At 67.0% G+C, this 112,612-nt stretch carries 111 protein-coding genes, 2 tRNA genes and 6 pseudogenes (2 of these 119 cut by a window edge); 64 read left to right on the forward strand and 55 right to left on the reverse strand.

What is annotated here, in order from left to right; translation table 11 throughout:
* A protein-coding gene (locus tag IE317_RS05580) for a hypothetical protein (RefSeq protein ID WP_191306957.1) crosses the window boundary here: on the reverse strand, window positions 1–1,817 show its 5' portion. It extends 376 nt beyond the left edge of the window; the window shows 1,817 of its 2,193 coding nt (coding positions 1–1,817); the start codon lies at window positions 1,815–1,817; the stop codon falls past the left edge of the window.
* Window positions 1,818–1,956: 139 nt separating this feature from the next.
* Between IE317_RS05580 and IE317_RS05585 the strand changes: the two genes are divergently transcribed.
* From IE317_RS05585 to IE317_RS44310, 4 genes are all read left to right on the forward strand, one after another.
* Window positions 1,957–2,247 carry a hypothetical protein gene (locus IE317_RS05585; protein WP_191306958.1) on the forward strand — a complete coding sequence of 97 codons (291 nt, stop codon included), beginning with the start codon at window positions 1,957–1,959 and terminating at the stop codon, window positions 2,245–2,247.
* A gap of 414 nt (window positions 2,248–2,661) precedes the next feature.
* A complete protein-coding gene (locus IE317_RS05590) occupies window positions 2,662–3,096 on the forward strand; it encodes a hypothetical protein (RefSeq protein WP_191306959.1) in 435 nt (144 codons plus the stop codon).
* Window positions 3,097–3,188: 92 nt separating this feature from the next.
* A complete protein-coding gene (gene tcmP, locus IE317_RS05595; protein ID WP_229902488.1) occupies window positions 3,189–4,247 on the forward strand; it encodes a three-Cys-motif partner protein TcmP in 1,059 nt (352 codons plus the stop codon).
* Entirely contained in the window at window positions 4,210–4,467 is a 258-nt protein-coding gene (locus IE317_RS44310) for a hypothetical protein (RefSeq protein ID WP_229902489.1), read from the forward strand. Before tcmP ends, IE317_RS44310 begins: the two co-directional genes overlap by 38 nt.
* Before the next feature lie 28 nt (window positions 4,468–4,495).
* Here IE317_RS44310 and IE317_RS05600 read toward each other — a convergent pair whose 3' ends face one another.
* A complete protein-coding gene (locus tag IE317_RS05600; RefSeq protein ID WP_191306960.1) occupies window positions 4,496–5,242 on the reverse strand; it encodes a DUF5131 family protein in 747 nt (248 codons plus the stop codon).
* Window positions 5,243–5,330: 88 nt separating this feature from the next.
* Here IE317_RS05600 and IE317_RS05605 point away from each other — a divergent pair, with 88 nt between their 5' ends.
* The gene (locus tag IE317_RS05605) at window positions 5,331–5,711 is read left to right on the forward strand and encodes a hypothetical protein (protein ID WP_229902490.1); all 381 of its coding nucleotides are present in this window, start codon (window positions 5,331–5,333) and stop codon (window positions 5,709–5,711) included.
* A gap of 355 nt (window positions 5,712–6,066) precedes the next feature.
* On the opposite strand, the gene IE317_RS05610 is transcribed toward IE317_RS05605, so the two are convergent.
* On the reverse strand, window positions 6,067–6,240 hold the full coding sequence (locus IE317_RS05610) for a hypothetical protein (RefSeq protein WP_191306961.1): 174 nt from the start codon (window positions 6,238–6,240) through the stop codon (window positions 6,067–6,069).
* 811 nt (window positions 6,241–7,051) lie between these two features.
* On the opposite strand from IE317_RS05610, the gene IE317_RS45375 reads away from it, so the two are divergent.
* Window positions 7,052–7,480, forward strand: coding sequence for an HNH endonuclease (locus IE317_RS45375; RefSeq protein WP_373308977.1), 429 nt, complete (start codon window positions 7,052–7,054; stop codon window positions 7,478–7,480).
* A gap of 137 nt (window positions 7,481–7,617) precedes the next feature.
* Here IE317_RS45375 and dndA read toward each other — a convergent pair whose 3' ends face one another.
* Window positions 7,618–8,769: a cysteine desulfurase DndA gene (gene dndA, locus IE317_RS05620; RefSeq protein ID WP_191306963.1), complete on the reverse strand. Its 1,152-nt coding sequence runs from the start codon at window positions 8,767–8,769 to the stop codon at window positions 7,618–7,620.
* 160 nt (window positions 8,770–8,929) lie between these two features.
* Here dndA and dndB point away from each other — a divergent pair, with 160 nt between their 5' ends.
* The 5 genes and pseudogenes from dndB (at window position 8,930) to IE317_RS44315 (ending at window position 15,448) form a co-directional block, all read left to right on the forward strand.
* A complete protein-coding gene (gene dndB / locus IE317_RS05625) occupies window positions 8,930–10,084 on the forward strand; it encodes a DNA sulfur modification protein DndB (protein ID WP_191306964.1) in 1,155 nt (384 codons plus the stop codon).
* Window positions 10,081–11,628, forward strand: a complete 1,548-nt coding sequence (gene dndC, locus IE317_RS05630) for a DNA phosphorothioation system sulfurtransferase DndC (protein WP_191306965.1) — start codon at window positions 10,081–10,083, stop codon at window positions 11,626–11,628. The genes dndB and dndC overlap by 4 nt, the downstream gene beginning before the upstream one ends.
* Entirely contained in the window at window positions 11,625–13,601 is a 1,977-nt protein-coding gene (dndD, locus tag IE317_RS05635) for a DNA sulfur modification protein DndD (protein ID WP_191306966.1), read from the forward strand. Before dndC ends, dndD begins: the two co-directional genes overlap by 4 nt.
* Before the next feature lie 15 nt (window positions 13,602–13,616).
* Window positions 13,617–14,006 carry a DNA sulfur modification protein DndE gene (dndE, locus tag IE317_RS05640; RefSeq protein ID WP_038508104.1) on the forward strand — a complete coding sequence of 130 codons (390 nt, stop codon included), beginning with the start codon at window positions 13,617–13,619 and terminating at the stop codon, window positions 14,004–14,006.
* A pseudogene (locus IE317_RS44315) lies at window positions 14,003–15,448 on the forward strand (DNA phosphorothioation-associated putative methyltransferase). Before dndE ends, IE317_RS44315 begins: the two are co-directional and overlap by 4 nt.
* Before the next feature lie 118 nt (window positions 15,449–15,566).
* Here IE317_RS44315 and IE317_RS05655 read toward each other — a convergent pair.
* From IE317_RS05655 to IE317_RS05675, 5 genes are read right to left on the reverse strand one after another with little or no spacing between them, the layout of a single operon-like run.
* Window positions 15,567–16,034 (reverse strand): DNA phosphorothioation-associated protein 4, encoded by a 468-nt coding sequence (locus IE317_RS05655; protein ID WP_191306968.1) that lies wholly within the window; start codon window positions 16,032–16,034, stop codon window positions 15,567–15,569.
* On the reverse strand, window positions 16,031–18,091 hold the full coding sequence (locus IE317_RS05660) for an AAA family ATPase (RefSeq protein ID WP_191306969.1): 2,061 nt from the start codon (window positions 18,089–18,091) through the stop codon (window positions 16,031–16,033). Before IE317_RS05660 ends, IE317_RS05655 begins: the two co-directional genes overlap by 4 nt.
* Window positions 18,088–18,252 (reverse strand): hypothetical protein, encoded by a 165-nt coding sequence (locus IE317_RS05665; RefSeq protein WP_191306970.1) that lies wholly within the window; start codon window positions 18,250–18,252, stop codon window positions 18,088–18,090. Before IE317_RS05665 ends, IE317_RS05660 begins: the two co-directional genes overlap by 4 nt.
* A gap of 43 nt (window positions 18,253–18,295) precedes the next feature.
* On the reverse strand, window positions 18,296–20,428 hold the full coding sequence (locus IE317_RS05670; protein WP_191306971.1) for a DEAD/DEAH box helicase family protein: 2,133 nt from the start codon (window positions 20,426–20,428) through the stop codon (window positions 18,296–18,298).
* Window positions 20,425–22,635, reverse strand: a complete 2,211-nt coding sequence (locus IE317_RS05675; RefSeq protein ID WP_191306972.1) for a sigma factor-like helix-turn-helix DNA-binding protein — start codon at window positions 22,633–22,635, stop codon at window positions 20,425–20,427. The genes IE317_RS05670 and IE317_RS05675 overlap by 4 nt, the downstream gene beginning before the upstream one ends.
* A gap of 1,112 nt (window positions 22,636–23,747) precedes the next feature.
* Between IE317_RS05675 and IE317_RS05680 the strand changes: the two genes are divergently transcribed.
* A tRNA-Arg gene (locus IE317_RS05680) sits at window positions 23,748–23,820 on the forward strand.
* Between the two features lie 252 nt (window positions 23,821–24,072).
* On the opposite strand, the gene IE317_RS05685 is transcribed toward IE317_RS05680, so the two are convergent.
* Window positions 24,073–24,489: a GntR family transcriptional regulator gene (locus tag IE317_RS05685; RefSeq protein ID WP_191306973.1), complete on the reverse strand. Its 417-nt coding sequence runs from the start codon at window positions 24,487–24,489 to the stop codon at window positions 24,073–24,075.
* A 1,159-nt stretch (window positions 24,490–25,648) separates the two neighbouring features.
* Between IE317_RS05685 and IE317_RS44320 the strand changes: the two genes are divergently transcribed.
* The 10 genes from IE317_RS44320 to IE317_RS05730 all read left to right on the forward strand — a co-directional run bounded on the left by IE317_RS44320 (window position 25,649) and on the right by IE317_RS05730 (window position 35,230).
* Complete coding sequence (locus tag IE317_RS44320) at window positions 25,649–25,969, forward strand: hypothetical protein (protein ID WP_229902491.1); 321 nt, start codon at window positions 25,649–25,651, stop codon at window positions 25,967–25,969.
* Window positions 25,970–26,027: 58 nt separating this feature from the next.
* Window positions 26,028–27,656: a hypothetical protein gene (locus tag IE317_RS05690; RefSeq protein WP_229902492.1), complete on the forward strand. Its 1,629-nt coding sequence runs from the start codon at window positions 26,028–26,030 to the stop codon at window positions 27,654–27,656.
* 214 nt (window positions 27,657–27,870) lie between these two features.
* Window positions 27,871–28,524: a response regulator gene (locus IE317_RS05695; protein ID WP_003087851.1), complete on the forward strand. Its 654-nt coding sequence runs from the start codon at window positions 27,871–27,873 to the stop codon at window positions 28,522–28,524.
* The gene (locus IE317_RS05700) at window positions 28,525–29,133 is read left to right on the forward strand and encodes a trimeric intracellular cation channel family protein (RefSeq protein WP_191306974.1); all 609 of its coding nucleotides are present in this window, start codon (window positions 28,525–28,527) and stop codon (window positions 29,131–29,133) included.
* A 66-nt stretch (window positions 29,134–29,199) separates the two neighbouring features.
* Complete coding sequence (locus IE317_RS05705) at window positions 29,200–29,892, forward strand: response regulator transcription factor (RefSeq protein ID WP_013230061.1); 693 nt, start codon at window positions 29,200–29,202, stop codon at window positions 29,890–29,892.
* A complete protein-coding gene (locus IE317_RS05710) occupies window positions 29,889–31,298 on the forward strand; it encodes a sensor histidine kinase (protein WP_191306975.1) in 1,410 nt (469 codons plus the stop codon). The genes IE317_RS05705 and IE317_RS05710 overlap by 4 nt, the downstream gene beginning before the upstream one ends.
* 44 nt (window positions 31,299–31,342) lie before the next feature.
* Window positions 31,343–31,768, forward strand: coding sequence for a hypothetical protein (locus tag IE317_RS05715; RefSeq protein ID WP_191306976.1), 426 nt, complete (start codon window positions 31,343–31,345; stop codon window positions 31,766–31,768).
* Window positions 31,769–31,865: 97 nt separating this feature from the next.
* Complete coding sequence (locus IE317_RS05720; RefSeq protein ID WP_191306977.1) at window positions 31,866–32,666, forward strand: DeoR/GlpR family DNA-binding transcription regulator; 801 nt, start codon at window positions 31,866–31,868, stop codon at window positions 32,664–32,666.
* Window positions 32,663–33,745 carry a galactose-1-phosphate uridylyltransferase gene (galT, locus tag IE317_RS05725; RefSeq protein WP_191306978.1) on the forward strand — a complete coding sequence of 361 codons (1,083 nt, stop codon included), beginning with the start codon at window positions 32,663–32,665 and terminating at the stop codon, window positions 33,743–33,745. Before IE317_RS05720 ends, galT begins: the two co-directional genes overlap by 4 nt.
* A gap of 72 nt (window positions 33,746–33,817) precedes the next feature.
* Window positions 33,818–35,230 carry a S1C family serine protease gene (locus IE317_RS05730; RefSeq protein WP_191306979.1) on the forward strand — a complete coding sequence of 471 codons (1,413 nt, stop codon included), beginning with the start codon at window positions 33,818–33,820 and terminating at the stop codon, window positions 35,228–35,230.
* Between the two features lie 138 nt (window positions 35,231–35,368).
* Here IE317_RS05730 and IE317_RS05735 read toward each other — a convergent pair whose 3' ends face one another.
* From IE317_RS05735 to IE317_RS05755, 5 genes are read right to left on the reverse strand one after another with little or no spacing between them, the layout of a single operon-like run.
* The gene (locus IE317_RS05735; protein WP_191306980.1) at window positions 35,369–35,926 is read right to left on the reverse strand and encodes a hypothetical protein; all 558 of its coding nucleotides are present in this window, start codon (window positions 35,924–35,926) and stop codon (window positions 35,369–35,371) included.
* Entirely contained in the window at window positions 35,923–37,038 is a 1,116-nt protein-coding gene (locus tag IE317_RS05740) for a molybdopterin-dependent oxidoreductase (RefSeq protein ID WP_191306981.1), read from the reverse strand. The genes IE317_RS05735 and IE317_RS05740 overlap by 4 nt, the downstream gene beginning before the upstream one ends.
* Window positions 37,035–37,667, reverse strand: a complete 633-nt coding sequence (locus tag IE317_RS05745) for a class I SAM-dependent methyltransferase (protein WP_191306982.1) — start codon at window positions 37,665–37,667, stop codon at window positions 37,035–37,037. The genes IE317_RS05740 and IE317_RS05745 overlap by 4 nt, the downstream gene beginning before the upstream one ends.
* Window positions 37,667–38,350, reverse strand: coding sequence for a TIGR04282 family arsenosugar biosynthesis glycosyltransferase (locus tag IE317_RS05750; protein WP_191306983.1), 684 nt, complete (start codon window positions 38,348–38,350; stop codon window positions 37,667–37,669). The genes IE317_RS05745 and IE317_RS05750 overlap by 1 nt, the downstream gene beginning before the upstream one ends.
* The gene (locus IE317_RS05755; protein ID WP_191307309.1) at window positions 38,347–38,991 is read right to left on the reverse strand and encodes a glycosyltransferase family 2 protein; all 645 of its coding nucleotides are present in this window, start codon (window positions 38,989–38,991) and stop codon (window positions 38,347–38,349) included. Before IE317_RS05755 ends, IE317_RS05750 begins: the two co-directional genes overlap by 4 nt.
* 159 nt (window positions 38,992–39,150) lie before the next feature.
* Between IE317_RS05755 and IE317_RS05760 the strand changes: the two genes are divergently transcribed.
* From IE317_RS05760 to IE317_RS05770, 3 genes are read left to right on the forward strand one after another with little or no spacing between them, the layout of a single operon-like run.
* Window positions 39,151–40,545 (forward strand): hypothetical protein, encoded by a 1,395-nt coding sequence (locus IE317_RS05760; protein WP_191306984.1) that lies wholly within the window; start codon window positions 39,151–39,153, stop codon window positions 40,543–40,545.
* 10 nt (window positions 40,546–40,555) lie between these two features.
* Complete coding sequence (locus IE317_RS05765) at window positions 40,556–41,257, forward strand: response regulator transcription factor (RefSeq protein ID WP_191306985.1); 702 nt, start codon at window positions 40,556–40,558, stop codon at window positions 41,255–41,257.
* On the forward strand, window positions 41,254–42,303 hold the full coding sequence (locus IE317_RS05770; protein ID WP_191306986.1) for a sensor histidine kinase: 1,050 nt from the start codon (window positions 41,254–41,256) through the stop codon (window positions 42,301–42,303). The genes IE317_RS05765 and IE317_RS05770 overlap by 4 nt, the downstream gene beginning before the upstream one ends.
* Before the next feature lie 52 nt (window positions 42,304–42,355).
* On the opposite strand, the gene IE317_RS05775 is transcribed toward IE317_RS05770, so the two are convergent.
* A complete protein-coding gene (locus IE317_RS05775; RefSeq protein WP_191306987.1) occupies window positions 42,356–43,339 on the reverse strand; it encodes a helix-turn-helix transcriptional regulator in 984 nt (327 codons plus the stop codon).
* A 64-nt stretch (window positions 43,340–43,403) separates the two neighbouring features.
* Here IE317_RS05775 and IE317_RS05780 point away from each other — a divergent pair, with 64 nt between their 5' ends.
* A complete protein-coding gene (locus tag IE317_RS05780) occupies window positions 43,404–44,168 on the forward strand; it encodes a nuclear transport factor 2 family protein (RefSeq protein ID WP_191306988.1) in 765 nt (254 codons plus the stop codon).
* On the opposite strand, the gene IE317_RS05785 is transcribed toward IE317_RS05780, so the two are convergent.
* Window positions 44,158–45,219 (reverse strand): NAD-dependent epimerase/dehydratase family protein, encoded by a 1,062-nt coding sequence (locus IE317_RS05785; RefSeq protein WP_191306989.1) that lies wholly within the window; start codon window positions 45,217–45,219, stop codon window positions 44,158–44,160. The two genes, IE317_RS05780 and IE317_RS05785, sit on opposite strands and share 11 nt — an antisense overlap.
* A 123-nt stretch (window positions 45,220–45,342) precedes the next feature.
* Here IE317_RS05785 and IE317_RS05790 point away from each other — a divergent pair, with 123 nt between their 5' ends.
* Together IE317_RS05790 and IE317_RS05795 are read left to right on the forward strand one after the other, a co-directional pair.
* Window positions 45,343–45,843 carry a MogA/MoaB family molybdenum cofactor biosynthesis protein gene (locus IE317_RS05790; protein WP_013230045.1) on the forward strand — a complete coding sequence of 167 codons (501 nt, stop codon included), beginning with the start codon at window positions 45,343–45,345 and terminating at the stop codon, window positions 45,841–45,843.
* 322 nt (window positions 45,844–46,165) lie between these two features.
* Complete coding sequence (locus tag IE317_RS05795) at window positions 46,166–46,342, forward strand: hypothetical protein (RefSeq protein WP_191306990.1); 177 nt, start codon at window positions 46,166–46,168, stop codon at window positions 46,340–46,342.
* A 6-nt stretch (window positions 46,343–46,348) separates the two neighbouring features.
* Here IE317_RS05795 and mscL read toward each other — a convergent pair whose 3' ends face one another.
* The 4 genes from mscL to IE317_RS05815 all read right to left on the reverse strand — a co-directional run bounded on the left by mscL (window position 46,349) and on the right by IE317_RS05815 (window position 48,552).
* Window positions 46,349–46,768 (reverse strand): large-conductance mechanosensitive channel protein MscL, encoded by a 420-nt coding sequence (gene mscL / locus IE317_RS05800; protein WP_191306991.1) that lies wholly within the window; start codon window positions 46,766–46,768, stop codon window positions 46,349–46,351.
* Between the two features lie 59 nt (window positions 46,769–46,827).
* The gene (locus IE317_RS05805) at window positions 46,828–47,445 is read right to left on the reverse strand and encodes an SAF domain-containing protein (RefSeq protein ID WP_191306992.1); all 618 of its coding nucleotides are present in this window, start codon (window positions 47,443–47,445) and stop codon (window positions 46,828–46,830) included.
* 130 nt (window positions 47,446–47,575) lie between these two features.
* Window positions 47,576–47,875 carry an FmdB family zinc ribbon protein gene (locus IE317_RS05810; protein WP_191306993.1) on the reverse strand — a complete coding sequence of 100 codons (300 nt, stop codon included), beginning with the start codon at window positions 47,873–47,875 and terminating at the stop codon, window positions 47,576–47,578.
* Window positions 47,876–47,961: 86 nt separating this feature from the next.
* Window positions 47,962–48,552 (reverse strand): 5-formyltetrahydrofolate cyclo-ligase, encoded by a 591-nt coding sequence (locus IE317_RS05815; RefSeq protein ID WP_191306994.1) that lies wholly within the window; start codon window positions 48,550–48,552, stop codon window positions 47,962–47,964.
* Window positions 48,553–48,576: 24 nt separating this feature from the next.
* Here IE317_RS05815 and IE317_RS05820 point away from each other — a divergent pair, with 24 nt between their 5' ends.
* The 8 genes and pseudogenes from IE317_RS05820 to IE317_RS05855 all read left to right on the forward strand — a co-directional run.
* Window positions 48,577–49,482 carry a UTP--glucose-1-phosphate uridylyltransferase gene (locus IE317_RS05820; protein ID WP_191306995.1) on the forward strand — a complete coding sequence of 302 codons (906 nt, stop codon included), beginning with the start codon at window positions 48,577–48,579 and terminating at the stop codon, window positions 49,480–49,482.
* Window positions 49,479–50,756 carry a molybdotransferase-like divisome protein Glp gene (gene glp / locus IE317_RS05825; protein ID WP_191306996.1) on the forward strand — a complete coding sequence of 426 codons (1,278 nt, stop codon included), beginning with the start codon at window positions 49,479–49,481 and terminating at the stop codon, window positions 50,754–50,756. The genes IE317_RS05820 and glp overlap by 4 nt, the downstream gene beginning before the upstream one ends.
* The gene (locus IE317_RS05830; RefSeq protein WP_191306997.1) at window positions 50,756–51,424 is read left to right on the forward strand and encodes a GNAT family N-acetyltransferase; all 669 of its coding nucleotides are present in this window, start codon (window positions 50,756–50,758) and stop codon (window positions 51,422–51,424) included. The genes glp and IE317_RS05830 overlap by 1 nt, the downstream gene beginning before the upstream one ends.
* A gap of 163 nt (window positions 51,425–51,587) precedes the next feature.
* Window positions 51,588–52,421, forward strand: a complete 834-nt coding sequence (gene sepX, locus IE317_RS05835; RefSeq protein ID WP_191306998.1) for a divisome protein SepX/GlpR — start codon at window positions 51,588–51,590, stop codon at window positions 52,419–52,421.
* Window positions 52,422–52,475: 54 nt separating this feature from the next.
* Window positions 52,476–52,548 (forward strand) — tRNA-Ala (locus IE317_RS05840).
* 151 nt (window positions 52,549–52,699) lie between these two features.
* A complete protein-coding gene (locus IE317_RS05845; protein ID WP_191306999.1) occupies window positions 52,700–53,110 on the forward strand; it encodes a hypothetical protein in 411 nt (136 codons plus the stop codon).
* Window positions 53,111–53,577: 467 nt separating this feature from the next.
* The gene (locus IE317_RS05850; protein ID WP_191307000.1) at window positions 53,578–53,871 is read left to right on the forward strand and encodes a hypothetical protein; all 294 of its coding nucleotides are present in this window, start codon (window positions 53,578–53,580) and stop codon (window positions 53,869–53,871) included.
* Window positions 53,872–53,879: 8 nt separating this feature from the next.
* A pseudogene (locus tag IE317_RS05855) lies at window positions 53,880–54,186 on the forward strand (acyl-CoA dehydrogenase); the annotation flags it as partial.
* A gap of 12 nt (window positions 54,187–54,198) precedes the next feature.
* Here IE317_RS05855 and IE317_RS05860 read toward each other — a convergent pair.
* The 3 genes and pseudogenes from IE317_RS05860 to IE317_RS05870 form a co-directional block, all read right to left on the reverse strand.
* Window positions 54,199–54,879: a winged helix-turn-helix transcriptional regulator gene (locus IE317_RS05860; RefSeq protein ID WP_191307001.1), complete on the reverse strand. Its 681-nt coding sequence runs from the start codon at window positions 54,877–54,879 to the stop codon at window positions 54,199–54,201.
* An 82-nt stretch (window positions 54,880–54,961) separates the two neighbouring features.
* Entirely contained in the window at window positions 54,962–55,801 is an 840-nt protein-coding gene (locus tag IE317_RS05865) for an AfsR/SARP family transcriptional regulator (RefSeq protein WP_191307002.1), read from the reverse strand.
* A 908-nt stretch (window positions 55,802–56,709) separates the two neighbouring features.
* Window positions 56,710–57,071, reverse strand: a pseudogene (locus IE317_RS05870) (DNA-binding response regulator); the annotation flags it as partial.
* Between the two features lie 573 nt (window positions 57,072–57,644).
* Between IE317_RS05870 and IE317_RS05875 the strand changes: the two are divergent.
* The 3 genes from IE317_RS05875 (at window position 57,645) to IE317_RS44325 (ending at window position 59,726) form a co-directional block, all read left to right on the forward strand.
* Complete coding sequence (locus IE317_RS05875; protein ID WP_229902493.1) at window positions 57,645–58,421, forward strand: helix-turn-helix transcriptional regulator; 777 nt, start codon at window positions 57,645–57,647, stop codon at window positions 58,419–58,421.
* A 458-nt stretch (window positions 58,422–58,879) separates the two neighbouring features.
* A complete protein-coding gene (locus IE317_RS05880) occupies window positions 58,880–59,116 on the forward strand; it encodes a hypothetical protein (protein ID WP_191307004.1) in 237 nt (78 codons plus the stop codon).
* Between the two features lie 481 nt (window positions 59,117–59,597).
* Window positions 59,598–59,726 (forward strand): 3-hydroxyacyl-CoA dehydrogenase NAD-binding domain-containing protein, encoded by a 129-nt coding sequence (locus tag IE317_RS44325; protein WP_229902494.1) that lies wholly within the window; start codon window positions 59,598–59,600, stop codon window positions 59,724–59,726.
* A gap of 21 nt (window positions 59,727–59,747) precedes the next feature.
* On the opposite strand, the gene IE317_RS05885 is transcribed toward IE317_RS44325, so the two are convergent.
* Entirely contained in the window at window positions 59,748–59,915 is a 168-nt protein-coding gene (locus tag IE317_RS05885) for a hypothetical protein (RefSeq protein WP_191307005.1), read from the reverse strand.
* 178 nt (window positions 59,916–60,093) lie between these two features.
* Here IE317_RS05885 and IE317_RS45065 point away from each other — a divergent pair, with 178 nt between their 5' ends.
* Window positions 60,094–60,597 (forward strand): helix-turn-helix domain-containing protein, encoded by a 504-nt coding sequence (locus IE317_RS45065; protein WP_191307006.1) that lies wholly within the window; start codon window positions 60,094–60,096, stop codon window positions 60,595–60,597.
* Window positions 60,598–60,694: 97 nt separating this feature from the next.
* Here the strand turns inward: IE317_RS45065 and IE317_RS05895 are convergent, their stop codons facing one another.
* A complete protein-coding gene (locus tag IE317_RS05895) occupies window positions 60,695–61,540 on the reverse strand; it encodes an alpha/beta hydrolase (protein ID WP_229902496.1) in 846 nt (281 codons plus the stop codon).
* Between the two features lie 142 nt (window positions 61,541–61,682).
* Window positions 61,683–62,068, reverse strand: a pseudogene (locus tag IE317_RS05900) (IS5/IS1182 family transposase); the annotation flags it as partial.
* Window positions 62,069–62,246: 178 nt separating this feature from the next.
* On the opposite strand from IE317_RS05900, the gene IE317_RS05905 reads away from it, so the two are divergent.
* On the forward strand, window positions 62,247–63,002 hold the full coding sequence (locus IE317_RS05905; protein WP_229902497.1) for an SDR family NAD(P)-dependent oxidoreductase: 756 nt from the start codon (window positions 62,247–62,249) through the stop codon (window positions 63,000–63,002).
* 525 nt (window positions 63,003–63,527) lie between these two features.
* On the forward strand, window positions 63,528–63,749 hold the full coding sequence (locus IE317_RS05910; protein WP_191307009.1) for a transposase: 222 nt from the start codon (window positions 63,528–63,530) through the stop codon (window positions 63,747–63,749).
* A gap of 223 nt (window positions 63,750–63,972) precedes the next feature.
* Here IE317_RS05910 and IE317_RS05915 read toward each other — a convergent pair whose 3' ends face one another.
* The gene (locus IE317_RS05915; protein ID WP_191307010.1) at window positions 63,973–64,407 is read right to left on the reverse strand and encodes a VOC family protein; all 435 of its coding nucleotides are present in this window, start codon (window positions 64,405–64,407) and stop codon (window positions 63,973–63,975) included.
* Between the two features lie 400 nt (window positions 64,408–64,807).
* Entirely contained in the window at window positions 64,808–66,409 is a 1,602-nt protein-coding gene (locus IE317_RS05920) for a (2,3-dihydroxybenzoyl)adenylate synthase (RefSeq protein ID WP_191307011.1), read from the reverse strand.
* Between the two features lie 253 nt (window positions 66,410–66,662).
* Here IE317_RS05920 and IE317_RS05925 point away from each other — a divergent pair, with 253 nt between their 5' ends.
* On the forward strand, window positions 66,663–68,507 hold the full coding sequence (locus IE317_RS05925) for a non-ribosomal peptide synthetase (protein WP_191307012.1): 1,845 nt from the start codon (window positions 66,663–66,665) through the stop codon (window positions 68,505–68,507).
* Here IE317_RS05925 and IE317_RS05930 read toward each other — a convergent pair.
* Entirely contained in the window at window positions 68,433–69,629 is a 1,197-nt protein-coding gene (locus tag IE317_RS05930; RefSeq protein WP_229902498.1) for a cytochrome P450, read from the reverse strand. The genes IE317_RS05925 and IE317_RS05930 overlap by 75 nt on opposite strands.
* Window positions 69,630–69,816: 187 nt before the next feature.
* Here IE317_RS05930 and IE317_RS05935 point away from each other — a divergent pair, with 187 nt between their 5' ends.
* The 7 genes and pseudogenes from IE317_RS05935 to IE317_RS44335 all read left to right on the forward strand — a co-directional run.
* Complete coding sequence (locus IE317_RS05935) at window positions 69,817–70,593, forward strand: thioesterase II family protein (RefSeq protein WP_191307013.1); 777 nt, start codon at window positions 69,817–69,819, stop codon at window positions 70,591–70,593.
* Window positions 70,594–70,902: 309 nt separating this feature from the next.
* Window positions 70,903–72,132, forward strand: coding sequence for a pyridoxal phosphate-dependent aminotransferase (locus IE317_RS05940; protein WP_191307014.1), 1,230 nt, complete (start codon window positions 70,903–70,905; stop codon window positions 72,130–72,132).
* 289 nt (window positions 72,133–72,421) lie between these two features.
* Window positions 72,422–72,643, forward strand: a complete 222-nt coding sequence (locus IE317_RS05945; RefSeq protein WP_191307015.1) for an MbtH family protein — start codon at window positions 72,422–72,424, stop codon at window positions 72,641–72,643.
* A gap of 90 nt (window positions 72,644–72,733) precedes the next feature.
* On the forward strand, window positions 72,734–72,946 hold the full coding sequence (locus tag IE317_RS45380) for a putative immunity protein (RefSeq protein WP_373308969.1): 213 nt from the start codon (window positions 72,734–72,736) through the stop codon (window positions 72,944–72,946).
* 13 nt (window positions 72,947–72,959) lie between these two features.
* On the forward strand, window positions 72,960–73,313 hold the full coding sequence (locus IE317_RS05950) for a hypothetical protein (protein ID WP_191307016.1): 354 nt from the start codon (window positions 72,960–72,962) through the stop codon (window positions 73,311–73,313).
* Between the two features lie 225 nt (window positions 73,314–73,538).
* Window positions 73,539–74,129, forward strand: coding sequence for a hypothetical protein (locus IE317_RS05955; RefSeq protein WP_191307017.1), 591 nt, complete (start codon window positions 73,539–73,541; stop codon window positions 74,127–74,129).
* Window positions 74,130–74,162: 33 nt separating this feature from the next.
* Window positions 74,163–74,533: pseudogene (locus IE317_RS44335) on the forward strand (ATP-binding cassette domain-containing protein); the annotation flags it as partial.
* A gap of 260 nt (window positions 74,534–74,793) precedes the next feature.
* Here IE317_RS44335 and IE317_RS05960 read toward each other — a convergent pair.
* The 4 genes from IE317_RS05960 to IE317_RS45385 form a co-directional block, all read right to left on the reverse strand.
* Window positions 74,794–76,176, reverse strand: coding sequence for an NDP-hexose 2,3-dehydratase family protein (locus IE317_RS05960; protein WP_191307018.1), 1,383 nt, complete (start codon window positions 76,174–76,176; stop codon window positions 74,794–74,796).
* Window positions 76,176–76,499: a hypothetical protein gene (locus IE317_RS05965; RefSeq protein WP_191307019.1), complete on the reverse strand. Its 324-nt coding sequence runs from the start codon at window positions 76,497–76,499 to the stop codon at window positions 76,176–76,178. The genes IE317_RS05960 and IE317_RS05965 overlap by 1 nt, the downstream gene beginning before the upstream one ends.
* 91 nt (window positions 76,500–76,590) lie before the next feature.
* Window positions 76,591–77,136 carry an alpha/beta hydrolase gene (locus IE317_RS05970; protein WP_229902500.1) on the reverse strand — a complete coding sequence of 182 codons (546 nt, stop codon included), beginning with the start codon at window positions 77,134–77,136 and terminating at the stop codon, window positions 76,591–76,593.
* Window positions 77,133–77,288 (reverse strand): SDR family NAD(P)-dependent oxidoreductase, encoded by a 156-nt coding sequence (locus IE317_RS45385; RefSeq protein ID WP_373308970.1) that lies wholly within the window; start codon window positions 77,286–77,288, stop codon window positions 77,133–77,135. The genes IE317_RS05970 and IE317_RS45385 overlap by 4 nt, the downstream gene beginning before the upstream one ends.
* A gap of 157 nt (window positions 77,289–77,445) precedes the next feature.
* On the opposite strand from IE317_RS45385, the gene IE317_RS05980 reads away from it, so the two are divergent.
* From IE317_RS05980 to IE317_RS06000, 5 genes and pseudogenes are all read left to right on the forward strand, one after another.
* Complete coding sequence (locus tag IE317_RS05980) at window positions 77,446–78,228, forward strand: tryptophan 2,3-dioxygenase (protein ID WP_229902501.1); 783 nt, start codon at window positions 77,446–77,448, stop codon at window positions 78,226–78,228.
* Window positions 78,229–78,334: 106 nt separating this feature from the next.
* A complete protein-coding gene (locus IE317_RS05985; RefSeq protein WP_191307021.1) occupies window positions 78,335–79,516 on the forward strand; it encodes an acyl-CoA dehydrogenase family protein in 1,182 nt (393 codons plus the stop codon).
* 16 nt (window positions 79,517–79,532) lie between these two features.
* Window positions 79,533–81,137 (forward strand): GMC family oxidoreductase, encoded by a 1,605-nt coding sequence (locus IE317_RS05990; RefSeq protein WP_191307022.1) that lies wholly within the window; start codon window positions 79,533–79,535, stop codon window positions 81,135–81,137.
* A 426-nt stretch (window positions 81,138–81,563) separates the two neighbouring features.
* Window positions 81,564–81,893 (forward strand): annotated as a pseudogene (locus IE317_RS05995) (alpha/beta fold hydrolase); the annotation flags it as partial.
* Window positions 81,880–82,170 carry a hypothetical protein gene (locus tag IE317_RS06000; protein ID WP_191307023.1) on the forward strand — a complete coding sequence of 97 codons (291 nt, stop codon included), beginning with the start codon at window positions 81,880–81,882 and terminating at the stop codon, window positions 82,168–82,170. The pseudogene IE317_RS05995 and the gene IE317_RS06000, both read left to right, overlap by 14 nt.
* A 668-nt stretch (window positions 82,171–82,838) precedes the next feature.
* On the opposite strand, the gene IE317_RS06005 is transcribed toward IE317_RS06000, so the two are convergent.
* The 13 genes from IE317_RS06005 to IE317_RS06065 all read right to left on the reverse strand — a co-directional run bounded on the left by IE317_RS06005 (window position 82,839) and on the right by IE317_RS06065 (window position 94,327).
* Window positions 82,839–84,212: an extracellular solute-binding protein gene (locus tag IE317_RS06005; protein ID WP_191307024.1), complete on the reverse strand. Its 1,374-nt coding sequence runs from the start codon at window positions 84,210–84,212 to the stop codon at window positions 82,839–82,841.
* 655 nt (window positions 84,213–84,867) lie between these two features.
* Window positions 84,868–85,236: a DoxX family protein gene (locus tag IE317_RS06010; RefSeq protein ID WP_191307025.1), complete on the reverse strand. Its 369-nt coding sequence runs from the start codon at window positions 85,234–85,236 to the stop codon at window positions 84,868–84,870.
* A 50-nt stretch (window positions 85,237–85,286) separates the two neighbouring features.
* Window positions 85,287–86,054: a VOC family protein gene (locus IE317_RS06015; protein ID WP_191307027.1), complete on the reverse strand. Its 768-nt coding sequence runs from the start codon at window positions 86,052–86,054 to the stop codon at window positions 85,287–85,289.
* A 102-nt stretch (window positions 86,055–86,156) separates the two neighbouring features.
* Window positions 86,157–87,002, reverse strand: coding sequence for an ABC transporter permease (locus IE317_RS06020; RefSeq protein ID WP_229902512.1), 846 nt, complete (start codon window positions 87,000–87,002; stop codon window positions 86,157–86,159).
* Window positions 87,003–87,007: 5 nt separating this feature from the next.
* On the reverse strand, window positions 87,008–87,973 hold the full coding sequence (locus tag IE317_RS06025) for an ATP-binding cassette domain-containing protein (protein WP_191307031.1): 966 nt from the start codon (window positions 87,971–87,973) through the stop codon (window positions 87,008–87,010).
* Between the two features lie 104 nt (window positions 87,974–88,077).
* Window positions 88,078–88,671: a PadR family transcriptional regulator gene (locus tag IE317_RS06030; RefSeq protein ID WP_191307033.1), complete on the reverse strand. Its 594-nt coding sequence runs from the start codon at window positions 88,669–88,671 to the stop codon at window positions 88,078–88,080.
* Between the two features lie 89 nt (window positions 88,672–88,760).
* On the reverse strand, window positions 88,761–89,180 hold the full coding sequence (locus IE317_RS06035) for a DoxX family protein (protein WP_191307035.1): 420 nt from the start codon (window positions 89,178–89,180) through the stop codon (window positions 88,761–88,763).
* Window positions 89,181–89,278: 98 nt separating this feature from the next.
* Window positions 89,279–89,872 carry a PadR family transcriptional regulator gene (locus tag IE317_RS06040; RefSeq protein ID WP_191307038.1) on the reverse strand — a complete coding sequence of 198 codons (594 nt, stop codon included), beginning with the start codon at window positions 89,870–89,872 and terminating at the stop codon, window positions 89,279–89,281.
* A gap of 203 nt (window positions 89,873–90,075) precedes the next feature.
* A complete protein-coding gene (locus tag IE317_RS06045; protein ID WP_191307040.1) occupies window positions 90,076–90,588 on the reverse strand; it encodes a Tn3 family transposase in 513 nt (170 codons plus the stop codon).
* Window positions 90,540–91,232: a hypothetical protein gene (locus tag IE317_RS06050; RefSeq protein WP_191307042.1), complete on the reverse strand. Its 693-nt coding sequence runs from the start codon at window positions 91,230–91,232 to the stop codon at window positions 90,540–90,542. The genes IE317_RS06045 and IE317_RS06050 overlap by 49 nt, the downstream gene beginning before the upstream one ends.
* 140 nt (window positions 91,233–91,372) lie before the next feature.
* Window positions 91,373–92,005 carry a dTDP-4-dehydrorhamnose 3,5-epimerase family protein gene (locus IE317_RS06055; RefSeq protein WP_191307044.1) on the reverse strand — a complete coding sequence of 211 codons (633 nt, stop codon included), beginning with the start codon at window positions 92,003–92,005 and terminating at the stop codon, window positions 91,373–91,375.
* A 27-nt stretch (window positions 92,006–92,032) separates the two neighbouring features.
* Window positions 92,033–93,142, reverse strand: a complete 1,110-nt coding sequence (locus IE317_RS06060) for a DegT/DnrJ/EryC1/StrS family aminotransferase (RefSeq protein ID WP_191307046.1) — start codon at window positions 93,140–93,142, stop codon at window positions 92,033–92,035.
* A gap of 36 nt (window positions 93,143–93,178) precedes the next feature.
* Window positions 93,179–94,327 carry a DegT/DnrJ/EryC1/StrS family aminotransferase gene (locus IE317_RS06065; RefSeq protein WP_191307048.1) on the reverse strand — a complete coding sequence of 383 codons (1,149 nt, stop codon included), beginning with the start codon at window positions 94,325–94,327 and terminating at the stop codon, window positions 93,179–93,181.
* A gap of 282 nt (window positions 94,328–94,609) precedes the next feature.
* On the opposite strand from IE317_RS06065, the gene IE317_RS06070 reads away from it, so the two are divergent.
* From IE317_RS06070 to IE317_RS06085, 4 genes are read left to right on the forward strand one after another with little or no spacing between them, the layout of a single operon-like run.
* The gene (locus IE317_RS06070) at window positions 94,610–96,274 is read left to right on the forward strand and encodes an MFS transporter (RefSeq protein WP_229902502.1); all 1,665 of its coding nucleotides are present in this window, start codon (window positions 94,610–94,612) and stop codon (window positions 96,272–96,274) included.
* The gene (locus IE317_RS06075; RefSeq protein ID WP_191307050.1) at window positions 96,271–97,029 is read left to right on the forward strand and encodes a class I SAM-dependent methyltransferase; all 759 of its coding nucleotides are present in this window, start codon (window positions 96,271–96,273) and stop codon (window positions 97,027–97,029) included. Before IE317_RS06070 ends, IE317_RS06075 begins: the two co-directional genes overlap by 4 nt.
* A complete protein-coding gene (locus tag IE317_RS06080; protein ID WP_191307053.1) occupies window positions 97,026–97,868 on the forward strand; it encodes an alpha/beta fold hydrolase in 843 nt (280 codons plus the stop codon). Before IE317_RS06075 ends, IE317_RS06080 begins: the two co-directional genes overlap by 4 nt.
* An 11-nt stretch (window positions 97,869–97,879) precedes the next feature.
* Complete coding sequence (locus tag IE317_RS06085; protein ID WP_191307054.1) at window positions 97,880–99,244, forward strand: nucleotide disphospho-sugar-binding domain-containing protein; 1,365 nt, start codon at window positions 97,880–97,882, stop codon at window positions 99,242–99,244.
* Window positions 99,245–99,694: 450 nt separating this feature from the next.
* Here the strand turns inward: IE317_RS06085 and IE317_RS45070 are convergent, their stop codons facing one another.
* Window positions 99,695–99,817, reverse strand: coding sequence for a hypothetical protein (locus tag IE317_RS45070; protein ID WP_268246856.1), 123 nt, complete (start codon window positions 99,815–99,817; stop codon window positions 99,695–99,697).
* Complete coding sequence (locus IE317_RS06090; protein ID WP_191307056.1) at window positions 99,787–100,608, reverse strand: transposase; 822 nt, start codon at window positions 100,606–100,608, stop codon at window positions 99,787–99,789. The genes IE317_RS45070 and IE317_RS06090 overlap by 31 nt, the downstream gene beginning before the upstream one ends.
* Window positions 100,609–100,856: 248 nt before the next feature.
* On the opposite strand from IE317_RS06090, the gene IE317_RS06095 reads away from it, so the two are divergent.
* The 5 genes from IE317_RS06095 to IE317_RS06115 all read left to right on the forward strand — a co-directional run bounded on the left by IE317_RS06095 (window position 100,857) and on the right by IE317_RS06115 (window position 106,944).
* Window positions 100,857–102,611 (forward strand): non-ribosomal peptide synthetase, encoded by a 1,755-nt coding sequence (locus tag IE317_RS06095; RefSeq protein WP_191307058.1) that lies wholly within the window; start codon window positions 100,857–100,859, stop codon window positions 102,609–102,611.
* A gap of 17 nt (window positions 102,612–102,628) precedes the next feature.
* On the forward strand, window positions 102,629–102,841 hold the full coding sequence (locus IE317_RS06100) for an MbtH family protein (RefSeq protein ID WP_191307060.1): 213 nt from the start codon (window positions 102,629–102,631) through the stop codon (window positions 102,839–102,841).
* Window positions 102,841–103,896 carry a 4-hydroxyphenylpyruvate dioxygenase gene (hppD, locus tag IE317_RS06105; protein ID WP_191307062.1) on the forward strand — a complete coding sequence of 352 codons (1,056 nt, stop codon included), beginning with the start codon at window positions 102,841–102,843 and terminating at the stop codon, window positions 103,894–103,896. Before IE317_RS06100 ends, hppD begins: the two co-directional genes overlap by 1 nt.
* A 322-nt stretch (window positions 103,897–104,218) precedes the next feature.
* Entirely contained in the window at window positions 104,219–105,625 is a 1,407-nt protein-coding gene (locus IE317_RS06110) for a condensation domain-containing protein (protein ID WP_191307064.1), read from the forward strand.
* Between the two features lie 296 nt (window positions 105,626–105,921).
* Window positions 105,922–106,944, forward strand: coding sequence for an alpha/beta fold hydrolase (locus tag IE317_RS06115; protein WP_229902503.1), 1,023 nt, complete (start codon window positions 105,922–105,924; stop codon window positions 106,942–106,944).
* Between the two features lie 225 nt (window positions 106,945–107,169).
* On the opposite strand, the gene IE317_RS06120 is transcribed toward IE317_RS06115, so the two are convergent.
* The 6 genes from IE317_RS06120 to IE317_RS06140 form a co-directional block, all read right to left on the reverse strand.
* Window positions 107,170–107,421 (reverse strand): hypothetical protein, encoded by a 252-nt coding sequence (locus tag IE317_RS06120; RefSeq protein ID WP_191307066.1) that lies wholly within the window; start codon window positions 107,419–107,421, stop codon window positions 107,170–107,172.
* A 2-nt stretch (window positions 107,422–107,423) separates the two neighbouring features.
* Complete coding sequence (locus tag IE317_RS06125; protein WP_191307068.1) at window positions 107,424–107,678, reverse strand: hypothetical protein; 255 nt, start codon at window positions 107,676–107,678, stop codon at window positions 107,424–107,426.
* Entirely contained in the window at window positions 107,678–107,851 is a 174-nt protein-coding gene (locus tag IE317_RS45390) for a DUF6222 family protein (RefSeq protein WP_373308971.1), read from the reverse strand. The genes IE317_RS06125 and IE317_RS45390 overlap by 1 nt, the downstream gene beginning before the upstream one ends.
* A complete protein-coding gene (locus IE317_RS06130) occupies window positions 107,848–108,333 on the reverse strand; it encodes a flavin reductase family protein (protein WP_191307070.1) in 486 nt (161 codons plus the stop codon). Before IE317_RS06130 ends, IE317_RS45390 begins: the two co-directional genes overlap by 4 nt.
* A 100-nt stretch (window positions 108,334–108,433) precedes the next feature.
* Window positions 108,434–108,886: an acyl-CoA thioesterase gene (locus IE317_RS06135; RefSeq protein WP_191307072.1), complete on the reverse strand. Its 453-nt coding sequence runs from the start codon at window positions 108,884–108,886 to the stop codon at window positions 108,434–108,436.
* A 2-nt stretch (window positions 108,887–108,888) separates the two neighbouring features.
* Window positions 108,889–112,612 carry the 3' portion of a type I polyketide synthase gene (locus IE317_RS06140; RefSeq protein ID WP_191307074.1) on the reverse strand. It continues 2,102 nt past the right edge of the window, so the window shows 3,724 of its 5,826 coding nt (coding positions 2,103–5,826); its start codon lies off the right edge, out of view; its stop codon occupies window positions 108,889–108,891.

Genomic DNA, 112,612 nt, shown 5'->3' on the forward strand with positions numbered 1-112,612 from the left:
TGCTCGGCAAGCCGTTGTTCGTCGCGATACAGCACCTGTTGGTGGGATTCGGGTAGTGCATCGAACGCGCCCTGCAGATCCGCTCGCAGACGTCTTTTCGGGAAGCCTGGGAGTCCCTTATAGTGCTTCGTCCACCATGTCCCCTTGCGGTATTTAGTAGCCGCCAATTGTGCCTCGGTGAGTTCTTCCAGGTACGCGTCAAGGTGCTCTTTCGCCCGCGCGGCTGAGTGGCGGGTTCGTTCCGCGTCCTGAACCGCTTGCAGCCAATCAGAGGCCGCTTGCGGCGGAGAGTTCTGCGCGTCATTCTCGGCCTTTTGGGCGGCTGCCAACTTCTCTGCAACTGCCTTCCGTTGCACGGCTAACGTTGTCCGGAGTGTATCGGCGTGGCCGAAGGTTCGGGCTTCCGTGAAGTCCACCCAAATGTTCCACCACAGGCCATCATTGTTTCTGAATGATCTTGACGATTGTGGGGCCACAAGGTTCACGAAGTCCGCGGAATCGGAAATGCGTCTGAACTCTGCGTCTGCTTCCCAAGACGCCCGCCAGGCAGCTGTTACTACCTCCTGCGCCCGCGTGACCGCGTTCCTGGCCTGGAGTATCTCGTCGTCGAGCAACGCATCCTGAAGCGCCCGTCGAAACTCCTCTTCGCGACGGTCACGTTCGTTGCTGGCCTTTTCGATTGCCCGTCTCAGCTCCTGTTTTGCCTCGATGTCGGCGGCCTCGGCTTTCTGGGCCGTGTCCATGAGCTGTTGCAGGCTGGCATTGACTTCGTCCATGAGCCGGTTGGCGTCCACCACGGCCGTCGGGATGTGGGTTTCCGCCCGCAGCAGGGCATCGACTCCAAGCTCGGGCAGGGTGAGCGGCGGTACGCGGGTGCTGATCCCAGTCAATCCGCCCGCCTCGGCCGCGGCAGCTAGCGCGCATATCTGTTTCTCAAGGTGCCGCAATCGGGCGACCGGTCCGTCTTCGTGCTGGCAGAGGGCAGCTGCGTCCAATTCCACAGACTCGACGCCGGCAATGCGCGCGTCCGCAGCAAGGATCGGCGCGAGCTCAAGCGCCTGTGGCAGCGCCTCGGGGTCGTCGTGGTGGACCGCCAGCGCGAGATGGATTTCAGCGCAACGGTTCAGCTGTTTGCGGTACTTCCCTAGCAGCTTGGCTGCCTGGGCTGGCTGGTCGAGGTCTTCCCGCAACGTTCCGGCGGCCATGAGTATCGCCCATGCTGCCAACTTCGGTGCCTTGGTGACCGCATAGAGCGCGCAGCGAGTGAAGGCCACGGCTGCTGCTTCATCGTCGCCTTGCTGCTTCAAGGCTAGGGCGAGTAGGTGCCAGGACTCGGGGCGGTACTGGTACTTCTCTACTGCTCGCGTCAGGTCGGCGACCGCTTGTTCCAGCCAGTCATCAGCCAGCTCGCTGGAGCCGGTGGCGGACAGTTCGGCCGCGGATGCGAGGGCGTACGAACCGCTGCGCACTAGCTCTGAGGCGGCCGTCTCGTTGGGGCTGGCCAGCATCTGTTCGATTCCAGCGAGGCGCTTCGCGGACAGCGCGACGTGTTCGACGATGGCGGGTAGCGCCGATCTTGCAACTGCGGTCAGTCGGGCGAGGTCGGCTTCCATGACCCCGACGCTCTCGTCGACACCAGCGAGGGACCGCGCCAATTCAGACATGGTCGAGACCTGCTGGTCCATCCGGTCGATGGCTTGGGCACGCTGGTACTCATCGAGCAGTCGCTGACGGTCGAGTCGGTCAATGATCTGTGCGCGTTGGTACTCGTCAAGCTGGCGTTCCCGCCAGTGCTCAAGCTCCCTGAGTGCATACATAGTCTTATTGTCACCCAGCGTGCTGAGAAAGAACAATGTTTCTGGTCTCGCCACAGCTGAGTCTCGTTTCGTTAGTCGGAAATTAACAAAAGTGAGACATATTACGCACGGTGGTAACTTCAATTGCGAGAAAGTTTAGATGCTGGCCCTCGGCCTCGACCTGATCCTATTCGGTCTGGGCCTGATGTTCGCCAAGACCTGGCATGGCCCGATAGTCTGCAAGGATGAGCCGCGTTGCCGCCCTTTTCGTCTGCTGGGCTCGTCGGTCAACGGTGTCGGCCGCAATATCACCGCGATCATGAAGTCAGATCCGGAGGTGGCGCGAGTCTATCACCACCGCTACGAGGCGCTCTGGAGTGCCGCAAGCGTCGTCAAGCCTCAGGCGCCGGCCCGTGGCTCGTCGGCGGCACAGCCGGCATCGAATCCCTAGTCCGCGTGTCGTCGAAGGCACATGGCTTGAGAGTGGGCGCTTGGTCAGCATCGCACGCTGATGCGGTGCGCGGCTCTGCGCCCCCCTCGGCTGGGGGCGGAATCTGGGCGCTGACTCTCCGCAACTTTCATCCCGATCGTGATCGCCTTGAACTTGGCGAGCCGATCGACATCAACCTCCAGTTCCGACGTCGCGTCTCGCGCCGAGTCGGACATACGTACGCCCCGACGCCCTGGTCGCTCCTAGGGGTCGAGCGGAGGTGGAACGACGATAACCGCAGATGCTGACGGAAGGTGTGTGTGTAGCAACCTGGACGCGCCCAGCGACGTTGTTGTCTGAGACAACATCGGGGCTAATGGCAAGGGTGACGCAGTATCCAGCGTCGTGCACCCGATTCGCATTAGGAGGCAAGGTATGAACAACTGGCTCGTGTTGATCGGCACGCTGTTCGGGACGGTGATCGGCACAACGGGAACAATTGTGAGCCAACATCTTGCGAGCCGTGCAGCGGAGAGGCGGGAACGTTCTGCGCGGGCGGCTGAGTTTCGCGCCGAGCGACTCCACGTGAGCGAGGCAATGATCGAAGTCGGACAAGCGATTGAGCGTGCGGCTGTGAACCGACGAGAACCCTCCAGTGAACTGCACGACCGCTTATGGGTACTTCAGGCTCGGCTTGCCATAGTCGCCTCTGACAGGCTCAAGCAGACGATGAACGAGTGGGTGATCGCGCTGAACCGCGTTCACTGGGAAGGTGCCCCTGCTGATCAACCGGTCTGGGTCTATCTGCAGGAACCGCGGGGCCGGTTCCTCGACGCGGTGAGTGCGGAGCTTGCGGGGCTTGAGAACTAAGACCGCGGAGACTCGGCGCATAATCACCGGCGACCCCAGCTTCCTGTGAAAGGTTGAGCAGCCGGGTTCCGCTCGGGACAGAGTTGACTGAGGTGGGCAGTTATCTGCTCGTTCAGGTGTTCGCAGGACGGTTCGGCCGCACGGGCGATATTCCGGAGCGTCACTTCGTTCTCACCGCTGGTCATGTGACGATCGGAAGATCGGCTGCGGGGGAGGGCCTCCCTATGGCGAAAGGCACCAGCGCTGGCCTCCTGGACAACCAGCAGGCTCAATCGGTGTTCAAGCACGAGCTGCTTCGGGGCTACGCCCTCCCGTTCGTCGTGATGACCGCGTCGAAAATCCCAGGTCGGCGAGCGATGGTGGTGGACGGCTACGCCGGCCGCGGCCGTTACGACGATGGACGACCGGCATCTGCGGAGCTGTTGCTGCAGGCAGCGCTCCGTGCGCGTACATCCACCCAAGTTGAGGTGCTGCTGGTCGAACGCCGCAGACAGGACTATCGAAGGCTGTCGACGGTCGCGGCCGAGTACCGCGACCAAGGCTTACAGGTGGAGGCGTTTCACGGCCAAGTCCAGGATCACTTGCCCGAGATCGTGTCCCGCGCTGGCGGAGTGCCGCTGTTCTTGTTCCTCGATCCCTGTGGCGCGATCCTGCCGTTCGTCGAGCTGCACTGTCTGCTTCGGCGGGCGCGCGGTAGCGCCTGGCCACGAACCGAGGCGCTCCTGAACTTCAGCGCCGACTTCACCCGAAGCGCCGCGGGCGTCCTGCACAAGAATTTGCTTGATCATGCCGCAATCCAGGCGATGGACGCCGTGTGTGGCGGCCCGTGGTGGCGGAAAGTCGCGCTTGAGGCGCACAAGAGCTCACGCCGCGGAGACTGGGAGTCTGCGGCAGAAGCCGTCGTGACCGAATACGCGCGCCGGCTCGGCGCGGCCACGAACATGAAACATGTCGTGGTCCCAGTGCGGAGGCAAATGCACCATCAACCGGTCTATCACCTGGTGTTCTTGACCAGGGGTGAGCACGGGATCTGGGTCTTCGGGCACAGCGCCGCCGCGGCGCGACGCGCGTGGCTCGACGTAGTCGGTCCGGGCGCCGACCCCCCCAGAAGGGGTGCTGTTCAACCTCGCCGAGTTCCAGCAGGAAGATGAAGAGCAGCGCGCCATCGAGGAAATCAAGCGCAACCTGGTCAAGCTTGCCGGACGTGACGGCAGCTTCAAGCTGGCGCACCACCCGCAGGCGGTGTTCGGCGATGCCTACGGTATCGCTGGCGACGTGCTCGTGCGCAAAGCCGCCCGTGAGCTGCACAAGGCTGGCACGATCCGCATCGACTGCACTCCCAAGCAGGTGCGAGACTGGGTGGTCGGCTGATCACGACAGTGGACGAATGGCTGGCGCCTCAGTGGGCGAGTAGCTGCGGCATCTCGTCCCAGAGTCGGCCGTCGAGTTCGCGGCCGCCTGCCTTCGGTGTGCGACCTCCCCACTGCTTGTGGAAGAAGGCGACCTCTGCCTGCTGGCAGCGGTCGCGGATGCCTCGTACCCACGCAGGGTCGACGGGACGTGCCCGGGGACCGGACTCGCCGCCGGTGATCACCCAATCGGTACCGTCCAGTTCGAGCCCGTCCAGTGGTCCCAGCAGCGGCTCGCAAGACAGGAACCGCACCGCCGCCGGTACGTCGCGCAGGTCATCGACCCGGCCAAGCTGTGAGGCGTTCTCCACGCTGACGCCGATCCACAGGTTCGCCGGCCACGAGAGCTGATCGGCCAGCCGCCGCAGGCGCGTCGAGCGTTTGGTCAAGACCTGGTAAGTGTGCTGCGGGGTGGTCGCGATGACCTCGAACACGTCCCGCACGAATGCTGTCGGCACCTTGGCGTGGAACAGGTCGCTCATCGAGTTGACGAACACCACCCGCGGCGTGCGCCAACGCCGCGGCAGATCCAGCGCGTCCGGGTGGACCGTCACGCCGAAGCCCGGGCCGGAGGTCCGCGGGTCACCGTCGTTCTGGTACTTCGGCGTGCCCATGGCTTTCAGCCGCTTGGCCAGCGTGAGGGCGTAGCAGTTGTCGCAACCGGCCGATACCTGGTCGCAACCTGTCGTCGGGTTCCAGGTGACTTCCGTCCACTCGATCGCCGACTTGCCGCTCATCGTCACTCCTGCTCGCGCACCGCTCATCGCCCCTCGCCCAAGAAACTTTACGCGATATCCGTAACGAGGAACCTGTAACATCTAGTTCGTGACCGAGATGGATGCGGAACGGCTGCGTCAGGTCTCCCAGCACGCGTTCGGACAGCGGTACCGCCTCGAGCTGATGTTGGCGATCGCCAGCACCGACGACGGCATCGTCTGCCTCACCGACCTGGCAAAGACCCTCGAGATCACGATCAGCAACCTGCAGAGCCCGCTGCGTGCCCTGGTCAACACTGGACTGATCAGCCCGCTACCCCGCGGCGACTCACGCCGGAAGTTCTACATCCGCAACCCGAGCGCCGCATGGGCCTGGGCTCAGGAACTCAGCGAGCACGGGCAACGCGACGCCCTGACGACCCCATCGAGTCCTGCCGATGCAGGATCGGCGGGTAACGACGTCATGTCACCTGGAAGCGACGTCCCGTAACACATGTGGCGGTGTCGGCGACTCTTGATCTATGCCGACGTCCAGGTCCGCTGAACTCCAGCTGTGGGACCGTCCGCCGCACACAGCCGCGAAGCACAGTCTGCTTCGCGCCTACCTCGGCGCCTGGTTCCCCATCATCGCCAAGTACAACCGGCGCGTCATCTACTACGACGCCTTCGCCGGCCCAGGCGAATACAGCAACGGCAACCCCCGGTACTCAGGTTGGAGCTGTGTGGAAGGAGCTGGTCGCCGGGGCAGGTCCAGCAGGTCACGTCACGTTGCCGGTGCCACTGCCGCATGTCGGCGGGGCCGACCTCCGCCGCCTGCGGTCGGGTTGCGTGGCGGCGCAGCGTTCTCATCGGACGAGTTTGTCGATATGGTAGTTGCCGGTGCGGCCGCGATGATCTGCGACGAGGTCGGTGAGCATGCTGCCGTAGTGGTCGCTGCGCAGGATGTCTTCCACGATTACGTGGAGGCTGTGATCGAGGGCGTTGCGGGCCACGGGCTGGCCGGTGTTGGTGGAGGGCATCCTCAGCGCGGCTTCCTACCGTCCGGCCCTGCGTGAGCTGAGGTCCGCACCGCGGGCGGCCCTCGTCTACTTTTCTGCAGGTCGAGCTGGCTGCGACTTTCGCGCCCTATGCCACCAGACCCGAGGCCGAGGAGTTCACGATCACCGATATGGCTTCGTGATTCGAGCCGGACGACCGGCTGGACGTACCTGGGGAGATCGTGATTCCGCAGTCCTCCAGCCTGGTCGACACCGTCGACCGCACTTGCTGCGACGCGCGCCTCGCGCCCGTTGGCGACGAACCCGTGATTGCCGCGCTTGGATTCGCCTCCTAGCTGCGTATGCGAAGGCGATGCTCGCGAGCAAGCTTCAAACCTCAGTGGACTCTCCCGCACGCTCCTGTGGTACTGGGACCTGCACAAGTTGCGCGGACGTTGGGACCTTCGGGTGCGGACTTCGCTAGGATCTCCTTGTCCGACGTTGACACAGTTTGGTAGACCTCGCTGCCTATGAACGGGACGACAGGCATCGAATTGGTCACCTTGCCCAGGACGTCCGAAATGCCCTCATTGACGACGGAGTTCGCGTGCCGCACGACGAGCTTAATCGGGTGGTGCGAGTTCTGGCACAGCTAGCTTGGCGTGACGTCCGCCACAAAAGAGCTCGACGACGGGCGAGGTTAAGCACGGCGATTAGGCGGCAACTTTGGTATTTGGTTGAACCTATTCCGCGTTGCTATCTCTGCGGCTATAAATTCGCGGACGGCGCACGAGATCGTTTCCTGGGTCGGCCTATCGGTTCCCGCGTTCCTCTGCCCGTGTTAGTAGACTTCGTGCGCCCGCGTGGACTAAAGCAGCGACATCTATCGATTGAGATCGATCACGTTACTCCGGTCGCTGGAGGTGGTTCAAACGACGTAGACAATCTCCGCCTTGCCTGCGGTTGGTGCAATCAAGTAAAGAGCCGTTATGCAAGCCTCTACGATGTTGCGACCTGGCCGGCGAGACACGTTGATCACCCAAGCCTTGGTTGGATGACCTTGCCGCAACCATTCTGGGTGCTGCGCATTGTCAGCATGCGAGGGCGGTGTGAACACCCGGACGGGTGTAGCGCCAGACTAGCGACAGATGAGTTGTTCGCGGCTCCAGCCCGAGCACGTGGAACGCTCAACCCAGTTAATGTACGCGTGTATTGTCACGAACATGACCCGTGGTCAATCGATCGCTTGGTAAGTCCAGCGCTCCTGGAAGTGCGCGTCTGAATAGGTCTCGGTCGAGTGGATTGAATCCGCCTCGTCTCGGTGAGCAAACTTCCCGATATGCAGGAACGGGTGGTCGATGCATGAAGATAAATCTAGTAGTGAATAGGGGATAGTTGAGTGTCACATCAGTTGATCAGCTAACGGATTGCGGCGATACGACCACGGATGTCGTCCCAGTCTGTGGCTTGTGTCATGTGACTCCAGGAGATCCGCAGTGCTCCTTGGAGTCGGTCAGGGCTAAGCGCCATCGCGGCCAGGACATGACTCGGCTCGTAGCTGTGTGACGTGCAAGCTGAGCCGTTGGAGATAGCGGCGGCTCCCTTGAGCGACAGCATGACGGCTTCAGAGTCGAGACCTGGGATGGAGACGTTCACAGTGTGTGCCACTGTGCGGTCCAGGTCGCCGTTGAATTCGGCACCCAGGTCCTGGAACGTGGAGATCACGTCTCGCTGGTACCGAAGGCAGGCGTCCTGTCGCCGTCGGTGGTTGGCCGTGGCGAGCTGCGCTGCGGTGCCGAGGCCTGCGATGAGGGCGACGGGCAGGGTGCCGGGTCGGAGGCCGCGTTCTTGGCCGCCACCGTAGGTGAGAGGTGTCAGTGGTGGTCGTTTGTAGCCTCGTCGCCTGGTGATGAGCGTTCCGATGCCCTTGGGTGCGTAGATCTTGTGTCCTGAGACGCTGATGAGGTCGATGCGAGGGTCCTTGAGCTCGGGCTGTTCTTTCCCGAACCCTTGTGCGGCGTCGACATGTAGGTAGGCATCGTGGTCGCGGAGCTGGTCGACGATGTCGCTGAGCGGCTGCCGCACTCCGGTTTCGTTGTTGACGTGCATGATCGATACCACGAGCGTGTCGGGTGTGACGGCTGCTGCTACGGCGTCTGGATCGACCCAGCCACCTGAAGTTGGCGGTACGTAGACTACGTCGAAGCCTCTTTTCTGCAGCTCCTCGACCGGCTCGAGGACGGCTTTGTGCTCGATCTGTGTGGTGACGATGCGTCGTCGTCCGGTCTTGTCGCCGTGCTGTGCCAGGCCGAGCAGTGCGATGTTGTTGCCCTCAGTGGCACCGCTGGTGAAGATCACCTCATCAGGTTGCGCATCGACGACCGCGGCAACCTGTTCGCGGGCCCGCTGAACTCTACTCTTGGCCGTCTGGCCGTACTCGTGGGTTCGGCTGCCGGCGTTGCCATACTCAACGGAGAGGTAGTGCATGACCTCGTCTAGCACTGCCGGCTCCACTGGCGTTGTGGCGTTGGAGTCCAGGTAGACAGCTCGCTCTGCATCTTCGCTGGTCACGACATCCCTCGGCTGTTGGTCCGGTGTGGCTACCGATCTTGTCGGTGGGCAACGGTAGTGTACGCAACCACAGGCTGCGGTGTTCGTAGCCACGCCGTTGCCTGTGCGGACCTTTGAATGTCAGCTTGCGTACAGATCGGAGGGGAGGTACAGATTGATCATGTCGACCGTCGCGGACGAACGTCCCGTCAAGGAGTCGCGACATCCCGTCGTGGCTCGCCCGGATGTCTTCGAGTACGTGTTCCCCGCCATTCGCGGCGTACAAGCGCAACGTCACTTCTACGTGACGATGTTCCCCCTCCGCCTTGTGCCACGTCTCTTTCTCTTCGATGAAGAGGAACTACAGGCGAATTTGCGGGCTCAGCGCAGCCTCAATAAGGCGCGCGTCCCCGAGATGGCTCGCTATATTCTCGATAACCCTCATAACTATGTGTTCTCTGCGCTGACTGCCTCTGTCGACGCCGATATTCGATTCGACCCACTTGGTGCAGGCGGCGCGGAGGGTCGCATAGGACTTCTCGCGATACCGATGTCGGCGCGTTTTGTTATCAATGACGGGCAGCACCGTCGCGCGGCAATTGAACAAGCTTTGCGCGAGAATCCAGATATGGGTGATGAAAGTATCCCAATCGTCCTGTTTCTGGATATCGGTCTGGAACGCTGCCAGCAGATGTTTACCGACCTCAACAGGTACGCTATCCGTCCGTCGCGCACTTTGACGATTCTGTACGATCATCGCGAAAATGGCGCCCGCATCGTCAAGAATATTGTCAAAAGCTCGGCTCTGTGGGCGGATCTCATCGAGATGGAGCGCAACAATCTTTCGGCCCGATCCCGAAAGCTGTTCACGCTCTCGGCTCTCCACGGTGCTACCAAAGCACTCCTTGATTCAGTTGAGGAGTTGACCGTTGATGATGCTGCGAAACTTGCGCGCAACTATTGGGATCTCGTCGCCGAGAAGGTGACTGAGTGGCAGCTAGTTCACGAGAAGAAGGTGACAGCTGGAGATGTCCGGCGTGACTTCATCCACAGTCACGGGATCGCTCTTCATGCACTAGGGAAAGTCGGCAACACGCTGCTGCGCGAGTCGCGCGATTCACGAAAATGGCGTCGTTCCCTGGCGTCGCTGGCGACGATCGACTGGTCGCGCGCGAACTCACAACTCTGGGAAGGCCGGGCTCTTATCGGCGGCAAAGTGTCCAAGTCGAGCACAAACGTTACTCTCACGACAAACGTGATCAAGAAAACACTGGGCATTCAGCTCTCCCCTGAGGAGATGCGCATCGAGACGATGTACGAACGAGGGCGATCATGAGCAAGCCGAAGACAACCAGGGACTCAGCCTTTGCCGACGGCGGCCTGTCGGCCACGCTCGACCGGCTGATCATCGAGGTGCAGGAGCTGTACCTGGCTGATCGCATTCCGTGGGTTGTTGGCTACAGCGGTGGCAAGGATTCCACCGCGACACTGCAGCTGGTCTGGATGGCTCTGGAGAAGCTTCAGCCTGAGCAGCGGACCAAGCAGGTGCACGTGATCAGCACGGATACGCTGGTCGAGAACCCAGTGGTCGCCGCCTGGGTTGGTCACTCCCTGGACCTGATCGGCGATACTGCCACCAAGCACGGGCTACCGATCGAGCCGCATCGGCTGACGCCGCAGATCACCGATACGTTCTGGGTCAACCTGATCGGACGCGGCTACCCGGCCCCACGCCCCAAGTTCCGGTGGTGCACCGAGCGGCTCAAGATCAATCCGTCGAACGATTTCATCCGCCGCATGGTGCGTAAGCACGGTGAAGCGATCCTGGTATTGGGCACACGCAAGGCGGAAAGTTCGGGTCGCGCGTCACGAATGAACTCTCTGGAGCAACGACGCGTCCGGGACCGGCTGAGCCCGAACTCCAATCTCCCGAACTCGCTGGTCTACAGCCCGGTCGAGAACTGGACCAACGATGACGTGTGGCTCTTCCTGATGCAACGCCCCAATCCATGGGGCTACAACAACAAAGACTTGCTGACGATGTACCAGGGCGCTTCGTCGGACGGCGAGTGCCCGCTGGTAGTCGACACGACGACTCCCAGCTGCGGAGACAGCCGGTTCGGATGCTGGACATGCACCCTCGTCGACAAGGACAAGTCGATGTCGGCCATGATCCAGAACGACGAGGAGAAGGAGTGGATGCGCCCGCTCCTGGACATCCGCGACGATCTGGACAAGACCGATGATCGGGACCGGCGCGACTTCCGGCGGATGAACGGCACTGTCCAACTGTTCCATGACCAGCCGATCCACGGACCCTACCTGCAGCGGTGGCGAGAAGCGTGGCTGAAGAAGCTGCTCGAGGCTCAGACCTACATTCGGCGGGAGGGGCCCAGCAACGTCGCGAACATCGAGCTCATCACGCCGGCGGAGTTGGACGAGATCCGTCGCATCTGGGTGGTCGAAAAGCATGAGTTCGAAGACTCATTACCGCAGATTTACGAGGACGCGGTGGGTGAGCCGTACCCGGGCAAGCCGATGGACGACCATCTCCCCCTTGGAGCTGAGGATGTTCGTCTTCTTCGGGAGATCGTTGGCGACGACACCGACTCGCCGCACTTCGAGCTGGTGCGAGAGCTGCTGGACATTGAGCAGCGGCACCGAGCGATGTCCCGGCGCGCGGGGCTGTTCGATGCGCTACAGGCGGCGTTGCGTAAAGGGTTCTACGACGATCGAGAGGACGCGGTCGATCGTGCGCGGACCCATCGTCGGCGCAAGGAACAGGGGAAGGACGGGATCGACCAGGCTACAGAGGATCTCATTGACCTCGAAACCGGCCTCATCCGCTTGATCCCCATTGAGAGCAGCCGCGTGTCATGATCTTCGACGAACTCGTACTTCACAACGTCGGCGTGTTCGGCGGTCGCCACAGCTTCACACTCACCCCACCGACGCCGAGCAAGCCGGTCACCTTGATCGGTGCTCTCAACGGTGGCGGCAAAACCACCTTCCTGGACGCGATTCAGCTGGCACTGTTCGGACAGCTGGCACGGACGACGAGTCGCGGCAACGGTAGTTACCAGCAGTACTTGCGTCGGCTGATCCACAACGGAGTGCCACCGGAAGACGGCGCCTCGATTGAACTTGCTTTTCACATCGTCGAGCAGGGCCAGGACCGCCACTATCGGGTATGCCGTTCCTGGGCCGGAACCAGCACCGGCGCGAAGGAACGTCTGGACGTCCTCGTGGACGACCGACCTGACATCACTCTGTCGCGACAGTGGGCTGAACGGGTCGACGCGTTCGTGCCACGCGGCGTCGCAGAACTGTTCTTCTTCGACGGGGAGAAGATCGAGACGTTGGCGGAGCTGGACAACGCTCGCGAAGTGCTGCGCACCGCGATCGGTGCTCTGCTTGGGCTTGACCTGGTCGATCGCCTTGCAGCCGACCTAACTGTGGTCGAGCGCAATCACAAGGCCGACCATGCCACGCCGGCGATGCAGAAGCTCCTGGATGTCGAGCGTAAGAAGCTCGCGACCTACCGTCAGGACAGGGAACGTGCGAAAGACCGCGTCGCCGAGGCACAAGGCGCCCACGATCGAGCCGAGAAGGTGCTCCACGATCTCGAGGTGAAGATTCAGCTTGAAGGCGGCGAGCTCCTCGACCGAAGTCGGGAACTGGAAGCAGCCAAGCTGCACTTGACCGCGTCCAAGAAAGACCTCGACACACGGCTGACCGACCTCGCTGCAGGGGCCCTCCCGCTTCAGCTGGTCCGGGACCAGTTGGAGACCCTCGCCGACCACGCGGATGTCGAACTCGAACGCATCCACCTGCACGACATTGCCGATCTGCTCAAGTCCCGTGATCGGGCGACCATTCAGCAGCTACGACAGCACAACGTGCCTGACACTGTGGTTCAAGCCTTGCAACGTTCCCTCACTGAAGACCGCAGAACGCGGCGCGGGAGCCCCCAGCGAGCGCGCATCACTGATCTCGATCGTGATGGCCTCGCAGCGTTGCGGCAACTACTCGAATCTGGGCTTGACCGGGAGATCCACGCAGCCCAGAGCCTGATCGAGCAACGTCAGGCGGTGGAGAACCAGGTTGAAAACATCCTTCGCGGGCTTGCGAACGTGCCGTCTGAGGAGGCCCTCGACGACCTGCACAAGCGTCGAAACGACGCTCACCGCGCAGTCGCCGCAGCTGCCCAGGCGCTCACGCATGCTGAAGCGGAAGTAGCTGCCGCGTCTGCCGCTGAGGAAGAGATGGAGCGCAAGCTAAGCCGGCTCCTCGACAAGGCTGCCGACGAGATGACCGCGGCCGACGACTCCCGTCGCCTGATCGAACACAGCCAACGCGTGCGGGCGACACTCACGAAATTCCGCCACGAAGCAACTCGTCGCAACGTGGACCGGATTCAGAAACTCATCCTGGAGTCGCTGCAACGCTTGGCGCGGAAGAATCGGCTGATCACCGACATCAGCATCGACCCCGAGACCTTCAGCGTTGAGCTTCATGGCCAAGACGGTACGGTCCTGCTGCCGCAGCAACTCTCCGCCGGTGAACGTCAGCTCCTCGCGGTGTCCATGCTCTGGGGCCTCGCGCAGGCATCAGGTCGCCCGCTACCCGTAGTAATCGACACGCCGCTAGGCCGGTTGGACGGTATCCACCGCAGTCACCTGATCGAACGATACTTTCCCCAAGCCAGCCATCAAGTCATCCTGCTGTCCACCGACCAGGAAATCGACGAAGCAGCATGGAACAAGCTCCGTAAGCATGTCGGCCACACCTACCAGCTTGAACATGACACGAACAGCGGCGTGACGACCGCCAAGACCGGATACCTCTGGTAGAAGACGGAACCCACGATGCCACTCGAGAACATCCGCGTCAGCCGACAAGCACGCGACCAGCTCATCACCCTCAAACGCCGCACCGGCATCACCCAATGGAACACGCTCTGCCGATGGGCATTCTGTCGCTCACTCGCCGAGCCAACCCCACCCCCCGCGGCCAAACACCCCGCCGACAGCAACGTCGAGATGACCTGGCGCACCTTCGCCGGCCAGCACGGAGACCTGTACTGGTCACTTCTCCGGCAACGCTGCCACGCTGACGGACTGGCCCTCGACGAGGAGACCCTCGCGCAGCAATTCCGTGTCCATCTCCACCGCGGGATCGGTTACCTCGTCGGCGACCGCAACATGCGCACGATCACCGACCTGATCGATTACGCGGTCGACCCCACCGCCGCATGACAAGAACGGTTCCCCGGCACCGCACCGCGATCGTCCGCGGTGCGCTGTCGCGGCCGCTCGCCACCGCCCTCGTTACCACTCACAGCACTGTCTTCGACTACGGCTGTGGCCGGGGAACTGATCTGCACCACCTCGCTGAACTCAGCATCACGGCCAACGGGTGGGACCCGGCTCACCGGTCCGGCAGCCCACACATACCCGCTCAGGTTGTGAACCTCGGCTTCGTACTGAATGTCATCGAAGACCCCGGCGAGCGCGTCGCGACGTTGCGAGACGCATGGAACCTGGCGCAAGAGCTCCTCATCGTCTCGGCACGCGTGACGTGGGACGCAGACGGTCTGCGAGGCCGCCCCGCGGGCGACGGAGTTCTCACCAACACCGGCACGTTCCAGAAGTTCTTCACCCAGCACGAGCTGCGGGACCTCATCCAAACCACCCTCGAAGCCCCCACACTGCCGGCAGCGCCAGGTATTCTCTATGTCTTCCGCAACCCCTCCAGAGCCCAAGGTCTGCTCGCCGAGCGTATGCAACGCCGCAGCGCCCCACCCGAGCCTTGGATCTGCGAACAGCTCTTCGACCAGCACCAGGAACTACTGGCGCCCCTGGTCGCGTTCCTCACTCAGTGAGCTCGCCTCCCCAGGGCAAGCGAACTCCCCGAAGCCACCAGCGTCATCCGGAATTTCGGCAGTCTCGCGCGTGCCTTCGCCATCATCAGCACCACCACCGGTACCCAGCACTGGGAGGACCTTCGCGAGCGCGCGACCGCCGATCTACTCATCTATCTCGCACTCGCCCGGTTCGACGGACGCCCTCGCTACAAACACCTGCCCCAAGCCCTCCAATACGACGTGCGCGAATTCACACGCTCCTACAAGGTTGCCCGCGAACGCGCTGACCGCCTGCTCCTCGCCTCAGGCAACCGCGACATGATCGCGTTAGCGGTCTCAGCCAGTCCAGTCGGCAAACAGACCCCATCCGCGCTGTACGTCCATACCGACGCTCTGCCGTACACCCCGCCGGTCTTGCGGGTTCTCGAGGGATGCGCGCGCACTCTCGTCGGGACTGTGCCGGGCGCCAACATCCTCAAACTCCATCGCGATCAACCGCTGGTTACGTATCTGAGCTATCCAGATTTTGGCCACGATCCTCATCCGAGCATGACAACTGCCACCGTCGTCGATCTCCGCTCAAGATCCGTGGACGTGCACGACTATCGCCGATCGAGCAATCCTCCACTACTGCACCGCACTGAGGAGTTCCTCGCCGCCGATGATCCGCGCCGCGAGCCACTGGCTAAAATTTCTAAGACCGAGGTGGAAGCAGGCTTGTACGAGCATCCCGACCGCATCGGCACACGCTTAGGCTGGCTAGGGGAACTTCAGCGCTGCCTGGGTCCTGAAAGTAACGCAGCCGGAGACCGGTGCGTTCTTCCAGAGGTCTAACGCCAAAGCGGGCATCCCTCGCTTCCGTATGGTCGCAGACGAAAATCGTCAGCAGCCCGGAGTCGGGCAGCGGCACGAACTCGTAAGCACCACTGCCCACTCGACGGCATCTTGTTGGCTACCAGGTCGTTCTGCCAAGTAGTTCTTCGACCGATGCGGCGGTTGCTCCGCCTGAGTCGCTCAGGGCTTCGGTGACCAGGTCGGCGACGACTAGGGCAGCTGACTGGTGCCGTATGTTGACCTGTTCTTGGATGCATTCTAGCCCGCCGTTGGCGTATTCCTCGAAGATTTTGACGCGCTCTTCGATGCGTTTGTCGTCCATGATCTCGGGATCGTCTTTGGCGCTGGCGGCGGCGATCATGTTGATCAAGGCCTCGCTGTACACGGGGACTGTGAGTACTTCGTAACGGATCGGATCGCCCGCAGCTGCGGTGAATGACGAGCGGCGCCCGGCTCGGAAACCAACTGCCGCGGCGAAGATCAGGATGTCGCGGAACGTACCGAAGCCAGCTTCTTCCTGAAGTTCGACCATGAGTGTTTGGTAGTGCTGGGGACGCCGGGCTCGAACATCTGTGGATGTGGTCATGACGTGATCTCCTTGAGAGAAGAGAACTCGGACGCGGCGTGACGGATGTATGGGTGTGAGTAGCCGCGCAACTCGATGTCGTCTTCGGGCTTGCTCGTAAGGTTGGTATGGCTCTCGATCACACCAAGGTGGCTGACGTAGGGGTTTAGCTCGTCCGCCACCTTGCCCAAGCCTTGGCTTTTGCTGACTAGGACCACAAGTTGTGGCGCCATCTGGGCTAGGGCGCGCGACACCGCCTCCTGATAGTCATGGTCGAGCGAGCCGAACGCCGCATCCATCACGATGGGGTAGGTGCCGGCATCGGCTGCAGCTTGTCCCTCAGCTCTGCGCTCCTTTCGGATTTCTCGGGCCAGCTTGGACACGGCGGCCACGAAGCTGAGGCTCAGGATCTGGTTCTCGCCGGTTGACTTCGGCACCGGGAGTTGCACCCCGTCGACGTTGGTGTGCAGAGTGAGTTCGAAACCCTCACTGAGGCTCGGAACATAGTTTTTGTGGGTGATGCTCCGGAAGACCGATTTCAACTCCTCGTCGAGCCGACGACGCATGTCGTCCTTGCGGATCTCTAAGATCTCCTCAAGCGCTCGCCGAACGTTCTGAACGAGCTCGGAGCGTGCTCTAGCCTTGATTGCAAGTTCATCGGTTACTTCTGCGTTCTTGCGATCCTTGGTCTTCTGCTCGATGTCCTTCGTAATCTGTTCAAGGTCATGGTTCGCCGCACCGATTTGGCGCTCTTTATCGCTGCGCCTGTTGTCGAGATCGATACGTTTCGACTCAAGGGATTGCACGTTTTCCAGACGGATGTCGCGGAGTTTGCCATCCAGCTCGGACTTGATTTCTTCCAGCCTGCTGACGCGGTCACGTTGGTCGCCGATGCGCTTCATGGACTGACCAAGTTCATCTCGCAAGCTTCTTCTGTCCGAAGTCATGGGATCGATCTGACCGCTGAGCCGCTGCCAAACGGTTTCGACAGCTTGAAGTCCAGCCCGCTGACGCCAGTTCGTGACCTTGTTCCACGGCCCCGTGTTCGCCGCCAGCGAGGTGCCGCAGATGCACTCGCCCTCGTCGAGGAGTTGGTCGACGAATTCTCGTTTTAGCGGCGCGGGCAGCGCCCCTTTCTGATACATCGCGTCTGCCATGGCTTTGGTGCTATCGGTGAGATCCTCGGTGAAGGCAAGGAAGCCACGTGTCGCGATGAGATTGGCGCGCTCACTCAGCGCCGTGGCCAAGGAACGACGTGCCTCGTCAAGTTCGTTCGTGACGTCGTCTCTCTGCTTCTGGATCGGCGCTGTCTCCGAGTGTTGACGCAGAAGGTTCATTACGCTCTCGCGTTCCTCGTCCAGGGTTGCGAGATTGCTCTCCAGGACCTTCAACTCCTCGCGGAGGGTCGTCTTACGATCGTTCAAGTCATCAATGCTCTTTTGGATGTCGCTCGCCTTGTCGCCACCGTGTTTGCGGATGTCGGCGGTGAGTTTGCGATCCACCTTGGGTAGGTGAACGAGCGCCCGTGCGACCTGCTCGAGGTCGAGCAGAACTTTGATGTCCTGTTGGACTTCGCTGTGGGCGCCCTTCTTGACGAGGTTTTCAATGCGCTCACCATTGAAGAAAAAGAAACGGCTCACGCCGTGGGGCAAGATGGTGTTGATCATTTCCTGTGGCGCGCCGACAAGCTCTGACGAGCCATCGGTCTTTGTGAGCCACATTTGCGGGTCCGGCGCTATAGGCGATTGCTGGTCAGACTCTTTGTGCATCCGTGCCCGGCGTTGCACGCGGTAGTTGTGGCCCTCGTGGTCAAAAACAATCTCCACGCCGACCTCGACCGCGTTACCAATGGCTGTCGCGCGCCAGATACTGTCGGTGACGAGCCGTTGCTGGTGCTCAACGTCATCGGACATCTTGCCGTACAGGGCCCAGCTGAATGCGTTCAACAAAGTTGTCTTGCCGGCACCATTTGCCCCGAAAATCAAGGTAACAGGCTTGACGGCGTCCGATCGCAGGTCGAACTGCTGCGTCCCTTTGAATTGGCGGAAATTTGTCAGCGTGATCGACTGAAGTCTCATGGAATGATCTCCTTTACCACGGCGATAAGGTCATCGGTGGCGTCGTAGGCGCTGACATTCAGCTTCGCGCGTTCGATCTGGAGGACGCGTTTGAGGAGTGTCTGTTCTTCCTCGCTCAGCTCCTCAAGTACCTGCCTTTCGATCCGACCTGCACTACTCACTCGCGGAGTCCTTTCATTACTTTCGTGTCATGGCTCGCATGTCTCATAGGTGCATCAACTGATACCGCTCTTTGAGGGGCCGAAGTGCGTCGAGTGTCGCCTCGTAGTTCTCGGACAACTTGCCAAACTCATTGGCTCGTTCGAGCTCCCGAGTCAACAGGTTGCGCTCGACGTCGAAATGGACCGGTGTCCCAGCGGGCGGGACCGCGAGGTAGTCGATAATCTCGGCTCGATCCTTGTGATCGGCGAGGCGAAGCAGGCGGCCTCTGCGCTGGATGAACTGTCGGGGGTTACTGCTGCTGGCGAGCAGGTAGCCGGTCCGCGCATCGGGGATGTCAACTCCCTCGTCGAGGCAGCGCATCGCGACGAGCACGCGTAGATCATCGCCGGCGCCGAATCGGCGAAGGAGTACCTTGCGTTCGGCGCGGGGTGTCTCGGAGACGTACGAGTGGGCGGCGAGGTGCAACTCGTTCCCCACGACGTTCAAAACCTCGCGAAGTTGGTTCGGTCCGCGCGGCTCGCCCTGCGGCGCTGGGCGAGTTCCCTCGGCACAGTAGACAAGCTGAAACCATGAGTGGGCACGCGCGTTGAGGTCGTTGCGTAGCATCGCGAGCTTGCCTTCTGCGTGGCCAAGAACTCCGGCGCGCTGCCGAAGCAGGTAGCTGAGTGGGGAATTTGGGTCGGCATCGGTGACACTCTCGCCCGCAGCGACACACTTCGCGATCTGCGCTGACAGGTCGACATACAGCTGCGTCTCGGCGTCGTTGAGTTCCACTAGGCTGGGCTGATAGGTGTACCGGCATAACGCGCCCATGCTGATGGCGTCGCCGAGCCCGAGCTCAAACACGATGGGGCCGAAGTAGTCGATGAGCGCGTCGGTGCCTTTGTCATCGAACCAACGTTCTGGGGTGGCGGACAGTGCCAACCGGTAGGTGGCGGTCGAAGGCAGGGATGAACGGTAAGCTGAAGAGCCCAGGTTGTGCGCTTCATCAGCAACCACCAGCAGTGGTTGCGAGATCCGTGACAGAACCGACTGAAACCTGTCTCCTGCGAACGACGCGTTGGTCGCCACCATCGCGACGATCTGGCGCTGCCCTAGCCGCAACTCGCTCAGTTGTTCCTCGACCAGCGGCAGCCATTTCTGGCTCGACTCGTAAACCGGGATAGGGCGCACACCGAAGCTTTCGACTTCGGTGATCCACTGGTCGACGAGGTGTTGCAGCGGAGCGATGATGAGCAGGACCAGTGGTTCTTCACGCTGTCGCAGCACGTCGGCGAGTTTGGTGGCAGCGATCATGGATGTCTTGGTCTTGCCAGTTCCAGTGGCCATCTTGAGGATGCCACGGCCTCGGTGACCGAGCCATGCCTCGACTGCCAGGCGCTGGTAGTCGCGGACGGACAGCCAGCTCGGCAGTACGAGGTGGGGCGCCTCGTTCGTTACTGCCGGTGGTGAAGCGAGCGCGTTATCGCGCGGCGACAGCTGAGTGTCGCGTTCCTGGCCGAGTTTGATGAGGCGATCTCGGGTGACGCCGGGGAAGTCCTCAATCTGAAGGTTCGGCGTCCGGTTGGCCCAGAGTGCCTTGAAGTCTTCTTCGAGGCGAAGAGCGCGGACGCCGTCGCCGTCCACCCAGCCGCGATATACCTCTACGGACTCGAAGTTCGCGACCAGCCCGCCCAGCGTCTCGTTGCTGCTGCCGGTGAAACCAACCACATCGCCGACGGCGTCTCGGAAGATGCCAAGCTTTTCGTGATAGATGCCGACTCGGCCTTCTTGTTCAACGAACGCTAACTTGATGTCGAGCCGTCCTTCGGCGATCAGGCGGCCAACACGGCCAAGCCCGTCGAGCACCGAGTCGCGTTCTTCTGCCTCGAGCTCACGTTCTGTCGCGCGTTCGATGACGGCACGGATGTCGTAGCCGCGCTCGATGTCGAGGACATCGTCCTCGGTGAGGTGTGGTGAGGCGATTAGGCGCATGGTGCCACCCCGGTCGGAGAGTGTTTCAATGCCCCTGGCGAACAGGGCGATGCTGGTCGAGGTGAAATACCCGACCGCGCGGCTGTAGCTGGTCGCGACCGAGAATGCGGGCAGGTAGAAGCCCTGGACAACATCCTGGCGGTCGCTGCGGTAGCGCCCCTCGAGAGACAGGCCGCGAAGCCCGTTGGGTCGTGGCTTCATAGAAGGTCCAGGATGTCGTCGATGTTAGTGGTCTGAAGCGAGTGTTCCGTCGGCTCGCCGGTCTCCAAATAGTGCCGAACGCTGGTGAGGAGGTCTGCGACGTCGGTATCGCCGCGGTCTCGGTAGCCGCCAATGATGCTAACCACGGGAGTGTCAATGGGTAGATTGATCGCAGCCGCGAGCGTCTGTCGCGCGGTCTCGGCATCCAGGTCGCTTTGCGCACCGATCAATGTGAGCGCATCTGGCAGCGGCTTACCGCTCAGCTCTGCCACCAGCTCCAACGCGAACGTGTTGTCGTCCTTGATCACCAGAAAGACGTCTGCGCCGGCAGACACGTCGTCCTCGAGCAGGAAGCGGCGGATCGTCCCGAAAGCTGGCTGGGTGCCGGTCCAATTGATCGCCTGTGGGCCAAGCGAGGACTCAAGCTGACGTTTGTCGCCGTGCTTGAGGTCCAAAATGCTTGCGACGGCCATAGGGGCGACAGACCCGCTGCCTCGAAGATGATCACGAGTGATCCGTACCCGATAAGCCCAGCCATGGTCCTGCCGGAACATCCGGCTCGTGCGCTCCGGGGTCTTCCTGATCTCGCGCGCCCCGCAGGCCGTCCGGACCATGCCATCGCGGACCTCAAAAGGCGCGGTGCTGGCGTAGGCGACGACGCTGCTCGCAGCCACGCTGTACCGGCCGGTGATCTGCTCGATCAAGGTATCCAGTTTGATCTTGCCGCCGGCCGTCGCCAGTTGCTCACGGATTATCGAACGCACGCCTCTGTAGGCTTCCAGCCCCCACTCGCTGAGCGCCCAGCGGTCCCGGTCCACTCGCTCGAACCGGTCGTCGATCGACATGGCGTTCTTGAGCGAGCCCACGCTGCGCTCAAATACGAACCGCTCAACAAGGTCGTTGGCACTCATTGGCGACCCGGTGATGGACAAGATTCCCGCAGCGTAGTCGCCGACCGACTGGGTTCGAGTAAGCACGTAGCTACCATCGACGACATAACCGCAGGTCGACAGCCACTTCCTGGTGAGATCTCCGCGCAGCTCGGGCGTGCTCGTCTCGACCAGGATCAGGTCGTCTATTTGTACGACGCCATGCTCGTTGGCGTGCTCGCGCAGGTGGGTCCGCGTCCAGTCTTGCGCCGCACTCAAGGTCGGCACCACGCACCATCCGTCCTCGATCTCGTAGGCGTCATCGAGGCGGTCAATTACCCGCCATACCGGCTGGCCGACTGACTCAACGGTACGTGCGAGCGCAGGCAGGTGCACTAGCAGGTCAGATAGCGGGCGGACGTGCCCGATCGTGCTTCGGGCGGCGGTCGCCACCATGTCGAGAGCGTTCGTGGCGAGTGAGTCCAACATCGCGGCACGCGCCTTGCCTTCCAACTGCCGAACACGCTCGCGTGATACGCCAAACTGCTGGCCAAGCTGGTCCAAAGTCACTGGTTCGTCGGCGAAGAGGCGCTGCTCCAGAACTTGAACTGCACGCGGATCAAGGGCGCGGAAGGCGGCGTCGAGCAGGCTAGCGGCATCCTGGTTGAGCGCGTTCTCGTCGAGCATCTCGTTCGCGGAGAACTCCGCTAGCCGCTGCCGGGCCTTGATGATCTCGTCAGGCGTGCCGATCGGCAGATGGGTCTGTAGGAGTGGTTCTGCGGGCAGTCCAATAGCGGTCTGCCAAATCGCTATTCTGGACAGATCGTCGACAAGCGCGACGAGCCATCCAGGTAGCTCCTCTGCCGGATTTGCTCCCCGGTAGTCCGAGTCTGGCGGGGACGCTGGACCGATATCGGGGGTCGGTCGGGACGTTGACACGTCGGCGAGTGCCCGGAGGATGGCATCGATGCCGCCGATTCCCACGTTCCTCAAGTCGAGTATGTCCTCGATGGTCAGATTGGCGAGCTCATCTGTCGTGGTGTAGCCGGCACCCCGTAGGAGGGCGTTTCGTGGCCGCGGTGGTAGCCCAAGAGCGGCGACGGGCAGTTGAGGCGGTAGCCCGGGGAAGATCTGGCCTATCGTCCACCGGGTCAGCCGGTCCATGGCCAACTCGGAGACCTCAGCAAGCCGTTTTCTGCGCTCGTCGGGGGTCTCATCGAAGATCGCCGCGTCCCACCAAGGGGTGTCCGCACGGCCAGACGACGCGCCACGAAGCCATGGGAACGCGTCGAGCCAGGTCAGCGGACGCAGGTCGTCGAACACGGGCTGGTCAACCATGCAGAAGGTTCTCCTCATCGGGCGCCGCGGCAGCTAGGCGACGCCTCTCGACAGTCCCCGTCAGTAATCGCGGATCAGGTGCTCCCCGTTTCTTACGAGCGCTACTTCGCCACCGACGCCCGAGGACTCCTGCCCATAGTCCCGGACGGATGCCGTAACGAACAGGTGTAACCGCTGGCCGGTCGAACGCATCCATCACGACAAGTCTGCCAGAGCCGTTGACAATCCGCGTTGACAGTGGATACGCAGGTGGTCCCGATCCGCGGCGCAGAGGTGGGGCGCGGTTAACCCGGCTGCTCGCTGCGGCGACTTCGGTTTCGGACTGAGCGGGCCCAAGTGATCTGTCGGTTGGCCGAGTCGCTCTAATGGTGGGACTTGTGGCCGGTGGGCGTTGTGTGGAGGAACAGGAGATCGAGGCTACTGGCCACCACGGATGTTGCTGGTCACGGCTGGCCCCCGTTCTGGGGCCGTGATGACTGCGCTGCGACCCTTGCGAACTCATCATGCCGTTCCTCTGTAGGCATGGGTGTCCTCCGGGAAGTCCAGTCGATGCGGCCTTCACCCGGAGCGTAGTGAGAAACGGCCAGCTCGTGCCGCGTCGCGGAGTCCGCGATCCCGGCGCGGCTGCATCTGCTGGCGTGGCCGGCAGCTTTCCGTGGTGACCTGTGAGTGAATGGCGATCGTCGGGACACGAGCGCACTCTCGGCATCCCTCTCGTCGACAACCGTTCGGTGTTCTCGCTTGACCGAACACCGAACACCTGCTGCATACATTGGACAACGTTCCGGTATCATTGCCGTCACGGTTAGCCTAAGTGTCATCTCACGTCGACTTCGGACGTCACGGCACAGGGCAGTGCGTGTGGACCTGCCTCGCGTCCGGCGAAAGATCACTTTGCTGTTGTCGGTGAAGCCTTGCAGCTACCTGGCACCTGCCTCTGGGCGCCTGGCGGGCTTCGTGATGTTCATGCTTGGGTCGGCGACGATCGCTAAGCGCACTGTCGTGTGCTGTTGCGCACCGTTGGTCTTGATCAAGATGCTGCGTGAGCAGCTCCCTCATCGCGAGCAGGGTGATCCGGATGCTCCAGCGGGGTGCTAAGGTCGGACGTGTAAGCCCTCGTAGCTCAGGGGATAGAGCGCGGCTCTCCTAAAGCCGGTGTCGCAGGTTCAAATCCTGCCGGGGGCACCTTGACCAGGCATTATGCTGGGGATGCGACTTTGCGGAGCTGATCGGCGGTCTTGTGGCTGATGGTGTTCAGAGGCTTGCGAACACCGTGACGACGGTCGGCTCGCCTGAGTTGCGGACGATCAGCTCGAAGTCGCCTACATCGGCGTCAGCTCCGGCGGTGAATGTCTTCACCGTACTGCCGAGGTATAGCAGCTCAAGGTCGAGCGGACATGGCCTTTCCCTGAGAAGAGCTGTGGCTACAGGCTGTCCCTACTCGGGCTGCTCGGTCGTGGGCGATTGCGGGTCGGGGCGCAGGACCAGCGGGCGTTTGCCCCTTCCGCCCGCTGAAAGCATGCCCCACTCCCGAAGCAGTTCGGCGGCCCGGTGCGCGGTGCCCACGGCGACCTCGTAGGTGGCGGCGATCTCCTTGATCGAGGGTGCGACCGAGCCATCGGGCAGTTCGCCGGCGAGGATGCGGCTGCGGATACGCGCGGCGACACGCTCGAATGGGGCTTCCGGCGCGGTCTTGGCTCGCTCGACCGGGTCGGGCGCCTCGGGGCGTGCGGGGAGCCGGACGGCGAGGTCACCCGCTGCGCGCTGGTGGGCCTCCGAGGCCCAGGCGGCGTAGAAGCGCAGCGTCGTACTGCCGCCCCCGCTGTGGCCCAGACGGCGCCACCGTCCGGACATCGACGCCGGCGCCGATCAACTCCGTGGCGTTGAAGTGCCTCAGGCACTTGAGCTGGGTGTCGAGGCCCATCGACCGCGTCATCCGCCGGTAGCGCTGGGTGACCGACCGCGGCCGACGCCTCGCAAACACGAATGCGACGCGCGGTGCCGGAAACACCAATGCAATGGCCTCGCCAACAACACGGTCCGCAAGATTCACGCCATTCTCTCGGGCGCCTACACTATGGCTCTCGGGGAATGGGAGTGGTGGACGGTCAATCCTATCGACGGCCTCACGCCGCCGTCCTTCGAGAAGTCGGAGCCGAATCCGCCGAGCGCCACCAACGCCGCAGCGATCGTGAACGAGGCGTTCCGCCGGGAACTCGCCTGGGGCGTTTTCGTCTTCACCAGCATGGTTTCCGGCACGCGACGCGGCGAAGCCGTGAGTACAAGGCCCGGATGTACTTTTTCGCGTCTTTGGTCGCGATTTTGGCGCCGATGTAGGGAATGATGTGGCGGGCGATCAGGTCGCCGTCCCGTTCCAGCGTGGTCCGCGCGGCGGTGCGTTCCTCCTGGTATTTCAGGAGCAGGTGCGTGACGTCGACCTTCGTCTTCGGGTGCCGCTGTTCGGCGACCTCGTTGAGCAGGCGAGTCAGCGCGACCTCGGCCTGGTTTTGGTCGTCGGGGCCAGGCGGGACGATGACGGTCGGCCGGTGCCGCTTGCCCGTGATCGGGTCCGCCCCTGCGTCGACCCGGACCCGCAGCGAGCCGCTGTCCAGGCGATCGATGGACCCGCGCGGCCGGCTACGCCCGGCGGCGTGGCCGCTGCGCGGGCGCTTGCCCCGCGGTCGTCGTTGCCCTCGTCTGTGCCGTGCTCATGCCCCGATGATATTGAAATTTCGGGTCACGTTTCGGGTCATGGCGGGTCAGGGGGCTCCGACGTACCTCGCTGACCTGCGCCGACGGCCCGAGTTCGAGGCTGCGACGCTTACATTAGGAGAGCGGTGCTCTATCCCCTGGGCTACGAGGGCTTACCTCGGACAGGCTACCCCACGGTCGGCGCGACCTGCGTGCCGTCCCCGGAGGCCGGGACTGCTGCCCGGGGGACCGTGATGGTGCGTCACCCAACGTAGTGCCGGTGTCGCTACTGTGTCGGGCAACCGAGACGACGGGACCCGCAGTGCGTACGTACTACGACGAGGACGACTACGACGGCTTCGAGGCGGGGCAGGACCTGCTGATCCGGCGCCTGGCCGGCTGGGGGGCCGCGCAGGGGAAGGAGATCGATCCGAATGCCGTGGCGCTGGCGCTGCAGTTCCGGCACACGTCCGTCGACGGGCGGCTCGCCTGCTGGACCGCCGCGCTCGTTCAGGACTTCCTGCTGAAGTACCTGCCGCGAACGGTGTCCGCGACCGCCGACGACGCCGTTCTCGTGCCCGAGACGCTGTCGCTGTTCCTGCGGCTACATGCACGAGACCGGGTCGGCGGATCCCGCGGGTGATCCGCCGGCGGATCTCGAGGGGGCCGTCAGGAAAGCGGCGGCTGACTTCCCCGCCGCGATGGCCGATGAACGCAATTTCGGCGTGGGCAAGTCCTGGGTCATGGCCGCCATCCGGCACGGGGTCGATCCCACGGACCACGACGCGCTGAACGCGTTCTTCGCCGAGGCGCGCGCGGGGCGGCACGGTGGTGATCCGGAACTGCTGGCCGCGCTCGTTGCCCGGGAAGCCGACGAACCCACCGGGCGAGGGCTTCCCCAGCTGCCCGTCTCGCTGCCGCCGGAGCCGGACCTCGTCGAGGCGGCGGAACTCTCCTCGCTCGTGGTCAAGCTGCGGGACTTCGCCGGCTGGGTGGGTGACGGCCGGACGTTGACCGGCACCGGGACCCTCAAGCTCGCCGACGCCCGTGAGCTGGTGGCGCTGCTGGACACCGGCGACACGCCCGAGGACGACGGCCGGCCCGTCCGCACCAGCGCCGACCTGCCCCACCTCGCCATCCTCTTCGAGCTCGCCAAGCGCACGCGGATCGTGCGGGTGGTCAAGGGCAAGCTCGTGCGCGTGGCGAAAGCGGCGCCGCTGCTGAACGACGCGCTCGCGTTGTGGACCGCGGCGTTCGACGCGCTCCCCGAGCCGGGATTGCTGGTCAAACCGTCGGGCTGGGCGCCCGGCTACGCCATCTTGCTCGACGAACTGCTCGACATCGTCCTGCCGGACGTGCTCAACACGATCTACGGCATGCCCGAGCCGATTCCCGTCGTCAGGCTGATGGAAAGCACGTGGCTCGCCTGTGTGGAACTCTCCGGCACCGAACTGCAGCCGTTGACGGAATCGCTCTGGCGAGACGGGTTCGCGGCCGAGTTCCGCAGGCTGCTCGCCAAGCTGGCCGAATTCGGTGCGGTCGAGCTGACCGAGGGGCCTGCCGATCCGATCTACACCTTGGACCTGGTCCCGGAGAACCCCGAGGCCCCGCCGGACGTCCAAGCCCGCCTGAGGACTGCGCTCGACGCGCCGTCACTCGAGCTCGTGGGCCTCACCCCACTGGCGACCCGGGCCGTCCGGGCGAAGCTGCTGCGAGAGGGCCGGGTGGCGCCCTTGGTGGGCGAGGTCGCCGACGCCGCCCCCGCGGCCCTGCTCGGCGTGGTCACGGAGCACTACAGCGAAGAAACGGCCGCGGCGGAGATCTCCGGCTGGCTGGCCGCGCACGGCGGCCGGGAGGCCGGGCTGCCCCTGTTGCTGGACGCTGCCCGGCAGTGCCCGTTCCGCACACGAACGTCCGTCATGCTCGATGTTCTCGCAGGCGCTCTCCCGGACGGCGACGCGCTGCTGCAGGACCTGCGGGCCGACCCGGGCCTGGGTCCGGTCGCGACCCTCCTGCTGGTCGAACGCGGCGAGCTCGTCCTCGAAAGCCTCGATGAACGCGAGGCCCTGCTCGGGATGGCGGAGCAGTTCCTCGTCATGCTCGAGACAGCCGGGCCGGAGGCGACGGCGGCGGCGCTGGCCGAGGTCCCCGGCGAAGAACGCGGCGGGCTGGCGAAGGCGATTCTCGCGTCGGGCCATCCGGACCGTGCCGGGCTCGCCGAACTGGCCGAGGTTTTCGAACAGGTCCCAGCCGTCCGCAATGCGCACCCTCTCGGCGGCCTGGCGCGATCTCGCGGGAGCAAGGGGAAGCGCGGGAAACGCCGTCGGTGAACCCGCGGCCCGACTCTCGTCGTCACCCGAGTGAGTGGTTCTCACTCGTCTCCCACATGGCGGATACACCCCAGCGCGGGCTCTACTGAACCTGACCTGGACGGACCAGTGCCTCACCTGGTCGTGTCTGGTTTCGAACTGCTGAACAACAGTAGGTAACCTTCGTTAACGGGACGCGGGGAGCCGCTCCCACCGGCTGTTGCGGAGGGCTTCGTTGATCAAGCTCATGTTCGCCGACGACGAGGAACTGGTGCGCTCGGGACTGCGCGCGATGATGTCCGGGGCCCAGGACATCGAGATCGTGGGCGAGGCGAGCGACGGCAGATCCGCGGTGGAGGTCGCCCGGCGGTACCACCCCGACGTGGCCCTGCTCGACATCAAGATGCGAGCCCCTGACGACGGCATTCGCGCGCTCCGGGCCATCCTCGCGCTCCCGGACCCGCCCACCGTGGCCATGCTGACCACCTTCGACATCGACGAATACGTCAGCCTCGCGCTCAGGCTCGGCGCCAACGGCTTCCTGCTCAAGGACATCGACCCGGCCGCGCTGCTGCGGGCCGTGCGGGACCTGGCGCGAGGTGGGGCCGTGCTGGATCCCGGTGTGGCCGCGCGGATGGTTCAGTCGCACCGGGACGAACAACGCGCTGCTCAGCCCGCCCGGAAGCTGCTCGCTTCCCTGTCCGAACGCGAACGCGAGGTCGTCGCCCTGATCGGGCAAGGCCTGTCGAACGCCGAGATCGGCGGGCGGCTGCACCTCTCCGAAGCCACCGTGAAGGGGTACGTCTCCGCCGTGCTCTCGAAGATCGGTGCGGCCAACCGGGTGCAGGCCGCTCTGCTGGCCTACCGCGGTGGACTTCTCGACCAGTAAATGCTGCTCACGGCGCTGGAGTTCGTCGGGCTCGTCGCCTTCGCCGCGTCCGGGGCGCTCGCCGCGGTGCGGGCGCGGCTCGATGTCTTCGGCGTTGTCGTCCTCGGGCTCACCACCGCCCTCGGCGGCGGGGTCATCCGGGACGTCCTGCTCGGCATCCACCCGCCCACGACGCTGCGGAACTGGCCCTACCTCGCCGTCTGCGCCGGGACCGCGCTGGTCGTCTTCGCCTTCCACCCGCAGGTCGCGCGGCTGCGGCGCGGCGTTCTCCTCGCCGACGCGCTCGGGCTCGGCGTCTTCGCCACCGCCGGGACGACCATCGCGCTCAACGCCGGCGCCACCGTCTACGCCGCGTGTCTGATCGGGATGACGACCGGCATCGGTGGCGGGGCCGTGCGGGATCTGCTGCTCCGGGAAATCCCGCTCGTCCTGCGGAAGGAGATCTACGCCGTGGCCGCGCTGGCCGGCTCGGCGCTCGTCGCCCTCGGTCACGCTGTGCGACTGCCCGCCGGTCCGGTGACCGTCGTCGCGGCCGCCGTCGTGGTCTCCGTCCGGGTGGTTGCGCTCTGGCGGCACTGGAACGCGCCGGTCGCGCGCGGTCCCGAGTGACAAATCCTTTGTGAGTTCTGCGTGTGTTCTTAGGCGGGTCTCAGCACGCTGCGTAAAACTAGCGCCATGCGCATCCTTGTGGTGGACGACGACCGCGCCGTCCGTGAGTCGCTCCGGCGGTCCCTGGAGTTCAACGGCTACCAGGTCCAGCTGGCCAGTGACGGTGCGCAGGCGCTGGAGGCGATCATCGCCGACCGGCCGGACGCGATGGTGCTCGACGTCATGATGCCCCGGCTGGACGGCCTGGAGGTCGCCCGCCGCCTGCGCAGCACCGGCGACGACCTGCCGATCCTCGTGCTCACCGCGCGCGACACCGTCTCCGACCGGGTGTCCGGGCTGGACGCCGGCGCCGACGACTACCTGCCGAAGCCCTTCGCGCTCGAGGAGCTGCTCGCCCGGCTGCGGGCGCTGCTGCGCCGCGCCATCCCGGAGGGCCAGAACGGGCAGGCCTCGGAGGCGCTGGCCTTCGCGGATCTGACGCTCGACCCCGGCACGCGGGAGGTCCGCCGCGGTGGCCGCGAGATCAGCCTGACCCGGACCGAATTCGCCCTGCTGGAACTGTTCCTTTCCTACCCGAAGCACGTCCTCACGCGTGGCCGGATCCTGGAGGAAGTATGGGGTTACGACTTCCCGACGTCGGGCAACGCGTTGGAGGTCTACGTCGGCTATCTGCGCCGCAAGACGGAGGCGGAGGGGGAACCGAGGCTGATCCACACGGTGCGGGGAGTGGGGTACGTCCTGAGGGAAACCCCGCCGTGACCGAACCGGGCGATCCCCGCGGCACGCGCTGGGGAGCCCGCCGGTTCTCCCTGCGCGGCCGGGTGACGCTGCTGGCCGCCGCCTGTGTGGCCGGCGCCGTCGCGCTGGTGTCGATCGGCGCGTACATGGTCGTGCGCAGCAACCTGTACCAGCAGCTCGACGACAGCCTGATGGCCCGCGCGCAGGCCGCGGCCGACTCGCCGCAGGTGCAGACCCAGCTGCGCCAGGTGCCCGGCGCATTCCTGGCCAGCGCCGACCTGCAGATCGGGCAGCTCACCGCGGCGCCCGACGTCCAGCACGCCGTGATGACCTATCCGCTGTCGAGCTCGCCGCCGCCGTTCGGGCAGGACGAGCTGGCCGTCGCGAACGGCGATTCGACGGAATCGCTGCGCACGGACTTCCGCTCCGACAGCCGCGTGGTCGCCCTGCCGACCGGGCACGGCGAGGCCATCGTGCTGGCCCAGTCGATGAGCCCGACCAAGCGCACGCTGAACGAGCTCGCGCTGGTGCTCTTCCTGATCGGCGGCGCCGGCATCCTGGTCGCCGCCGCGGCGGGCACCGCGGTCGCGCGCGCCGGCCTGCGCCCGGTCGACCGGCTGACCTCGGCCGCCGAACGCGTCGCCAAGACCGGCGACCTGCGGCCCATCCCGGTCAGCGGCGACGACGAGCTCGCGCGCCTCACCCAGACGTTCAACACCATGCTCGGCACGGTCGCGGACTCGCAGGAACGCCAGCGCCAGCTGGTCGCGGACGCCGGCCACGAGCTGCGGACGCCGTTGACGTCGCTGCGGACCAACCTCGAGCTGCTGCTCGCCGCGAGCAAGCCGGGCGCGCCGCCGCTGCGGGACGAAGACCGCGTCGACATCGTCGCCGACATCAGCGGCCAGCTCGACGAGCTGACGCAGCTCATCGGCGACCTGGTCGAACTCGCGCGCCAGGACGAGCCGCGCGAGCGCTTCGAGCGCGTCGAGCTGCTGGAGGTCGTCGAGCGCGCGCTCGACCGGGCACGGCGGCGCGCGGGCGAGATCAACTTCGACGTCTCGCTGCAGCCGTGGGTGCTCACCGGCGACAACAGCTCGCTCGAGCGCGCGGTGCTGAACCTGCTCGACAACGCGGTGAAGTTCTCGCCGCCCGATGCGACGGTCTGGGTGCGGCTGTACCCGCTCGGCGACGGCACCGCCGTGGTCGAGGTCGCCGACGCCGGGCCGGGCATCGCCGAAGAGGACCTGCCCAAGGTGTTCGACCGCTTCTACCGCTCGTCGGAGGCGCGGACGCTGCCCGGCTCGGGCCTCGGGCTGGCGATCGTGAAGCACGCAGCCGAGCGGCACGGCGGGGCGGTGTACGCCTCGCGGGCCCCCGAAGGCGGCGCGTTGATGACGATCCGGTTGCCGGGCGCTCCCGGCTGACCCGTTCGCGGGACGCCGGCGGCGGAATCGGCCAGGATCGGCGTATGCGTGAGCTGGTCCGCCGGTGCCTGGTCGCGATGGTGAGCGGGCTGCTCGCGCTCTTCGCCTTGAGGGCGTTCCCGTACCGGGACGTGTGCACCGGCCCGGCCTGCATTTTTGCCGCGATGTTCGTCGTACCGCTCGTGGTGATCGGCGCGGCGCTGCTCGCCTATCCGCTGATGGCCCTGGGCCGCGTCCGGCCGGCCTGGCCCGTCGCGCTGGTCGGGCCGCTCGTCGTGCTCTCGCTGGTCACCACCGTGCTCGACTTGGTGACGTGCCCGTTCCCGGTGGTGTGCGTCGCGGTCGCCGGCAGCTACGCGTTCGCGGCGCTCGTCACCGCCGACGGGCTGCCGCGAGCGTGGCGGGTTGTGCTGGCGGCCCCGGCGGTGGTGTTGTTCGCTTGGGGCGTGGTGTGGCCCATTCTGTCGTGACCTGCTGGTTTCACAAGTTCACCCGCGTGACCCTGCGCGTCCTGTGTTGAATCGTGTAGGATTTTGTGTGGTTGAGGTCCGACGGACGGAGTGAACGGTGCTGGCGCGTCAGCGACAGGCGGTGATCCTGGAAGAGGCTCGCCGGACCGGTGCGGTCCGCGTGAGCGACCTCGTGACCAGGCTGGGCGTGTCCGACATGACGGTGCGCCGCGACCTCGACGTCCTGGCCGGGCGGGGGCTCGTCGAGAAGGTGTACGGCGGCGCCACTTCGGTCGTCGGCAAGAGCACCGACGAACCCGGCTTCGAGGCCAAGTCCGTGCGCCAGCGGGCGCAGAAGGAAGCCATCGCCGAGCTCGCCGCCACGCTGGTCCGGCCCGGCACCGCGATCGGCATCTCCGCCGGCACCACCACGTGGACCCTCGCCCGGGCGCTCGACGCCATCCCCGGGCTCACCATCGTGACCAACTCGATCCAGGTCGCTGACGTGCTCCGCGGGTCGACGCAGCCGGATCGCACGGTCGTGCTCACCGGCGGGGTGCGGACGCCGTCGGACGCGCTGGTCGGCCCGGTCGCCGTGCACAGCCTGCGGTCGCTGCACCTGGACGCCGTCTTCCTCGGCGTGCACGGGATGGCCGACGGGCCCGGGTTCACCACGCCGAACCTCACCGAGAGCGAGACCGACCGCGCGCTGGTCGAGGCCGGGCGCAAGCTGGTCGTGCTCGCCGACCACACGAAGTGGGGCACCGTCGGGATCTCCACGATCGCCGACCTCGACGAGGCCGACGTCGTCGTCACCGATGACGGCATTCCCGACGACGCCAAGGAAATTCTCGCCGAACGGGCGGGAGAACTCATGATCGCCGAGACGGCGGAGACGGACGAGGCCCGAGAAGCGTGAAGCGCACCGTACGACACCTGGCCGACGGCCGGGAGATCATCTACTTCGACCAGCCCGGCGCGCCCGACCGCGTCGCCGAGGACACCCGCGACCTGCCGCCGGTTTCGGCCGCGTCGGAGATCCGGCTGGACCCGCTGACCGGGGAATGGGTCGCGATGGCCGCGCACCGGCAGACGCGGACCTACAAGCCGCCGGCCGACCTGTGCCCGCTGTGCCCGAGCAAGCCCGGGAAACCGAGCGAAATCCCGGAAAGCGACTACGACGTCGTCGTCTTCGAGAACCGGTTCCCGTCCTTCGCCGAAGACGTCATCGGTGAGCCGTCCACTGTGGATGGCTACGGGCTGGTGCCGGTGCGGCCCGGCCGCGGCCGCTGCGAGGTCGTCTGCTTCACCAGCAACCACGACGGCTCCTTCGCGCAGCTGAGCGCCAAGCAGGTGCGGGCCGTGGTGGACGCCTGGGCGGACCGCACGACCGCGTTGTCGGCGGTGCCCGGTGTCGAACAGGTCTTCCCGTTCGAGAACCGCGGCGAGGAAATCGGCGTCACGCTGTCGCACCCGCACGGGCAGATCTACGGCTACCCGTTCGTCACCCCGAAGACCGAGCGGATGATCGACGTCGCCCGCGCCTACCAGGCCGAACACGGGCGCCCGGTGCTCGGCGACGTGCTGGCCGCCGAGCAGAAGTCCGGCGCGCGCGTGGTCGCCTCCGGTGAGCACTGGACGGCGTACGTGCCGCCGGCGGCGCGCTGGCCGGTCGAGGTGCACGTGGTGCCGCACCGGCAGGTCGCGGACATCCCCGCGCTGACCGACGCCGAGCGCGACGACTTCGCCGACGTCTACCTCGACGTGCTGCGCCGCTGCGACGCGCTGTACGACCGGCCGCTGCCGTACATCGCCGCGTGGCACCAGGCGCCGGTGCGCCGCGACCGCGAGCTCGGCTGGCTCCACCTGGAGCTGTTCTCGGTGTTGCGCGCGAAGGACAAGCTGAAGTACCTGGCGGGGTCCGAGTCGGGCATGGCGGTGTGGATCAACGACGCGACGCCGGAGCAGATCGCCGAACGGCTCCGCGCGGCGGGCTGAGGAGGCCATACTCATCTGCGATGCACAGGTTCGGCTCAGGAACCTCTCAGGACCATCGCGCAAGGTGAGGACATGACCGAGAACGACCCCAACGCGCACGACCCCGCGGCGCCGCGGCACCCCGAGACCGGCCAGCAGCCGGCCCAGGGCGGTTGGGCGGGGCACTCGTACGGTGAGCAGGCCCAGCCCGAGTCCGGCGGTGCGCCGCAGTACTCCGAGCCGTCCTACCACGCGGTGACCGGGGCCGATCCGGCGTACGGCGGGCAGACCGCGAACCCGTGGTCGGCCCAGGGTGCGCAGATGCCGTCCGGCCAGACGCAGCAGAGCGTCTACCCGCCGCCGAACCCGTACGGGCAGCCCGCCACGGGCGGCTACCCGGTGGCCACCGCGCCGGAGCCGAAGCGGTCCGGCGGGAAGCTGCTCGCCGGCGTCGCGCTGGTCGCGCTGCTGGTCGGCGGCGTCGCGGGCGGGACGGTCGGGTACTTCACCGGCGGGTCGTCCGGCCCGGCCAGCAACGCGCTCGACGCGCCGAAGCCGGCCCAGCAGACGGGCAACGCGCCCGCGGGCTCGGTCGAGGCCGTCGCGCAGAAGCTGTCGCCGAGCGTGGTCGAACTGCAGGTCAGCGGCCAGCAGGGGGCCGGCGAAGGCTCCGGCTTCGTGATCAGCACCGACGGCTACATCCTGACGAACAACCACGTCGTCGAGGTCGCCGCGAACGGCGGCCAGATCCAGGCGGTGTTCCAGGACGGCAAGAAGGCCGCCGCCAAGGTCGTCGGCCGCGACCCGACGACCGACATCGCGGTCGTCAAGGTCAACGGCGTCAGCAACCTGACCCCGGTGGAACTTGGCCGGTCCGACGACCTGCGGGTCGGCCAGTCGGTGGTCGCCATCGGCTCGCCGTTCGAGCTGGCCGGCACGGTCACCTCGGGCATCGTCAGCTCGCTGCACCGGCCGGTGCGCGCGGGCGGCAGCAGCGGCGACCAGACCACGGTGATGGACGCCGTCCAGACCGACGCGGCGATCAACCCGGGCAACTCGGGCGGTCCGCTGGCCAACATGTCCGGCCAGGTCATCGGCATCAACTCCGCGATCTACAGCCCGCAGTCCGGGTCCGGCGGCCAAGGCGCGTCCGAAGGCGGCAACGTCGGCATCGGCTTCGCCATCCCGATCGACCAGGCCCGCCGCACCGCGGACACGATCATCAAGACCGGCCAGGCGGTGCAGACCTACATCGGCGCGGAGGTCAAGGACGCCCCGCAGGGCGGCGCCGAGCTTGGTGCCATCAAGCCTGGCAGCCCGGCGGAGAAGGCCGGTCTGAAGGCGGGCGACGTCGTCACCAAGATCGACGACCGCCCGATCGACTCGGCCGACACGCTGGTCGCGGCGGTCCGCACCCGGGCCCCGGACGAGAAGGCGACGTTCACGCTCGCCGACGGCCGCACGGTCGAGGTGACCTTCGGCGGCCAGCCCGTCCAGCCCAACTGATCCCTCCTCCAGTCGCTCGGCCGCCTGGCGCGGCCGAGACCAACTTCGGCTCGACCCCCGATTTCGGGGCCGGACCCACAAGGCCACGCGCGACCAGGCACTCGATGCCGGTCGCGCGTGGCCGCATTTGTGCCCGGGTCAGGGGGCGGGGCGGTCGGCCGGCGTGCCTGGAGGGTCGGGCTGCGTGCCTGGAGGGTCGGGTGATGTGGTGGGGCGGGTGTCTCGCGTGTCTGGAGGGGCATCACTCGTGATGGGGGAGGCATCTCGCGTGATTGGCCGGGCATCACTCGGGACGACACGGCGGCTGAGGGCGGTCAGGACCACGGCCAGCCAGACCACGGCCAGCGTGAGGGCCAGGGCGGGGGCCGGGTTGGTGTCGTGGAGGCCGGGCATCGGTGGGGTTCCGTACGGGCGCCAGAGCAGGGGGAACGCCAGGATCGCGAGGGTGGCCGTGACGACCGTCCCGGCCATGACGGGGGTTCGCCAGCGGGGCGGGAGGAGCCGGGACAAGGCGATTCCGAGCAGTGCCGTCAGCGGGGCGATGACCGCGTCGTTGAGGACCGGGCCGCCGACGAGCCAGCCCACGGTGCCGAAGACGTCCGGCCGCAGGGGCAGCGCGTATTCGGCGAACAGCACCACACCCCAGGCCAGCGCCGCGAGGCCCGGCAACGCGAGGAGCACCCGGGCGGTCTTCACAGCGCCTCCAGCTTCGTGACCCACTTCGTCTGCAGCACGCCGGGACGGTTCGGGGCGATGATCCGGCAGGGGAACCCGTGGTCGGGGGCGAGGACCTCGCCGTTCAGCTCCAAGGCCAGCAACGTCAGTTCGTCGGCCGTGTGTTCGCCGGGCAGCACGCTGACGCCGTACAGTCCCCCACGCTCCGAAGAGGACACCCGGACCGCCGTGCCGGGCGCCGCGCCGACGGCTTTCAGCAGCGTGGGCAGGGAAACCCCGCGCCAGGTGGCCGACTGGCTCCAGCCCTCCACGCACGCGATCGGCAGCTCGGCCGTCGTTTGTGGCAGCGCGCGCAGCTCGTCGAGCGAGAACTTCGTCGTGCCGCGCGAGGTCACCACCGAGAGCCGCCAATCCGGCGACCACGTGACACGCGCGGCCGCCGCCGTGCGGTTCACCGGCAGGTTCTGGGTGCCCTTGCCGGTCTTCCAGGAAAGAGCGGAGACGCCGCGCAGGAACGGGACGGTGGCGCCCGCGGTGGCCACGACCGCGACCCCGGTCACCAGCCCGGTGGTGACGAGGAATCCCCGCCGCGACAGCCCCTCGGCGGGCGGCTCTTCGACGGGGGTCCGGCTCAGGGCACGGCGGATGATCGGCAGCTTCACCGCGACGTGCACCAGGATCGAGCCGATCGCCAGCCACGCGACCGCGTAGTGCACCTGCGGGAAGTAGAAGCCCCACGGGTAGTTCTGCGCGACGTTCAGCAGCCCCGTCGTCAGCTCGAAGAACGCCGCACCGGACAGCACCAGGATCGACAGCCGCTCCAGGGCGTGCGGCAGCGAGCGGACGAGCGGCCGGCCGAACAGCTTCGGGTAGACGCTCCACAGTTTCGCCAGCAGCAACGGGATCGACGCCACGCCCGAGATCACGTGCAGCCCCTGCGTGACGCGGTAGAGCCCGATCGGCCGGCTGGGCCAGGCGAACCACCCGGGCGGGTGCTGGATCAGGTGGCTGATCAGCCCGGTCACGAAGCACGTCGTGAACGTGACGGCGAGCGCCAGGCCGATCCTCGACGTCACGCGCTCGTGGTGCGCCGGGGCCCGGAAGTGTTCTTCCGCGGGGATCGGCAGTTTCACGATCGCTCCAATCGCGCGAACCAGCGGTGCCCGCGGCGGGTGGTCCAGTCGACGCGCAACCCGGCGCGCACGGCGACTTCGGCGATCGCGTCGACCCCGACCCAGGCCCAGGTGAACCAGGCGACGTCGGCGTGGCCGGGCTGGAGCCGGACGCGCTCGTGCCGCAGGCCCCGGCCCGGGGGCTCCAGCTCGACGAGGACGTCGCCGTCGGAGGCGATCAACGCTGCCGTGCGCCGCAGCAGTGCGACGGGGTCGCCGCCGATGCCGATGTTGCCGTCCGCGAGCAGGGCGTGCCGCCACCGTCCTTCGCCGGGCAGGCGGTCGAAGAGGTTGCGCTGCAACGCACTCCCGCCGCGCCGCCGCGTCAGCCCGACGGCCGTGCGCGAGCTGTCCACGCCCAGCGCGACGATCCCACGGCCGGCCAGCGCCGCGGTGAGCCTGCCGGGTCCGCACCCGAGATCGACGGTGGGGCCGGAACACGCGTCGAGCAGGACGTCGTCGCCTTCGGACGGTTCCGCCCAGCGTTCCACCGCCAGTTCGATCCGCTCGCCGTTCGCCAGTTCGAGCCAGCACCGGTGGCCGAGCAGGCCGTGGTCGAACTCGTGGCCGGTGCTCACCGGGGCGGTCATCACGCCACCGCCCGTCCGCCGACCGCCAGCACGGCGCGGGCGAACCGGCCGTCCGGGCACGCCGCGGCCACCGCGCGGGCGTCCGCCATGGTGTCCACATCGGACAACCGGGCCGCCCCCGCCGGGCGCAGCCCGCAGGCGACGAGCGCCCGCAGCGTGCGGATGCCGGTGTCTTCGCGGGACATCGGGACGTCCGCGAGGACCTGCGCGTGCCGCGGCTCGGCGAGGCCCAGCGCCCACCAGCCGCCGTCCGCGGCCGGCCCGAGCACGGCGTCGTGGCCGCCGCGCAGGATCGGGGCGGCCGCCGCGGCGAGGGACTCCGGCGTGACCTGCGGGGTGTCCATGCCGATCTGGAGGACCGGCAGGCCGGCGTGCACCTCGGCGGCGTCCGCGTGGGCGTTCGCCAGCCGGGCGCCGAAATCGGCGCCACGCTGCGGGATCGTGGTGACGTGCCGGAGCGCCATGCCGATTTCGACGGGCCGGGCGGCGGCACCGAGGTCGCCGGTCATCGCGACGACGGGCAAGGCACCGGGGACCGCGCAGACGGCCTCGAGCGTGTCGAGCAGGGAGGCCGCGGCGATCTCGGCCGCCTGGGCCGGGGTCGCGGGCGGGCAGAGCCGGGTCTTCGCGAAGCCCGGGACCGGGGCCTTGGCCACGACCAGCAGGACGAACGGACGGCTCATCGGGCCAGCACCCGCCCGAAGTCGCGGACCGCACGCAGCGTCCCCCGCACCGACCCGGACACCTTCGACTTCGTGCCCTTGGCGCGCTCGCCGTACCGGACGTCGAACTCGCTGACCCGCCACCCGGCACGCTGGGCTTTGATCAGCAGCTCCAAGGGGTAGCCGAAGGCCCGATCGGCGACGCCCAGGCCGAGCAGCGCCCGCCGGTCCGCGGCACGCAGCGGCGCGATGTCCCGCACCGGCAACCCGCGGCTGCGCAGCAACTGCGCCAGCACGGCGTTGCCCGCTCTCGCGTGCCAGGGCCAGACGCCGGGACCGGCCGGCACCCGGCGTCCGACGGCCAGATCCGCGCCGCGCTCGACCGCGGTCACCAGCCGCGGCAGGTCGGCGAGGTCCAGGGACCCGTCGGCGTCGGCGAAGCACACGACGTCCGCGGTCGCGGCTTCCAGTCCCGCGTGCACGGCCGCACCGTAGCCGCGGCGCGGTTCGTGGACGACCTTCGCGCCGAGCGAGGCCGCCACTTCCGGCGAGCCGTCGGCCGAGCCGTTGTCGACCACGATCGCGCGGTAGCCCGGTGGCAGTCCGGCCAGCACACCGGGCAGCGCCGCCGCTTCGTCGAGGCAGGGGAGGACGACATCCACTTCCAAGTCAGTCACGGCGCCGACCGTAAGTCCGCTCGGAGTGCGGGAGAACCCTTGCGGCGCTTACCGAATCATGACGTCGGATGAGTTCTTACCGCGTCGTTACGGCTCCCGCTGCGGGGGCGCGGAGCGTCCACCCCGACCCTAGGGTGGGCGACGATGAGCGAGCCGAACCCGGCAGCCCGGCTCGCCGAGCCGCCTGCCCGCGAACCCGAAGCCCCGGTCCCGGGCCGCCGCGCCGACCTGGTGGCGGTCGCCGCGGTGGTGGTGCTCGTCGCCACGGCCACCGCGGTCGGCCTCTACTACAACCGGCCGCACTCCGGCGTGATCATCTTCGTGTCTTCGCCGCCGTTGTTCGCCGACTGGCTGCCGCACGTGGGCCCGGGTTCGGTGTTCGCCGTGCTCGTCGCGGTCGCGGTGGTGCTGCACGGCCCGGTGCTCGCCGCCCGCCTGCCGTGGCGGCGGGCGCTCGCCGCCGGCTACCTCGCCTCGCTCGCCTGGATCTTTTCGCTGGCCATGGTCGACGGCTGGTCGCGCGGCTTCGCCGGGCACCTCACCATTCCCCAGGAGTACCTGCACGAGGTCCCGGGGATCACCGACATCCCGCGGATGCTGCGCGAGTTCTCCTCCCGCATCCTCGATTTCCAGCCGCATTCGTGGACGACGCACGTGTCCGGTCACCCGCCGGGCGCGACGCTCGTCTTCGTCTGGCTGGACCGGATCGGCCTGCACGGCGGCGCGTGGGCGGCCACGGCCGTGGTCCTCGTGGGCAGCCTGGTCGCGGTGGCCGTGCCGGCCACGGTCGCCCTGCTCGGCCGGGCCGACGCGGCCCGCACGGTGCTGCCGTTCGCCGTCCTCACCCCGGGCGCGGTGTGGATCGGTGTTTCGGCGGACGGCCTCTTCGCCGGGGTGACCGCCACCGGGCTGGCGCTGCTCGCGCTGTCGGCGACGGGGTTCGCCCACGGCCGCCGGTACGCCGTTCCGGCCGGGCTCGCCGCCGGCGTCCTGCTCGGCTTCGGGATCTTCCTGTCGTACGGCCTGGTGCTGCTCGGCGTGCTCGCCGTGGCCGTCGCCGTCCTCGGCAGGCAATGGCGGGCCGCGGCACTGGCGATCGCCGCGGCGCTGGCCGTCGTCGGCGTCTTCGCCTGGGCGGGCTTCTGGTGGCTCGACGGCTACCACCTGGTCGTCGAGCGCTACTACCAGGGCGTCGCATTGGTCCGGCCCTACTCGTACTGGGTGTGGGCCGACTTGGCGGCGGTGGCCGTCGCGCTCGGCCCCGCGGTCGTGGCCGCCGTCCGGCGAGGTCTCGCGTCCCCCCGCCGGGCCCTGTTCACCGATCCGGTCCTCCTGCTCGGCCTCGCCGCCCTGGCCGCCATCCTCTTCGCCGACGTCTCGGGCCTGTCGAAAGCCGAGACCGAACGGATCTGGCTACCGTTCGGGGTGTGGTTGCTGCCGCTGACGGCATTGCTGCCGCGGCCCGGACGCCGGTGGTGGCTCGCCGCGCAGGCGGCGACGGCGCTGGCGGTCAACCACCTGCTGCTGACGGGCTGGTGAGGGAGACGTGATGCACGATCAGGCCGGGCGGGTGCTCGTGGTCGACGACGACGAGACGGTCCGCGACGTCGTCCGCCGCTACCTCGAGGTGGGCGGGTTCACCGTCGACATGGCCGGTGACGGCGCCGAGGGCCTGGCGAAGTTCGCCGCGCACGAGCCGGACCTGGTCGTGCTCGACGTCATGATGCCGGGGATCAACGGCCTGGAGGTGTGCCGGCGGCTGCGCCAGGTGAGCCAGGTGCCGATCGTCATGCTCACCGCCCTCGGCGAGGAGGAGAACCGCATCGCCGGGCTCCAGCTCGGCGCCGACGACTACGTGACCAAACCGTTCAGCCCCAAGGAACTGGCCCTCCGGGTCGCGTCGGTGCTGCGCCGCGCCCGGATGCCCCGCCCGGAGCCGGCCGCCGCCGAGCTCGTGGACGGCGACCTGCGCCTGCAGATGAAGGCGCGCACCGCGACCCTCGGCGGCCGCGAACTGCCGCTCACCACCCGGGAGTTCGACCTGCTGGCGTTCTTCCTCGCCCACCCCGGCGTGGCCTACTCGCGCGCGGACCTGCTCGAGAAGGTGTGGAGCTGGGACTTCGGCGACCAGTCCACAGTGACCGTCCACGTGCGACGGTTGCGCGAGAAGATCGAGCGCGACCCGGCCAAGCCGACCCGGGTGGCGACCGTGTGGGGTGTCGGCTACCGCTACGACCGGGAGCAGCCGTGATCGGCTCGGGCGAGTCCTTCGACGAGATCCTGACCCACCTCTGGCACATCCTGCCGCTGGCGCTGCTGTTTTCGCTGCCGGTCGCGGCGCTGGGCGGTGTGGCGTTGTACGTCCTGCGCCGGGGTTCGCTGGCCACCACGCTCACGGTGCTGGTGCTGATCCCGGTGCTCGCCACGCTGGTCGGCGTCCTGGGGATCAGCGGGTTCATGTTCACCCCGGCCCTGACCACGATGCTGCTGGTCTGCCTGCTCGTCGCGCTGGTCACCGTGCCCGCGGCGATCGTCCTCGGCCGGGCCATCGCGCGCCGGAGCGTGTGGGAGCGCGAGGCGCGCGAGCGGGAACGCGCCGCCGAGGCGTCGCGGCGCGAACTGGTCGCCTGGATCAGCCACGACCTGCGCAGCCCGCTCGCCGGGATCCAGGCGATGGCCGAAGCGCTGGCCGACGGCGTGGTGTCCGAACGCGACGAGGTCGCCGACTACGCCCAGCGGATCAGCGGCGAAACCCGGCGGCTGTCCGCGATGGTCGGCGACCTGTTCGAGCTCTCGCGGATCACCGCGGGCGCCCTGGAGCTCACGATGTCCGCGGTGCCGCTGCGGGACGTCGTGAGCGACGCCGTCGCCGCGCAGGCACCGGTGGCCCACCGGAAGCGGGTTCGGGTGCTCGCCAACGCGTCGACCTGGCCGGTGGTGACCGGCAGCGACCCGGAACTGGCCCGGATCGTGCGGAACCTGGTGTCCAATGCGATCCGGCACACCCCGCCGGACGGGACGGTCGCGGTGCAGATCGGCGTCGACGGCGACGAGGCCCTGCTCGCCGTCGACGACTCCTGCGGTGGCATCCCGGACGACGAGATCAACCGGGTGTTCGACGTCGCGTTCCGCGGGACGCAGGCGCGGACCCCGGAGCGCGGCGGGACGACCAGCGGGGGTGGGCTCGGCCTGGCGATCGCCAAGGGGCTGGTGGAGGCGCACCGGGGGCGGATCGGGGTGCACAACCACGGGCCGGGGTGCCGGTTCGAGGTGCGCCTGCCACTCGCGATGCCTTAGGCGCTGTGTCCGGTCGTGGTTTCGCTTGGCGAGGCCGGGTGGACTGCCTCGGTCAGTTCCGGACCTCGACGCCGTAGGCGCGGTTCATCGCGCGCAGGGCCCGGATGATCTCCGTTCGGAGCGCTTCCGGGGCGACGACCTCGACGTCACCGCCGAACTTGAGGAGCTCGGGCACGGCGGCGTCGACCGACTCGATGGGGATCTCGATCTCGGTCCAGCCCGCCCGATCCGGCCCCGCCGTCGTCTTGCTGGCCGCGACGACGGCCGGCTCCAGGAGGGACGGCAACCGGTCGAGGCCGCGGCGGGAGAGCCGGAGCACCGCGGTGTCCCGGTGCCGCCGGCGGTCGAAGTGGTCGAGGTAGTCGTCCCAGTGGCTTGCCAGGTCGAACCCGTCGGCGCGGTCGAACGACCGGGAGAGGAGCTCCACCTCGAGGATCCGGGAGATCCGGTAGGTGCGGAACCGGTCCTCGCCGCGAGCGACGAGGTACCAGCTGCCGGCCTTCAGCACCAGCCCGTGCGGCTGCACGGTCCGGGTGATCTCGTGCGGCTCCGCCCAGCGCAGGTAGCGGATCCGCAGGACCTGCTGGTTCCAGGTGGCGTCCGCGATCGGTGCCAGGTGGGGGGTTCGCTCGGCGCCGACGTACCACGGCGGGAGGTCGAGGTGGAACCGGTCGGCGACGCGGCCCGCGCGGCCCCGCAACTCGGCGGGCAACGCGGCCAGCAGCTTGCGCTGGGCGGTGGCCGCTGCGGAAGTCAGGCCGAGCTGGGCGGCCGCAGCCGGGAGACCGGTCAGGAAGAGCGCCTCGGCCTCCTCCGCGGTGAGCCCGGTCAACCTGGTCTGGTAGCCGCCGAGCAGGCGGTACCCGCCCTCGTGCCCGGGCTCTCCGTACACCGGCACGCCCGCGGCACCCAGCGAGTCGATGTCCCGGTAGACCGTCCGGACCGACACCTCCAGCGCTTCCGCCAGTTCCCGGGCGGTGACCCGGCCCCGGGACTGCAGCAGGAGGAGCAGGGACACCAGGCGGCTCGCGCGCATGTTCGCCAGTCTGCCGGGATCCACTGACAGGAGGTGGCAGGGAACCGGCTCTAGCGTCCTGGCCATGACTTCACCCCTGATCGACCGCTATGTCGCGGTGTGGAACGAGCCCGAACCCGCCGCGCGCCGCCGGGTCGTCACCGAGCTGTGGGCCGAAGACGGCGTGCAGTACACCGAGACCGCCGAACACCGGGGGCACGATGCCGTCGAGGCCCGGATCACCGGCGCGCACGAGCAGTTCGTCGCGCCCGGAGCGTTCGTCTTCGCCGCGGCGGAAGACGGCGTGACCCACCACGACGCGGTCACCTTCACCACCCACATGGTTCCCGCAGCCGGCGGCGCTCCGGTGTGGAGCGGCACCGTGGTCCTCTTGCTGGACCGGGACGGCCGGATCGGCCGCGACTACCAGTTCACCGGAGCTGCGGCGAACACCCGGGCCGTCGTGACGGACTTCCTCGGCCGCCTGGCCGACGGAGACCCGGACCGGATCGCCGCGCTGTTCGCGGACGTCGTCGACTGGCAGCTCGACTGGCCCGAGGCGGGCCATCCCGCGGTGCCGTGGATCCGGCAGCGGTCGACGCGCGCCGACGTCGCCGACCACTTCCGGGAGCTCAACGCCTTCCACGGCGAGCGGGGCGGCGTGGCGCCGAGGATCCTGGTCGACGGCCGCGACGCCGTGGTCCTCGGTGACATCCGCCAGACGGTGAAGGCGACCGGCCGGGCCTACGCAGCCCGCTGCGCGCTGCACCTCACCGTCGACAATGGCGTGATCACGCGCTACCACGTCTACGAAGACAGCCTGACCGTCGCTCAGGCGTTCACCGGGTGACCGGGGCGCGCAACTCCGCCGTGGCGAAGTCGGCGATTCCCTCCGCGAAGCCGATTTCCGCGGTGAAGCCGAGGAGCTTGCGGGCGCGGGCCGGGTCCGCGACGACGTGGCGGACGTCGGCCGGGCGGGCGCCGCCGATCACCTTCGGGGCCGGGCCCTTGCAGGCTCGTGCCAGCTCCTCCGCCAGGTCGCCCACCGTGTGCGGCGTGCCGGAACAGATGTTCAGCGGCGTGATTTCGGCCGCCGGGGCTTCGGTGCGCAGGGCCAGGACGTTGGCCCTGGCCACGTCGTGGACGTGGACGAAGTCGCGCTGCTGGCGGCCGTCCTCCAGGACGCGGGGGGCCTCGCCGCGGGCCAGTGCCGAACGGAAGAGCGACGCCACTCCGGCGTACGGCGTGTTCTGAGGCATTCGCGGGCCGTAGACGTTGTGGTAGCGCATGGCCCACACCGTGCCGCCCGTCTGGCGGGCCCAGGCGCCGGCCAGGTGTTCCTGGGCCAGCTTCGTCGCCGCGTACGTGCTGCGGGGGTTCAGCGGCGCGTCCTCGGGCACCAGCTGCCAGCTCAGCTCCGCCTCGCACGACGGGCAGCGAGGCTCGAACCGGCCGGCGTCCACATCGGACCCACGGCGCGGCGACGGTGCCACCACGCCGTGGTCCGGGCAGGCGTAGCGGCCTTCGCCGTAGACGACCATCGAGGAGGCCAGGACCAGCTTCCGCACGCCGGCCGCGTGCATCCCGGCCAGCAGCACCGCCGTGCCGTAGTCGTTGTGCAGGGCGTACGACGGTGCGTCCGACGGGTCGATCCCGTGGCCGACCACCGCCGCCTGGTGGCAGACGGCGTCGACGCCGTCCAGCAGCTCCACGACGATCTCGGTGTCCGTGACGTCACCGCGCAGGAACCGGTGCCTGCCGGTGTACGGCGGTGGGGTCCGGGAACCGTGGGCCGTGGGGAGGAGGTTGTCCAGCACCACGACCTCGTCGCCGTCATCGGCCAGGAGGTCGGCGATGTGGGACCCGATGAACCCGGCTCCGCCGGTGACCAGTACGCGCACCCCGGCCACGCTAGGGATCTTCGCCGGGGCGCACAGGAGCCTGCGCCGTCACGTCACCGAATCGTCAGGACTCACCCGGCACCTCCCGTCGCCCGGGCGCCGAAACCGGCTACGGTGGGCGCCATGGAACGGAGTGCACAACGGCTGGGCCGGGCCCTCGTGGTCATCGTGGACGATCGCGTGGCGCACGGCGAGCACGAGGACACCACTGGCCCGCTGGTCACGGAGCTGCTCGAAGAAGCGGGCTTCATCGTCGACGGTGTGGTGGTCGTCGAGGCCGAGACCGCGGGTATCCGCAACGCGCTCAACACCGCCGTGATCGGCGGCGCCGACCTGGTGATCACCGTCGGCGGCACCGGTGTGCTGCCGCGTGACCGGACCCCCGACGCCACCGCCGGTGTGCTCGACCGGCCCATTCCGGGTATCAGTGAGGCCATCCGGGCGTCCGGGCTGGCCGCCGGCGCGGTTGACGCCGGGATTTCGCGCGGGCTCGCCGGGGTGTCCGGTAGCACGCTCGTGGTCAACCTGGCCGGGTCGCGGTCCGCGGTTCGGGATGGGATGGCGACGCTGACCTCGCTTGTTCCGCATGTGATCGATGAGCTCTCGGGGCTCGAAGAGGTTTGATCTTCGTTCGGAAGGCCCGGGGGGTGAATGATGTCGCTCCCGGGCTTGAGGTGTGCCCGGCTCCGGGCGCCTGCGGCCGGGATTTCGGCTCGGGGTGTGAGGCAGACTCCCGGTCTGTGGCCTGCTCAAGGGACCGGCCGGACGCTGGGGTCTGATGGGCATGGTGGCGGTTCGTGGGCCTCTTCGGGCGACCGGCCGGACGTGGTGGAGCCGGACGGCGTGATGGCGGCTCGAGGTGCCTCGTCGCGCGAGCGGCCGGGCGCCGCCCGGGGTGGGGTTCACTCTGGAGTTGTCAAAGAACGGGTCGTGGGAGACTGGGGGTATGGCGGGCCAGGAACGTGATCCCCGGACCAGCAGCGAGCAGCTGCGCCGGCGGGTTGATGAGATCTTCGGGGACGTCCTGCCCGAGACGACCTCCGATGAGCGTGATCCCGAGCGGCGCACCGGTCTCCCGGACGACTGGTATCGGGAGAACCGGCCACCGCACCACGACCGCTGACCGGTGTCAGTCGCGGTCGGTGCCGCGCTGGTGGGACTGCTGGGCGCGCAGCAGGTCGCGGATTTCGGTCAGCAGCTCCACGTCCGTCGGCTCCGAGGGGCCCGGCTCCTGGCCGCGCTTGCGGCGCTCCTGCACCTTCTTGACCGGCAACACGATCACGAAGTAGACCACCGCCGCGACCAGCACGAAGTTGATCGCCGCGTTGATCACGCTGCCGAAGTCCAGGAACGTGGCCCGGTTGTTGTCGAAGATCTGGTACCCGAGGCCGTTCGCGGCGTTCGTACCGCCGATCGTGCTGATCAGGGGCTTGATCAGGCCGTTGGTGAAGGCCGTGACGATCGCCGTGAACGCCGAGCCGATGACCACCGCCACGGCGAGGTCGACGACGTTGCCGCGCATCAAGAAGTCCTTGAAACCTTTGAGCACCTTGCTCTCCTCACGAAACCGGAACCGGGGACGCCCGCGCTCGTCTCGGCAGGCGTGGGCTAGCGGAGAGTAACCGTTACCGGACGCTCCAGTGAAATCGCCGCCACCCTCGTCGCGGACGCCTCCGGAAGCCGGAGCAGCACCAGCGGCCCCTTGAGCGTGGACGTCTCCGGGTGCCCGATCGTCACGACCGTCGCCCCGGCGGCCAGCACGGACGCGGGCGCGGCCGGCTCCGGCGCCGCGACGACGTCGACGCGTTGCCCGGGCCGGAGCAGCTCGGCGACCGCCACGTCGGCCAGGCGGACCGGCACGGTCGCCGTGCCGGGATCGCCCGGAGCGGGGGCCGTGGCCAGCCGGACGTCGGTCAGCGGCTCACCGGCCCGGACGGCGGCCGCCAGCAGGCGCCCATCGACGGCGTCGAGGGTGCTCAGCGCACCCGGCGGACGTGCTTCACCGGGGAGGTCGGCCAGCCGGACGTCGGCAGCGCGCAGCGTCGCGCCGGACGGGAGATCGTGGGCCGCGAGGACGGTCGGTGCGCCTCGCGCGGAGCCGGGATGAGCGAGCAGGACCCCGCCCAGCACGAGCAGGCCGACGGCGAGCCAGCGGCGGATGAGCCGCGTCCGCCGGCTCTGCAGCCGGGTCAGGTGAAGCGAGCGAAGCTTCGGCAGGATGTCCACGGGGCCCCCTCGGCCGGATCGAGTGCGGCGGTGTGCCGCACGGGATCGACGTTAGGGAAGCCGGACGGGCCGCCGGAAGGGCCACGTCCGGCATCTGTGGACAACCGGGGTGTTGTGGACAACTCTCGGGTCAGGACGCCGCGGCGGCCGTTTTCGTCGTGGTCGAAGAGGAGGATGCCGAGCTCGTGTCGGACTTCGACTCCGTCTTGGTCTCGGTCTTCGCCGGGGTGGCCGCGGTGCTCGACTTGCTCGAGTCGCGCGAATCCGTGCGGTAGAACCCGCTTCCCTTGAAGACGACGCCGACCGAGCTGAAGACCTTGCGCAGCGCCCCGGAGCACTGCGGGCAGACGGTCAGGCTGGGGTCCGAGAACGACTGCACGGCTTCGAACCGGTGGTCGCATTCTTTGCAGGCGTACTGGTACGTAGGCACTGACGGCTCCTTTGCTGGCACTCATCCGACCTGAGTGCTAACCCGATTGTGCGGGAAAACCTTCCCGGAAAGCAATTCCTGGTTGCTCACACCGGCAGCTCGACCACGCCTCGACCCGGCGTCAAGGCCCCGGTCATGCGCACGTCGTGCGGCTCCCCGGGCAGCCGTTCGACCAGCTCTTCGTCCCGCACGACGGCCAGCAGCGCGGCGCCGGGAGCGGCGAAGACCAGCGAGCGGTCGTAGTGGCCGGCCCCCCGGCCGAGCCGGACGCCTCGGCGGTCCACGGCCAGCGCGGGCACCAGCACCAGCTCCGCCGCCCCGACGGCGTCGGTACCCAGGCGTTTCCCGCCCGGCTCGCGAATGCCGCGGAAGCGGCTGGGCACCAGATCGGCCTCGCCGGTGTACTCGGCCCAGTCGAGCGGATCGGTCCGCGACCGGATGACGGGCAGCAGCACCCGCGCACCGCCGACAACCAGCGCGTCGACGAAGGCCGTGGTCCCCGGTTCGGTGCCGAACGGCAGGTACGCGCACACCGTGCTCGCTGTGACCTTCGACACCGCACTGACCAGCGCCGACGCCTCCTGCGCGTGGGATTCGGCTGCCTGCCCCGCCCGGGCGCGGGTCAGCCGGTCACGCCACTCCGTCTTGCTCAGGTGCTCATTGTCCGGCGCGTGCATGACCTCACGTTAGGCTCTGCGCCCATGACGGGCGCCGCAACCACTCAGACGTTCAGAACCGCCATCGTGCCTGCCGCCGGCCTGGGGACACGGTTCCTCCCGGCGACGAAGGCCGTGCCCAAGGAGCTCCTCCCGGTGGTGGACACGCCGGGCATCGAGCTGGTCGCCGCCGAGGCCGCCGCCGCCGGCGCGGAACGCCTGGTCATCGTGACCTCGCCGGGCAAGGACGCCGTTGTCCGGTACTTCGAAAAGCAGCCCGAGCTCGAGGAGAACCTCGAGAGCAAGGGCAAGACTGCGCTGCTGGAGAAGGTCCGCCGCGGGCACGACCTGCTCGCCGTCGAGACCGCCATCCAGGAGCAGGCGCTCGGCCTCGGCCACGCCGTCGCGCAGGCCGAGCCGAACCTGCGCCCGGACGACGAGGCGGTCGCCGTGCTGCTGCCCGACGACCTGGTCCTGCCCACCGGCGTGCTGGAGAAGATGAGCGCCGTCCGCGCCGAGTTCGGCGGCAGCGTCCTGTGCGCGTTCGACATCCCGAAGGCCGAGATCTCGCCGTACGGCGTCTTCGACGTCACCGACACCGACGACGACGACGTCAAGCGCGTGCACGGGATGGTCGAGAAGCCGAAGCCGGAAGACGCGCCGTCGACCTACGCCGCGGCCGGGCGGTACCTGCTCGACCGGGCGATCTTCGACGCGCTCAAGCGGATCACCCCGGGCAGCGGCGGCGAGCTGCAGCTGACCGACGCCGTCGCGCTGCTGATCTCCGAAGGACACCCCGTCCACGTCGTCGTCCACCGCGGTGGACGCCACGACCTGGGGAATCCGGGTGGTTTCCTGCGCGCCGCGGTCGATTTCGCGCTTGAAACGCCCGAGTACGGTCCATCTTTACGGGCGTGGCTGACGGAACGGATCGGGACAGAGCGCCCATGACGGAATCCCTCGACGCGGCGCGGCCCGAAGTGGCCGGGGACGAGGCCGAGCTGCGCTCGGTCGACGCGCAGATCTCGATGACCTTGGACGCCGCCGTCCGGCCGCAGCCGGTACGGGTGGCGATCTCCGAGGCCCAGGGGTTGCTCTGCGCCGAGGAGGTGGTCGCCGAGCACGCGCTGCCCGGCTTCGACCAGGCCGCGATCGACGGGTACGCAGTGCGCAGCGTCGACGTGCGCACCGCCGGGCAGGAGCCGGTGCAGCTGCCGGTCGTCGGGGAGATCGCGGCGGGCTCACGCCAGCCGCGGCGGCTCCAGCCCGGCCAGGCCGTGCGGGTCGACACGGGCGCGCCGCTGCCGACGCTGGCCGACGCCGTCGTGCCGCTCGCCTACACCGACGGGCACCAGGCGAAGGTCACGGTGCACCGGTCGGTGCCCTCGGCGGGGTACGTGCGGCGGGCGGGCGAGGACGTCCAGATCGGGGACGTCGCGGTGCGCCGCGGCGACACGATCGGCTCGGCCCAGGTGGGCCTGCTGGCCGCGGTCGGGCGGGCGAAGGTCCTGGTCTACCCGCGGCCGCGGGTGTCGATCGTGTCCGTCGGCGACGAGCTGGTCGACATCGACCGGACGCCGTCGGTCGGGCAGGTCTACGACGTCAACTCCTACGCGCTGGCCGCCGCCGCCCGGGACGCGGGCGCCGAGGTCAGCCGGGTCGGCATCGTGCCGAGCGAGCCGAAGCGGCTGCGGGAAGTCGTCGAGGGACGGCTGCTGATGTCGGAGATCGTCGTGGTCGCGGGCGGCGCCGGGGGCGCCACCGGCGACGAGGTCCACGCCGCGCTGTCCGACCTCGGCCGGATCGACATGACGCGGGTCGCGATGCACCCCGGCTCGGTGCAGGGGTTCGGCAGGCTGGGCCCCGACTCGGTGCCGACGTTCCTCATCCCGGGCAACCCGATGAGCGCGCTGGTGGTGTTCGAGGTCCTGGTGCGGCCGCTGATCCGGGCGGCGCGCGGGACCCGCAACCCGCACCGGCGGATCGTCGGCGCCCGGCTGCTGTCGCCGGTCACCTCGACCGAGGGCAGGCGCGGGTTCCTGCGCGGTCAGCTGCTGCGCGACGAGGCCAACGGCGAGTACCTGGTCCAGCCGCTGGGCCAGTCCGGGGCGCACCTGCTCGCGTCGCTGGCCGAGGCGAACTGCCTGATCAACGTGCCGGAAGAGGCGACCGAGGTCGCCGCGGGCGAACAGGTCCAAGTCACCTTCCTGGCGCAACGGGCCTGATGAACTCCGTGTCGGGCGTGTCCTACCCGGTCGAGAGCCGGCACCCGGGCTGGCCGGCCCGGCTCGGCCCGCTGCGGGTGCCCGCGGGCGAGGTCGCGGTCCGGCCGGTCCGGCTGCGCGACGCCGGCGAGTGGAGCCGGATCCGGCTCCGGGACCGCGCGCACCTCGAAATGTGGGAACCCACCGGAGTGGGACCGTGGCCGGAACGCAACGCCTTCTGGTCGTGGCCGTCGCAGTGGGCGGCGCTGCGTTCGCTCGCTCGCCGTGGTCAGTGTCTCCCGTTCACCATCACCCTGGACGGTCGTCTCGCGGGCCAGATTACTGTGGGTAACGTCATCCGGGCGTCGCTTCGGTCGGCCTGGATCGGCTACTGGGTGTCGTCCGAGGTGGTCCGCGGCGGGGTGGCGACGGCGGCCGTCGCGCTCGTCACCGACCACGCGTTCGGTCCGGCCGGGCTGCACCGGCTGGAGGCCACCGTGCGGCCGGAAAACGCCGCCAGCCTGCGGGTTCTCACCAAGGCGGGCTACCGGCGCGAGGGCTTGTTCGAGCGCTACCTCGACGTTGCGGGCGGATGGCGGGACCACTACTGCTACGCCGTCACGCGCGAGGAGACCGGGTCCGGGCTGGTGTCGCGGCTGGTCGCGGCGGGCCGCGCCGACTACGCCTGAACGTGATTACCCACCCGGGTCGGTAGCCGCGTTACCACATGCTGTGAGTTTCACCTAATCCGGTGAGGCTTTTCCGTGATCGAACCCGGCGAGCCTCCGCCCGATCTGTTACTCCTGTGACTAACGTGATTCGTGGTGGAAGGATCGGGGGAGGTGACGGGAGATGCCCAGCTCCGTGATCATCGTCGCGCTCGCCGCGGCATGGCTCGTCGTACTCGTGCCCATGGTCGCGCGTAGGCGGCAGCAGGTCGCGAGAACGGCCGACTCGGCGCTCGCGGCCAGGGTCGTGCGCAGTGGACGCAACGAAGACCGGGAGGAATTCGCCATGTCCGACGATCCCGGGAAGTCCCGGCCCTCGGTCGAGGACGACCTCGCCGAGCTGGAGGCCGACCTTGAACTCGACGACGACCTCGACGAACCGGAGCCCGAACCCGAGCCGCTCCCGCAGCCGGTCCGCGGCTCGCGCGCCTCCCGGGCCGAGCGCGACCGGCCGAGCTACCGGCCCGGCCGCGGCGGCTTCGACCCGGAGGCCGCCGAGATCGCGGCCCGGGCCAAGTACAGCTTCCGGCAGCGCATCGTCGTCATCCTGTTCGCGATCGCGGTGATCACCGGCTTCGTCGCCGGCTTCGTCGTCCCGCTGGCCTGGTGGGGCCACGGCGTGGTCGACGTCGTGCTCGTCGGGTACCTCGTGTACCTGCGCCGCCAGGTGCGCATCGAGGAGGAGATCCGCCAGCGCCGGCTCGCCCGCTTCAACAGCACCCGCGCGCCCCGGCGTCCGTCCACGCCTCCTTCGGCGGCGGAAGAGGACCACGTGGAAGCCTCGGAGGCCGTGGAGGTCGTCGAGCCGGTCCGCCGCGAGGTCGTCGAACGCCGCCCGTCCCCGACGTCCCGCGTCCGCCGCAGCGCGGTCGTCGTCGACCTCGACGACGAAGACCCGGCGTTCGAGGAGCTCGACGAGCCCGGGACCGGGCCTTATCGGCGTGCGGTCGGCGAGTGACCCCCCTGCGTGGGGTGCTCGTGGGGCACTGCTAAGCTCTATGAGCACAACCAAGGGGCTGTAGCGCAGTTGGTAGCGCGTCTCGTTCGCATCGAGAAGGTCAGGGGTTCGATTCCCCTCAGCTCCACCCTAGGAATCTTAGTAGAACAAGTGCCTGAATAAAGGCCGCGCAGTAGGACCGCGACGCCTGACGGCGAGCCAGGACCACCCGCATCGCGGGTGGTCCTTTTGGTTGTGCCCTCCGCGCCGGTTGCTGCGGCCCGCTGACCTTGAATGGCGTGGAGTTCGCCGTCTGTGATCTTGTCGTCCTCGATGTAGATGGTGTGGAAGATCGCTTGGTTGAGCAGGCGGCGCTGTTGGTCGTTGCAGCGTTGATACAGCTGGTCGGGCTGTTCGAGGAGGACAAGGCCGGCGTTGGTCCGAGGCAGCGTGCTGTCGGCGGCGAGGTCGATCAAGTTCTCCTCCTTCGTGTCGAGTTCCTTGAGCTGTGCCGGGATCTGCTTGCGCAGCAGGTGTGCGGACTTTTCCTGCTCGCCGAGCACAGCATCGATCTGGTCGCGCATGTCGGCGATGAACGGCTGGCTGAAGCGAATCGCGGAGTAGTGGCGCTCAACCGCGTCCTCGACGAGCGTGACGTTGACGTGAGGTGCTTGGCACAGCCCCTTCTTCGAAGAGATCCTCGTCGATGAGCGGCTCGTGCCGCCTCTGGATTTCTTCGCCGTCGTATTCGACGTATCCGAGGTAGTAGCGATCCCGCAGCATTGGCGAATTCTTGTTCTCGGACACCTTCTTATGTGGGTGTCGCCGGGTGGCGCGCCCGTTCGGGATCGACGATGATCGTGCGGATCACGCGGCCGTCGGAGTGGTCGATGTGGTTAAGGTAGCCGAGCTCGCGCGTCCGAGTGTGCCGCCGTTGCGCGCCTTCTGGCCTACCAGGCATGTGGTGGGCAGCAACCAGGTTCGGACCAGCGCCGTTGGTCGACGCCGTCAGGCGCGGATCGCCGAGCTCAGGCCGGGTCATGACGTCGCCCCGTTACGGGTCTGCGGCCCGAGCGGTTGCAGAGCGGCGCCAGAGGCCGGTTCACCCGGAACTGCCAGCCGCAGGTGCGGCGCACGGGCGCCGTTGGTGGCCGGCTGGTGGCCGTGTGAGTAGAGGTTGAGCGCGATCCTGGCGGCGGCCCGCCCCAGCGGGGACTCGTCGGCCGGTGCCCTGACCGCACAGCACCGCGGCGCCCTTGTCGTCGCGCGGCACGCGACCCATCACCGGGATGCGCAGCGCCTGGGAGACCTCCGCGGTCGGGTAGCCGTCGCCGACCAGGACGAAGCACGGGCGGCGCGACCACTGCTGGGCGGCCTGCAGTTTGAGCGCGACGTGGGCGAGCTCGTCGTCATGCGGGCGGGCGACCAGCAGCATCGCGTCTGCGCTGCGGATGATCGGGAACGCGGGTGAGTCCGGATCGACTCGGCCGCGCGCATATCGAAAGGGTGGTCCTGGAGGCCTTCGTCGCGGCCATCGACCGCTGCGGCGATCCGGCCGCCCGCACCCTGCTCGGCCGCGTCTGCGATCTGCACGTGCTGGCGGGCGTCGAGGCGGACCGGGCGTGGTTACTCGAACACGGGCGGCTGAGCGCGAGCAGGGGCAAGGCTGTGGTCGCCGCCGTCAACCAGCTGTGCAAGCAACTCCGCCCCGCACGCCCGCACGCTGGTCGACGCGTTCGCCATCCCGGAGCAGTTCCTGGCCGCGCCGATGGTGACCGAACAGTGAAGGCGGCCAGGGTCAGCGGACGGCGAGGCCCTCCACCGGGGCCGGGGGCGCCGGGATGTGGAAGAGGTCGACGAACCGGTCCAGCAGGGTGAGGTCGCCGCTCGCCCGCAGGATCCCGGCCTCGATCGCCGCCAGCGGGCTCAGCCTGCCGCTCAGCAGCGGCTGGATCGAGCCGACCGCCTCGATGACGAGGTCGGCCCCGGGAACGGCGCCCTCGGCGACCTTGAGCGCGCCGTCGTCCACGAAGGCGTGCACGATCAGGTCGCCATAGCGGATCTCGAAGCTGACGTTGACGCCCGCCGCGTGCTCCGGCCGGAACGTCGTGTACAGCGAAAGGATCGCGGAGTCCATGGTGAACAGGTCGTCCGGCGCGGGGTCGAGCAGTGCCCTCGCGCCCCACAGCCCCAGCTGCAACAGCACCGGCTCCAGCTCGCGGCCGTACTCGGTGAGTTCGTAGACCACGGCCGCGTCCAGTTGCGGCAGCACGCGCCGCCGGAGCACGCCTGCCTCTTCCAGTTCGTTGAGCCTGCCGGAAAGCACGCTCGGTGGCAGCTTCGGCAGGGTCTGCCGCAGGTCCGAGTATCGCTTCGGGCCGAGCAACAGGTCTCGCACGACGAGCAGCGACCATCGCTCGCCGACGAGCTCGAGGGCGCGGGCGAGGCCACAGAATTGCCCGTAGGTTCGACCGGTCATGATGTGCGTCCCTTCTACGCCGGTGTGGGCGGAGTAGGTGTTGTGGTTTGCGTTCGAAAGCTGGTCTGTTCGCGTGGCCCCTTCAGCGGTGCGACTGGTCCGAGAGCAGGACGTGGTGCAGCTCCTGGAGCTCGTTACACGGCTCGAGGCCGAGCTCGCCGCTCAGCCTTGCCCGGAACTGCCGGTAGAGCTCCAGCGCCTCGATCCGCCTGCCGCTGAGGTTGAGCACCCGCATCAGTTGGCCGTTGAGGCCCTCGTCAAGGGGGCTGGCGGCGATCAGCGACCGCAACTCGCCAATCAGGTCGTGGTACATGCCCGCCTCGATCTCGGCATGGATGCACAGGCGCTGCGTGTTTCGTCGCTGTTCCTCCAGGTCGGTCGCATACACCGAGAGCACAGGGCCGCATATCACGTTGGCCAGCGGCGGCCCGCCCCACAGGTCCAGTGCCTTGCGCAGGACGGTGGCGGCTTCGGCGTAGTGCTGCCGGTCGAACAGCGCCCTGCCCTCCCTGGCCAGCCACTGGAACACGGCGACGTCGACCTGGCCAGGGTCGACGCGCAGCAGATAGCCGGGTGCCCTGGTCACGATGATCTGGTCGCCGTCGCTGGCGAATCCGTTGGCTTCGATGTACCTGCGCAGTTGCCAGACGTGTGTCTGCATGGTGGTCCGGCCGCCGCGGGGCGGGTCGCCCGCCCACAGCTCCTTGATGATCAGGTCACCCTGCACGACCTTGCCGGGACGCATGAGCAGCATCGCCAGCACTTGGAGCACCTTCGGTGCCGTCGGCGCGTGGTCCTCGCCGTCCTTGCGGACCTCCAAGGGGCCGAGCAGGGTGAAGTGCGGCCCACCGTTGGGCTGGCCGGCGAACCCGGCCGAGGCGTCGTCAGATCGGTCCCATAACGCCAGGTCGGAATCCAACATACGTGGCTCCCATCGGTGACTTCCGTCGCTGGTTGACGTCCACCCAGTTCGATGTCAATCCAAGCGACGGTCGATTCCTGAACACTGGCAGATCGATCGTGGCCGCGGCAGTGCACCGGCCACGAATACCGATTTGAATCCGGCCCGCCGCACCTATGGTCAACGCATATGCGGTTCATGGATTGTGCACTGGTCATATCGGCGACACGAAACCATAATTTCCAGCACAGCACTGACTTTCCCGAACCACCAAAGTATGCAAGATGGCGGCAAACACTACTCCGAACAGTCCAGCAATGTCTACTCCATCGATCTCCAAATAGACGAATTCGACCCAGTGGAGCAACCCTCGCCGGTTGCGGCTGCGTCCGACCGGTTGGACCAAGGCCGGGGCGTGTGAAGAAGCTGCCTGATGGACCACGGTGCCGATAGAGCGCAGTTGATCGGGTTCAAGCGCAACTACGAGCCGAGATCAGCCCTGAGGGTGGCGCGTTCCTGTTCTCCGAACGAGGCGTAACGGCGCTGCGCGGAGCACAGGTAGGCGCCGTGGTCGCCCTGCTCGACGGCACCAAGGACATCGCGGCCGTGCTGGGGGCCAGGCCGGGGAAGATGGAGGCCGAGCAGACCATCAGGGTGCTGGAGCGGCTGGTGCAGGCGGCCCCCGTCGGCACAGCAAGGCTGAGGCATGCGAGATCAAGCTGTGGTGCAACGGTGGCGTTGCGCGGCTGGAGATCGTCAACGACGGTGTCGCGCAGGTGCCTGCACCCATCGCCGACGTCGATGGCAGCGGCATCCGTAACCTTTCCCGCCGGCTCGGCCTCGTCGGAGGCGACTTGGAGACCGAGTCAGAGCCGCCGGGCAGTTACCGGTTGCGCGCCACGGTCCCGTTGCCGCCACGCTGACCGGGCCTCCGCTGCGATGTCCACAGCGTTGTGGCCACCCGCGGCCAGGCGAAAAATATCCATCTCTCGGTTGATGAGCGGACAGTCCGTCGTGTCCCAGGCGGTGAGGGCGAGTTGGTTGTCCAAGACGCGTTGACCTGCCGCGACGTTCCTGATGGCGTTCGTCAGCTTGTCAGAAGGCGCGTCCTTGAGCATGAAGCCGTCGACCCGGTTCATCAGTGCTCTTCGGATGGTGCCTGGCCTGCCGAGGCTGGTCAGGATGAGCGTGCGGCAGTCCGGCAGAGGATGTCGTCGCCGGAAGCCACTTCGGCGACCACTTCGATGTCGGGTTCGAATCCCAACAGCGCGACCAAAGCACCGCGCACCATGTGCGCGTCCTCGGCAAGCAACACTCTGATCAATGGTTGCCATCCGTTCTGTCTCAGCCGAACCACCTGGTGGGGGACTTGTCGTTACGACAATCAGGTGATGCGGCTGCCCCCCAGCGGCCAACCGCGTGCGCACTGCCCGTGCCACCGGCTGGGTACCGCTGACTTGTCTGGTCCTTGACGCCTCTTTGACGTGCGTGAGAACAGGTGGGGTCATGCTAGCTCCCAGACGAGGTTGACGGCGTGATTCGTCGACACAGACGTCGGAAGCAATGACGAGCCGGAACGTCGCCGCACCTCGCGCGGCGCTCCGGTAGGTCGTGGCCGGGGCAGACCACGACGCGAACTGGGGCCGAGCCGCCCGGTCAGGACGTGCGGTGACTCGGAAGCGAGTGAGAGGCCGCGAGTGAGCCGGGACCACAGCAGGTAGGACATTTTTGTCTCCAGGGTTCCGGACTGCGCCGGAAAAGCTGGAGTCCATTGGGGAGTCGAGTGGATCCAGCGGTTGCGGATCGTTCTTGAGGACCGGAGGAGAGACCTATGCAACTTGCTGTCCAGCAAGCAATTTCGGCGATGCGCGATCGTTACTTCGACCCCATCACCCTCAGCCAGATAGCGGCTGAGGTGTTCGTCAGCCCCTTTCATCTCTCCAGGGTGTTCGCGGAGCTGACGGGCGTGACGCCGGGCCGTTACCTGACCGCCGTCCGGTTGTTCGAGGCCAAGCGGCTGCTGCTGACCACCGATCTCACCGTGGCCGACGTCGTGTGCAGCGTCGGCTACAACAGCGTCGGCACGTTCACCAGCCGGTTCACCAAGGCGGTCGGGATGACCCCCACCCAGTACCGCAGCCCGGAGGTACGCGAGTTGCTGCTCGCCGTGAGCCCCGACTTCCACCGGGTGCCCCCGGCCGAGGCACTGCCCGGCGCGAACGGGCTGCCCGTGCAGGGCGCGGCGTCGATGTCCGCCACGGTCGACCTGCCCGCCGAGGCCGCACCGGCCAATGTGCTGGTCGGCCTGTTCGCCGAGCGCATCCCGCAGTGCGGGCCCGTGGCGTACGCCGCGCAGGCCGGTGTCGGCTCGACCAGGCTGACCATCTCGGACGTGCCGCCAGGGCGGTGGACCGTGCTCGCGGTCGCCGAGGGCGCGCACGGCGGGGGCGCGGAGAGCATCTACCTCGGCACGGTTCGGCAGCCGGTCGCCGTGTCGCCGGGTGGCGCCACGAGGGTGTACCTGCGGTTGCGCGAACTGCAACCGACCGATCCGCCCATCGCGATCACGCTGGCCTCCGACACCTTCCCACACGGTACGAGCTGCGATCTGGCCCGTCCCGAGCTGCGGGTTGCGGCCTGACCAGGGGAGCGATGACGGCGACGACGTTCGGCGCCCTGCGCCGCAGGTTCTTGGCCCCCTCGCTGGCCGATGTGAGCTTCGCCGGCCGCGTCCTGTCCTGAGGATTGAGTTGCCGATCGAGGGCGGCTTCGGTCTCGCTGGGCGGCCCGGCTCCGGACGTGTGGGCGGTGTGCCGACGTCCGCATCCGGAAGTGGAGCAGCATCCGTCGGCGAGAGGCGAAGAAAGGAGCCGAACATGAATATCCCGGACTGCGGAAACGGGGAAGACCATTGCCTACCGGGAGTTCCTCGGCGAGCAGCAGGCCGCGTTGCGGCAGCGGCCCTGCCGTGAGCCGCCGGTCATCTACCACGAACGGGGCGAGCAGCGTGCCTGCCGACACGGAGACGAGGGAGCTGCTGGTCGGGGATGCCCACGTGTTCAGCCCCGCCACGTTCCGGGACTCCAGGGAGTGCTCGTCGTGACCTACCAGGAGCCGGTGATGATGCACACGACGGGGCACGGCCGCTCGCGTCGCGACTACGTCATCGAGGAGGAGCTCGCCGTGTCGCCGCTGGACACGGAACTGGGCCTGCCGATCGAGAATCCGCCCACCGTGTCCGAACGCGATCAGGCGGCGCCTTCCCTCGCCGAGGCGCTGGACCGGGGCCTGCTTCCCGACTACGAGACGAGCATCGCACTGGAAGCGACGTTATGAACGCGCGTACGTGGACCGTGTGCAACGAACGGGCGATCTGCCGCAGCCCGTGGGTCGATCTCGCAGTGTCCGAGATGGACCGGGTGTAGATGCTGGGGCGGCACCGATTTATCACCGACATGTGGAGCCTGCTCGCCAGCCGAGCATAGCTGCGGGTGATGCCACCGTTGCTTTCGGACTTGCGTGCGGTCATCGGAGCGACCGGCGACCCCGGCAGGTGCCGACGATCAGCAGAGGCGCCCCACCCCTGTGCGAGCTGTGCTGCTCGGAACGAGGCCGGCTCCATCCACGAGTACGGGTCCGCGCCCTTCGGCACCACGATCGACGAGTCGACGCAGCCCGGCCGACCCCGGACGCGCCGGACAACCCCGCAAAGGCCATCCAGGTGCTTGCAGAACCACGAGTTCACCCCAGGATGAAACGGGGGAGTGTGCACTCGAAGAGAGGACGACCTCCGATAGGCGGCCGTACCGTCGTTCTCGTGGACCTCCGTACTGTGACCGTGCTCGGCGCAGGCACGATCGGCACGTCGATCGGACTCGCGCTGACCCGCAGCGGTGTGCGCGTCCGGCTGGCCGACCCGACGCCGCCGCGCTCGCCGCCGCGGTGAGTCGCGGCGCGGGCGTTCCGCTCACCCCGGGGGCGGGAGCCCGCCGATGTCGTCGTCGTGGCGACCCCGGCCGCGACCGTCGCCGCTGTACTGTCCGACGCTGTCGAGCGGGGCCTTGGCACCGCGGGTGATCCGGCGACTGTCGATGCGGGACTGGCGGGCCATGAAGCGGACGCACTGAGGCGTCACCCGCAAGATCATCGGCGAGGTTCCCGGGCAAGCACCAACCGGTTCGACATGGGGTCGGAACGGTCTACGAACTGGTGGATCGCGGGGGTCTTCAGTCCCTCCAGTCGACGTCGGCGCCGCAGAGCTCGGGGATGAATATTTCTACAAGCGATTAGTGATTGGGACTGGAGGACTAATGATGGGGAGTCGGAACTCCGACGTAGTCTTCGTCAGGTGGCCAGCGCAGGCGGACCTGCGGAACCGCTATCAGCTTGAGGGGAGACCTCGATTACTCGTCGTAGAAGGAGGCGCGGTACCGCCGGTCAGCAACGATCCGATTGAAGATTGGGCTCGCCAACCGATATCTCGGGTTGACCTGGACGCGAGGGTCAATGCCTTGCAGAACCGGTTCGACAGCCGCCGGGCGCCGAGGATCGACTCAGCGGGAACTCTAAGTTTCGGAAGTCACTCGATCACGATCTCGACCACTCAGGCCCACCTCATGGCCCTGCTCGTCGAACGCTTCGGCGAGGTGGTGTACCGCAACGAGCTCACGAACTATTTGGCAACGCAGGTAACGACCCTTACAAGAAACTCGCTCGACCTGCATATTATGCGGCTCCGCCGAAGACTTCAGTCGATCGATCTGTCGATCCGCACCGCGTGGGGCCGAGGATACATCCTGGAGGCTATGCGCTCCTGAAACAAAGCCTCTGGTGCGGACTTCTCGTTGGATCACCGCTCATCACCCGAAGAACGCCGGGGAGCGCTGTCGGCTGGCTGCCGACCGCTCGCAATGCTCAGCTGTTGCTGGTTAGCAGTCGAACCAAGGTGCTGCCGACAGGTGTGTCCGGGTTGGCGAGGTCGAACGGCAGGTCGAAGTGATTTCGGTGCGCGAGGACCATTTCCTCGACGGCGATTCCGTTCGCACGTAGGGCAGCGACGTAGTTGTCGTGCTGACGGGCGTACTCCGGTGTCTCGAGTCCGCCACGGGCGACGGTGATCGGTGGCGCCTTGACTGGGGTGTTCTGGATGGGGCTGTTGCGGCGAGCCGATTCCTCCGTGAGGCTCAGTGCATCGTTGACGTAACTGTGCCGGACTGGGTCGAGGTCGTAGATGCCGCTGAGCAGTGTGGCTGAGCCGAACACTTCGGCTGGTGTCCGCCCGTCGGGCAGCCAGCCGTCGGTTAGGGCCATGGCGACCAGGTGCGCACCCGCTGAGCTGCCGCTGAGGTGGATCCGGCCCGGCGCGATGCCATAGGTGTCCGCGTTGTCCACCAGCCACAGCAGGCCACGGCGCACCATTGCCACAATCGTGTCGAGGTCGTAGTTCGGTGCGAGACCGTAGCCCAGGGCAGCGAAGGCCGCGCCAGCGTGCAAGGCGGCAGGCGCGGCGAAGCTGGACTCGTTCTTGCTGAGCTGCTGCCAGTTGCCGCCGTGCACGTAGACCAGCAGTGTGTTGCCGTCGTAATGCGGAAAGAGGTCAAGCTGCTCGACATCGGAATACCCATAGTGCACGGTATGATGCCGGTATGTGGCTCGGGCGCCTGCGCTACGTGTGGCGTACTCGTGTAGGTAGTACTCGATGTCGGTAATGCACGAGCTGGGCGAGTACTGTTGGTCCAAGTCGCCCCAGATGGTCGTCATTATCATAACCTCCAACTAGTACGATGTCACACGCTAACATTTGTCTTGGCAACGTTTCGACTGCTTAACAGAATCCTGAAAGACCGATCTAAGAACGTGTCTCATGTGGTCGCTTTGCGGAGTTTCTTGTAGCAGGTGAGGGCGGCGGCGAGAGACGTGGGCCTCGGCGGGATCGGATCGCGGGGATCGCCTTCACCAAGGGCTTGGGCGCGTAGGAGTCGTTAGTGTTCGCGGCCGAGGCACCAACGACAAGCGGCACCCCACCGCGTTCGGACATGACGTGGATCTTCGAACCGGGCTTGCCGCGGTCGACCGGACTCGGCCCGGTCAGCGATCCCCCCTTTTCGCACGCACCGATGCCGCATCTACCCAACTGGTCACCACGTACACGATCGCGGTGAACACCGCACGAGCCGGCAACGGCGCCGTCCCGCCACCCTGCCGACGAGCACGGAACTCCGGAACCAACGGCTCCACCAGCACCCACAACTCGTCCGGCACCAACCGCATCGACAACCGATCGACCACGACCCAAGATCATGGAAACAAGATCATAAAATCCACGTGAGACACGGTCTAAGCATCTTTCAAAGACATTTCGTAGGTGTGGTCGGTGTCGTGGGGCACGTGTAGCGTCTGGTGCCGTCAGCATGCGGCCAGCTGTGGGCGAAGCGTCGTGGAAACTGCAAGTGAGGAGCGTATGCGGATGAGCTTGTCCGGCAGAACTGTAGTCGTGACCGGCGCCGGTTCGGGGATCGGCCGTGCGACGTGTGCAAGGTTGTGCCGGGCAGGCGCGCGGGTAGGCGCGATCGGTCGGCGCAAGGAACCACTGCTGGCTCTGCGCGATGACCTCAGCGACGAGCCCGGTGAGGTGGTAGTGCTGCCCGCCGACGTCGGTTCGGCAGCCGAGGTCGAGCACGCGGTACGGACTCTGACGGATCGGTGCGGTCCGGTGAGCGGAGTCGTCAACAATGCCGGCCTGGCGCGCTTCGCGCCGATCGAGTTTTCTTCGCCGTCCGATCTGGACGACATGTTCGCGGTGCACCTCCGTGGACCGGTGAACGTGCTGCGGGCCTGCTTACCGGAACTGCGTAAGCATCGTGGCGCGGTGGTGAACGTGTCGTCGGTCGGTGGTCTTCTGGCGATGCCGAACCGATCCCTCTACGGCGCGACGAAGGCCGCTGTGAACAGCCTGACCCGGTCGTGGGCACGGGAGCTGGCGCCACAGGTCCGGGTGAACGCGATCCTGCCCGGCCCGGTCGACACGCCGATGTACGACGACCTGGGGCTCACCGGTCCACAGACCCAGACCCTCCGCGCGGACTTGCTGGCGTCGACCCCGTTGGAGAGGTTCGGCGAACCCGATGAGATCGCCCGGTGGGTCACCCTGCTCCTCGATGACGACACGTCGGGGTGGGTCACCGGTGTGCTCCTCCCGGTCGACGGCGGCCGGACCAGTTGATCCGGCTGCATGCCAGGTGACGGGCACGTTCTTTCGTGATCAGGCCTGACTCTAGCGCACGGTGGACTGCCACTCCATCAGCGAACGCGGCCAGCACTACCGCTGCAGTCTCCGCTTTACTGGTACGGCCGTCACCGCGTGCGCATCCTCCGCAATCCGGCGCACATCACACTCAACGACGACGCCAGAGTCGAAGTTCGCGGAATCGCCTGGGAAAGAGCCCGCGAGATCGTCATGTTCGCGACTCCCGACGGTGGTGGATGGTCTCGCGTCTTCTATCAGAAGCAAGAGAGGGAAGGTACCGCACCTACCCTGCCGCGCAGGTCCGCATCCTTGCGTCAGCGAACCGGTCTGCGGCGGCGGCCGATGTGCTGAGCTACTGGCGCGCGATCGTGTCCGGTCTACCCAACGACAACTAGTAGTGCTTCGTTAGGTTGGGTGAACTTACTGGATGGCAAGCGTAAGTCGATCCAGCCGATGGCCGCGCGTCGGCCGGATGGCAATGAGCAGGCGTTGCAATAGTTCATGTCGACCTCGCCGTGGGATCCGGTGCCGGTGCGGGAGCGGTTGGCGCGGCGGATGGCTGCGGAGTTGGCGCCGGAGGCGGTGATCTTTGATGACGCCGGGTATCTGAAGTCGGGGAGGTCGTCGCCGTGTGTGGCACGCCAGTACACCGGCACCGCGGGCAAGGTGACCAACTGCCAGGTCGCGGTGAGTCTGCACCTGGCCACTGAGACGGCCTCTTAAGCACACCGCATCACAACGGCAGGACCGAACTCCCCGATGGTGTGGGAACGTCGATCAGCCGTCCCAACAGGCTGTCGAGGGCGGATGAGTCGAGAGGTTCAAGTCCGGTTCTGTGAGAACCGGGCGGTGCGATCCCGCCCCGGCTGCTCACCAGCTTCTCGTCGGACCGAAGACCGAGGCCGAGGTGATCCCTTCGGCTGCCGTTGTAGCGAGGCGGTGTCGATCATGCGAAGGTCGTCGCTCCCCACTCGGTGGCGGGGACGTTACGGACGTGCTCGGTGAACTCCCACAGGTGGTTCTCGTGGTCGAGGGCGAGGTACTGCCGTAGGCCCCAGGGTTTGTCGCGGGGTTCGTGGAGGGTCTGGGCGCCCTCGGCGCGCGAGTGGGCGTAGTGCTTGTCGACGTCATCGACCCAGACGATCAGCTGAGCAACGGCTGGCACACCGGTGGGCGGGATGGTGAGCCGCTCGCCGACCTTGGCGAGCATGACGACGCCAGCACCGGTGTGTAGGTCGGCGTGGCAGACAGTGCCGTCGACAGTTTGGCGGAGTAGTTCGCGGAAGCCGAAGACCCGGGTGAGCCAGGCTACGGCGGCCGGTACGTCGGTGTAGCCAAGTTCGACGACTACTCCGGGGAATCCGGCGTCGGGGTTGTACACCGGCACCTCCGGGGCTAGGAAGAGGTGACGGCCCCTGGCCGACACCTTGGGCCCAGCAAGTCAGCTGGGAGTCGCAGGCGCGTGGCCGCGGATGGAGTAGGGGTCGAGTACGTCGTCGGGGTGACTCTCGATGGAGAGCTTGGTGCCAAGGCCGAGTTGTTCGGCGGCTTGGAGGATGACATCCAGGGCGAGGTGATCTTCGAAGGCGACGCCGTCGGAGTCGAAAACGGTGAGATTTTCGCGATATTGAGCCCACTTGTCGGGGTGGGCGCAGGCCCGCAGGAGGGGTCAAGGCTGGCCGGAGGCCACCCGGAGGGCTTGGCCTTGACCCCGGCGAGGACGACGCCCATGCTCGCGCGGCGAGGGGCGAGCCGAACTCGGAGCCCGGCGCGGGGGTGTTTCATGCCGCCTGTCTGCTGGCGCCGGGCGGGGTGAAGGCGGCCAGGGCGCGCAGTGCGACCTTGTCTGCCTTACCTACCGGCGTGCGGGGCAGTTCGGAGACGGACACGAGCTTGTCCGGGATCTTGTAGGTCGCGAGACCGCGGTCTCGCAGGAATACCTTCAGGGCTTGGAGCTCGACGCTCTGGTCCCGCAGTACGACGAATGCGTAGGTGCGCTCACCCAGTACTGCGTCCTCGACCCCCACGACCGCCGCGTCCCGGACGCCGGGATGCGCCATGAGCTGTTCCTCCAGGTCCTCGACCGGAACCTTGTCGCCAGCCCGGTTGATCACGTCCTTGAGCCGGCCGACGACGACGATGTTGCCGTCCGGCCTACGTCGCACCAGGTCCCCGGTCCGGAAGAACCCATCCGACGTGAAGGAGTCGGTGTTCTCCTGTTCGGCACGGTAGTAGCCGCGTATGGTGTACGGACCTCGCGTCAGTAGCTCACCTTCGACGTTGTCCGGTACGTCGCGGCCGGCGTCGTCTACAACCCGGATTTCGTCGTCGGGAGCCATTGGACGGCCCTCGGTGTTGAACCTCACCTCATCCGGGTCGTCAAGCCGAGTGTAGGTGAGGAGCCCTTCGCCGACACCGAACCACTGACTCAGGTCGCAGTGCAGGAACTCGCGCGCTTCCTCGGCCTGCACTGGTGTCAGCTTGGAACTGCCGATCTGCAAGTGGACGCCGGAAAGGTCGACAGGCGTCCGCTGCGCGTAGTCGATCCAAAGCCGCACGGTTCCCGGTACCAACGTCGTGAGCGTGACCTGTTCCGCACGGATGAGCCCGATTAGCTCCGCCAGCCGAGAAGTCGGGGCGAGTACGACCTTGCCACCGACGAGCAGCGTTCCGAACAGCCCAGGGCAACCGAGCGCGGCGTTGTGGGCGACCGGGTTCACGGCTAGGTACGTCGACGTGCTGTCGACCCGGAGCGCGTCCGCGGCAGCCAGCATGTTGTACGCGTAGTCGTTGTGCGTGCGGGGGATCAGTTTCGGCCGGCCAGTCGTCCCGCCGGAGAGCAGAAAGAAAGCCGGCTCGGACGGATCGACCTGCGGATACCGCGTCTCCGGCGCGCTGTCGGCGAGCTCGTTCGCAATCAGCACATGCTCGACCCCTGGGACGTCTTGCTGCACCTCTTGGGCGAGTTGCCGGTAGTCGAAGCCTCGGAACTCGCTCATCACGATCAGTGCGACGGCGCCGGACTGCGAGGCCAGGTGAACGAGCTCGTGCTTGCGATGCCCCGGCAGAGCCAGCACCGGAATGGCACCCAGCCGGAACAACGCGAAAACCACGGTCGCGAACTCCGGCACGTTCGGCAACTGCACGACGACCCGATCGAGCGGGCCAATCCCACGAGCTACGAACTGCCGGGCTACGAGGTCGGAGCGGGCTGCGAGGTCCGCGTACGTGAGCCGCTGCTCGCCGTACACGATAGCCACCTTGGTGGCATGTTCGGCGCAGGCCGCCTCCAGGAGCTCGCCCAGCGATCGCTCTTGCCAGTAACCCTGGCGGCGATACTGCTCGGCGAGTTCGTCGGGCCAGGAAACGCAGCCTTCGAGCATCTCGGCTCCCGATCAGACTAGATATCGAATTGAGGATCAGCGGTGCGACAGGCCACCGGTCTTCACCATCTGGCATCCGCCGCCGTCAGGCAATCGTGCTGACAGAGACGCGACAGGAGTCCCGTGCGGGTTTGACGGGGCCCGGCGCTGTCCTGTCTCTGTCAGTTCGATGGTCGTCATCGGCCTGGGCTTCTAGGGTCCGTAGGAGGTGCGGTGTCCCTTCCATGAGTCGGCTGATCCAAGGAGTTGAACCTTGTCCACGGTTCCGGAGTTGTTCGAGTCGACTGTTGCCCGCTTCCCCGACCAGCCCGCGGTCATCTTCGGTGACACTTGTTTGAGTTACGCCGAGCTGAACACCCACGCGAACCAGCTGGCCAGGCGCTTGGTGGCCCTAGGAGTCGGGCCGGATTCCTTGGTGGCTGTTGCTATACCGCGTTCGGAAGATCTGATCATCGTGCTGCTGGCCGTGCTGAAGGCTGGCGGCGCGTATCTTCCGCTGGACCCGAACTACCCTGATGATCGGCTGGCGCACGTTATCGACGACGCGGGCCCCGTCCTGGTGATCCGGTCGAGCCAGATTCGCTGCCTAAGTGACGAGGTGGCCGACTACGTGATAGACGACCCTGACCTGCAGGCGGACATCCGAGGTGAGGCGACCGGCGACCTGACTGACGCTGAGCGGCTGTCTCCGTTGTACATATCCCATTTGATGTACGTGATATACACGTCAGGTTCCACCGGTACGCCGAAGGGCGTGGCGGTGACTCATGCAGGTACGGGCGATATGATCGCAACTCACGCGCACCGAATCGGTCCGGGCCCTGGTGACCGGGTGCTGCAGTGGGCGTCGATCAGCTTCGACGCCGCATTTTGGGACATCACCCTTGCACTTCTGTCCGGAGCCGCGCTGGTCATGGTGTCCTCAGACGACGTCCTGCCGGGAGATCCGTTGCGGGAGACCCTGCTAAAGCACCGGATCACCCACGCGACCTTGCCGCCGGTGGCCTTGAGTGCCACTGACGCCGATGGCGTTCTGCTAGGCGGCACGGTGATGTCGACGGGCGATACATGTACGCCGTCCTTGGTCCGCAAGTGGGCACCCGGTCGACGGCTCTTCAACGGTTACGGTCCGACCGAGGTGACTGTCGGCTCCACCCTTAGCGGACCGGTCGATCCGGCTGTCGACGAGATCACCATCGGGACGCCCTGGCTCGGCGAGACCGTCCAAGTGCTCGACGAGCGTATGCAAGAAGTTGCCGACGGCGCCGAAGGGGAGCTGTACCTGGCCGGGCCCGGGCTAGCCCGCGGTTATCTCAACCGTCCGAGCATCACTGCCACCCGTTTTGTTGCCGATCCACAGGGAGCACCCGGCAGTCGGATGTACCGCTCCGGCGACCGCGGGTCGCGTCGGACTGATGGAGAGATCCTTTTCTCGGGTCGCGCCGATGCACAGGTGAAGGTTCGTGGCTTCCGGGTCGAGCTTGCTGAGGTCGAGGCAGTCTTAGCCGGTCACGCCGCGGTCAAACTCGCGGTCGCTGCGGTGGAAGGAGAACTGGCAGACGCCCGTGTGGTTGCGTACGTGACGACGTCGCCGGGGGAGGAAGTGACCGAGTCGGAGCTGCGCCACCATGTCCGCCGTATGTTGCCGGATCACATGGTGCCGTCGACAGTCACCCTGCTCGACCAACTTCCGACGACGCACAACGGAAAGATCGACCGGAAGGCGTTGCGACCGCGCCCCGCCAAGCTCCCTGCCGAACAGCTCAGCTGGCAGGAGGGTATGCCGTACGCCGATGTGCTGTGCGCGATCGTCGCCGAGCTCCTGGGCCTGCCGGTGGTCACCCCAGATCAGAACTTCTTCGAGATCGGTGGGCACTCTGTGCTGGCGACGAAGCTGGCCGCCCGGATCCGACAGGACCTCGGCATCAAGATCCCGATACGCTCACTCTTCGAGGCCGACAGTATCTCGGAGTTGGCGCTAGTGGTGGAGAGGGCCGTCTCACCGACGGCTGAGACGGTCCGCTCACCGAAAGTTGACGGGCAAACTACTGTAGCCGAACAGGAAGTTCGAGTAGATCCGCGAGGGATTGCCATCTAGCTCGATTGAACGCACCGACTCCGCGAGCGAGGATAACAGGGCCCGCAGTTCCGCCCGGCCCAGAAACGCACCGACACAGAAGTGGGGCCCGTGGCCGAAGGTGAGGTGCTTGCTGGACTTGCGTGCCAGGTCGAAGGTTCGCGGATCGGGAAACACTGTCTCATCGTCGTTAGCCGAGGTGTTCCACAAAGTGACGATGTCCCCGGCCCGGATCTTCTGACCGGCGATCTCCAGGTCGATGAGCGCGGTCCGGGCAAAGTGCATAGCAGGCGTGACCCAGCGCAGTACCTCCTCGACCGCGTCGTCGAGGGAGGCGACGCCGGCCCGCAGCGCGGCCCACTGCCCAGGGTTCTCGGCCAGCGCTTTGACCCCTCCGATCGCTGACATCCGGGACGATTCATCGCCGCCCAGGATGAGGCTGTAGCAGTTCAGGGCGACCTCCTCGTCGCTGAGCAGCTCGCCGTCGACCTGCGTGCTCGCGATCATGGTGATGACGTCGTCGCCTGGGTTCTCCCGGCGATGCTTGGCGAGATCCATGAAGTAGGAAACGATGTCGTTGCGGGCGATCAGCGAGTCGAGGTCGTCAACCTCCTCGCTGTCCGCGGACAGGGCCAGCTTGTTCCACCTGAGCAGCTCGGCGCGGTCGCCGTCGGGGATTGACAGGAGATCGCAGATCGTCGTCATCGGGATGTGCTCGGCGACCTCGGCGGCGAAGTCGAACGTGCCCACATCAACCACGCTAGCGACCAAACTCCGGGTGCGTTGCTCGACCCGCTCGACCACCGGTCCGAGGACCTTGGGGGAGAACGCCCGCAGCATCAGGTTCCGCAACTGCTGGTGGCGGGGGCGATCGGTGACGGCGAGCATCTTGCCGCTTGCGGAGTCGTTGCCGTGCAGTAGTACGTCGAGCACGGTGCCGCGCGCCGAGCTCAGGAATTTGGCGTTGCGGTACGCCGTCTGTATGTCGCTGAACCTGGTGACTACCCAGAATCCCGGCAGATCGCCGGGGGAGTCGTGCCAGTAGATGGGATGCTGCGACCGAATCTCCTGCCAGTAGTCACGGGGCTCGTGCCGAACAAACGTTGCCGGATCCGTGAGATCGAGAAACTCGCCAGCACCCACCTGCGTCTCCTTCAGCCGGACCTTTGTGCGGACAGCAATTGCCAGCGTGACTAGGCGATTCGTCGAGTCCGGAATGTCTTGCGTAGTTCCTTCACCGGTGACTGAGAGCCGAAAGATTTAAGCCTGGCCACCCGCAGAGGTGCAAGGCTCTGATTGAGCATGTCTGCTTGAACGTTAGGTGGAGGTCATGACTCCTACCGGGGACCGAGGTTGGCTACGGTGGTCGAACGTCATCCCGCGGCCGGCGATCCGACTCGTCTGCTTTCCGCACGCCGGTGGTGCGGCCGCGAGCTATGCTGGCTTGGCAAGCGAGCTGCCCGCCCAGGCCGAACTGGTGGTGGCCCAGTACCCGGGTCGTGGCGACAGGTTCGCCGAATCCGCCGTGGAGGATGTCCGGCGGATGGCGTCGTCCGTGAGCGCGGAACTCGTGACTCTCGAGCCCCACGCCCCGCTGCTGTTGTTCGGGCACAGTTTCGGCGCTTTGGTGGCCTACGAGACCGCGCTCGTGTTGCAGCGCAGCGGAGTACGCCCGGTGCAACTCGTTGTCTCGGCGTCGCCTCCGCCGCGGCTGGCCGGTGGGGGGGAAACCCATCTCCATGACGACGACGAACTGTGGTCGATCGTTTGCGGCTACGGTGGAGTTGAGCCGGAGATTGCCGCCGACGCCGACTTGCGTGAGGTTCTGCTGCCAATTCTGCGCTCGGATATCAGGGCCAACGAGCTCTACGAACCGCCGGTGAACCCACCCTCGCTCGACTGTCCGGTGATCTGTTACCACGGCATCGGCGATCCACTCGTGAACGAGTCCGAGCTGGTTGAGTGGGGCGAAGTCACCACTGGGTCATTCTCCGTACGTCGTCGCTCGGGTGGGCACTTCCACGTCTTCTCAGCAGTCGGTGACCTGCTCGAGGACGTCTTCGCCGACGTAGCGATCGATGGTCTGCGGCGACGGGCGGTGTCGTGAGCATCGCCGAGCGCTCCGTCATCATCGTTGCCGGCCCCATCGAACGGTTCGGCCGGCTAACAGTCTCACCCGTTCGCCGGCACGCGAGCTTGTGCCCGACGAGCGGGTCAACGCCGACCTGCTCACCGGTACCCCTATGGGCCGGTTCGCGAAGACGACGGAGTGGCCCGCCTACTCGACCCGGACTTCGCCGGCTGGATCATCGGTGCAGCTACCCGTGGTGCGTGGCCGCACGACTTTATCCGCCTAGCAGCAGTGTCTCGACCTGACAGTGACCGCGCAACTGACCATGAGTTGGGGACCGAAACGATGAGCCATCCGCCTATTGCCACAGCGATTCCGTCGTCGTCGCTGCACCAGATCTTTCGTGCCGCCGACGCCCGCGCGCTGGCCACCGGGTCACCGGTGGCCAGGCTTCACGTCGGAGAGCCGTACTTCACCTCCCCTCCCGAGGTCGCCGAGGCGATCGCGGAAGCTCAGCGGGCTGGCCGGACGTCGTACACCGATGTCGAGGGTCTTCCGGAACTGAGGCGCGCGTTGACTGCGAAGCTGGAACGGGAGAACGGCATCGACGCGCCGATCTCGCGGATCTTCGTTACGCCGGGCTCCTGTCAAGGACTGCAGGCGCTGTTGCTGTCGCTGGCCGAACCGGGGACCGAGATCCTGCTTCCTGATCTGCACTGGCCGATCCATGTGCAGCAGAGCCTGCTCGCGGGTCTGCGCCCGGTGTTCTACTCACTCGACGACAGGTATTTCCCGGACCTCGAATCGATCGCCGAGAGGTCGGGACCCAACAGCCGGATCCTTCTGGTGAACTCGCCGGCTAATCCCACCGGCGCGGTACTGGACGCGGACCGGATAGAGGGTCTGCTCACACTCGCGCGCGATCGTGGATGGCAGGTGATCAGCGACGAGGCATACGAGCACTTCGTGTACGAGGGCGACCATCTGTCCCTGGCGGCAAGTGAACGCCAACTGCCCGTGGAGAAGCGGATTGTGCACAGCGTCTTCACGTTCTCCAAGAGCCTGGCGATGACGGGCTACCGGCTCGGCTACGTCGTGCCGGCGACGGACGAGGCAGCCGCCGGGATGAGGGTGGTGCAAGAGGCTGGCATCATCGCTCCGCCGACACCGGTGCAGTACGGCGGAATCGCGGCGCTGCAGATGCCCGATGTTGCAGCGGCGAACCGCAAGTTGGTACAGCAGAACAGAGACACCGTGTTGCCCGCACTTCGAGACGCTGGCCTGATCCGCGAACTGCCACCCGGCGGGTGGTACGCGATGGTGGATATCAGTAGCACCGGTCTGGGAGCAGAGGCCTTCTCCGCGCAGTTGCTCGCGGAACGTAGTGTGGCCGTTGTTCCCGGCTCGGGGTTCGGGTTACGTCCGCAGCTTGATGATCGAGGCGCTCTGGTGGCGATGGACACCGATTCCCATGCGGACAACCTTGTGCGGATCGCCTTCTGCGTGGATCCAGAGGTTCTCAAGTCGGGTGTGGATGCACTTCTTGCCTTCGTTGACGAGCGGAAGGCGCGGTGACTTCATGAGCTGCTGTTCCAGGTGGAATACGCGACCGACCTCTTCGACAGGTCGACCGTGGAGGCGATCGCGGCATGCTTCGCCAGGGTCGTCGGGCAGATCGTGGCCGATCCGGTAAAGCGGATCGGTCCTCATGCAGCGGTACACGTCGCCGGTCTTCCATGGCGACCCAGGTACAGAGGATCGACCTGGGGTGCACGCACCAAGAAATGTACTGGCCCGACAATGCGGCTGAGATCAGTCGCATTGTCAACGGGCTGTTGACCAACCTCAACTCGGGAGCTGACTCATGACTGTGAACCCCTTCGATGACGACAACGGTGAGTTCTTCGTACTGGTCAATGACGAGGGCCAGCACTCACTGTGGCCGACGTTCGTCGACGTTCCGGCCGGCTGGCAGGTCAAGTTCGGTCCGGCGGCGCGAGCCGAGAGCCTCGCCTATGTCGAGGAGAACTGGACCGACATGCGGCCGCGAAGTCTGCAGGAAGCGATGGCGGCCGACAAGGCGTAACGCGGCGAGCAGCCGCGCTGCTCCGGACCGTCCAGGATTGGATGCGTATACCGGTCAGGTCCGTAGAAGTGCGATCAAGGCGGGTCGGGCATGGCTGCTCGCGACGTGAGTGACGTCTGGGCGAGTACTGCCGCCCGGGCGGCCGGTCATGCTGCCGCGACGACTCACGTGCCAACGCATGCTCCACATGCGGCTGCCTCAGCGGGGAAGCCGGCTGAAGCATCCAATGGTGTATCTCGGGCCTGCGCAGCAGCCGAACTGCGGTTAACGCTAAGCCAGGACCTACTGGTCAGGGCGGTGTAGATACGGTTTCGTCGTGCCGGTGGAGTTTCTGACCGATGAGCAGGCGGAGTCGTACCGCACGTTTCGAGTAGAGCCGACTCGTCCGAAGTTGGAGCGGCTGCGCCGGCCGCGGACGCGCTCGACCGAGACGGCGATGGCGCGGGCGCTGGATCGGGTCAACGAGATCTCCGGGTTCGGGCTGGGGAGAGTGGATGTGTCGCGGGTGCCGGTGAACCGCCTGTCCACGCTGGCGCGCTACGGGATGGCCAGCAAGGCTGCGGCGCTGGAGCGGGCACCGGAACCACGGCGGATGGCGCTGGTGGCCGCGGTATGCGGAACCTGGAGGCGGCCGCGATCGACGACGCGCTGGATTCGTTCGCGCTGCTGATGGCCACGCGGTTGATCTCCCCGGCGCGGCGGTCCTCGGAGAAGGAACGGCTGGCGAACCTGCCGGGCTTGGAGCGGGCGTCGCGGACGTTGACCCGGGCCTCGGCGGTGCTGGTGCGGCTTCTGGACGAGGCCGCCGCGGCCGGGGTGGCGCTGGATCCGCCGCTGGTGTGGTCGACGCTTGCGGAGGTCGCGCCGCGCGAGCAGGCACTACGGCGATGGCGACGTGAACAAGCTGGTGCCCGAAGACGACGGGTCGGCCGATATCGCGTTGCGCAAGGCGCTGGCCGGGCGCTACAACACGGTCCGCCCGTTCCTGAGGCTATTGGGCGAGTCCCCGGCGTTGGCGGCCGCCCAAGGTGGGAAGCGGGTGCTGGCCGCGGTGCGCAAGCTGCCGAGCCTGGCGCGGCGCAAAACCGGGAGGCGCCCGCTGTCGTCAGCCGAGGTCGATGCCGAGCTGGTGCCGCGAGCCTGGCGGCCGGTGGTGTTCGCGAATCCGGCTCTGCCGGCGGGCGCCGTCGATCGAGACGCCTATGTGGTGTGTGTGCTTGAGCAGCTGCACCGAGCCCTGGTCCGGCGTGACGTCTACGCGGCGCCGTCGAATCGGTGGTCGGATCCGCGCGCCAGGTTGCTCGACGGCGCCGGGTGGGAGGCGGTACGCGAGGACGTGCTGGCCGGTCTGTCGCTGGACATGCCGGTCACCGAACATTTGGCGGAGCTGACGGCCGGGCTGGACTCGGCGTGGCAGCAGATGGCCACGCGGATGGACGAGGCCGGTCCGGAGGCGAAGGTCGAGGTCGTCGTCCGGCCTGGGTGATCAACCCGCAGCTGACCCGCTCGCGGCTCTCGCATGTGGACCAAGGCTGGGTTGTCGCGTCAACTTTACGGGTCGAAGGACGTGCTCGGTGGCATCGACCTTCAGGTGCAGGCGGGGTGAAGTGCTGGCGCTGCTCGGTCCGAACGGGGCGGGAAGACGTCGACGATCGAGATTCTCGAAGGCTTCCGTCTGCGTTCGGCTGGCGAGGTCGAGGTCCTGGGCGTCGACCCTGCACACGCGGACGAGCGGTGGCGGGCCAGGATCGGCATCGTCCTACAGTCCTGGCGCGACCACGGACCTGGCAGGTGCGAGAACTGCTGAACCACCTCGGCCGCAACTACGTTCCTTTCGCCGCCACTGGTCGGGCCCGCCCGTATGGCACTGATGAGCTGATGGAGCTAGTTAGGCGTGTCTCTTAATTCTGGGAAGCGGTGCGGCAGATCATCGATGGTGTTGCGCTACCACCGCCACCCTCACGCGCACGACGATCCCGGGCACACCAGTTGCCCAGCGTGCCCTCGTTGACCCCCAACTCCCGCGCCACCTGCGCGATCGGCCCGCGGGCGAGTTCTCAGCTGGGCACCGAGCGCCGGCGTCATCGTATGGATGATGCCGACAAGTGGTCTTGTCCCACAGGCCGGCCATGATCCGGCGGACGACCACTTTACGGTAGCGTCTTCAAGAAGGCCACCAGGCTACGGGCCTGAACGTTGACGTAATGGCTGTGCCTCAGCAGTTCGGCGAGCTGGCCCGCGGCGACCCAAGTGTAGTCGGCAGGCAGTAGCTTGGGGAGCGTCTCGTCCGCCTCGATTATCATGTACTGGCTCGCCGCGTTCCGGAACCGGCCACCTTCTTCCGAATGGGAAGCGGCGTAGCGAATCCGCTCAGGCCCGGCTGCCATGACGTAGTCCAACAGAAACGGTGCGTTGCCCGGAGCGTAGTTGGCGGGAACGCATTGCACGGTTGGGCCGAGCTCGATGGCGCCGAGGAAGCCTGCCTCCATCGTCGCGCGGACCAGAACGTGCAGGACGCTGCGGAACTCCGTGACGACGAAAGCCACGATCCCGTAACCGTGCTGCTCGATCAGCGGTTGGTGCCAGCTCGACACCTCGCGGCTACCCGCGCGAACCGACACCCCCACGACACTGAAGAACCTGCCGTCACCTCGCGTGATTTCCCAGTCGGTACGGTTCCACTCGGGGAGGTCGGTCAGACGCACCCGTTGTGCGTCGAGTTCGCTGTCGACCTGCCGTTCGGTGAGCCACCTCAGCAACGCGTGCGTGCTTCGGTGCGCGCCGGGCAGGGTGGCGTCACGCGACCACGCGGGCACCGAACTCGCCGGCAGGCAGGACAGCACTGTCCGCGAGTCCATGTTGACGACGTAGTCGCGAGCCAGAAGTTCGTTGATCTGGCCGAGAGTCAGCCAGCAGAAGTCGCGTCCGACCTCGACGTGCTCAGCTACCTCGACAACCATGTTGCGATTGCGCTTGCGGTAGAACCACGAACCGTGCTCGGACTGAAGCACGTCGACGATCACCTTGCCGCGTCGCGGGCCGATGAAGTGGTGCAGATAGGCCACCTCGTTGCCGCCGTGCGCCCTGCGGTAATTGCTCTTCGTGGCCTGCACCGTCGGCGACAGTTGCACGAGGTTGACGTTCCCCGGTTCCATTTTCGCCTGCATGAGGAAGTGCAGGACGCCGCCGAACCTCTTGGCGACGATGCCAAGGATGCCGATCTCCGGCTGGTTGATGATCGGCTGATGCCACTCCGGCACCGCTCCGTCCGTCGCCCGCACCCGCAACCCTTCGACCGTGAAGAACCGGCCGCTGCGGTGGGTCAGATTGCCACTGTCGTCGGCGAACGTCCAGTGATCGAGTTCGTCGAACGGGACACGCGAGACCTCGAAATCGTGGGCCACACAGCGTTCTGCCAGCCAGTCGTCGAACTCGACAGTGGACAGGTGGAATCCACGCGTCGTGGCCGCCGACACGGCGAGGTCCGCGGCGATGTCGGCCTCCGATCCCTCCTGCTCCAGCGGGCTCGCCATCACCGCTCCCGACCGTCGGTGCGCTCCCGCACGCCGACGTACAGCGCGCGCTTGCTCAGCGGGCCGGCGATGTGCCACGCGGGGGAGCCGGCGCAGGCGAAGGCGTCAAGGTCCTCCTGCTCGGTCGGCGGCACCACATCGGTCTGCGGACCGGCGCCGGCGAGTTGCATCGACACGAAGACTCCTTCCGAACAGGAGCCGACCGAGGTCATCCGCTCCCGGTCGACCCACGAAGAGGCGAAAACGTCGCCGACTGCGGCAAGTTCGTCCGCACCCAACGTCGGCTGGAGGATATTGATCACGCTGTGCGCCTCCCTGAGCACGGAGCCTGTCGATCCGGTGCTTAGAGTGTGCGCTCGGGCGTTTGGCAAAGTCGTCTTCCCGAATGCGTCGCGTGACCCGAGCCGCACACGGTCATCGTCGCATCATCCGCTCGGCGGCCGCGCCGAGCGGATGTCGCGGGTCGCCCAATCCGAACGGCAGATCGAAGTGGTCGTGGCCGGGAACCGCCACTTCGGTGACCGCGACCCCGGCCTTCTGGAACGAGCGCACGTAACGTTCCTGCTCTTCGGCGAATGCGCGTGTCTCGTCGCCGCCGTGCGCGATGACCGAGGGCGGAAGATCATTGTGGACATTCCTGATCAGACTGGTGCGCGCAGACTCGGCGGCCGTCAGACCGATCGCGTCGCCGATGTAGGCCGAACGAAGCGGTTCGAGGTCGTACAAGCCGCCGAGCAGTGTCGCACCCCTGACCAACTCGGCTTCCTTCAACGGTTCGGGGAGCCAGTCGCGGGTCAGGCACATCGCCACGAGCTGCGCACCAGCGGAGCTCCCGCTGAGAAAGATGCGTTCCCGGTCGATGCCGAGCGCCGCGGCGTGGCGATAGATCCACAGACCACTGCGCACCATCGCGACGATCTCGAGTGCCACCGGCGTCGTCGCGGCGTGGTCGTCGCTCAATTCGGCGACGACCTCGTTCGCGCGGTCCCGGCCCGATGGTATGTCATCACAACCTGGTCGCCTGCCCGTGCGAACCGCTTGACGGTCGCTCGGCCTATTCCACTTGAGCCGCCGGTGACGAGGATGTTCCGTGGTGCCATCGGCGCTCCCATCCACGACGATCGACGAGTACAACGTCCCACACGGCCCGTGGCGGATCTTCTTGCGGTTTGCCTGAGTTCCACGCCTCGGTGGACCGGATTGCTTCACTATTGCTCTCGTTGTTCGCCGTGCTGTCGCGGATCGTCCCGGCGTGTCTAACCTTGAATCGTGGAAGAGACAACGGAGTATCACGCCTACCTGGCACTCGACGAACTACTGTCGATCCAGCGTACGCGGACGGGCGAGCCCGACGAGCTGCTCTTTCTCGTGACGCACCAGGTCCACGAACTTTGGTTCAAACTGATCCTCCACGAACTCGCCAGGTTCCAGGACCACCTGGCCGACGGCGCCGACGGCGCCGCCCTGCGCACGCTGCAGCGCACCGCGGCGCTGGTTCGTACCGTGGTCGCCAACGCCGACGTGATGGCGACGTTGACGCCGCGCCAGTTCAACGGCTTCCGGCACGCACTCGGCGGCGGGAGCGGGGCGCAGTCCACACAGTTCAGGCGTATCGAAGCCGTGCTCGGCAGGCGAGATCCGCAGATGTTCGAGTACTACCGGGTCGGTGCTGGTGAGCGCGCCGAGCTCGAGCAGCTTCTACGTCGGCCGACCGTCTTCGACTCGCTCGCCCATTTCCTCGCCGACCGCGGGTATCCCATGCCGGACTCCCTGCTGGACCGCGACGTGTCCAAGCCAGCTGCTCCGTCCGAGGACGTGCAGCAGGCCCTCCGGAAGGCCTACCTCGAAGACGGCGTGATAGCGCAGATCTGCGACGCGCTCATCGAGGTCGACCAGTGCTTCCAGCAGTGGCGCTACCAGCACGTGCAGTTCGTCGCGGCGATCATCGGCGACAAGGCCGGCACCGGCGGATCGTCGGGAATCCCGTACTTGCGTTCGACCTTGTTCCACCAGCTGTTCCCCGACCTGTGGGCGATGCGCAGCGAGCTGTGACGGCCGTTCGCAATGCGGGAGACGCCATCCCGGAACGCCCCGGGAAACGATGTCTTGACGCAAGGCGCCCTTCGATCCTGTCCAGGCCGAGGCCACCGAGGAGGCCATGGTGACGCTCCAGCCCCCCACCCACGACGAACTCGTCGATCGGGCGACGAAACTCGTTCCACTGCTCCGCGATCACGCCCAGTGGACCGACGAGAACCGGCGCCTGCACGAGGAGACGATCGAGGCCCTCGCCGCGGCGGGCGTCTTCAAGATGCGAATCCCGGCCCGCTACGGCGGTTACGAGTGCGACACCCGCACCGTGGTCGACGTCGCGGCCGAGCTGGGCCGCGGTGACGGCGCCGTCGGCTGGATCGCTTCGGTGTGGTGGATCCCCGGGTGGATGGTGGGCATGTTCCCCGACGCCGTCCAGGACGAGGTCTACACCACCGAGAACGTCCGGGTCTGCGGGACGCTCAGCCCCACCGCCATGGCCGCGAAGGCGCCGGGCGGCTATGTCGTCAATGGACAGTGGGGGTTCATCAGCGGCGCGCTGCACAGCCACTGGCAGGTCGCGATCGCGGTGACCCCGAACGCGAGCGGCGAGATGGAGCCGATCGTCGCCCTGATCCCGATGGCGGACCTGGGAATCGTGGACGACTGGAACACCACCGGCCTGCGCGGCTCCGGCAGTGTCACCACGGTCGCCGAAGACGTGTTTGTCCCCGCGGAGCGCACGCTGCCGCTGATGGCGCTGCTGACCAACCAGTCCGCCTCGGTCCTCAACGCGGACATCGACATGTACCGCGCCCCGCTCGCCGCGCTGGCCTCCGCGTGTTCGGTCGGCAACGTGGTCGGCATGGCCCGTGCGGCGTGGGACTGCTTCACCGACCGGATGCCCGGCCGCAAGATCACCTACACCGACTACACCGACCAGCGCGAAGCCACGATGACGCACCTGCAGGTGGCGGAGGCCAGGGTCGCGATCGACGAGGCCGCCTTCCACGCCTACCGGGTCGCCGACCTCGTCGACGCGAAGGTCGCCGACCACAGCGAGTGGTCCACCGAGGACCGGGCCCTGGCCCGGATCGCCATGGGCGCCACCTGCAAGCGCGCGCTGGAGGCGGTCGACGCGCTCTACGTCGGCAGCGGCGGCTCGGCGATCTTCTCCAGCGTGCCCATCCAGCGCACCTGGCGCGATCTGCACGCCCTCACCCAGCACGCCCTGAACACGCCGCACATCCTCTACGAGATCTACGGCCGGGTGCTGTGCGGCCTCGCCCCGAACACGCAGTTCTTCTGATCAGCCAAGGAGCGATATGTACGACTACATCATCGTCGGTGCGGGATCGGCAGGCTGCGTCCTGGCGGCGCGGCTGACGGAGGACCCGGACATCCGGGTCTGCCTGGTCGAGGCGGGCCCGACGGACAGCCATCCGAACATCCAGGTGCCCGCCGCGTTCGCCAAGCTGTTCCGGACCCAGGTCGACTGGGACTACGACACGCACGACGAGGCCCAGCTGAACCGCAGGCGGGTGTTCCTGCCCCGTGGCCGGGTGCTCGGCGGGACCAGCTCGATGAACGCGATGGCCTACGCGCGGGGCAACCCGTACGACTACGACTCGTGGAACCAGCCGGGCTGGGCCTACGCGGACCTGCTGCCGTACTTCAAGCGGTCCGAGGACAACGAGCGTGGCGCGTCGGCCTACCACGGCGCGGGCGGGCCGCTGTCGGTGTCGGAGAACCGGTCCAAGAACCCCAGCACGGCGGCGTTCATCGCGGCGGCGACGGAGGCCGGGTTCGCGGCCAACGACGACTTCAACGGTCCGGAGCAGGACGGTTTCGGCTTCTACCAGGTCACCCAGCGCAACGGACGTCGCTGCAGCACGGCGGCGGCGTTCCTGCACCCGGTGATCGACCGGCCCAACCTCACCGTCGAGACCAACCTCCAGGTGCACCGGGTGCTCATCGAGGACGGCCGGGCGACCGGCGTCGTCGGGTACCGGCTGGAGGACGAGATCGTCCTGCGGGCCGAACGCGAGGTGCTGCTCTCCGGCGGCGTGTACAACTCCCCGCAGCTGCTCATGCTTTCCGGTGTCGGCCCCGCCGACACGCTGCGGAAACTCGGCATTCCGGTGGTCGCCGACAACGAGGAGGTCGGCGCGAACCTGCAGGACCACGCGCTGGTGCCGCTCATCCTCACGCATTCCCAGCCGATCAGCCTGCTGGCCGCCGGCGAGCCCGCCAATGTCGAGCTGTACCAGCGCGAGGGCCGCGGGCCGCTCGCGTCCAACGGGCCCGAGGCGGGCGGCTTCGTGCGCACCGACAGCGACCTGCCCGCGCCCGATCTGCAGTTCTTCGCGGCGCCGGGCATGCTGGCCGACAGCGGCCTCGGGCCGCCGACCGCGCACGCGATCTCGTTCGGTCCCGCGGTCGCCACCCCGCGCAGCCGCGGCCGGGTGCACCTGGCGTCCGCCGATCCCACGGCCAAGCCCAGGATCGTGCACGACTACTACGCCGATCCTTCGGACCTGGAGCGCACCCTGATCGGGCTGCGCATGGCGATGGACATCGGTAGGCGGCCGGCTATGCGGCTCTACAACGAGGGCGCGTTCCGTTACCCGGAATCGGAATCGGACGCGGACCTGAAGTCCTACGCCAGGAAGTACACGCAGTCGATCTTCCACCCGACGAGTACCTGTGCGATGGGCTCGGTGGTCGACGCCGACCTGCGCGTGCGGGGCGTCGATGGGCTGCGGGTGGTCGATGTGTCCGTCATGCCGGAGGTCGGCCGCGGGATTCCCAACGCAACGGCGATCGTCGTCGCGGAGAAGGCGGCCGACCTGATCCGCGGCATCCCCGCCCCGGAAGCGGCGGAGTTGCCGGAGGCGAGGGTGCTGGCCGCCGCCGACCGGGGTCGCTGACCTGACCGTTCGGCCAAGCTACTCCGGGCTTGGCCGAACGGGCAGCCGGGAACGAGGTGGTCACCGCGAAAGCCGTGGCCGGCGCGGTCCACGCCAGGATCCCCGCGGCACGGAGCCTGCTCCAGGTGGGTGCGGCACCGGCACGCTGCTGCGACGGCTGGCCGGCGAGTTCGAGCACGTCGAGGGGTTCGGTAGGTGGCGTGGTCGTCGTGGTGCTGTCGCCGCACCGGGTGTCCACGGAGTACCCGGAGTACACCGAGGCGCTCGGCCGGGCGGGCCTGTATGCCGAGTTCGTGCCGAGCACGGCGGCAGCGGTGGTGGAGCGGTGGACCGCAGTGAGAACGCGCCGCTTGCTGCGGAGCTGTCCACCACTTCACCGTTTACAGCTACGACCGCCGCGGTCGAGGCGAGAGCGGCGACACCGCGCCGTACGCGATCGAGCGCGAGTTCGAGGACATTGCCGCGCTGATCGAGGACGCGGGCGGGTCGGCGTGCCTGTACGGGGTCTCCTCCTGCGGCGCGCTCGCCCTGGAGGCCGCGGCCGCGGGACTGCCCGTCACCAAGGTCGGCGCGTTCGAGGTTCTCTACGACGTTTATCCCGGCGCGCAGGAGCGCACAGCAACCTACTGCAAGGAACTGGGCGCGCTGCTTGCCGAGGATCGCCGGGAAGCGGCGTTCGAGCTGTTCATGCGGCTGGCGGGCACGCCGGAGGAGATGATCGCTCAGGCGCCCAGCTCGCCGCGTGGCGGGGACTGATCGCCAACGCCCGATCCTGGCCTACGACGCCGCCTGCCTGCACGACGGTGGGCCGCCGAAGGACCGGCTCGCCACGATCAAACAGCCGGTGCTGGTCCTGACCGCGAAGACGATCGACGGCGCGATGGCCGGGCCGGCGTCCGGGTTCTTCGACGACGCCGCCGACGCGCTCGTTGCGGCCGTGCCGCGGGCCGAGCGCGATGTCATCCAGCAGGAGGGCCACGTCGCCGACCCCAAGGCGGTTGGGCCGATACTCGAGCGGTTCTTCGGCGTCTGACCCCCGGCGGTACGTCGGGGTGCCGCCATCAGCGGCGACCGCGCCACGGCTCCCACGCCATAAGCCTGTGCGCGGCGGAAATGACCTCCCGATCCACATCACTGTTTCGGCGACGATGCCGAGGAAGTGGCGTCGAGCCGCGCTATCCTGCGCAGCCGGGATGTGCCATCCCGCGAACTTGGATGACCCGGCATAGCGGATCATTCCCTGCGTCACCAGGGTTCCATCGCCTGCCTGCGAATCACCAAGGTTGGCGGGTCTACGACCGCGTGAATGACAGCAGACGCAGAGGCAATTCACCCGCAGTGCGGTCCGCCGAGTTGAACGTGTTCCACTTCGTACTCCTTACGCCATAGCGTTCCTCGCCGCTGCCGTCGAACGTGTAGGAGATGGCCCCGATAAGCTCACAGGTACCGATACGGGCCAGCTTGTCCGCCAGGTCCGCGTCCAATCGCGGGACGGCATGATCGCACCGACCATCCGTCGGCTCGGTCGTCCGAGGAGACATGCGCAGGTCTCGCGCCTTCAGGCACCACCTGAGACGGCGCATGCGCTGGTCGGGTCGCGGACGATCAGCGGACGTGCCAGCCGTGCACGATGTGATGGCGGGGCCCGAAGTGTGGCGATCCACTGACATCCTCGATCGTCGTCATGACAGGTCCTCCACGTCAGTACACGTCGAGCCGCGCTGGGGTCGAGGGGACCGGCCGCAGGCAGGCGGCGTTGTGCTCATCCAGGAGACGCTGTGCCTCCTCGGTCGCCTGCTCGAACCTCGGACCGGGGTCCGCGCCTGACAACAAAACGTCCTTCATCGCCCTGGTCATGGCGTGCTGGATGCCCGCGAAGTCACCCAACAACGCACCGGACGTCGCGGCGCACTGCGCCGACGTGCGGAGCTGGTCACTGGCCGCTCGATGATGTGGATTGGCTGCGAACCAGCCCTCGCCCTCCAGCGTGTCGTAAGCCTCGTTGGTGATGGGGAGGAATCCGTGCGCCCGGTGCCATCGAATGATGCTCGACGGCTTGATCAGGTGCTGGATGAACGCGAGCGCGCCGTCCCGCTTGGCTTCGTCGAGACCGTCCCGCAGGAACAGGGAGTACCCCGACACCAGGCTCCCCACGTAGGGCACCGACGAGTTGAACGGCATCGGGCTCGCGGTCACCTCGAAGCCGTTCTCCTCGCCGGAACGGACGAACTCCTCGGACTGCTTCGACGAGCTCAGCGCGAACACCGCATCCTGCCGGGCGAATGTCTCGAACGCGCTCCAAAAGGCCCCCTCTGAGTAGACGTAGTGACCGGCCGCATGCAAGTCCCGCATCCACTCGACCCACGAGATCATTTCCTTGGAGGCCAGGTCGACCACGGTAGCTCTGGCTTCCCTGCCGTTGCCGTTGTTTGCGATGAGACCGCCCTGCTGCGCCAGTGCCTGCTGGAAGATCCAGCCGTTGTTGGGCCAGGCCGCCCCGTAGGCCGGAGCTTCGTCGAGCCGCGCGACCGCCTCGCACGCCGTAACGAGCTCATCCCAGGTCCTGGGGGGAGTGTCGATCCCGGCCTTGCGTAGGATCGTCATGTTCGAGTACAGCAGGGGAGTGGTGGCCGTCATGGGCACGGAGAACTGGTCGCCCTGATACGTGTAGAAGTTCCGTGCGAGCGGTTCGATGTCGTCGATCAGCACCCGCTCCCCCAGCACTTCCTTGCGGCCGCCGAGAGCCCTCTCGATGGACGTGAACACCGGCTTACCTTCTGGCGTGTAGGTATCGTAGGCGAGTTGGGTCGCGGTGGCGTAGTACTCGGCGATGTCCGGTGCCTCCCCGCGCTCGGCGGCGCGCGCGACTTCTTCCGCCATCGTCCAGGGATCGTGACCCTCGACGCGCACCGCGTACTCCGGGTGGGCCCGCTCGAACTCGCGGGCCATTTCCAGAATCGGTTGGAGGTATTCTTCACCGTCGTAGGTTCCGGACGGGCGAGCTTCACCACCGGGCGGAGTGAATTGATGTTCGATGATCCACGCGGTAATGACGGTCACGCCTGCCCCGGTCATATCCTTCTCCGTTCTCGCCTACGTGAACTGCCAGTGTCCAGACGCTGCATGCGCGAGGACGCGCCGCTATTATTTCGACGGCGGGACGGATCCGGCGTCTTCTCAAGTGCGACGTGACTTGCCTTGGGTCGAGGCATACGGCAATACGGAAGACGCCCCCGGCCGCGTCTTCGCGACGCTGTGAGCGCACATTCCGTTAGGGGCGGTATCTGTCGCGTGGTGACGGCGCCACCCCGAAGATGATCTTCTCGCATCTACCGATGCGAACCCCACCCCGGAGGAGATCCTAGCGAGAGCCGAGTCGATGGTGCCCACCCTGGTGGCCCGTCAGGCGGACTCCGAGCGGCGGACATACTACTCGCAGCGGACTCACGACGAGTTCTCCGAAGCAGGTTTCTGCAGAATTCTGACCCCACGTCGCTACGGCGGCTACGAGATGGGAATCGAACCGTCCTGCGGTTGGCGATGACGTTGGCCCGCGGTTGTCCGTCGACCGGCTGAATGTCCTGTCTCGGTGCCACACACGCGCTGGCCGCGACGAGCCTGTTCGACGAGCAGACGCAGCGGGAGATCTTCCCAAGGCGATTGTGGACGCGATGGGGTGATTCCTGAGTGGCGCGGCAGCTCCGGATCGGAGCTGCCGCGTGACGACCTCCTAGAGGGTCTCTATCCAGAACCGGCCGACAGCAACGAACGCCGCGAGCAACCCGAGCACGAGAGGCGAAACGAACTGTTCCTTGCGCCGGATGTGCACGACGATCGCGCCGATCATCGTCAGGAGCAGGCCTGTCGCGGCGGTTGGGACGAGCCAGGTAGCCCCCGAGATGAACGCGGGCGCAATGAGGCCGATCGCGCCGAGGATTTCGAGCGTGCCGATGGTCTTGATCTGGGCTTCGGAGAAGTCCTCGACGTATGTCATGCCCTTCTCGTACAGCTTCTTCTTCGGTGTGACGAGCTTGCTGACTCCCGCACCCAGGAAGGCCAGCGCGAGCAGTCCGGCCACGATCCACAGTGCAATGTTCATTGCGATTCCTCTCGAAATTTGATGCTTCAAGAAAGTAGCTGACCGCCGGTTCAGCTCGTCATCGCCGCACCGACATCGAACTCCGTGCCGAACGGGTCCGTGATGTTCGCGACCCGCCCGTAGATCATGTCGTAGGGCTCGGTCGAGGTCCCACCCGCGTCGACCGCTCGCCGCGCCGCCGCATCGGCGTCGTCCACCTGGAACAAGGTTCCCCAACGGGACTTCGTGGCCGTTGGGTCACCGGCGATGCCGCCGATCTCGTGGCCATCCGGTCTGCGCAGGAACGTGAAGTCGAGCTCAGGCCGGTCCGGGTTGGCATCCAACGTGTGGCCGAAGACCGCGACGTAGAAGTCGCGCGCGGGCCCGGATTCCGCGGTGACCAGGTCGGTGCGGAGCAGGGCGTTCGGCTCGTTGACGATCTCGCAGCCGATGTGGGCACCGGCCTGCCACAGTCCACACTGCGCACCGGTGGTGTCCTTGATGATCGCCGCCCGGCCCTGGTCCAGCACGTCCATCGGGCCGGTGACGATCGCGCCGCCCGCGTCCCGCGCCCGGGCGGCCGCGGCGTCACAGTCATCCGTCGCGAAGTAGACGTTCCACCAGAAGTCCGTGGCGTCGGGATCGGGGTTCGGCCTGATGGCCGCGACGGGTCTGCCCCGTAGCAAGCACTGGGTGTAGTGGCCGAACTCCGCCGGTCCCACATCGAACTCCCAACCGAACAACGCGCCGTAGAAGGTCATCGCGCGGTCGAGATCCGGGATGCCCAGATCGATCCAGGTCGGTGTGCCAGCGGGCTGCGTGGTGGTCAGCTCGCTCATCGTCTCTCCTTGTCGTGTCCGGGCCTGGTACCGGTGATGGCGTTGGCCGAGTGGGCCGGGTTGCCGGAGTTGATTTCGACCGAGTGCTCGCGGTAGCGGCAGCTACTTCTTGTTGCGGTAGCGGGCCATGGTGAGCGGGCCGAAGACCGCGACGAGAAGTACGGACGAGACGAGCACCCAGCCGATTTCCCCCGCCGGGACCGAGCCGTGCATCAGGCCGCGTACCACGTTCACCAGGTGGGTGATCGGGTTGACGTCGATGACCGCCTGCATCCACCCGGGCATCGTCTTCGGGTCCACGAAGATGTTGCTCACGAACGTCAGCGGGAACATCACCATCATGCTGACCCCCGCCACCGAGTTCGGCGTGCTCAGGATCAGGCCGAGCATCGTCCACAGCCACGACAGGCAGAACGAGAACACCAGCAGCAGCGCGACCGAGAGCACCACGCCGGCGGCGCCACCCTCCGGCCGGAACCCCAGGACCAGTCCGAGCCCGATGACGACCGCAGACCCGATCGAGTAGCGCACCAGATCGCCGAGCAGGGCGCCGACCAGCGGGGATGGCCGCCACACCGGAAGTGACCTGAACCTGTCGAACACCCCCTTCTGGATGTCGGTGTTCAGCGTGATGCCAGTGTTCATGGTGATCATGACGTTCGCCTGCACCAGGATGCCCGGCACCAGGAACTGCAGGTAGTCCTGTGTCGACCCGGCGAGCGCGCCGCCGAACAGGTAGGTGAACATCAGCGTGAACATGATCGGGAACATGGTCACGTCGACGAGCTGCTCCGGGAGGTGCTTGATCTTCAGCAGAGCGCGCCAGCCGAAAGTCAATGAGGTGCGCACCGGGCCGGGTCGGGACGGGCGCTCACCGACCAGTAGCACACGGCGCAGCGCGTCCTCGGTGACTGGCGCCGACGCCTGCTCGGCGGACGTGGTGGTCATGGTGGTCATGCGGCTTCCTCCTCGGGGGTCTTTTCGGCGGCCTGTCCGGTCAGGGTGAGGAACACCTCGTCCAGGCTCGGCTGACCGAGCGCGAACTCGGTGACGTCGATGCCGCTGCGGGACAGTTCGGCCAGGGAGCGGGCGACCCGTTCGGGGTCGGAGATCCTTGCGGACAGCGCGGCCGGGTCAGCGGAGAGCTCGACCGGCTCGTCGAGCGCGGCGGCGAGGACCCGTTCGGCGTCGGCCCGCTGCTCGGGCGCACGGAGCCGTACGTGCAGCGAGCCGGCGCCGACCGATGCTTTGAGCTGGCCGCTCGAGCCCTCGGCGATCACCTTCCCGTGGTCGATCACCGCTATCCGGTCGGCCAGCTGGTCGGCCTCGTCGAGGTACTGCGTGGTCAGCAACACGGTGGTGCCCTGGGCGACCATGCCCCTGACGATCTCCCAGACCTGGTTCCTGCTGCGCGGGTCGAGCCCGGTCGTGGGCTCGTCGAGGAAGATCAGTTCGGGGGGGACGACCAGGCTCGCCGCGATGTCGATGCGCCGGCGCATCCCGCCGGAGTACTTCTTCACCTGCCGGTCGGCCGCCTCGGCAAGGCCGAACGCGTCGAGCAGGTCGGCCGCCCGCTCCTTGCCTCGGTGGCGTGAGTAGCCGAGCAGCCTGGCGAGCAGCAACAGGTTCTCCGCCCCGGTGAGGTCCTCGTCGACCGACGCGTACTGCCCGGTGAGGCCCACCCTGCTGCGCACCGCCTGGGCGTCACGCACGACGTCGTAGCCGAGCACTTGCGCCTCTCCGGCGTCGGGCTGCAGGAGCGTGGCCAGCATGCGGATCGTGGTGGTTTTGCCCGCCCCGTTCGGACCGAGCACGCCATACACGCTCCCGGCGCTCACGGCCAGGTCGACACCGGCGACCGCGTGGGTCTCGCCGAAGCTCTTCTTCAACCCTCTCGTCTCGATCGCGAGGTTTCCCATGGGTTCGAGTCCTTCTCTCGGTGTTGCGAACGGATTAGTTGAGCCTAGTCAAGTTTGATTACTTGGTCAGAGTGCCACGAGGAGGCACGTCTAGTCAAGTTTGATTAGAGGTGCATCTTGAGGGGGTCGTGGACCGTTTGCCACGAACCTGGATCATCGGCCATGGTGTAGGCGCCCTCGGACAGTCGTTTGCTGAGGCTCTTCGCCCACTCCAGTTCGGTGCGTGCGTGTCCCGCCCACAGTTCGGCCTGCTCGCGGACGTGCTCGGGGATGTCCCGATCGGGGTGCTCCCGCCACCCGGCCTGCACTACGAGCTCCGCTTCCAGGCGCGCGACCCGCTCGCTCACGTGCGCGATGGCATCTGACCTGGTCAGCATGGGCAACATGGCGATGGACGCGTTGAGCATGTCCGGGTCCTGGGTGCGCCGCAGACCGTCGCGGACCAGTTCGACCAGCTCGTCACGTCCCCGCGCTGTCGTGCGGTAGAGAACGCGCTCCGGCCCGGAGTTGCCCGGTTCGGCGTGTTCGGTGAGGAGGCCATCAGCCGCCGCCTTCTTCAGCGCGTGATAGATCGAGCCGGGCTTGATCTTGGCCCAGGTTTCCGCATGCCAGCTCTGCAGTTCGGACCGCACCTGGTAGCCATGCGCGCCGCCGGAGATGTGCACGATACCGAGTACCAGGAGCTTCGTCGCCGACATGCGCCCACTCTGCTGAATGTGCCGTCGGCGGACGTCACGCGGAGTGTCATCTCGTTGCTGGCTTCGCTCCACTTCTCGATGCGTGTCCGTCACCGTCGGAGCATGTCGACCAGGCTTGAGGTCCTGGATCTGCGAGCCCAGGCGATCACCGCAACCCCGACCAGGAGGGCCAGTGGCAGCCACGGGCTCTCCTCCAGGAGGAACACGTTGGTGATGGCCGCGCCGACCAGCACGGCGGCCAGCCCGAGAGCGGCGAGGCTCGAGAGCAGCGGGATCAGCAGCCCGACCGCGCCGGCGATCTCCAGGACGCCGACCACGTAGCGCGGCCACTGACCCGCTCCGATCTCGGTGAACATTTCAACCATGACCGGTGCGCCGGTGACCTTCATGATGCCGCCCCCGGCGAACTGCACGGCCAGGCCTGCCTGCAGCACCCACAACCCGACGTTGCTTGCGCGGCCAGGCTTGCGGGTGATCGCCGGAGCGTTGGTGTGCACTGTGGTGCTCATCGCACTGCCTCCTCCTCTTTGCGAACGGATTGGGCGACCTAGTCAAGTTTGATTACTTGGTCAGAGTGCCACGAGGAGGAGCGTCTAGTCAAGTTTGATTAGAGGCGCATTTGGAGGGGATCGGGGACGGTTCGCCACGAACCCGGATCATCGGCCATGGTGTAGGCGCCCTCGGACAGTCGTTTGCTCAGGCTCTTTGCCCACTCCAGTTCGGTGCGTGCGTGTCCCGCCCACAGTTCGGCCTGCTCGCGGACGTGCTCGGGAATGCCGGGGTTCGGGTTCTCCCACCCCTCGGCCTGCACTACGAGCTCCGCTTCCAGGCGCGCGACCCGCTCGCTCACGTGCGCGATGGCATCTGACCTGGTCAGCATGGGCAACATGGCGATGGCCGCGTTGAGCATGTCCGGGTCGTGGGTGCGCCGCAGACCGTCGCGGACCAGTTCGACTATCTCGTCACGTCCCCGAGCTGTCGCGCGGTACAGAACGCGCTCCGGCCCGGAGTTGCCCGGTTCGGCGTGTTCGGTGAGGAGGCCATCAGCCGCCGCCTTCTTCAGCGCGTGATAGATCGAGCCGGGCTTGATCTTGGCCCAGGTTTCCGCATGCCAGCTCTGCAGTTCGGACCGCACCTGGTAGCCATGCGCGCCGCCGGAAAGGTGCACGATGCCGAGTACCAGGAGCTTCGTCGCCGACATTCGCCCACCTCCGCTCAATCTGCTCGGACTCGCTCCGCGCTGCTCAACAAGTTCAATCGCCTCGGCAGCCAGCGCAAGCGCTGCCTGCGCTCGGTTCACTCACTTGTAGGCTCTAGCATATGAGCATCCCGGTACTGACCGCGGTGAGCACGCCGAACCCGATGCGGGCTGCTGACCGATCAGGTGCCACCGGATTGGACGGCTCAGTGCCGGTCCCAGCCGTGGGTAGGCCTCCGGCTGCCCGGCGACCGGTCGGTTGAGGCGGGTCTTGTTAGTCGCCTTGATCCGGCGCAGCAGGCCAAACCCAACGGCCGGGTGATGCCGAAGACGATCTCGGACTGGCCGTGGGAGTCGACGTAGTTGCTCTCCACGCTCATGGTGTTGCCGTGCCGGACCGCACCCTCGACCATCGCGTGCACCTCCGAGGCCGACGCCCGCAGCCGCTGGGAGTGCACCACCATCGAGCCGCGTTCCACGTGCCAGTAGATCAGGATGCCGCGGCCTCCGTAGCGGGAGTGCCACTCGGTGAAGAGGTTCTGATCCCAGGAGCTGAAGTGGGTCGGGCCGGAGGCGACCGTGGTCGACCCAGGCCCCCACAGCGACTCCCGCCGCGACGCGAAGGTGGCGTTCGCGATCGCGACGGCGACCTGAGCGGCGGCCTCGCGGGTCACGTAGCGACGCCGGGCGTAGCGCAGCTGTTCCCTCGCTGTGGGCATGCCCGCCGCCGGCGCTGACCTGGTCCAGGCAACCGGTGCGCAAGCACCGTCTCTTTCACCACGTCGATCAGCGCGACGGTGCCCCATCTCCGGCCGACCTCGGCCTTTAGCCGGCGCAGACTCACCGGCTCCGGTGCCGCCTCGTGCTTGGACAAGGTGATCGGCCCGGACGCCCGGTCGGTGACCTCCAACCGGTCCAGCCCGGGCAACGCATCGTCGAGCTGTTCGGGGGCGGTGGTCATCTCGGTGCACAGCTGGTCGATGAACACAGTCGGGTCCAACGGCTTGCGCGACTCGCGATAGTGCTCCTGACGGCGCTGGGCGCAGTCGGCCGGCAGATCCTGTTCAGGGTTGCGCCACGCCTCAGCGCCGACCACCCAGATCTCCTTGCACCGCAACAGCTCCCGCAGCGCCTGGAACGTGGCAACCTCGTACACCATCCGAGCCACCCGTTCCCGTTCCCGTCCCCGGGTGTCGGTGCGATAGATCAGGCTTGACCAGTCACCAGAGGTGCCGCGGTGCTCCGGCACCGTCTCCCCGAGCGGGTAGTAGGTCAGGTTCCCCGCTGTCGCGTCCCGGCGGATCAGCGCCAACGCCTCGATCACCGGCCGGTGCACGGTGTTGTTGCTGCGAAACTCCAGCATATCCAGCAGCGGGACCAGCCCGCGTCGGCAGTGCCCGGGTAGGAGGCGCGCAGCGTGGTCCGCACGGTGCACGCCTCGTCCCCGCGCCCTTGGTCTTGAACTCGTGTACCAACTGCGGGCGCGCCGTGAGGCGCTGATGCTCAGGCGGACTTGAGATACTCGCTACCGCCCTCTCGCCGCAGCTCGGCGTCGAGCTGGACGCACCGGGCGTACTCGGGCAACAGTCCCTGGCGGGCGGCGTCCTCGAGCGAGATGGCGTCCCGGTCCCGGGGCGAGAGGATCATCTCCAGCCCGTCCGGGATCGGCAGCGCCAATCGAGGGTCCAGCGCCGAGACTGCGAGTTCGTTCTCGGCGACGTAGCTGCCATTCAGCATGTAGGACATCACCGTATCGTCCTCGAGGGCGATGAAGGCGTGTCCGACCCCCACAGGGAAGTACACCGACCGGAACGATTCCTGGTTCATCTCGACGCACTCCCACCGTCCGTAGGTCGGTGAGCCCACGCGCAGATCGACGACGATGTCCAGGGCGCTACCGTGGGCGCAGCTCACATACTTCGCGACTCCGGGCGGCGTTCGGGTGTAGTGGACCCCGCGGAGCGCCCCGCGCCGGGACCGGCTCTGGTTGGCCTGTCGCACGGGAAACGTGCCCTGGCCCCGCGCCTGCGCGAGTGCGGGTCCCTGGAACGGTGCCACGAAGAGCCCCCGCTCGTCGGGGTACGACGAGGGCGTGAACTCGAGCGCACCCTCGACAGCCAGTTCTCGGATCTCCACGTGTCTACTCCCTTTCGTCGAGCCGTCTCAGATTCTGCCCAGCACGTCACGAAGGGCGTCGACGGTGCGGTCCTGGTCGTCGCGCCGCAGCGAAGCAAACATCGGCAGGGAAAAGATCTCGCCCGCGAGTTTCTCCGTTACCGGTAGCGAGCCCTCTCGGTACCCGAGATGGGCGAACCCCGTCATCAGGTGAACCGGCCACCGGTAGCTGACGTTCAGCTGAACACCATGCTCCTGCATCGCCGCGATGATCGAATCGCGTGCCGGGTGCCTCACCACGTAGACGTAGTAGACGTGCTCGTTTCCCTTCACGGTCGACGGCAGCTTCAGCGCGGTATCGCCAAGATCGCGCCCGTAGCGCGCTGCGACCGCGCGTCGTTGCTCGATGTAGCGATCCAGCCGGGTGAGCTTCTTCCGCAAGATCTCGGCGTGCACTTCGTCGAGCCGACTGTTGTGCGCCGGCGTCGCGACGGTGTGGTAGTCGGACTCCATGCCGTAGAAGCGCAAGCGGCGCAGTGCGCGGTCGGTCTCCTCGTTCGGCGTCAGCACCGCACCGCCGTCGCCGTACGCACCGAGGACCTTGGTCGGGTAGAACGAGAAGCTGGAGGCATCCCCCCAAGTACCGGCAAGATGTCCATGCTGGCGGGCGCCGTGGGCCTGGGCGCAGTCCTCGACCACGGCCAGTCCGTGCTCACGGGCGATCGCGCTCACAGCGGCCATGTCGACGCACTGTCCGTAGAGATGGACCGGGACGATCGCCTTGGTCCGAGCCGTGATCGCAGCACTGATGAGGGTCGTGTCCATCAGGAAGTCATCCTCGCGGACGTCGACGAAGACCGGTGTCGCACCTGTCGACACGATTGCGACAACGGTGGGAGCCGCGGTATTGGACACGGTGATGACTTCGTCTCCCGGACCGATGCCCAACGCCTCCAGCGCAAGCTTGATGGCGTTCGTGCCGTTGTCGACGCCTACGCAGTGTGCGACGCTATGGTAATCGGCGAACTCCTGCTCGAACATGTGCACGCTCTTGCCCAGGATGAGCTTTCCGGAGCTGAAGACCGTGTCGACACACTCGAGTATCTCCTCGCGCTCCTGCTGGTACTCGTCGAGATAGCCCCATACGTGGACCGTCATCGTCAACTCCATTTCTGCTTTCGGTCGCGGGGCGTCTTATCGCGGGTTCGCGGAGGCCGACGACACCGCATTGCGGAACTCCGCGGCAATGCGTTCTACGTCAGCGTCGGTCAGCGCCTGGTGCAGGGGCAGGCAGAGCGTCCGGTCGACAGCGCGCTCGCCGCGGGGCAGGCTCGCCGTCGATCCGTAAGCCCGGACACGGTGCAGTGCCGGGTAGCGGAAGGTGGTGTAGATGCCGCGGTCGAGGAGCGTTTTCGCCACCCGGTCGCGCACCTCGGTCTCCATCTGGACCCAATACAGGTAATAGGACGACCGGTGGTCGGCGGGGAGCGGCGGGGGAGTGTGAACACCGGTCAAGTCGACGAGTTCGCGGTCGTAGAATTCGGCGACCGCCCTGCGGCGCTTGACGAATGCCTCCACCTTGGGGAGCTGCACCAGCCCCATCGCCGCCTGCATGTCATTCATGACCGAGCGGCCGGAGAACGACGAGACCTCGAACTCCCACCAGCGCGAGTCGACCAGGGGTGCTTGCGACAGCCCGCTGAACTGTTCCAGCCCCAGGTACGCCAGCTTCCTGGCGCGCTCGGCCATCTCGGGGTCGCGGGCCCACAGCATGCCACCATCGCCGGTGACCAGAATCTTCATGCTGTCGAAGCTCCACAGCCCGATATCGCCCACGGTTCCACACGCCTGCTCGCCTGCGCGCGACGCGACCGAGCAGGCCGAATCCTCGATGAGCAGGATGCCGCGCTCCCGGCACAGACGGGCGATCTCGACGACATCGCCCGGGTAGCCTCCGTAATGCAGGAGGACCACTGCCCGGGTCCGCGGGGTCAGTGCTGCCTCGACGTCGTCCACGGTCGGGTTCAGCGTCCGCTCGTCGACATCGCAGAAGACAGGACGCGCACCCGTCGCGGCCACCGCATTGCCCGCGGCGACGTAGCTGACGGTCGGCAGCACTGCCTCACAGTCCGGGCCGAGGTCGGCGAGCTTCGCAGCGATGAACAGGCCTGCCGTGCACGAACTGATCGAGGTCACCTGTTCGGCGTCGACATCGAGGTGCCCGGCGAACGCCTGCTCGAAAGCATCCGCCCGAGGACCCTTGCCCAACCAGGACGAGTCGAAGACCTCTGCGAGCGCGGCAAGTTCGTCCTCGCCCACTGTCGGCTGGAAGATTCTGATCACCGAGGCCTCCTGTACTCCGACGTCTCCAGCCGGTGGCTGGTCCTTTTCGTCTGTGGATAATGAGTATGCAGATCACCGTTGCCCGGGACCAGGCTGCCGTGCACTCGCCGACTATGAGAATCTCACGAAACCGGTGGGATAGGTCCAGGTTCGGTTCGTGGAATTCTCCGTTTCGCCATCCGATGGACCGTGTTACTCTTTTTAATAAATATTTGAGGGAACGGCCTTTCGGCGTGGCGCGATGCGAATCGACCAACGTCCGACACTATCGGAGGAGTACTCGTGGCCGAAGTAACCCCAAGCGAGCACGGGAAACGAGCGGTATTCGGGCTCGTCATCCTGGCGCTGCCGACGCTGATGATGGCCATGGATCTCAGCATTCTGTACGTGGCGGTGCCGGCTCTGTCGGTAGATCTCGGTGCAAACTCGACGGAGCAGTTGTGGGCTCTGGACCTCTACGGTTTCGTGGTCGCCGCACTCCTGATCACCATGGGGAATCTCGGTGATCGCATCGGACGTCGGCGCCTGCTTCTGATCGGGGCGAGCGCGTTCGCCGTGTTGTCGGCGGTGGCCGCGTACTCGCCGAGCATCGAGGTGCTGATCGCGGCGCGTGGTGTACTCGGCATCGCCGGAGCGACTCTCATGCCTTCGACGCTGGCGCTCCTCAACAGCCTGTTCACTGACAAGCGGCGCCATGCCATGGCCATCGGCGCCTATATGAGCTGCTTCATGGGCGGTATCGCTCTCGGCCCGGTCGTCGGCGGCGTCCTGCTCGAGCACTTCTGGTGGGGCTCAACGCTCCTCCTCCCAGTACCTGTGATGGTCCTCCTGGTGGTGGCCGCTCCTTTCCTGCTGCCCGAGGCGCGGGGCGGCGAGATCCGCGGCCGCATTGACCTGCTCAGCGTCGCACTCTCGCTCGTCGCGATCCTCCCGTTCGTCTACGGCGTGAAGGAGATCGCCAAGAACGGCCTCACGGGCGTCGCCGTCGTTGCCCTCGTCGTCGGGGTACTCGCGGGCGTGATATTCGTGCGGCGGCAGAGTCGTCTCGCCGAGCCGCTCCTCGACGTCTCGCTGTTCCGCAACCGGGTCTTCGCCTCGGCAGCGACCCTCATGTTGCTGATGGGGATCATGTCCGGGTACGCCTTCCTCGTCGCGCTGTACCTCCAATCGGTGGCCGGTTACTCTCCGCTCTCGACGGGCTTGTGGCTGATCGCCCCCACGTTCGCGGGCATGGTCGGGTCCATGCTGGCCCCGGCGTTCACGCGCCGCATCCCGCCGGGCAAAGTGATCGTTGCGGGCATGATCATCTCGGTGCTCGGGCTCGTCGCGGTGACCCAGGTTGGCCCGGAGAGCGGCGTGGCCCTGCTCATGTCCGGGTTCATGGTGGCGTCGCTGGGGTCCGGTCCGGCGGGCGCATTGGGAGCCGGGCTCATCATGACTTCGGCTCCGCCGGAGAAGGCGGGCTCGGCGGCTGCTGTCTCAGAGACCAGTGGCGACTTCGGTGTCTCCCTCGGCATTGCCTTGACAGGCAGCATCGCCGCGGCCATTTACCGCAGCGCCTTCAGTGACCCTGTTCCGGGCGTCGACGTCGACGCCGCATCGACCGCACGGGAGAGCGTCGCCGGCGCGATGTCGGTGGCCCAGGGTACTCCAGGGCCGGCCGGCGAGGAGCTGGCGCGTAGGGCGGCCGAGGCGTTCACCGATGGGCTCAACGTGGCCGCCGCCTTCGGGGGTGTAGTCGCGCTCGTTCTCGCAGTCGTCGCGGGCATCTCGCTGCGCCACGTCCCAGCCCACGGGGACGGCAAGGATGGGTCCGACGATGCCGGCACCGCCTCGCCCACGGATACGGATGCGTCGGCCGACGACCGCGGCACTATTCGCGACCTCGTGGACGAGCAGGGCATCGACGGCGCTGAAGACACCGAGCACTCGCGGACGAGCCGATGACGTACGGAGCCGATTTCGTCGAGATCTACGAGACGGTCTACCAGGCCCGTGGCAAGGACTGGGTGCGTGAAGCCGAGGCGGTCGTCGCGCTCGTGCGCGAGCGGTATCCGCACGCCGGATCGTTGCTCGACGTGGCCTGCGGGACAGGAGCCCACCTGGAGACGTTCGCACAGCTGGTGGGCGACGTCGAGGGGGTCGAGCTCTCGGAGCCGATGTTGCGGCGCGCATGGGACCGCTTCCCGTCCCGGGTGCACCGCGGCGACATGCGCAACTTCCGGCTACCGCGCCGGTTCGACGCCGTCACCTGCCTGTTCCATGCCATTGGGTACGTCGAGAGCCGCGAGGAACTCCATGCGGCGATCCAGGCGATGGCCGACCACTTGGTTCCCGGCGGCGTGCTCGTCGTCGAGCCCTGGTGGTTCCCCGAAAATTTCCTCGACGGGTACCTCGCCGCCGACTCGGGGCATATCGAGGGGAGTGCAATCGCCCGGGTATCGCACACCTCGAGTCAAGGTCGTCACTCGCGGCTCGAGTCCCGGTACCTCATCGCCCGCGCCGAAGGGATCCGGGAGGTCACCCAGGTCCACGAACTCATGCTCTTCACCCGGGATGAGTACCTGCAGGCCTTCGAGGAAGCCGGCTGCCCCGCAACGTACTCCGCCGAAGGCATCAACGGGCGGGGCATCTTCGTCGGAGTCAAGGGTTCCAGCACCGGAACCCAGGCCTTGCGCCAAGGCGAGGGGGAGCCGTCATGAGCACCTTCGGTACAGTGCGCTCCCTGGACGGGACGCGGATCGCGTACGAGCGCTTCGGCAGTGGTCCCGCCGTGGTGCTCGTGTGTGGAGCGATGGACGACGGCACCGAGAACGCTCCGCTCGGTCTCGAACTCGCGTCGCGGTTCACCGTCTACAACTACGCGCGGCGCGGCCGGGGCGACAGCGGGGACGTCGCACCCTACGCCGTTCGCCGCGAGATCGAGGACCTGGCCGCGGTGATCGACGAAGCCGGCGGGTCGACCCATGTCTTCGGGGCGTGCTCAGGTGGAGCGCTGGCGTTGGAGGCAGCGGCGGCCGGTGTCGCGATGAACAGGCTGGTCGTCTACGACTTGCCCTACGACATGGGTGCGGACGCGGAGGTTCAGCACCGTCGGTACATACAGCGTGTACGGGCCTTGCTCGACGAGGGCCGGAGGGCCGAGGCATTCGAGCTCTCGATGCGCACTTGGGGTTCGCCGGAGGAGTCGGTGCGGCGAGCAAGGAAGCATGCGAAGTGGTCACACCTGATCAGTCTGGCTCATACGCTCCCTTACGACGCCGCCTGCATGGGGACCACCAATCAGCCACCGGCCGAGCGATTCTCACGGATCGGCGTGCCCACGCTCGTGCTCAACGGCAGCGCGTCGCAGGACCACCCGACAATGAGCGAGCTCCGACCGAACTTCTTTGGTGAGGCGGCCGACGCCGTCGTCGCCTGTGTCCCCTCGGCACAGCGCGGCGTCGTCGCCGAAGGACCGCACGTCATCGACGCCGAGAAGCTGAAGGGCCCGATCGGCGACTTCCTGCTCGACGAGTCCCCTGCCCGCACAACCATGTGAATGGAGAAGCCATGCGTGTCATGATCACGTGCTTTCCGGCGCCCGCTCACTTCTGGCCGCTCGTACCCTACGCGTGGGCGTTGCAGAGCGCGGGTCACGACGTGCGGGTGGTGGCGCCGTCCGGATTCCCCTCCCCCACCGGCATCATATCCACGGACTTCGCGCAGCGCGTAACCGAGTCCGGCATCGTCGCTGTACCCTGTGGGCCGCCGACACCGCTGGCGGTACACGATTGCGACGACCCGGACTTCGCCGACGTGCTCCCGAACCCAGAGGAGACCGAGCGATACGTGCGGGCGTTATCCGTGCACGAGCGCGTCGAGCGTGACATGTGGGACGTCTTCTACCACTACGCGATCCTCGCCATCCGGAACTACCAACCGCCGCGGCCGCGCGAGGACATCGACGAGATCGTCGCTTTCGCGAAAGACTGGCGCCCGGATCTCGTGCTGTGGGAGCCGTGGTTCCCCTGCGGCGCGGTCGCAGCCAAGGCGAGCGGAGCGGCCCATGTCCGTACCCTCATCTCTCCCGACTACACAGCGTGGGCTCACGAGCGGTTCGTGAGCAAGGGACTGCCGAGCATGCTGGCGGAGGCGATGCAACCGCTGGCCGAGCACCACGGCGTGACGGTCGACGACGAGCTGTTGATGGGGCAGGCGACGCTCGATCCGATCCCCGCGGGCATGCGGCTACCCACCCGGACTCCCACCGTTCCCGTCCGGTACCTGCCCTACAGCGGCGGGAGCGTGTCCCAGCACTGGTTGCGGGCCGAACCAACGCGACCGCGAGTGGCGATCAGTCTCGGGGTCTCCGCCCGGGCCGTCGACAAGGGCGACAGCACGGGCCGGATCCCGGCGCTGCTCGAGGCGGTGGACGGGCTGGACGTTGAGGTGATCGCAACCCTCAATAAGGACCAGCTCTCCGACCAGGTCGAGACGCTGCCGGACAACGTTCGCGCCATGGACTACGTCCCCTTGTCACAATTGCTGCCGACCTGCTCCGCGCTGGTCAACCACGGGAGCTTCGGGACCGTCATAGCTGGTATCGCCCATGCCGTACCGCAGATAGTGTGCGACACCGACGAGCCGACGCGGTTCTTCGGCCGCGCGACCCCCGACGGCGTCGAGTGGGATCGAACGTCGCCCAAACAAGGCTACTCGACCCTCACAGCGAACTACCTGGCCGACCGGGGTGCGGGGAGCCGACTCGACCACCAGAAGCAGTCAATCTCCGAGATCCGCTCGATGCTGCGTCGCGTCGTCGAGGACCCCAAAGTGCGCGACGCTGCGCTCCGACTTCGGGAGGAGGAGTGGGCGTCGACACCGACTCCCGCACAACTCGTGCCGTGGCTCGAGAAACTCGCCCAGGAACGCTGATTGTGGATCTCGACTCCCAGGAGTGAGTAGACATCGGTGTCTGGCAGCCCTTGCGGGGCGGGAGAATCGGAGAGTTTTTCAGGCAACGATTCGACTGAAACGCAAGGGCAGCTCGGCGGCGCATTCGGACTGGCGCTGCTGGTCACTCTGGCCGTCCGATCAGTGCAAAGTGACGTGACCGCCGGCATTGCACCGCGTTGTTGATGGAGAACTTCAAGCCAGAGCCACCGCCAGGGGTTGGCTCGCCCAAGGGTGAGGGCGAGTCGGGTGCGGAGCCGGACGCCGAAACCCCGGTCCTTGGGGCGGCACGTACCTGAGGGTAGTGCTTACCGACATGGGCGGGGCAGGCCGGACGGCATGCCCCGCCCGACCCACGTGGTGCCGCGAACAGCGTTGTGATAATCGAAGTTCACTCGTGGAGGATAGGGCGATCATTTCCGGGGAGACTTGTCACAGCGGCCGTTCGATGGCGAAGTGCTCGCCGACGCTATGCGGGCGAGACCCGATCCGGCGGGCATCGTCGGCGGCGTCCCACTCGTCGATCAGGGCGTTGAGCTCGGCGAGCGAGTCCACCTCCGGGACCGGGACCAGGTGGTTGCGGCGGAAGCGCCCGATCTCCCCCTCCACATCACCTTTCTCCTGCGCGCCCTTGATGCCGGGCTGGTAGTAGAAGGTGTCCAGGCCGAAGTGGGAGCGGACGCGAGCCACCGTTCGTTCTCCACCCGGGCGCGGGAGAACCCCAGGACCTGGCGCACCGCCGAGCGCAGGTTGTCGTAGCGGACCTTGCCGGTCGGAATCCCGCCCAGCACGCTGAAGGCGTGCACGTGTCCCTCCAGGAACGCCTCCTGCCCGCAGGAGGCGAACACCCGGTGCACCGCCTTGCCGGAGAACGACAACCGGAAGGTGAACAGATAACAGCAGGTGGACCGGCCGGCCAGCCGCACCCGGACCTCGCCGAAGTCGACCTCGGCGTCCGTGCCCGGCCGAGGAGTCTGCGGGATGAACACCTCGGCCGGCTCCCGGCCCGCCTCGCGCCGGACCTCGGCGCGGCGCCGGCCCTCGTAGTCCGACACTGTCGCATACGAGATGCCTTCCATCTCGTGCTCAGCGACCAGCCGATCGAAGATCCGCCTCGCGGTATGCCGCTGCTTGCGAGGAGCGCCCAGATCCGCACGCAACATCGCGTCAACCGCCGGCTTGAACGGATCCAGCCGAGACCGACGCGGTGGCTGCTTCTTCCGCGGCTTCGGCAACGCCGAGGTCAACGCTTCGCGCACCGTCCGGCGATGCACCTGATACTTGCGCGCCAGAGCCCGAACCGACAAGCCCTCGATCGTCGAGTCCCGCCGGATCGCCGCGAACAACTCGACCTTGCTCCGTTTCACGCTGCGCCTCCACGGTCAACAGCGACGGCATCCTCCTCCGATGACCTTGGTGGGGCCAGAACCCACCCTTCAAACCACGCTGGGTGTGTTGGCTTGGTCGCAATATCGAAGACGCAGCCTTCGTTGGCGGCTGGAAGACTCACAGAGTAGGGCAGGCCGGAGCGGCATGGACTTGTGCAGACCGGCAGTCCTGCCGCGCCGGGAAATATGCCGATGGGAGCTTCGATATGGCCTCTACACTGCCAGAGACCTTTTTGAATCAGGTTCGCCGGCGGCCCGAAGCGGTTGCCGTGCGGTCAGCCGACGGGTTTCTGACCTTCGATGAACTGAACCGCCGGGCCAATCGCTTAGCCAACCTCCTGATCGAGCGTGGAGTGGAAGCAGAGGAGCCCGTAGCGGTATGTTTCGGCCGGTCGTTCGACCTGGTCGTTGCGACACTCGCGGTGATCAAGGCGGGCGCCACGTATGTGCCCCTGGCCACAACGACGCCGACGGAGCGACTGCGGTCGATCAGCGACCAACTCAAGGTGCGGATGGTAATCACCGACGGTTCGACGCCCGCGGCCACGCTGTCCAGCTTCGGCGAGGTGATCACGGTCAGTGACGCTGAACAAACGCAAGAGTCCGAACCGGTGGTTTCGGTAGCTGAGGACCAGCTTGCCTACGTTCTCTTCACTTCAGGATCGGGTGGCGCGCCTAAAGGTGTCGGAGTTTCTCACCGCAGTGTGATCGGGCTCATCGAAGACCAGACCTGGAACGATTCAGTCTTTAGTCGGATTCTCATGATCGCGCCGTATGCATTCGGAATGTCAACGTTTGAATTGTGGGCACCGTTGTTGCGCGGTGGACAAATTGTCCTGGCACACCCGGGCGAGTTCGACATCGACGCGCTGCGCGACGATCTCAGGCGGGGCGACGCGACCGCAGTTCACTTGACATCGGGCCTCTTCAGGCTCGTTGCCGAGGAGGATCCCACCTGTCTTTCATCCGTGCGTGAAGTCATGACCGGTGGTGACGTCGTCTCGCCAGAGGCGGTGCGTCGGATCCTTTCCGCAAATCCGAATATCCGGGTCAGAGTGATGTACGGACAGACTGAGACCACTCTGTTCGCCACCCAGCTGCCGTTGACGCAGGACGCGCAGGTCGGTGCTTTCGTCCCGCTCGGTCAGGCTCTCGATGACAAGCGACTTTACGTGCTCGATGAGAGCTTGAACCGAGTAGCCGAAGGCGGAGTCGGCGAACTGTACGTTGCGGGCGGGTGCCTGGCGCGGGGCTATGTCGAACGCCCTGATCTCACTGCGGAGCGGTTCGTTGCGGACCCGTTCGGCGCTCCAGGCGAGCGGATGTTTCGTACCGGTGATCTGGTCCGGCAGACCGCCGGCGGCTCGCTCGAGTTCCTCGGGCGGGCTGACCAGCAGATCAAGGTCCGTGGCTTCCGGGTCGAGCTGGGAGAGGTCGAGGCCGCACTTCGAACGCATCCGGCCGTGGCGGATGCGGTGGTCGTCGGCACCTCGAGCGACGAGGATCAGCGGTTGGCCGCCTACGTCGTCCCCTGTGCGGGCGGCGTCGACTTCGGCGAGCTGCGCACCCACCTGGCCAGGGCTCTGCCCGATTACATGGTGCCCGCCGCGTTCACCGCCATCGACGCGATACCGGTGACCGTCAACGGGAAGGTGGATCGAGATGCTCTGCCGGAGCCGGAGTTCGACCGGGCCAAGCAACATCGTGCGCCGCTCAGCCCACGTCAGGAAACGCTGTGCGCCATCTTCGGCAAGACCTTGAATGTCGACCAAGTCGGCCTCGACGACAGCTTCTTCGATCTGGGCGGTCAATCGCTCCAGGCGGCGCGACTCGTGTTGCGCATCGAGGCTGAGCTGGGCGTGAAGCTCAGCGTAGTGGAGATATTCGATATCCCCACCGTCGCGCTCATTGACCAGCACATCACCGCGATTCACGGCGACCAGGTCGCCAGGGCGAGCTAACAGGAAGGATTCCGGATATGTCGAATCCGTTCGACCGCGAGGACGGCCAGTTCATCGTGCTGGTCAACGAAGCCGGTCAACACTCCCTCTGGCCCGAGTCCGTGGTGGCGCCCGCGGGCTGGCGGGTGGCCCTCGCTGCGACAGATCGCACGTCCTGTCTGCGTTACGTCGCGATGAACTGGACCGACCTCCGCCCACGTGGTGCCGGCCGCAACCAGGGGGCGGCGTGATGGCGCTCGAGCAGAACTCTGTCTACACGGGCATGAGGGTCGACCACGTTCGGTTCTTCGTCCAGGATTCCGCATCAGCGGCGGACCTGTGGACCCGAGGCTATGCCTTCTCGGAGTTCCAGCGGATCGAAGACGGCCGAAGCCGCACCGTCGGAGTTGGGCGCGATGACATCCGGTTGCTGATCACCGAGCCGCGTGTCCCTGACCATCAGGCCGCCATCTACGTCTCCCGACACGGAGACGGAATCGCCGACATCGGGCTCGGCGTGGCCGACGCTCGGACTGCGTTCCACGAGGCGGTAAGTCGCGGCGCTGTACCGCTACACGGGCCAACCGAAGATGACGGGGTAGTGACGGCGAGCATCTTGGCCTTCGCGGATGTCGCCCATACCTTCGTGCAGCGCGCCGCGAGCGGACCGCTTCCCCCGGCCGGTTCGCCTTCCGCGCGTGACATCGGCGCTGCTGCTATCGACCACTTCGCTGTCTGCCTGCCCGGCGGGCAGCTCGATCCCACCGTGGCGTTCTACGAAGAGGTACTCGACTTCCGCGTCGTGTACGAGGAGAAGATATTCGTTGGTCGACAATCTATGAATTCCAAGGTTGTGCAAAGTACCTCCGGCGCCGTCACCTTCACGCTGATCGAGCCGGACTTGGCCAAGTCGCCAGGCCAGATAGACACCTTCCTGCGTGACCACGGCGGTGCGGGGATCCAGCATGTGGCGCTCCGGGTGCCGGACATTGTGCGGGCGGTCGACCAGGTCCAGGCGGCTGGTGTTGAATTCCTTTCAACGCCCGGACGGTACTACGACCGTTTGGATGAACGGATTGACCTGGAAAGGCATTCGGTGAAGGATCTGCGCGTACGTGGCATTCTGGCTGATGAGGACCATGACGGGCAGCTGTTCCAGATCTTCGCCAAGCCGGTCACCCCGCGCAATACCTTCTTCGTCGAACTGATCGAACGCCTTGGCGCGACAACCTTCGGGAGCGGAAACATCAAGGCGCTCTATGAGGCGGTCATGCAAAGCCACGATGCAATCGAGGGCGCAGCATGAGCGATGACACGTTTCCGCTTTCGCACACTCAGTCGCTGGTCGTGGTTGACCCAACAACGCGATCAGCAGCGCCGCGCCACCGGCGTTGAGGTCGACCGCCCAGGTCGCCGGCCCGTCGGCGGCCAGCGCGGCCACCTCGCCGACGTGTCCTTACACAGCGATCAGCTCGCACATCCCAATTAGCGGTCGAGTCTTCGCGGGGCGCCGGGCGGCCAATCCTCCTGGGCCATCAGCGGCAAAGGCATGAAAGTCATACCCGGCACCCCTGGGTGCCGCGAACCCTACGACCGGCCCGAAACACCTGGCCAGAAGGTAAGAAACCATGACGACCATGGACACTCCGACTGGCGCTGCCGAGCGGTGGCCGCTGTCGGCGAATCAAGAGTTCCTATGTGCCCTCGATCAGGGCGACGCCGAGGGGCCGTTTGGTCCTCGTCACCATATCGTCCACGGGTGGCGCATCCATGGACAGGTCGACGTGCAGGCGTTGCAGCGCGCGCTCGATGACATCATCGTGCGCCACGATGCGTTGCGCTCTGTGATCATCCGTGATCCGGAAGCGCGGTGCCAGGTCGTCCATCAGCCGACTCCCGCGGAACTGACCGTTCGGGATCTTCCAGGGATCGAGCCGGAAGAGCGGGGACGCCGAATCGACGCCTTGCTTGTCGAGGAGGAGACGGCCGACTTCGACGCATCCTCGGTACCGAAACTTCGCGCGGTCCTCAACCGGTTCGACGACCACGACGCCCTGCTCGTGCTCGTCGTGCACCATGCGGCCGCGGACGGGTGGTCCGTGCAGGTTATCTTTCGCGATATCGCGGCCCGATATGCGACCCGGACCGGACACGGGGGCCATGAGCTCGCAGAGCCGCAGCAGTATCGCGACTTCACGACGTGGCAGCTTGCGAGATTGGGCGGTCCCGCCGAGAATTCGTCGCGTCGCTACTGGCAGGATAAGCTGCGAGGTGGGGAAACCCTGACCATGCCCGCGGACCGGCCGCGATCGAGGGGCTTGCCGCAGACAACAGCCATGTACCGGTTCGAAGTGGACGCTGAGCTGATGGCTGGCGTGTCCGCGCTGGCCAGGGAAGTGCGTGGGTCCTCCTTTATGGTGCTCCTCGCCGCTTTCACGATCGCGGTCAACCGGATGTCCGGAGCGACGGACATCTCCACCCCGACATTGACGCCTGGCCGTGGTTATGGCCGTTTCGACGAGGCGGTCGGTCTATTCTTTAATTTCGTACCGATCCGCTTGGATGTCACGGCGTGCGCCAAGTATCGGGACGTGCTGCAGCTCACTCGAAACACCTGTCTGGAGGCCTACGTCCACGACATTCCGGCGATCCCGGGCGAAGCACCCGAGTTCATGCGACCGATGGCGATGGACAATGAGGTTCCGATCATCTTCCAAGTCTTTCCCTTTCCCTTCCCTGTCGACGGCACCCGAGTGGGGGACCTGGAGTACAGCGAGATTCGGCGGCGGCTCGGCTCACAATCGCGCACGTCGGACATCCCGGACGGCGTATTGTGGACACTCACCGTCGACACGACGGGCGAGCTTATCGGTAACATCGCGTACAAGGACGGGCTCGTTGACCGAAGCAGTATCGCGCAGTGGGTGCGCCGATTCTGTGCTGAACTGAAGAACTTGGTGACCGGCCCCGACGACGTGGTGCTGCTTCTGCGAAGTGCGTCGCGTAATTTGGTGGAGCAATCGGAGCAGCGGTGACGGGCCCATTCGACGACAAGTGGGCGGTTCATCGTTTCGGCAACATCTTGGGTCGTGGTTGATTGGTTGTCGATGCGGTTGGTGCCGGACGAGTTGTGGGTGCTGGTGGAGCCGGCCACATGAGACACGCTCTTGCTGGAAGTTTGGTCGCTTGTTTGTCATGATCACGTCGTTTTTTCTTTCATATTGCGTCTTTGGCTTGCCGCTAGGGTTGCCGACATTGGGATGGATTAGGCTGACGTCGTTTCCGGTCCGCGCAAGAATTACTGCGTGCTGCCTAATCGAAGGGGAGTCGAGTGTTTCGAAGAACCAGCGTTTTTCGGCGTGCGAGCCGAAGCGTCTACGCCGCCCTGGCCGCGGTCGTCGTCCTCCTGGCCGCGGTCGTCCTCTTGGCCGGTTCGGCCGCCAGTGCCGAGCCGCCGGTGGCCGACCGGTCGGAGTCCGGGGACCTTCCGGGTTTCAGCCACGGAACAGTTGCCGTGGAGGGCACCACGCTGCACTACGTTCGCGGCGGGTCCGGACCGCCGTTGGTGCTGTTGCACGGCTGGCCGGAGACCTGGCGCGCGTGGGCGAAGATCATGCCGTCCCTCGCCCAGGACCACACCGTCATCGCGTTCGACCTGCCTGGTCTGGGCGACTCGACAATTCCGGCAGGCGGCTACGACAAGGTGACCACCGCCAAGCGCATTCGCGAGGGTGTCCACAAGCTGGGCTTCAGCCAGGTTTCCCTTCTCGCCCACGACGTCGGTTCGCTCGTGGCCTACCCGTACGCCCGCGACTATCCGACCGAGGTCGTCCGGATGGCCGCGCTGGCGACACCTCTGTCCGGGTTCGGCCTCGAAGAACTCTACGGGGTCAGCTTCCACCTCGGCCTGAACCAGGCCGCCGCTCCGGTCCCGGAGAGGCTGATCGACAACGACGACGTGTCGACGTACCTCGGCTTCCTCTTCAGCAACACACGGTATCCCGACCGCATCGACCAGGCGGCCTACTTCCAGGCCTACGCGAGTCCGGCGCGCCGGACCGCGGGCTACGGGTACTACCGGGCGTTCGCCGGCGACGCCGCGGACAACCGTGCCAACGCAGACAAGCGCCTGCGGATGCCGGTACTGGCGATGGGCGCGGAGTTCTCCTTCGGCCTGGTCGTCGCCAACTCGTTCAGGCAGGTGGGCGACGACGTTCGCGGCGTCGTCGCGCCGGACAGCGGACACTGGATCGCCGAGGAGAACACGGCGTTCCTGAGCGCCTGCGCCAAGCTGTTCTTCGGGCCGCAGGGGGTTCCCGCGCCGAGTCCCGAGCTGGCGAACTGCGTGGCCTGACGGCACATTCGCGCATCACTTCGGTCCCGCGCGTTCAGATCGCGCGGGACCGAAGGCCGCCTCACGCCGCTCGCAGTCGCGGAAAGAGGCGTTCCGCGTTGTGAGTCGTCAGGGCACGCCAGGTGGTTGCGGTAGACTGAGACGCCGAGTCGATCGAGAGGCGAGCTGGGTGAGCACCGCCGGGGCCGGCGTCCAGCCCACGACGTCGTACCACAACCGCCGCAGTTACTCCGGTGGTCGCCGGACCGTCGCCCCGCGCAGTGAGGTTCCCCCCCCGGGGAGGATCGACCAGATCGACGCCTCCGTGGCACCACCGAGGCTGATGACCTTGGCGTCCGGGCAGGCGCGTGCGATGTCGGCCCGGGGCCCGACGCGGATCCAGTCCCCGCTCAGCATGACGAGGCGAAGGCTCGCCAATGCCCCTGGCCGCGCCGCGGCGACCGCGAGTTCCATCAGCGCGGGCACGGAGTTCCTCACGGTCACCCCGGTCCGGTGGGTCGACTCCGCCCAATAGTCCGGATCCGCTTGCCGAGCGAGTGCTGCCGCTCGACCGCCTTCCGGTTCCCCGCGACGATCTCCGCGCGCAGCAGGCCGTGCCGCTGCCTGAGCGAGCCCATCGTCGGCGGGGCCTGCTCCGGTTCCGGCTCGCCGACGTCGCCGGGCCGCACCACCCGCAGGCTCGCCGCCCGCACTCCGGCCGGCGGCCGCGAGTGCTCGGCCGGGTCGGAACTCATCAGGCGGCCCTCCGGTCCTCCCGGACGTCGTGGTTATCGCGGCCTCGCCGCGCCCACTCGCGTTCCATTTCGGCGACGAGGTCGCTCCACACGATGCCCCGGCCGAGCCGGCCATCCGGTTCGGGGGTTCTCGGCTCGATCGGGACGGGCACCGCGGCCTGGTTGGTAGTCACGAGATGGCCTTTTTGTCGTGGGCTGGCACGGTGCCGGTGTGCTCGAACCGGCCGCCGTGAAAGAGCAGCGCCGAATCACCCACGCCGCGAGTGGCTTCGAGCACCTCGCCGACGAAGATCGAGTGGTCGCCCCCGCCGTACACCTTGACCAGCTCGCATTCCAGCCAGGCAAGGGCACCGGCGACCAGCGGGGTACCGGTACGCCGGCCGCGCACCCACTCGATGGCGTCGAACTGGGCCCGGCCGCGCGGCCGCCGCGAGTCGGCGAAGTGCCGCGCCACCTCCTGCTGGTCCCCGGCGAGCACGGAAACCGCGAACGACCGCGCGGACATGATCACCTCGTGCATCCGCGCCGCCTTGGCTACGCAGCACAGCACGAGCGGCGGCTCCAGCGACAGCGACGTGAACGCGTTCGCCGTCATCCCGTGGCCGTCCCGGCCGCCCGCGGTGAGCACGGTGACCCCGGTGGCGAACTGCGCCATCACCTCGCGCTGCGAGGCCTGCCTAGACAACCGTTGCGTCGGCGGGCGCGGCAACCTGGCTATCGGCCGATGGCCACCTGCGGAACCGTTGTCGGCCACGTCATCCTCCCGCGGTCAGCATGGCCGCGTTCGCCGAGTACGGAGCGAGCGCGGCACGCAGCTCCTCGGGAACCCTGGCCGGGACGGTGTTCGTGTTCGGGCCGCGCATGCACGCGATCCGCTGCCTGCCGCGGGCGACCAGGATCTCGCCGTCCTCGTGCAGGTGCACGTAGTCGAAGCTGAACTGGATCTGGGTCTGGGTCAGCTCCTCGAGCCGCATCCGGATGGACAGCTCGTGGAACGCGGTGATCTCAGCGAAGAACTCACACTCGACCTTCAGCGTGAACAGCTTCAGGTCGTCGCGAACCTCCGCCAGCACGGTCGGTGCCTTCTCCTTGAGGAACATCTCCCGGCAACGTCCCTGCCAGCGCAGGTAGTTCACGTAGTAGACGTTGCCGACCAGGTTGGTCTCCTCGAACCCGACGGTGTGCCGGATCTCGTAGTAGTCCGTCATGCTCAGGCTTCCTCTCCCGCGAGTACCGCGAACACCACCGGGGCGGGCCGGTCGTGCACCATCGTCGCCCAGGTCGCGATCTTCGCCCCGCCGGCGGACAGCACGGCCCAGCCGTCCTGGTGCACCCGGTGCACGGCCAGCGACTGGGTCAGCTCACCGGTCTTGCGGACGCACTCCAGCGCGGTCCACACCCTCGTGCGCGACACCGTCACCGGCTCGCCCGACTCGGCGGCGAGCAGGTCGCTCACCGCGAGCAGCTCGGCGCCGAGCAGGCCGGCCCAGTCCTGTTCGCCGCGCTCGGTGGCGGCCTCGGCGTCGCAGGTGAGCTTGCCGGAACCGGCCACCACGAACGTCAGGCCCGCGGTGTGCGAGGCCGAGACCTCGAACCCGTCCGCCTCCGGCTTGCCGTCCGGGCGGTAGCGCAGCCGCACCAGCCTGCCCGCCGCCCTGCTCGCGGCCAGTTCGGTCTGTGCCCTGCGCTGCGCGGTCGTGCCGACGTCGCCGTCGGCGGGGTCGGGCTCGACCACCACCGCCCGGTGGCCGCCGAGCACCCGCTCCAGCGCACGCTCCACATAGGATCCGAGCACGGCCGGAACCCACGGTCCGGCGCCGTCCCGCTTGCGGACCGCCCGCAGGGTCAGCCCCTCCCAGCGCTCCACCAGCTCGCCGTCCTGGGCCCGCACGTCGAGGTCGTAGACGTAGGTGTCGCCGTCCTGCGACCGCTCCACCGCGTCCAGCACCACGTACTCCAGGGCCTGCTGCCGCTCGCGGTCGGCGAGGTACAGCCGCTCGATGCCCTGCGGCAGCAGCGTCGCGTCCGGGACGCAGCACTGGATCGCGTGCATCATCGCGTCCCGCGTACCCGGGTCGGCCAGGATCCGTTCCTGCGGAAGGAACGGCGCGAACCACGCGGCCTCGGACCTGGTGGAGATCTCGGCCACCGCCTGCCGCGCGCTCGCCCTGCGGTAGGCCAGCAGCCGCTGGAACCGCTTGCCCTGGAACAGCACGCTGCCGTAGAGCTCGGTCACCGGGTCCACCGGAACCGCCGACAGCTCGTGCGCCCCGGTGACCTCGCCCCGTTCCGGCTCGGGGCCGGAGTACCGCAGCCTGGCCCGGAAGTGGTCCGCGCCGAACCCGGTTTCCCCGCTGCGGATCACGACGTCGACCGTGTCCTGGTCGCGGACCAGTGCGGCCACCCTGATCGTGGTCGAGCCCGTGCGGGGCACCACGATCGGCCGGAGGAACTCGACGCCGTCCAGCCGCGGCGAGCCCGTCCGCCCGCTCACCGCCGCGGCCACCTGGGTCATCGCCTCCATGCCCAGCACCGCGGGGAAGAGCAGGTCGCCGTCGAGCAGATGGTCGCCGAGATAGGGATCGCTGCCGTCGGCGAGATCGGCCTCGGTGATCAGCTCGATCCCGGGGTAGTGCACGACGGCCCTGTCCACGAACCTGGTCAGCGGCAGCTCGGGCCGCTCGATGGGCAGCGTGGCCAGCCCGCCCGTGCGGCCACCGACGACGAGCACCGGTGGCGCCCCTGGGTCGGCGAGCACCTGGCGCAGCACGTCGATGCCCTTCTCGGTGGAGATCGGGGTGATGCCGTCGCGCTGCAACGCCTCGACCACGCCCAGCTTCTCGCCCATCCCGGCGCCGGACCACACCGACCACTCCATCGCCAGCACACGGGCCCCTGGGTGTTCCTGGCCGAACCGCAAGGTCAGCTCGGACATCCAGTCGTTGGCGGTGGCGTAGTGCGCCTCTCCGCGCAGGCCCGCCCTGCCGATGATGCTGCCGAAGGTCACCAGCAGCTTGATCCGGTCGGCGTCCACAGCGGACAGTACCGCTTTCAGGCCGTCCACCTTGGGCGCCACCGTCGAACGGAATCCCTGCTCGGTAAGGGAGAACAGGGCCGCGGGTTCGTTCCGCCCCGCCCCGTGCAGCACCGCGGTGACCTGGCCGAGGCTGGCCTGCACCTGCTCGATCGCCTCGCCCACCTGCCCGGCCGACGTCACGTCGGCCCGCACGTAGCGGTACCGCACACCCGCCGCGTCCAGTCTGGACAGGTTGGCCGCCAGCTCGGTGTCCTCGGCCGGGTCGGCCCTGCCGAGCAGGGCCAGTTTCGCCCCCGAATCCTTCGCGATCGCCAGCGCGCACTCGGCCGTGATGCCCTTGCCGCCTCCGGTGACCAGCAGTACGTCGCCCTCGCCGAGCGGCGACGTGCCGGGTTCGACCGTCCTCGCCTGCCTCGCCTCCAGCATCGGCACGGTCCGCCTGCCGTCGGCGGTGTACCGCACCTCGGCGAAGTCCGTCGTGGCCGCTACCTCGGCGACCACGGTGGACACCGCGTCGGCGAGCGCGTCGCCCGAGGGCACGATGTCGTCGAGGTCAACGATCGTGGTTCGCGTCGAAGGGTCCTCCAGCCGCAGCGTCCTGGCCAGCCCGGCGGCCCCGAGCCCGCGCTGCACCACGACGAACCGGGTACCGGTCGGTGCGGCCAGCGCCGCCCTGCCCGCGTCGAGGAACAGGCCGAGGTGGGCGGCACCGCAGTCGGCGGGCAGGCACAGCAGCACGCCGTCGCCGACCCCCGCGCTGGCCAGCGCGGCTCGCAGCGGTTCGGCCAGCGGGTGGCCGTCCGGGGCGAACACGGTCCACTCGTGCGTCGCGCCCCCCGCCGAGCCGAGATCGGCGCTCGGCCGCGGCCGCTCGACGTAGTCCACGGCGAACGAGCGCACCCACGGCTCGACGCCCGGCACCTCGCCAGCCCCGGACGTCCCGTCCTTGGCCTGCTCGGTCTCGGCCAGCTCGTCGATCATCTCGGCCAGCTCACCGAGGCACGCGGTGGCGAAGTTGGGCATGCCCTCCAGCGGCGGGCGGCCGAGCGTCCTGGTCACCTCGTTGACCAGCTGGCCGACCGTGATGGAACTCAGGTGCAGGTCGTCCAGCGGGTGGCTGTCCGCGGTGACGGTCTCCAGGGGCAGCTCGACGCGCTCCGCGGCCAGCTTGCGCAGCAGATCCAGCGTGCTGCCACCGCCACCGGCCGGTTCGGCCGCTTCCTGCCTTGGCCGCTCGGCGGGTTCGGCGGACACCAGCTCGGCGTCGATCGCCGGAGCCGACTCACATGGGCTGGCCAGGAAGGTCATATCGCCTTCGAGCGAGATCGGCCGCACAACCCTGCCCTCGAACAGGGCCTCGGTCCGCACGGGCGCGCCGAGGCTGAACGCCGCGCCCGCGACGGAAAGCAACGACGACAACGAGCCGCTGTCGGTGTCCACCGACAGCACCGGGGTACCCGGCGCGATCGACTCGAGCAGCCCGGCGAGTACCCGGCCGGGACCGACCTCGAGCACGAGATCGCAGCCCTCGGCCGCCTTCGCCGCGGCCTCGCGGAACCGCACCGGCAGCACGACCTGGTCGCGCAGCAGCTCGCCGAGGTCCTCGGCGCCGTGCAGCACCTCACCGGTCACGGTGGACACCACCGCCCCGCTGAGCCGGTCGAACCCGAACCCGGCCAGATGCTCGGTCAGCGCCTCGGCGGCCGGTTCGACGGCGGGCGAGTGGAACGCGTGCGAGACGTTGATCCTCGTCGCGGTCACGTCGGCGGCCCGCGCCTTCGCGCACACCCTTTCCACCGCCTCGGCGGGGCCGGAGATCACGGTCTGCCTCGGCGCGTTGTACCCGGCGATCACCACGTCTTCGCCGTCGGCGAAGCGCTCCACGCCGTTCGGGTCG

This window comes from Amycolatopsis bullii (assembly GCF_014654205.1).
Lineage (GTDB): Bacteria > Actinomycetota > Actinomycetes > Mycobacteriales > Pseudonocardiaceae > Amycolatopsis > Amycolatopsis plumensis.

Excerpts from the sequence above, each read along its gene's own strand:
- IE317_RS05585 (WP_191306958.1), top strand. The coding sequence starts at position 1,957 with ATGCTGGCCCTCGGCCTCGACCTGATCCTATTCGGTCTGGGCCTGATG.
- IE317_RS05590 (WP_191306959.1), top strand. The coding sequence starts at position 2,662 with ATGAACAACTGGCTCGTGTTGATCGGCACGCTGTTCGGGACGGTGATC.
- IE317_RS05600 (WP_191306960.1), bottom strand. The coding sequence starts at position 5,242 with ATGAGCGGCAAGTCGGCGATCGAGTGGACGGAAGTCACCTGGAACCCG.
- IE317_RS05610 (WP_191306961.1), bottom strand. The coding sequence starts at position 6,240 with ATGCCCTCCACCAACACCGGCCAGCCCGTGGCCCGCAACGCCCTCGAT.
- dndB (WP_191306964.1), top strand. The coding sequence starts at position 8,930 with ATGTCGACCGTCGCGGACGAACGTCCCGTCAAGGAGTCGCGACATCCC.
- dndC (WP_191306965.1), top strand. The coding sequence starts at position 10,081 with ATGAGCAAGCCGAAGACAACCAGGGACTCAGCCTTTGCCGACGGCGGC.
- dndD (WP_191306966.1), top strand. The coding sequence starts at position 11,625 with ATGATCTTCGACGAACTCGTACTTCACAACGTCGGCGTGTTCGGCGGT.
- dndE (WP_038508104.1), top strand. The coding sequence starts at position 13,617 with ATGCCACTCGAGAACATCCGCGTCAGCCGACAAGCACGCGACCAGCTC.
- IE317_RS05655 (WP_191306968.1), bottom strand. The coding sequence starts at position 16,034 with ATGACCACATCCACAGATGTTCGAGCCCGGCGTCCCCAGCACTACCAA.
- IE317_RS05660 (WP_191306969.1), bottom strand. The coding sequence starts at position 18,091 with ATGAGACTTCAGTCGATCACGCTGACAAATTTCCGCCAATTCAAAGGG.
- IE317_RS05670 (WP_191306971.1), bottom strand. The coding sequence starts at position 20,428 with ATGAAGCCACGACCCAACGGGCTTCGCGGCCTGTCTCTCGAGGGGCGC.
- IE317_RS05675 (WP_191306972.1), bottom strand. The coding sequence starts at position 22,635 with ATGGTTGACCAGCCCGTGTTCGACGACCTGCGTCCGCTGACCTGGCTC.
- IE317_RS05685 (WP_191306973.1), bottom strand. The coding sequence starts at position 24,489 with ATGTCCGGACGGTGGCGCCGTCTGGGCCACAGCGGGGGCGGCAGTACG.
- IE317_RS05690 (WP_229902492.1), top strand. The coding sequence starts at position 26,028 with ATGGCCGATGAACGCAATTTCGGCGTGGGCAAGTCCTGGGTCATGGCC.
- IE317_RS05700 (WP_191306974.1), top strand. The coding sequence starts at position 28,525 with ATGCTGCTCACGGCGCTGGAGTTCGTCGGGCTCGTCGCCTTCGCCGCG.
- IE317_RS05705 (WP_013230061.1), top strand. The coding sequence starts at position 29,200 with ATGCGCATCCTTGTGGTGGACGACGACCGCGCCGTCCGTGAGTCGCTC.
- IE317_RS05715 (WP_191306976.1), top strand. The coding sequence starts at position 31,343 with ATGCGTGAGCTGGTCCGCCGGTGCCTGGTCGCGATGGTGAGCGGGCTG.
- IE317_RS05730 (WP_191306979.1), top strand. The coding sequence starts at position 33,818 with ATGACCGAGAACGACCCCAACGCGCACGACCCCGCGGCGCCGCGGCAC.
- IE317_RS05745 (WP_191306982.1), bottom strand. The coding sequence starts at position 37,667 with ATGACCGCCCCGGTGAGCACCGGCCACGAGTTCGACCACGGCCTGCTC.
- IE317_RS05750 (WP_191306983.1), bottom strand. The coding sequence starts at position 38,350 with ATGAGCCGTCCGTTCGTCCTGCTGGTCGTGGCCAAGGCCCCGGTCCCG.
- IE317_RS05760 (WP_191306984.1), top strand. The coding sequence starts at position 39,151 with ATGAGCGAGCCGAACCCGGCAGCCCGGCTCGCCGAGCCGCCTGCCCGC.
- IE317_RS05765 (WP_191306985.1), top strand. The coding sequence starts at position 40,556 with ATGCACGATCAGGCCGGGCGGGTGCTCGTGGTCGACGACGACGAGACG.
- IE317_RS05775 (WP_191306987.1), bottom strand. The coding sequence starts at position 43,339 with ATGCGCGCGAGCCGCCTGGTGTCCCTGCTCCTCCTGCTGCAGTCCCGG.
- IE317_RS05780 (WP_191306988.1), top strand. The coding sequence starts at position 43,404 with ATGACTTCACCCCTGATCGACCGCTATGTCGCGGTGTGGAACGAGCCC.
- IE317_RS05790 (WP_013230045.1), top strand. The coding sequence starts at position 45,343 with ATGGAACGGAGTGCACAACGGCTGGGCCGGGCCCTCGTGGTCATCGTG.
- IE317_RS05795 (WP_191306990.1), top strand. The coding sequence starts at position 46,166 with ATGGCGGGCCAGGAACGTGATCCCCGGACCAGCAGCGAGCAGCTGCGC.
- IE317_RS05815 (WP_191306994.1), bottom strand. The coding sequence starts at position 48,552 with ATGCACGCGCCGGACAATGAGCACCTGAGCAAGACGGAGTGGCGTGAC.
- IE317_RS05820 (WP_191306995.1), top strand. The coding sequence starts at position 48,577 with ATGACGGGCGCCGCAACCACTCAGACGTTCAGAACCGCCATCGTGCCT.
- glp (WP_191306996.1), top strand. The coding sequence starts at position 49,479 with ATGACGGAATCCCTCGACGCGGCGCGGCCCGAAGTGGCCGGGGACGAG.
- IE317_RS05830 (WP_191306997.1), top strand. The coding sequence starts at position 50,756 with ATGAACTCCGTGTCGGGCGTGTCCTACCCGGTCGAGAGCCGGCACCCG.
- sepX (WP_191306998.1), top strand. The coding sequence starts at position 51,588 with ATGCCCAGCTCCGTGATCATCGTCGCGCTCGCCGCGGCATGGCTCGTC.
- IE317_RS05860 (WP_191307001.1), bottom strand. The coding sequence starts at position 54,879 with ATGACCGGTCGAACCTACGGGCAATTCTGTGGCCTCGCCCGCGCCCTC.
- IE317_RS05865 (WP_191307002.1), bottom strand. The coding sequence starts at position 55,801 with ATGTTGGATTCCGACCTGGCGTTATGGGACCGATCTGACGACGCCTCG.
- IE317_RS05875 (WP_229902493.1), top strand. The coding sequence starts at position 57,645 with ATGCGCGATCGTTACTTCGACCCCATCACCCTCAGCCAGATAGCGGCT.
- IE317_RS45065 (WP_191307006.1), top strand. The coding sequence starts at position 60,094 with ATGGGGAGTCGGAACTCCGACGTAGTCTTCGTCAGGTGGCCAGCGCAG.
- IE317_RS05895 (WP_229902496.1), bottom strand. The coding sequence starts at position 61,540 with ATGACGACCATCTGGGGCGACTTGGACCAACAGTACTCGCCCAGCTCG.
- IE317_RS05905 (WP_229902497.1), top strand. The coding sequence starts at position 62,247 with ATGAGCTTGTCCGGCAGAACTGTAGTCGTGACCGGCGCCGGTTCGGGG.
- IE317_RS05910 (WP_191307009.1), top strand. The coding sequence starts at position 63,528 with ATGTCGACCTCGCCGTGGGATCCGGTGCCGGTGCGGGAGCGGTTGGCG.
- IE317_RS05920 (WP_191307011.1), bottom strand. The coding sequence starts at position 66,409 with ATGCTCGAAGGCTGCGTTTCCTGGCCCGACGAACTCGCCGAGCAGTAT.
- IE317_RS05935 (WP_191307013.1), top strand. The coding sequence starts at position 69,817 with ATGACTCCTACCGGGGACCGAGGTTGGCTACGGTGGTCGAACGTCATC.
- IE317_RS05940 (WP_191307014.1), top strand. The coding sequence starts at position 70,903 with ATGAGCCATCCGCCTATTGCCACAGCGATTCCGTCGTCGTCGCTGCAC.
- IE317_RS05945 (WP_191307015.1), top strand. The coding sequence starts at position 72,422 with ATGACTGTGAACCCCTTCGATGACGACAACGGTGAGTTCTTCGTACTG.
- IE317_RS45380 (WP_373308969.1), top strand. The coding sequence starts at position 72,734 with ATGGCTGCTCGCGACGTGAGTGACGTCTGGGCGAGTACTGCCGCCCGG.
- IE317_RS05960 (WP_191307018.1), bottom strand. The coding sequence starts at position 76,176 with ATGGCGAGCCCGCTGGAGCAGGAGGGATCGGAGGCCGACATCGCCGCG.
- IE317_RS45385 (WP_373308970.1), bottom strand. The coding sequence starts at position 77,288 with ATGGGAGCGCCGATGGCACCACGGAACATCCTCGTCACCGGCGGCTCA.
- IE317_RS05985 (WP_191307021.1), top strand. The coding sequence starts at position 78,335 with ATGGTGACGCTCCAGCCCCCCACCCACGACGAACTCGTCGATCGGGCG.
- IE317_RS05990 (WP_191307022.1), top strand. The coding sequence starts at position 79,533 with ATGTACGACTACATCATCGTCGGTGCGGGATCGGCAGGCTGCGTCCTG.
- IE317_RS06005 (WP_191307024.1), bottom strand. The coding sequence starts at position 84,212 with ATGACCGGGGCAGGCGTGACCGTCATTACCGCGTGGATCATCGAACAT.
- IE317_RS06010 (WP_191307025.1), bottom strand. The coding sequence starts at position 85,236 with ATGAACATTGCACTGTGGATCGTGGCCGGACTGCTCGCGCTGGCCTTC.
- IE317_RS06015 (WP_191307027.1), bottom strand. The coding sequence starts at position 86,054 with ATGAGCGAGCTGACCACCACGCAGCCCGCTGGCACACCGACCTGGATC.
- IE317_RS06020 (WP_229902512.1), bottom strand. The coding sequence starts at position 87,002 with ATGACCACCACGTCCGCCGAGCAGGCGTCGGCGCCAGTCACCGAGGAC.
- IE317_RS06025 (WP_191307031.1), bottom strand. The coding sequence starts at position 87,973 with ATGGGAAACCTCGCGATCGAGACGAGAGGGTTGAAGAAGAGCTTCGGC.
- IE317_RS06030 (WP_191307033.1), bottom strand. The coding sequence starts at position 88,671 with ATGTCGGCGACGAAGCTCCTGGTACTCGGTATCGTGCACATCTCCGGC.
- IE317_RS06035 (WP_191307035.1), bottom strand. The coding sequence starts at position 89,180 with ATGAGCACCACAGTGCACACCAACGCTCCGGCGATCACCCGCAAGCCT.
- IE317_RS06040 (WP_191307038.1), bottom strand. The coding sequence starts at position 89,872 with ATGTCGGCGACGAAGCTCCTGGTACTCGGCATCGTGCACCTTTCCGGC.
- IE317_RS06045 (WP_191307040.1), bottom strand. The coding sequence starts at position 90,588 with ATGCCCACAGCGAGGGAACAGCTGCGCTACGCCCGGCGTCGCTACGTG.
- IE317_RS06050 (WP_191307042.1), bottom strand. The coding sequence starts at position 91,232 with ATGCTGGAGTTTCGCAGCAACAACACCGTGCACCGGCCGGTGATCGAG.
- IE317_RS06060 (WP_191307046.1), bottom strand. The coding sequence starts at position 93,142 with ATGACGGTCCACGTATGGGGCTATCTCGACGAGTACCAGCAGGAGCGC.
- IE317_RS06075 (WP_191307050.1), top strand. The coding sequence starts at position 96,271 with ATGACGTACGGAGCCGATTTCGTCGAGATCTACGAGACGGTCTACCAG.
- IE317_RS06080 (WP_191307053.1), top strand. The coding sequence starts at position 97,026 with ATGAGCACCTTCGGTACAGTGCGCTCCCTGGACGGGACGCGGATCGCG.
- IE317_RS06085 (WP_191307054.1), top strand. The coding sequence starts at position 97,880 with ATGCGTGTCATGATCACGTGCTTTCCGGCGCCCGCTCACTTCTGGCCG.
- IE317_RS06095 (WP_191307058.1), top strand. The coding sequence starts at position 100,857 with ATGGCCTCTACACTGCCAGAGACCTTTTTGAATCAGGTTCGCCGGCGG.
- IE317_RS06100 (WP_191307060.1), top strand. The coding sequence starts at position 102,629 with ATGTCGAATCCGTTCGACCGCGAGGACGGCCAGTTCATCGTGCTGGTC.
- hppD (WP_191307062.1), top strand. The coding sequence starts at position 102,841 with ATGGCGCTCGAGCAGAACTCTGTCTACACGGGCATGAGGGTCGACCAC.
- IE317_RS06110 (WP_191307064.1), top strand. The coding sequence starts at position 104,219 with ATGACGACCATGGACACTCCGACTGGCGCTGCCGAGCGGTGGCCGCTG.
- IE317_RS06125 (WP_191307068.1), bottom strand. The coding sequence starts at position 107,678 with ATGAGTTCCGACCCGGCCGAGCACTCGCGGCCGCCGGCCGGAGTGCGG.
- IE317_RS06130 (WP_191307070.1), bottom strand. The coding sequence starts at position 108,333 with ATGGCGCAGTTCGCCACCGGGGTCACCGTGCTCACCGCGGGCGGCCGG.
- IE317_RS06135 (WP_191307072.1), bottom strand. The coding sequence starts at position 108,886 with ATGACGGACTACTACGAGATCCGGCACACCGTCGGGTTCGAGGAGACC.